The sequence below is a fragment of the Saccharothrix longispora genome (assembly GCF_030852425.1).
GTDB lineage: Bacteria > Actinomycetota > Actinomycetes > Mycobacteriales > Pseudonocardiaceae > Actinosynnema > Actinosynnema longispora.
Genome location: NZ_NSDM01000001.1, coordinates 282791 through 394671 on the forward strand (window position 1 = coordinate 282791; position 111881 = coordinate 394671).

The window sequence follows — 111881 nt, forward strand, 5'->3', positions numbered from 1 at the left end:
GCCGATGGTGGCGCTCGTGCCGCCGGTGCCCGCGCCGACCACGACCCACTCGGGCTCGGGCGCGGCCTCCAGCTCCATCTGCTGGAACACCGACTCGGCGATGTTGTTGTTGCCCCGCCAGTCGGTGGCCCGCTCGGCGTGCGTGAACTGGTCCATGAAGTGCCCGCCCAGCTCGGTCGCGAGCCGGCGGGACTCGTCGTAGATCGCGCTCGGCTCGTCCACGAAGTGGCACCGGCCGCCCTGCCGCTCGATCAGCGCGATCTTCTCCGGGCTGGTCGAGCGGGGCATGACGGCGATGAACGGCAGGCCGAGCAGTCCCGCGAAGTACGCCTCGGACACCGCCGTGGAGCCGGACGACGCCTCGATCACGGGCGTGCCGCCGACGACCCAGCCGTTGCAGATGGCGTAGAGGAACAGCGACCGCGCGAGGCGGTGCTTGAGCGAGCCCGTGGGGTGGGTCGACTCGTCCTTCAGGTACAGGTCGATCCCCCACTCCGGGGGCAGGGGGAAGCGCAGCAGGTGGGTGTCGGCGCTGCGGTTGGCGTCCGCCTCGATGATGCGGACGGCCTCGCACACCCACTCGCGGGTGCGGGGGGAACATCGATCTACCGAAGTACTCACGCCGGCACGATAACTTCTGCGGCGTGACCTCACTCCTGAGCAGCTCTTTCCGCGGCAGCCTCCTCGCCGGCGCCGTCGGCGACGCGCTCGGCGGCTCGATCGAGTTCGACCGGATCGACCGCGTCCGGGACCGGTTCGGCCCGTCCGGCCTCACCGACTACGCGCCCGCCTACGGCAGGCTCGGCGCGATCACCGACGACACCCAGATGACCCTGTTCACGCTGGAGGGGCTGGTCCTGGCGCGGCGGCGGGGCAGCGACCCGGTGCACGAGGTGCGGGCGGCCTACGGGCGGTGGCTGCGCACCCAGGGCGGCCCGGAGGTGCCCGAGGACGGTTGGCTGTTGGGCGTGCGCGGGCTGCACGAGGTGCGCGCGCCGGGCAACACGTGCCTGACCGCGCTGCGCTCGCGGGTGCTGGGCACGGTCGACGACCCGATCAACGACTCCAAGGGCTGCGGCGCCGTCATGCGCGCCGCACCGGTGGCGCTGTGGTCGGACGACGTGCGCGAGGTGTTCGGGCTGGCCGCGGCGACCGGCGCGCTGACCCACGGGCACGCGAGCGGCTACCTGTCGGCGGGCGTGCTCGCGGTGCTCGTGCAGCAGGTGCTGGCGGGGCTCGCGCTGCTGCCCGCGATCGGGGTGGCGCGCGCCGAGCTGGTCCGGTGGGACGGCCACCAGGAGCAGTTGGCGCTGCTGGACCTGGCCGTGGAGATGGGCGCGAAGGGCGTGCGGCCGACGCCGGAGGTGATCGAGACGACGCTCGGCGGCGGCTGGGTGGGCGAGGAGGCGCTGGCCATCGCGGTGCTCACCGCGCTCGCCGCGCGGGACCTCGGCGACGGGCTGCTGCTCGCGGTCAACCACTCGGGTGACAGCGACTCGACCGGCGCGCTGTGCGGGAACCTGCTCGGCGCGCGGGACGGCGTGGACGCGATCCCGCGGCACTGGCTGGAGGCGCTGGAGCTGGAGCACGTGGTGGACCGCCTGGCCGGCGAGGCGGTGGAGCTGTTCGGGCGGGCCTGACCCGGCCCCCGGGGCGGGGACCGGGTCGGGACCGGTCAGGTCAGGATCAGCGACAGCCCGTAGGCCGACAGGATCGGGTTGACCTCCTGGTAGTAGGTCGTGCCGCCGGACGAGCAGTTGCCCGAACCGCCCGACGTCACGCCCTGCGCCTGGTTGGCGCTCAGCCACGAGCCGCCCGAGTCGCCCGGCTCCGCGCACACGTTCGTGCGGGTCAGGCCGTAGACGACGCCCTGCGGGTAGTTCACGGTCTGGCCGCGCCCGAGGATGTAGTTGCACCACATCCCGGTGGTGGAGCCGGAGCGGCACACGCCCGAGCCGACCGGCACCTGCGACGACCCGCGCACGTAGTACCAGTAGCCGTCGTAGCCCTCCATGTACCCGTGGAGGTTCACGCCGGCGCTCGCCCGCACCCAGGCGTAGTCGTAGTAGGGGAACGTCGAGCCCGCGAAGTGGCCGAGCAGCGCGCCCGCCTGGTCGCTGGCCGACGAACCGGGCGTGCCGCAGTGGCCCGCCGTGACGAAACCGCCGTACACGGCGAAGCCGACCGAGCAGCGACCGCCGTAGTTGATCCAGTAGGGCCAGCCGCCGACGACGTCGGCCCTCGTCACGGGCGAGTGCTCCTCCTCGACCACGCGCACGGCGGGGTGGGCGGTCCTGGCGGCCTCGATGAACTTCGTCACGGCGTCGTCGACGCGGTGGCGGTTCACCGAGACGACGACGGTGTTGGTCTTGACGTCGACGTACCAGCTGTTGACGCCCGCCGGCGCGGACCGGCCGGCCTGGCGGTCGATGGCGGTCTTGGCCGCGTCGAGCTGGGCGTGGGTGTGCGCGACGGGCACGACGGTGACGTCGAGGCCGGTCGGCGCGGTGGCGGCGGACCCGGCGACGGCCACGGCGAGCTTGCCGGTGGCCGGGTCGAACCAGCTGCCCGCGTAGGAGGAGCCGTAGAGCGTGCGCGCGACGGTCTCGGCGGCGCGGGCCCGCTCCTCCTGGGCGAGCCTGGCCTGGACGCCCTCGGCGGTGAGGCCGAGGTCGCGCTGCATCGCCAGCGACATGCCGACGGCGACGCGCGGTGCGGAGGTGGCGGAGGTGGCGGCGACGGGATCGGCGGCGGCGGCCGCGGACGTCGCGGACAGGGAGGTCGCGACGAGTCCGAGCGAGAGGACGGCCGCGCCGGCTAATCGACGTGCACGGGAACGGGTCACTGGACAGCCCCTTCGGCAGGATGGAGGCAGATAACGGAGTAGCGCTACAGAAAGGTACTTTCCACGGAACCGATCCGTACCGCCGAGACGGTGGACGCGCTCTCGCCTACCTATGTAGATTAAGGGCGTGGAACCGCTCGGCAGGATCGGCCGGGCCACCGTCGACGTGCTCGGTGTGCTGCTCGACAGCGACCGGCCGCGCTGGGGCCTGGAGGTCATCAAGGCGACCGGACGACCGTCCGGCAGCGTCTACCCCCTGCTCGACCGCCTCGAACGCGCCGGCTGGGTCACCTCGACCTGGGACGACGAAGCCGAGCGCCGCGGTCCGCGCAGACGCGTCTACGTGCTCACGCCCGACGGCGCGCGCGAGGCCGTGAAGGTGTGCGCGCGCAGGTCCCGCCCCGGCCACCCGACGAGACCGGAGGTCACCTGATGACCCGACTTGCCCTGGCGTGGGTGCGGGCCGCCGCCGCGCTGCTGCCGCACAGCCGCAGGGAGCGCTACTCGGAGCAGTGGCGGGCCGACGTGGAGGGCGCCCGGGAGGTGGGGCTGCACCCGCTCGGCGTCGCCCTCGGCGCGCTCCGGGTGGCCCGGCGTGAACGCGGGCCGCTCACCGTCCCGGTACCCGTGATCGTGCTGGTCCTGCGGCTGCGGGAGAGCCGCGGCGTCGGCGCGGCGCTGGTCGTGCTGCTGCTGGTCGGCCTCGGCGGCGGTGGCCTGCTGTACTAGGCCCGCCGCACCGGGGCCCGCTGCTCAGGACTGCCCCGTGGCGGTGTCGCCGCGCAGCTCGGCGCGCAGCCGGTCGCGTTCGGCGCGGCGCACGGCCTGCTTGGCCTCCAGCCCCTGCGCGACCCGCGTGCGCAGGCCCTTGAACACGAACAGCGAGAGCGGCAGCGCCACGACGACACCCACCGCCAGCGCCACCAGCAGCGGCACGTTGGCGAGCACGAGCAGCGCGGTGACCGCGGCGACCATGCCCAGGCGCGCGCCGATGTAGAGCGTCACATCACGACCCAGGTGCACGGTTACCCAGGCTACGCGCCCGCCTCCGGGCCGGTCCTCGGGTCCCCGACCTCGTCGGTGTTCGGCCGGCCCTCGAAGCGGGTGGACAGCACGACCGTCGTGCGGGTGCGTGCCACGCCCTGGATGCGGCGCAGCCGGCCCAGCGAGCGCTCCAGGTCGTCCACGGTCGCGACCCGCACCTTGACGATGAACGACTCGTCGCCCGCCACCCGGTAGCAGGACTCGACCTCGACCAGCTCGGCCAGCGAGACGGCGAGCTCGTCGTCGTCCGCGGTGTCCGTGGGGTGGATGCTCACGAGCGCGGTGACGCCCAGGCCGACCGCGCTCGGGTCGACCACCGCGTGGTAGCCGACGATGACGCCGGTGGCTTCCAGCTTGCCGACCCGCTCGTGCACGGCCGAGGCCGACAGGCCGACCTTGCGCCCGAGGTCGGCGTAGGTGGCCCGACCGTTGACCCGGAGAGCGGCGATGATCTGGCGATCAAGAGCGTCCACCGGTCACAGCCTAGGGCCACCCGCGGGGATGTCCGAACCGCACGCTTCGTCCCTTTGCTACCTCTTTACCATCACCCAAGCGTTCGAGTACCCGAAGGGTGGGATGCCACGATGCGTCCGGTACGTCTGTTCGCCACCGGGGAGGATCACCGTGACCGTGACAGCACACGCGGGGGAACGACTGCTCACACCGGGTGAGGTCGCCAACCTGTTCCGTGTCGACCCCAAGACGGTGACCCGGTGGGCCACCGCCGGCCGCATCGGTTCCATCCGCACGCCCGGCGGGCACCGCCGGTTCCGCGAGTCCGAGGTCCAGGAGCTGTTGTCGCAGCTCACGACCGAGGCGACCGAACCCGTCCGGCACTGAGGCCGTACACCTCCGCGACGCGGGTAATCTCGTGGCAAAGGAGGTGGCGACCATGCTGTACCTGCTCGCGGTGGTCGGTGCGATCACGATCGCCGTGCTGCTGTGGCGCTCGTTCGGACCTGACCGGGTCGATACCGCCCCCAGCCGCCGGATCATCGCGCCCGACGACGACCCGGACTTCCTGCGCAAGCTCGGTGAGCAGCGCAAGAAGAAGAAGCCGGAAGAAGAGGAATGACGGTGCGGGGGCCTCCTGACGGGCCCCCGCACCGCGTCCTAGTTGTTCGGGAAGTCGTCCGCGACGGTGGCGGCGAGCTCCAGCAGCGCGAGCCGGGTGTCCGGGGCGAGCTTGTCCAGCTCGATCTCGGCGCCCTCCTCCAGGTGCTGGTCGAACGGGATGCGCACCACGGCGCGGCAGCGCTGGGCGAAGTGGGCGGCCAGCTTGTCCAGGTCGACCTTCCCCGAGCCCGGCCGCACCGAGTTGATCACCGCGACGGACTTCGCGACCAGGTCGCGGTACCCGTGCGCGTCCAGCCAGTCGAGCGTGGCCGCCGAGGTCTGCGCGCCGTCCACCGAACCGGACGAGACGAGCACCAGCGAGTCGGCCTGGTCGAGCACGCCCTTCATGGCCGAGTGCATCAGGCCGGTGCCGCAGTCCGTCAGCACGATGTTGTAGAACAGCTCCAGCAGCGCGACCGTGCGCAGGTAGTCCTCGTCGCTGAACGCCTCGGACACCGCCGGGTCCTGCTCGGACGCGAGGATCTCCAGCCGGCTCGGCGACTGGGACGTGTAGGCGCGCACATCGCTGTACCGGGTGATGCGGGACGCGTCGCGCAGCAGGTGCCGCACGGTCGCCGTGGTCTCCCTCGGCACCTTCAGCGCCAGCGTGCCGCGGTCCGGGTTGGCGTCCACCGCGATGACCCGGTCACCGCGCAGCGACGAGAACGTGGAGCCGAGCGTGGTCGTCGTCGTGGTCTTGCCGACGCCACCCTTCAGGCTCAGCATCGCGATCTTGTAGCAGCCGCGCAAGGGCTGGTTGATGCGGCCGATCAACTCGCGCCGGCGCAGGTCGGCCGGGCTCTCGCCCAGGTTGACCAGGCCGCCGGTCATCGAGTGGAGGGTCTTGCGCCAGCCCGACTGCGGCGGTCGCTTCGCCCGCTTGATCAACTGCTGCGAGGTGACCTCGTTGGCGTTGGCCTGCTGGGGCTTCGGCGGCTGCGGGGGCGCGACGCTCTGCGGGAAGTTGTTGGGGAACCCGCCCTGGTACTGGCCCTGGTACTGCTGGCCCGGCACCTGGTACGGACCGGACTGCTGGCCGGGCGGCACCTGGTACGCACCCGAAGGACCACCGGAGACCTGGTACGCGCCGGACTGCTGCCCCGGCGGCACCTGGTACGCACCCGAAGGACCACCGGAGACCTGGTACGCGCCGGACTGCTGCCCCGGCGGCACCTGGTACGCACCCGAAGGACCACCCGACACCTGGTACGGGCCCGACTGCTGGCCCTGTGCCGGGAACCCGCCCGACGGCGGCCCCGTCACGGGGCCCGACTGCACCGGACCCGACTGCACCGGACCCGATTGGGACGGGTCGATGTAGACCGTCTTCGGCTCGACGTACTGCGGCTCGGGGTGGGACTGGTCCGACTGCTGCGGCTCGGGCCACTGCGGCGGGTTGGGCTGCTGGGCCGAACCGGGCTGCTGGGCCGAATTGGCGTGCTGGGCTGAATTGGGCTGCTGGGCTGGGGTGGGCTGCTGCCCCTCCGCGCCGGCCGGCGGCTGCCACGACGGCTCAGGATTCTCGTAGCGACCGGTCACCGCTGGGGTCCCTCCCTGAGCGAAAACGGGCCGGGACGTCCCCGACCCCACGCGTTCGACGGTAGTCAACCACCAGCGGTTCCTCGACACTGGGTGTGCGCCCGCCCACCCGCGCGCGAGCCTCGGCAGGCGCGTGACGTGGGCGGGCGTTCGCCGCGTAGGTGGTGGTCTACGCGATCAGGAGACACCCGCGTACGAGTGCAACCCAGTCGTTACGAGGTTGATGAAGAACAGGTTGAACACGGTGAGCGCGAAACCGAGCGTGTTGATCCACGCCGCGGGCCTGCCGCGCCACCCCGCCGTGGCCCGCGCGTGCAGGTAGGCCGCGTAGACGACCCACGACACGAACGCCACGGTCTCCTTCGGGTCCCAGCCCCAGAACCGGCCCCAGGCCGCCTCGGCCCAGATCGCGCCGCAGATGATGCCGATGGTGAACAGGGGGAACGCGAACACCGTGCTGCGGTAGGCGAGCCGGTCGAGCACGTCGGAGTCGGGCAGCTTCGCGAACCGCGCCCGGCCCGAGGACTTCAGCAGGTACAGCACGCTGGCCACGCCGGGCACCAGCAGGATGCCGCTGGACACCGAGATCACCGACACGTGCACCACGAGCCAGTACGACTGGAGCGCGGGCTGCACGGGCGCGGCGTCGGCGTAGAGCACCGTGCCGCCGAGGAACATCAGGACCACGATCGGCACGAGCACGAACCCGCCGAGCCTGCGCACCGGGAACGTGCGGGCCAGCACGAGCCACGTGACGACGGCCGCCAGGGTGAGCAGCGAGCCGTACTCGTACATGTTGCCCCACGGCGCGCGCCCGGTCGCGAACCCGCGCAGCACCAGGGAAACGGCCTGGAGCAGGGCGCCGAGGACGGTGAGGGCGACGCCCATCGAGCCCAGGCTCTCGGCGCGGGAGCGCCGCTCCTCCACCACGAGGCCGGGCGTCCACGTGCCGTCGGACCGCGAACCGCCCGCGGCCGCCACGAGTTCGCGCGCCTTGGCCTTGGCGGGCTTCGCGAACGCCGCCTCGCACAGGTACAGGACCGCGGCGAAGAAGTAGACCGCGACGGCCGCGCCGTACGTCCAGTCGCTGTAGGTCGACAAGGCCGAGTTGACCGGCATCAGCTCTTCTCCTCCTTGGCCAGCAGGTCGCGGGAGAGCCCGGTGAACTCCTCGCCGTACCCGGCCTGATCGGTCCGCGCGAGGCCACCGACCTCGACCACGGTACGCCCGTCCTCACGTGCCGCCGCCCGCACCCACACGCGGCGGCGCTTGATGCTCAACGACAGCCCCAGACCCACGATGACCAGGATCGCGAACACCAGGACCCACACCTGGGTGGGGTCGTGGGACACCTGGAGCGCCACCCAGTCGCGGACACCGTCGAACCGGATCGCGGTGCCGTCGTCGAGGGTCAGCTGCTCGCCCACGCGCAGGTTCTGGCGGGCGACCTTCACGAGCTTGCCCTCCTCGACCATCTGCGGGTTGAGGGAGAAGATCGACTGGCCGCGCCCGGAGTCGGTGCCCAGGTCGCCCCGGTAGACGTCGACCGCGACCGCCGGGTCGTTCGCCGCGGGGAACGCCGAGTCGAGCAGCTCCCCCCGGAACACGGCGGTCGGCGCGAGCAGGCCGGTGATGGCGAGCTGGCTCTTGCGGCGCTGCTCGGGGTCGGTGACGCCCGGCGGGTCGAACTTCGTCGCGCCCTCGGAGGCCATCGTGACCGGGTTGACCGGCCGCCACTGGACGGAGCCGGTGCGCACCTGGCCGTCCGGGAAGGTCACCGTGAACAGCGGCGTGTAGCCGTGGTCGATGAGGTAGACCCGGTCGCCGGCGGTGCGCAGCGGGCTGTTGACCTCCAGCCGGTACGGCCGCCACGTGCCGGTGGCCAGGTCGTCGCCGGACTGGTACTCCAGGTCGGCCCGGTAGCTCTCGGCCTGGCCGCTGTGCAGGTAGGTGGCGTCGAAGCCGTCCACCTTCACGCAGAACTGGTTCAGGTCGGTGCCGTCGACGCGCAGGCCGGGCCGGAACGAGTCGTAGTTGTAGACGCCGGAGTTGCAGAACTGGCCGCCGTTGGCGGGCACGATGACCTGGCCCTCGTAGCCGAACATCTTGCCCAGCGCGAAGGCGATCAGCAGGCCCAGCAGCGAGAAGTGGAACACCAGGTTGCCGGTCTCGCGCAGGTAGCCGCGCTCGGCGCTGACCGTGCGCGCGCCGTCGGCCTCCACGCGGACGGTGCGCCGCCAGCCCTTGAGCCGCCGCTCGGCGTGCGCGACGACGTCCTCGGGGGCGAGGGTGGTCCCACCGGTGGCGTGGTGCGGCATGCGGGCCAGGTTGCGCGGCGTCAGCACCGGCTCGGCCCGCATCTGCCGGAAGTACTCCCAGGTGCGCGGCAGCAGGCAGCCGACGAGGGAGACGAACAGCAGCACGTAGACCGCGGAGAACCAGGTGCTGGCGTAGACGTCGAAGAACTGGAGGCCGTCGAGGAACCGGCCCCACCAGCCGTTCTCGGCGATGTACTCGTCGACCTTGGTCGCGTTGAGCGAGCGCTGCGGCAGCAGGGCGCCGGGCATCGCGCCGAGGGCCAGCAGGAACAGCAGGGTCAGCGCGGTGCGCATGGCGGTGAGGCCGCGCCACGTGTTGCGCAGGAAGGCGAGGGCGGCGCGCGCGGCGCCGGCGGGGCGCCGGGACGGCGGCGCGGGCGGGGTCTCGGTGGTGACCATCAGAGCGGCAGCACCACGTCGCTGACCACGGCGTCCCGCAGCCACCCCGTGAAATCGCCCCACAGGCCGGTGACCAGGGCGATGCCGACGGCGATGAGCAGCACGCCGCCGAACACCTGCACCTGGCGGACGTGCCCGCGCAGCCAGCCGGTCACCCGCACCGCCCAGCGCGCGCCGAGCGCGATCAGGATGAACGGCAGGCCCAGGCCGAGGCAGTAGGCGAGCACCAGCACCACGCCGCGCGCGGTGGTCGAACCGACCTCGGTGCCGCCCGCCAGGATCAGCACGCCGGAGAGGGTCGGGCCGACGCACGGCGTCCAGCCGAGCGCGAACACGCCGCCGAGCAGCGGCGCGCCGACCAGGCCGGCCCGCGGCGCGCGGTGCAGGCGGACGTCGCGCTGGAGCACCGGCACGAGGCCGATGAACACCAGGCCCATGGCGATGGTGACGACGCCGCCGACGCGCTGGAGCAGCTCGCCCTGGAGCCAGAAGAGGTCGGTGAGCCCGAGCACGACGAACGAGGTGAGGGCGAACACGACGGTGAACCCGAGCACGAACAGCAGCGCCGCGCCCGCGACCCGCCAGCGGCCGGACTTGGGCGACTCCCCGTCGGCCACCGCCGGCGCCTCCGCCCCGACCAGCCCGGCCAGGTAGGCGAGGTAGCCGGGGACGAGCGGGACGACGCACGGCGACGCGAACGAGATGGCCCCGGCCAGCAGTGCGACCCCCGTGGCGAGCAGGATGGGGCCCGAGGTGGCCAGGTCGGTCGGGTTCACGCGTCCAGGGTAGGTAGGGCGCACTTGACGCCGCGCACCGGTCTCCCTTATAGGCGACCCAGCTCACACGCCTGCGCGTCAGGTAATACCCATTCGTGGCGAATCAAAACCCGACGATCCACCCTTGTGAGTGAGTGACCCACTTCATAGCGTGACCCTCATGCGTGCACACCGGCTGTTGCTGCCGTTGGCCGTGGTCTTCGCGGTCGTCGCCGTCCCCCTGCCCGGCGGCGCCGCGGAGTCCGACGTGGAGTGGGTGGAGGTGTTCTCCCCCGACGGCGCGATCACCAGGACCGCCGTCCCGAGGGCCTTCGAGAGCAGGGCGGCACCGGCCGAGGTGCGGGCCGCCGTCGTCCCGATCCAGCAGACCGGCGCCCCCGAGCAGCGCTTCGACCTGGTGTTCGTCGGCGACGGCTACACCGCCGCGGAGACCGCCGCCTACCACGCGCACGTGGTGGACAAGTGGGACGAGCTGTCCGCGGTCGAGCCCTTCAAGTCCTACAGGCAGTACTTCAACGTGTGGCAGGTCGACGTCGTCTCGAACGAGTCCGGCGTGGACAACGACCCGGCGCTCGGCAGCGCCCGCGACACCGCGCTCGACATGGGCTTCTGGTGCCAGGGGCGCGACCTCCAGACCGAGCGGCTGCTGTGCGTGAACCAGACCAAGGCCACCCAGTTCGCCGCGCTCGCGCCGGGGGCCGACCAGGTCATCGCGCTCGGCAACACCGCGAAGTACGGCGGCGCGGGCGGCGGCGTGGCCACGGCGGCGGGCGGGAACGCCCAGGCCGGGCAGATCGCCGTGCACGAGCTGGGCCACTCCATCGGCGGCCTGGCCGACGAGTACGACTACCCGTACGAGGCGTACAGCGGGGCCGAGCCGACCGAGGTCAACGTGACCAAGGACCCGACCGGCGCGAAGTGGTCGGCCTACCTGGGGCAGCCGTCACCCGACGGGGGCACGGTCGGCGCGTTCGCCGGCGCGAAGTACCACCGGACCGGGCTCTACCGGCCCACCTCGGACTCGATCATGCGCACGCTCGGCCGCGAGTTCAACCTCGTCGGCCGGGACGCGATGGTCGACGCCTTCCGGGCCAGGGTCCCCGAACTACCCTGAGTCCCGAGCCGCCCTGAGTCCCGAGCCGCCCTGAGTCCCGAGCCGCCCTGGGGTCCGAGCCGCCCTGAGGTCCGGCGGTGACGACGGGCCCGGCCGCCGGGGCGTCACGCCTCGGCGGCCAGGTCCTCCACGATCGGCAGCAGGTCGGTGGCGATCACGCCGCCCAGGAACGCGGCCGCGACCCGGTGCTGCCTGTCCAGGACGAACGTGGACGGCACGGCGTTGGGCGGCAGGCCCTTGAACGACAGCATCGCCCGACCCGACTCGTCGTAGATCGACGGGTAGGTCAGCTGCCGGTTGGCGATGAAGTCGCGCGGCAGCTCGGTCGACGTCTCCTTCACGTCCACCCCCAGCACCTGCACGCCCAGCGGCCCGGCCTCGTCCTGCACCTTCTGGAGCTCGGGCGCCTCGGTGCGGCACGGCGGGCACCACGCGCCCCAGATGTTGACCACGACGACCTTGCCCGCGTAGTCGTCGAGGGAGACGGTCGCGCCGTCCTCCATCAGGCTCGGCCCGGTCAGGCCCACGACCTTCTTGCGCTCGTCGCCGTCCCAGCGCAGCTTCGTCTCGCCGTTGGGCGCGACCAGCTGGAACTCGCCGCCCGTGGCGACCGCGTCGTCACCCGTGCTGCACCCGGAGAGCAGCAGCAGCGCCGCCACGGCCGCGGCGAGCGCCCTCATGCCCCGGTCACCCGCGGGTTCGTCGCGCCCGCCGGCTCGGTGTAGACCACGCGGACCAGCTGCTCGCCGTCGAACACCAGCGAGGTCAGCGACGCGAGCGAGCACTCGCGGCGGCGCGGGTCGTGCCACATCCGCTTGCCCTCCAGGAACCGCCGCAGCGTCCAGATCGGCAGCTGGTGCGACACGCACACCGCTTCGTGGCCCTCGGCCGTCGCCCGCGCCCGCTGCACCGCGCCGAGCATGCGGTGCGCGATCTCGATGTACGGCTCGCCCCACGACGGGCGGAACGGGTTGACCAGCTTCGGCCAGTGCTCGGGCGAGCGCAGCGCGCCGTCGCCGACCGAGACCTTCATGCCCTCGAACTTGTTGTCCGCCTCGATCAGCCGCTCGTCGGTGGCCAGCTCCAGCCGGTGGGAGTCGGCGATCGGCGACGCGGTCTGCCGCGCGCGGTCGAGCGGGGACGCCACGACGTGCGCGATGTCGTGGTCGCGCAAGTGCTCGGCCACGGTCAGCGCCTGCTTCTGGCCCCGCTCGGAGAGCATGAAGCCGGGGATGCGGCCGTAGAGGACGCCGGTCGGGTTGTGCACCTCACCGTGCCGCAGCAGGTGGACGACGGTCTTCACTTCGCGGACTCCTCGTGGACTGCTGCCGCCGCGGCACGGGCGGCGTGCGGCAGGGCTTCGGCGATCAGGTCGAAGTCCCGCCCGGTCATGGCCGCGTTGACGAACCACGCCTCGAACGCGCTGGGCGGCGGGTAGACCCCGCGCTCCAGCAGGGCGTGGAAGAACGGCGGGAAGCGCCACGTCTCGGCGGCCTGCGCGCCCGCGTAGTCGGTGACCTCGTCGGCGGTGAAGAACACGCTGACCAGGTTGCCGGCGAACTGCACGCGGTGCGCCACGCCCGCTTCGGTGAGCGCGGCGGTGAACAGCCCGCCCAGCCTGGTCGCGTTCGCGTCGAGCGCGCGGTAGACGTCGTCGGTCGCGGCGCGCAGCGTGGCCAGGCCCGCGGCCACCGCCACCGGGTTCCCCGACAGCGTGCCCGCCTGGTAGACGGGCCCGGCCGGGGCGAGCTTCGCCATCACGTCCGCCCGCCCGCCGAACGCCGCCGCCGGCAGGCCGCCGGACATGACCTTGCCGAACGTGTAGAGGTCGCCCGCGACGCCCTCCAGGCCGTACCAGCCGGCGCGCGAGACGCGGAAGCCCGTCATGACCTCGTCCATGACCAGCAGCGCGCCGTTCTCCTCGCACAGCGCCTTGAGCCCGGCGTTGTGCTTCGGCGCGACGGCGCCCATGTTGCCCGCGGCGGCCTCGGTGATGACGCAGGCGATCTCGCCGGGGTTCTCGGCGAACGCCGCGCGCACGGCCTCCAGGTCGTCGAACGGCAGCACGATCGTGTCGGCGGCCTGCGCGCCCGTGACGCCGGGCGAGGTGGGCAGGCCGAGCGTGGCGACACCGGACCCGGCCTGGGCGAGCAGCGCGTCCACGTGCCCGTGGTAGCAGCCGGCGAACTTCACGACCTTCCGCCGCCCGGTGAAGCCGCGGGCGAGGCGGATCGCGCTCATCGTGGCCTCGGTGCCGGAGTTGACCAGGCGCACCCGTTCCACCGGCGCGACGCGACCGATGATCTCCTCGGCCAGCTCGACCTCGCCCTCGGTGGGCGTGCCGAACGACAGGCCGCCCACGGCCGCCGACCGGACGGCCTCCACCACGTCGGGGTGGGCGTGACCGAGGATCATCGGACCCCAGGACGACACCAGGTCGACGTACCGGTTGCCGTCGGCGTCCCACAGGTGCGGGCCCTCGCCGCGCACCATGAACCTGGGCGTGCCGCCGACCGACTGGAAGGCCCGGACCGGGGAGTTCACGCCACCGGGGATCACCGCCGTCGCGCGCTCGAACAGTTCCTGGGATCGCGTCGCTGTCACGCCGTCCAGTCTCACACGTCCCGTTCGGCGCCCTGTTCCCAGCCGTCGTGATCCCGGTCGCCCGGTGCGCGCCCGTCCCGCTCCGGCGCCCTCGTGCGCACCGCGAGCACGGTCTGGCGCACCGCGTCGAGCAACAGCACGCCGGCCACCAGGACCAGCCCGGCCGCCGCGCCGACCCAGTTGCCCTTCATCCGGGTGGACTCCAGCGGCGGGCCGTCGGGCACCGGGTAGCCGTAGCGCAGGATGCCGCGCTGCCAGCACCACACCGCGAGCGCCACCAGCAGGACCGCCAGCACCACCTCGCCGACGGCGGCGAACGCGCGTCGGGGCTGGTTCAGCCGGGGTCCGGCGGTGTCCGGCTCGGTCTCCACGGTGCTCGCGGTCACGCGGTCAGCTTCTCACGACCGGCGCGTGGCGAGCAGCCTGGCCAGCGCGGCGCGCAGCGCGTCGGCATCGCGCGCCCAGGCGGTCGCCACCGTGCCGTCGACCAGCCTGACCGGCACCGCCTCCGTGCCGCGCGGCAGGGTCCAGCCGCCGCCCAGCACGGCCGAGCCCGCGCGCGGTTCGACGCCCTCCACCTCGGCCACGTCGCGGACCTGGAGCTCCTCGCGACCCACGTGCAGGGCCACCGGGGTGAGCCGGACCGCGTACAGCCGCCGCCTGCCCTGCACCCACAGCAGCGTCGGCAGGAACAGGGCCACCGCCACCAGCGACCACAGGACCGGGCGGAACGCGCCGGTCAGGCCCTCCACGCCCAGCCCGACCAGTGCGAACAACGGCCCCCACAGCAGGGGCCACCACGACGCGCCGTTCTCGGCGTACAGGGTCGGCTGCTCCACTTACCCGAGGTTCCCCGCGAAGTAGTGCCGGGTGCCCGGCAGGAAGCTGAACACGGCCGCCACCGCGGGCAGCAGCAGCCGCAGCACGACCACCACCCACGACGCGGGCTCCAGGCCCTCGCGCGCCGCCACGACCACCGCCGCGACGGCCAGGATGCCGATCACGAACGCCCCGCCGCACAGCGCCAGCCGCGCGTGGTAGCCGCCCCGCACGAACGCCACCGAGCCGAGCACCCCGCCGATGGCGAGGCAGCCCGTGCCGAACAGGGTCAGCACGGACCCGGTGCTGACCAGCCCGCCCTCCTCGGCGGTGAACCGCACGACCGTGCCGACCGGCCACGACAGCGACGCGAGGACCCAGAACACGAACGCCACCAGGACCGCACCGGGCCGCACGAGCGCGGTCGTGAACTGGTCCACGCCGCGCATCTGGCCGGGGTAGCCGGGCAGCGGTCCCGCCTGCGGCTGGTTCACCGGCCTCATCGGCGTGCCGTACGGGTCGAACGGCGGTTGGGTCATCTCGGCACCGACCTCGTGAACGCGGTGGACGCGGGCAGGGACATCGACACCGTGCCCGCCGTGGTGGTCCCGGCGAAAGCCGGTGCCCGGACCAGGCCGGCGGACGGGTGCGCGTAGGGCGGGACGAGCAGCGCGGTGGCGGCGAGCCACGACCAGGACGCGGCGGTGAGCGTCGCCGGGCGGGTCGGCGGCGCCTCGTGGGCGGCCTGACCGGGCAGGGTGACGTGGTGGTACGGGGACTCGAAAGGACCGGGATCGGGCATGGGCGGCCTCCGCGGCTAGTGCTGCCGCACCCACTGTGCCGTACCGCGCAGCCACGTGAGGGCCAAACCGACCGCGACGAGCAGCAGGGTCACCAGGTTCACCGCGGTCGCGCCCGGCAGCACGATCCACAGCACGTGCAGCGCGGCCACCACCGTCAGCACGCCCCGCGCCCACCCCCTGCCGCGCCGCAGCAGCAGGCCGCCGCCGACGTACCCGACGCCGAACAGCAGCGCCACGGCGGTCAGCTGCACGAAGATGCCGCCGACCAGCGCCGGGTCGTCGCCCGCGCGCGCCGCGGCCTGCTCGAACTCGTCGCGGCGCAGCCACAGCACCGCGTTCTCCAGCAGCAGGAAGACGCCCAGCGCGAACCACACGGCGGTCGCCGCGCGCACGACCGGGGGTGGCGCGACCCGGGACGGTGGCCCGCTCACCCGGCGCGCTTGAGGGAGTCGAAGTAGGCCTTCGAGTTCGGCAGGTACAGCGTCACGATCGCCGCGCCCACGACCAGCACGATGAGCAGGCCGACCAGCGAGAACCCGATGAGGTGGTAGACGAAGACCACGGCGCCCAGGATGGTCAGCGCGACGCGGGCCCAGGTGCGGCCGGCGCGCAGCCGGAAGGCGAAGAAGGCCATGAGCAGGCCGAGCACGACGCCGACGCCCGTCACGAGCACCAGGGTCGCCTTGACCGCGGCCTGGAACTGCTCCTCGGTGAGGCCCTGCGAGCCACCGGGGCTGTTGCGGGCGGCCTCGACGGCGGCGTCCTGCTGGGTCAGCACCAGCAGCGAGGACAGCACCAGGAGCACGGCGCCGGCGATCCACAGCCAGAACGACGTGCGGACCTCGCGCGGCTCGGCGGGCTTGACGGAGCCCGCGGGCTCCCAGGCGGGCATCGGCCGGACCGGGTCGTCGTCGTCCTGAGGAGTCGTCACGTGGGAGAACGCTAGGGGCGGCCACGGCCCGCTGTCCACCGCGACAGGCGGTGGGCAGCGGACCTGTGACCTCGGCCGTCAGCTGGCCTTGAAGTAGTGGTTCGCGTCGGCCTTGTACATGAAGACGATGCCGCCGACGATCGCCGCGAGCTGCACCAGGTTCAGCAGCGCCTGGATCGCGCCCAGGAAGCCGACCGCGAACAGGATGCCGATCGCGAGCAGGCCCAGGAGGCCGAACAGCACCGCGAGGCCGCCGAGGACGGTCAGCAGGATGCGGGCCCAGTTGGCGCCCTTGCGCATCTGCATCACCACGACGATCCACAGCACGGCGATGACCAGGCTGAAGATGATGCTGCCGTAGCTCGGCGACGCGTCGCCGATGAGGGCCGGGTCCACGTTGAGGGACCTGGCGGTCTCCTCCGCGATCGCCTGGGCGGTGGCGAAGCCGATGAGGCTGCCGAGGATGCCGAGGCCGGCCGCGACCAGCCACAGCAGGTACGCGGTGTCGACGGACTTCGGGCGCGCCGGAGCCGCCATCTCGCCGTGGCTCAGCGGCGGCGCCGGCTGGTAGCCGCCCTGCTGGGGGTAGCCGCCTTGGGGCTGGCCACCCTGCGGGTAGCCACCCTGCTGCGGGTAGCCGCCCTGCTGGGGGTTGCCCTGGTTGTAGGGGTCGTTCGGAGTGGTCATGCGACGGACCGTAGGAGTGCGCGGGGTCCCAGTCGACCGGAAATCACAATCCGTTAGCTACCTGGGGTGGCTTTGCACTGACCGAGCGCACTGATCTGAAGTGCCCGGAAACTGATGGTGAGAACACCAGCACCACGGCGACCGCGTCGATGATCATCGTGACGACGCCGAAGGCCAGGTCAACGGGGTTGACGGCCAGGCCGAACGCCGTGGCGACACCGGTCACCACGGCCAGCAGCCGCACGATCCCGAGGAACGCGCCGCCCGCCGCGAGCAGGGTCAGCACGATCCGCGCCCAGTTCCGGCCGGCCGCCACCCGGTTCGCCAGCAGGACGTACAGCAGCAGCACGCCGGCCACCAGCAGCAGGCCGAACACGATGCCGCCGGTCGCGGCCGCGTCCAGCTCGTCCTGCCCGAGACCGGGCTGGCGGGCGCGCAGCTCGCCGATCAGCATCTCCCGGTCGCCGAGCTGCACGACGAACCGCGCCATGCCGACGACGGCGGCGAGGATGAACAGCCACCGCGCCAGGTCGACGCGCTTCGGCGGGACGGGCTTGGCCGGCTTGGCGCGCTTGCCCGCCGGCGCACCGGGTCCGGTCGTCCTCGGTCCGGTCATCCGCGGTCCAGCCAGCCCGCGGCCTCGACCGCCCAGTAGGTGAGCACGACGTCCGCGCCCGCGCGGCGGATGGAGGTCAGCATCTCCAGCACGGTGCGCTCGCGGTCGATCCAGCCGTTGCGCGCCGCCGCCTCGACCATCGCGTACTCGCCGGAGATCTGGTACGCCGCGACCGGCACGTCCGAGACCTGCGCCACGGCGGCCAGCACGTCCAGGTACGGCAGCGCGGGCTTCACCATGACCATGTCGGCGCCCTCGGCGAGGTCGAGCGCGACCTCGCGCAGCGACTCGCGGATGTTCGCCGGGTCCTGCTGGTAGGTCTTGCGGTCGCCCTGGAGCTGCGACTCCACCGCGTCGCGGAACGGCCCGTACAGCGCGGAGGCGTACTTGGCGCTGTAGGCGAGGACACCGGTGTCGGTGTGCCCGGCCTCGTCCAGCGCGGCCCGGATGACCCCGATCTGGCCGTCCATCATGCCGCTGGGGCCGACCACGTGGGCTCCCGCCTCGGCCTGGGCCACGGCCATCTCGCCGTAGACCTCCAGCGTGGCGTCGTTGTCCACGGCGCCGTCCGGGGTGAGCAGGCCGCAGTGGCCGTGGTCGGTGAACTCGTCCAGGCAGCAGTCCGACATCAGCACGGTGCTGTCGCCCAGCTCCGAGCGCAGGTCCCGCAGGGCGGCGTTGAGGATGCCGTCCGGGTCGGTCGCGCCGGACCCGACCGCGTCGCGCTCCGCCGGGACGCCGAACAGCATGATGCCGCCGACGCCCGCCTCCACCGCCTCCACGGCCGCCTTCACCAGCGACTCGCGGGTGTGCTGGCGCACGCCGGGCATGCTGGCGATCTCGGCGGGCCGCTCCGCGCCCTCCTTGACGAACATCGGCAGCACGAGCTGGCGCGGCCGGACGGTCGTCTCGCTGACCAGGCGCCGCATGGCGGGCGTGGTGCGCAGCCTGCGGGGCCGGTGGGCTGGGAACACGGTGGTACTCCCTCGTCGTGAAAAGCGTCGGGGCCACGCGAAGGTGGCCCCGACGGCGGTGCTTCGAACTACCGGAGCCCTCAGGAGCGGCGCAGGCGCTTGGTCTTGCGCGGGGGCGGCAGGGCGCCCTCGGCGCGCAGCCGCGCCGCGTGCTGGGCGAGCGCGTCCACCAGGGCCGGCACGTTGGCGTCCTCGGGCTGCACGTCGACCCGCAGGCCGAACTCGCGCGCCGTCTCCGCCGTCTGCGGCCCGATGCACGCCACCAGCGTGCGGGCGTGCGGCTTGCCCGCGATGCCGACCAGGTTCCGGACCGTGGACGACGAGGTGAAGCACACCGCGTCGAACCCGCCGGACTTGATCATCTCGCGGGTGTCCGCGGGCGGCGGGGCGGCCCGGACGGTCCGGTAGGCCGTCACGTCGTCGATCTCCCAGCCGCGCTCGCGCAAGCCGGCCGCCAGGGTCTCGGTGGCGATGTCGGCCCGCGGCAGCAGCACGCGGTCCACCGGGTCGAGGATGTCGTCGTACGGCGGGAAGTCGGCCAGCAGGCCCTCGGACGACTGCTCACCGGACGGCACCAGCTCGGGGATGATGCCGAACGAGCGCACCTTCGCCGCCGTGGACTCGCCCACGCAGGCGATCTTGACGCCGGAGAACGCGCGGGCGTCCAGGCCGAACTCGCGGAACTTCTCCCACACGGCGCGCACGGCGTTGGTCGAGGTGAACACCACCCACTGGTAGCGGCCGTCGACCAGGCCCTTCACCGAGCGCTCCATCTGCGCCGGGCTGCGCGGCGGCTCCACCGAGATGGTGGGCACCTCCACCGGGATCGCGCCGTGCGAGTGCAGCCGGTCGCTCATCGCGCCCGCCTGCTCCTTCGTCCTCGGCACGAGCACGCGCCAGCCGTACAGCGCGCGCGACTCCCACCAGGACAGCTTCGGCCGGCCGGCCACGCCCGCGCCGACCGTGACGACCAGCGGGCCGCCCAGGTCGCCGGCGTCGGCGGCCAGCGAGGCCAGGGTGGTGTCGACGGTGCGCTGGCCGAAGCCGGTGCCGTCGGCGGTCACCGCGACCGGCGTCTGCGGCGCGAGGCCGTGCTCGACCAGCGAGGACGCCGCCTCGGCCAGGTGGCCGCCGGTGGCGTGCAGCACGAGCGTGCCGGGCGCGGCCGCGAGGCTCGCCCAGTCGGTCACGCCCCGGACGTCGGCCTCGGTGTGCACGGCGCCGAGCGCCACGCCCGCGTAGGCGGGCACGGCCGTGCCGCCGGGGACGCCGGGGACGACGTCGAACGCGATCGTGGTCTTGGAGACGGCCTGCGCCTCCTTGACCACGGAGTCCTGGGTCAGCGGGTCACCCGCCACCAGGCGCACCACGGCGTGGCCGTTCTTCGCCTCGGCGACCAGGTCCTTCGCCACGTCGGCGGGGTCGCCCACGGCGGGGCGGACCTCGACGCCGTCCGGTACCAGCGCCACCACCTCGCCCGGTACGTCCGGGTCGGTCACCACGAGCTCCGCCTTGGCGAGCAGGTCGCGGGCCCGGACCGTGAGCAGCCCGGTGTCGCCGGGGCCGGAGCCCACGAAGGCGACTCGGCCGGGGGTCTTGCGCGCGCGGGTCATCAGGGAACTCCCCATCAACTACGCCCCGCCGGCGACGCGGTGGCGTGGCCGGAGAGGTCGAGCAACTCGGCGGCCAGCGCGCGGCCGAGTTCCTCTGCTGCGGTCAAGTCACCGGTGGCAGACGCACGGAGGAGGTCGCCGTCCTCCGTCGCCATGACCCCGCGCAGGGACAGGCGGAGAACCTCTTCCCCTGCGTCGTCGAGGTCTTCCACCACATCGGCCAGTGCGCCGACCGGCGCGCTGCAACCCGCCTCCAGCGCGGCCAACAGGGCGCGCTCGGAGGCGACAGCGGCCCGACTGGCCGAGTCGTCCAGAGTGGACTGGAGGAGGTGTTCGGTGTCGACGTCGTCGACCCGGCACTCCACTGCGAGGGCGCCCTGCGCGGGCGCGGGGAGCATCTGGATGGGCTCCAGCGTCTCGGTGATCTCGGCCGTGCGGCCGAGTCGGGAGAGGCCCGCGCGGGCCAGCACGACGGCGTCCAGCTCGCCGTCGACGACCTTGCGGATGCGGCTGTCGACGTTGCCGCGGATCGCGACGACCTCGACGCCCAGGCCCAGCGCCTCCAGCTGCGCGGCGCGGCGCGGCGAGCCGGTGCCCACCCGCGCGCCCTGCGGCAGCTCGCCCAGGGTCAGGCCGTCGCGGGCGACGAGCGCGTCGCGCGGGTCCTCGCGGGGCGGCACGGCGGCCAGCGACAGGCGCGGGTCGGGCGCCGTGGGCAGGTCCTTGTACGAGTGCACGGCGATGTCGACCTCACCGTCGGCGAGCGCGTCGCGCAGCGCCGAGGTGAACACGCCGATGCCGATCTCGGCGATGGGCGCGTGCGAGCGGTCACCGGGCGTCGAGACGGTGATGATCTCCACGTCGGCTCCCGCCGCGCGCAGCGCGTCGGCCACGTCGCCGGTCTGCGCGAGCGCGAGGGCGCTGCCGCGGGTGCCGATCCTCAGGGTGCGGTTCACCGCTTCTCACCTTTGGGTTGCGTCGAATGGGGTGTGCTGACGGCGGACGGCGCCTGCGGGTCGAGCCCGAACAGCTCGCGCAGCGCCTCGGCGTAACCGGCGCCCCCGGGTGCCGCGGCCAGCTCCTTCACCCGCACGGTGGGGGTGTGCAGGAGCTTGTCCACGACCCGGCGCACGGTCTTCGCCAGTTCGTCGCGCACCGCGCCGTCCAGCTCGGGCAGCCGCGAGTCCAGTCGCAGCAGCTCGGCGTCGACGACCTCGGCGGCCCGCTTGCGCAGTGCCGTCACGGTGGGCGTGACCCCGGCCGAGCGCTGCCCCGCCAGGTAGGCGCGGACCTCCTCGGCCACGATCTCCGCCGCGCGCAGCGCGTCCTGCCCGGTCGGGGCGTCGGACAGCCTGCGCTGGAGGGTCTCCAGGTCGACCACGCGGACGTTGTCGAGCAGCGTCGCGGCGGGGTCGACGTCCTTGGGCAGGCCGAGGTCGCAGACGACCAGCGGCTTGCCGGGTTCGCGGTCGCCGATCAGCTCGGCGCCCACGACCGTGTCGACGGAGCCGGTGCAGGCGAACAGCACGTCCGCGCCGGTGATCTCGTCGACCAGGTGGGCCAGGTCGGTGGAGCGGGCGGCCACGCCGTCCGCGCGCAGGGCGCCGGCCAGCCGCTCGCCGTTGGCGGCGGTGCGGTTGGCGATGGCGACCTCGCCGATGCCGGCGCGGCGCAGGTGCGCGGCGGCCAGGCCGCCCATCGAGCCGGCGCCCACGATGACGGCCTTGCGGCCGGTCAGGCTCCCCAGGACGCCGGCGGCCTCGCCGAGGGCCTCGGACACGACGGACGAGCCCGCGTGGTCGATGCCGGTGTCGGTGTGGATGCGCTTGCCGACCCGCAGGGCGTGCTGGACCAGCTCGTGCAGCGTGCGCCCGACCACGCCCGCCTCGTCGGCGGCGTTGTAGGAGCCGCGCAGCTGGCCCAGGATCTGGGCCTCGCCGACGACCATGGAGTCGAGGCCGCCCGCCACGGAGAACAGGTGCTCGACCGCGGCGGCCGAGTAGTGCACGTAGAGGTGGTCGAACAGGTCGCCGGGCTCGGCGCCCGCCTGCTCGGCGAGCACCTCGACGACCTCGTTCATGCCGCCGTGGAAGGTCTCGACGACCGCGTAGACCTCGACCCGGTTGCAGGTCGAGAGCAGCACGGCCTCGGACACGCTGGGCGACCGGAGGAGCCGGTCGAGGACCTTGGCGCGGTCCGCGTCGGCGACCGCGACGCGCTCCAGCACGGGGACGGGGGTGGTCCGGTGGGACAGACCGACGACGAGCACGCTCATGCGGCCACCACCGGCCGGCTCGCTACCCGCACGATCACGGGCGAATCACCACCCCGTCCACTCCCACGCCGTTGACCACGTCACCGGCGGCCTCGTCCGCCCGTCGCGCGACGTGGAACGACAGGATCTGCATCTCGACCGCCAGGTCGACCTTGCGCACCTCGACGTAGTCCGGGACCTGGAGCACGACGGGTGCGAAGTTCAGGATGCACTGAACACCCGCCGATACCAAACGGTCGCAGACGGCCTGAGCGGCCTGCGGCGGTGTCGCGATGACGCCGATCGACACCTCGCGCTCGGCGCAGACGGACGTGATGTCGTCGATGTGGTCGACGGGTATGCCGCCTACCGGCACTCCCGTGAGGTCCGGGTCGATGTCGAACAGCGCGGCGACCGGGAAACCGCGGCTGGGAAAACCGCCGTAATTCGCGAGCGCGTGACCAAGATTACCGATCCCGACGACCGCCACGGAGTGCTTGCGGGTGAGGCCGAGGATGCGCTCGATGTGGCTCACGAGCACCTCGACGTCGTAGCCGACGCCGCGCGTGCCGTACGAGCCGATGTAGGAGAGGTCCTTGCGGAGCTTCGCCGAGTTCACCCCGGCCGCGCCCGCGAGCTCCTCGCTGGAGATGGTCGTCACCTGCTGCTCGACCATGCCGGACAGCACCCGGAGGTAGACCGCGAGCCGTGCGACCGCCGCCTCGGGGATGGCCCGGGCGCGCTCGCGGACCTCGGCGGTCGTCTCGGGAGCGGTCGCCTTCGGGCTGGTCACGACACCGTCACCCTGCCCCCGCCGATCCGCCACGCTGAGACTCCTCGACATCCGTCGCACCGACCCGCCGGGCACCGCCACCAGCGGGGTGATGCGACCACCGTACCGCTTGTGAACGCTTGCACAAAGTTGGCGGACGGGACCGCTGTCGCCCGCGTCACCCCCGCGGAGGACGTGTCACCCGACCGCCGGCGCCCCCTCGCCGAAAAACAGGTGAGCCGCGCCTCCCCGCGGATACGGGGGGACGCGGCTCACCTCCGGGTGAATTCCCGATGTCATTCCTACGGCCCGTCGGAAAATCCGCCGTGCGAAATGCGCGGTGCGGAATCCGACCGGGGTGGGGCGGTGGGAGCGGCCCGATCCGCCGGGCCGCTCCCACCTGGTCCGCTGCCGGTCAGGCGGCCGGCGGGGTCAGCACCTCGCCGATGACGAACACGGTGGCGTTCGCGGTCGGGATGTTGCCGCACAGCACCGGGGCGCCGTTGACGGTCATCGCCTCGCCGGTGCCGGCGATGGTGAGCTGCTTGCCCTGGAGCGAGTCGACGGAGCCCGCGGACTCCAGGCCCTTGGCGTCGTAGCGCTTGCCGACGACGTGGTACTTCAGGATGTCGCCCAGCACGGCCGGCCGGCCCGCCAGCTCCGCGAACTTCGCGTCGCCCAGCGCGGCGAACGCGGGGTCGGCCGGCGCGAAGACGGTGATCGCCTCCTGCGAGTTGAGCGTGTCGACCAGGCCCGCGGCCTGCACGGCCGCCACCAGCTTGGTGAGCAGCGGGTTGTTGGACGCGGCGGTGGCGACCGGGTCGGACACCATGCCCTGCAGCGAGCCCTTGTCCGCCGGGTCGCCGGGCACCTGCGCGCAGCCGGCGCCGAACACGTCCGTGGTCTGCGTGACGCCGTCGCCGCCCGAGGCCATCGGGGCGGACGAGCCGGGGGCCATCGTGGTGGTCGTCTCGGCGGCGGCGCTGCTGGTGCCGGAGGACGCGGTGTCGCTGCCACCGCAGGCGGTGACCGACAGGGCGGCGGCGGCGATGGCACCGATCATGGCGAGCTTGGGGTTCCGCACAGCGGATCACTCCTCGTTTTTGCCGGGTTCGGTAGTCACTAAGACGTTCGAACCACTCGCCGATCCGGTTCGACCGAATCACTCGATCGTGAAAAAAACCGAGTGCCAGCCGGTCGCGCCGTCGGGAACGGGGGCCACGCGGGCCTGTGGCTGCGTGACACCGTCCGCGTCCGTGGCGCGCACCTCGACCAGGTGACCGCCCGGCGGCAGGTCCAGCTCGGCCCGCCACATCCGCCAGGTCGAGCCGTTGACCTCCTCCGCCAGCTGCGCCGTCTGCCACGGCCCGCCGTCGGAGCGCAGCTCGACCTTGCCGACGCCCGTGGGCTGCGCCCAGGCCACGCCGGTGACCACGACCCTGCCGGTGACCGTGGAGAGGCCCTTGGGGCTGTCGATGCGGGACATGACCTTGATCGGCCCCCGCTCGCCCCAGCCGCGCTCCAGCCAGTACGCCTTCCGGGCGGCGAACGTGGTCAGCTCCAGGTCGACGACCCACTTGGTGGCCGACACGTAGCCGTAGAGGCCGGGCACGACGAGGCGGGCCGGGAAGCCGTGCTCCAGGGGCAGCGGCTCGCCGTTCATGGCGAGGGCGACGAGGGCGCCGCGGTCCTCCTCCATCACGACGTCGACCGGGCTGCCCGCGGTCCAGCCGTCGGCGCTGGTGGAGAGCAGCTGGTCCGCGCCGTCCCGCACGCCCGCCTCCCGCAGCACGTCGCGCAGCGGGACGCCGACGAAGTTCGCGGTGGACACGTACGGGCCGCCGACCTCGTTGGACACGCAGGTCATCGTGATCGTGCGCTCGACCAGGTCGCGGCGGCGCAGGTCGTCGTAGCGGAGGTTCAGCTCGCGGTCGACCATGCCGTGCACGCGCAGCACCCAGTCCTCGGCGCGCACGCGCGGGACGCTCAGGGCGGTGTCGACGCGGTAGAAGTCCCGGTTGGGGGTGATGAAGCCCGGCGTGCCCTCACCGGCGAAGTCGGCGGTGGCGGGGATCGGCGGGGCCGGCCGGGCGGGGGTGAGGTCGCCGACGGCGCGGCGCGACGCCTCCACGTCCACGCGGGTGGCCAGGAGCTGCCCGCCCGCGCCCGCGACGGCCGCGCCGACCGCCGTGGCGCCCGAGGCGATGAGGAACCGCCGCCTGCCCTCGGAGTCGACGCCGGCGCGGCGCGCGTCGGCGTCGGTCCCGGCGGACCCGGTCGCATCGGGTCCGGTCGCATCGGGTCCGGTCGCATCGGGTCCGGTCGCATCGGGTCCGGTCGCGGTCGCGGGTCCGGCGGAGGCGCGCAGGGCGCGGGCGTGCAGGGCGCGGAACACCGCGACGCCCACCACCAGGCTCGCGATCGGTGCCAGGACGCCCAGCTGCCCCAGGTCCGGCCGGTACACCACCGCCGCGACGCCGAGCAGGCCCAGCACGACGGCGAGCACCGTGCCGGGCAGCGGGGAGCGGCGCGACAGCAGGCCCGCCACCAGCGCCGCGACCACCAGGACCACCGCCATGCCGAGCAGCAGCACGAGCTTGTCGTGCGTGCCGAACGTGCGGACGGCGAAGTCCTTGACCGGGCTCGGCGTGAAGTCGATCGCCGTGTTGCCGACCGCGAGGAACGGCGACGCCGGCGGCCCCACCAGCGCCGCGACCAGGTGTCCGGCCGCCAGGGCGGCGGCCACTCCGAGCAGTCCGACGAGTGCGGCGGTCCAGCGCTTCATGGGAGGTATTCGACACCCGCGCCCGACCGGTTCACCGAAACCGTAAGCGGCCGGTAACCGGGCCCCGCCCGGGCGGGGCGGTCCCGGGCGGGTCGGCGCGCGTTCAGGCGAGCGCCGCCCGCAGCCGGTCCTCCTCGACCGACCAGTACCCGTGCTCCTCGCCGTCGACCAGGATCACCGGCACCCGGTCGCCGTACTCGGCGCGCAGCTCGCGGTCGGCGTCGACGTCCTGGACGTCCCACGGGACGCCCAGCTCACCGCAGATCCGCTCCAGGTCCGCCCTGGCCCGCTCGCAGGCGTGGCAGTCGACCCGGCTCATCAACGTGACGTGGTGGCTCACGCGTCCAGGCTAGAGCCCGTCGGCGGCGGCCCCGTCAGGACAGGGGCAGCCGCAGCCGGGCCCGCGCCAGCTTCCCGGTCGGCGAGTGCGGCAGGGCGTCGGCGAACTCCACCACGGTCGGCACCTTGAACTTCGCCAGCCGCGCCGCGCAGTGCTCCCGCACCTCGTCCTCGGTCAGCCCGCTGCCCTCGGCGCGCACCAGCACGACCTTCACCGACTCGCCGGTGCGCTCGTCGGGCACGCCGACCGCCGCCGCCTCGGCCACCCCGTCCAGCTCGCCCACCACCTGCTCGACCTCGTGCGGGTAGACGTTGAAGCCGTTGACGATGATCAGGTCGCCCGCCCGGTCCACCAGGTGCAGGTCGCCGTCCTCGTCGAGGTAGCCGACGTCGCCGGTGCGGAACCAGCCGTCGGCGTCCGGGCCGTGCGCCCCGTCCGGCCAGTAGCCGCTGAACAGGTTGTCGCCCTTCGCGGCGACCAGGCCGGTGCCGGGCTCGTCCTCGTCCAGGTCGAGCGGGCGGCCGTCGGTGTCGACCAGCCGCACCTGCACGCCGGGCAGCGCGCGGCCGACCGAGCCGGGCTTGGGCGTCCCGCCGGCGAGGGTGCTGGTGAGCACCGGGCCGGTCTCGGTGAGGCCGTAGCCCTCGTAGACGGGCAGGCCGACGACCCCGCGCACGGCGTCGAGCACGCCGGGCGCGAGCGGCGCGGCGCCGGAGGTGAACAGCCGCACGGTCGCGAGGTCCTCGCGGAGCCGCTCGGCGGGCTGGGCCAGGATCGCCGAGTACATCGGGGGCACGCCGACGAGCGTGGTCACCCGGTGCTCGCGGATCGCGGTGAGCGCCTGGTCGGGGTCGAACCGCTCCAGCAGCACGGCCGTCGCGCCCGCGCCCGCCACCTGGAAGAGGCCGGGGCCGAGGCCGTAGACGTGGAACAGGGGCAGCGCGAGCAGCACCCGGTCGCCCGCGGTGACCGGGGCGGGCCGCAGGGCCGCGCACTGCTCGACGTTGGCCAGCAGCGCCCGGTGCGACAGCATCGCGCCGCGCGGCGAACCGGACGTGCCGGAGGTGTAGCCGAGGACGGCCAGGTCCTCGCCGGAGCCGATCGCGGCGAACTCCCCCGCGCCGCCCTCCCCGGTGGGCTCCGGGGTCGGCTCGGGCAGCACCTCGGCGTCGCTGCCGCCGCCGTCGCCGATCAGCAGCCGCGCGCCGCTGTCGGCCACGAGGCGCTGGAGCTCGCGGGCGGGCTGGCCCGGACCGGCGGGCACCACGACGCCGCCGGCGCGCAGCACGCCGAACACGGCGACGCAGAACGCGGGGCCGGTGGGCATCCGCACGACCACCCGGTCGCCGGGCTCGACACCCGCTCGGACCAACCGGTGCGCCTCGGCGTCCACGGCGGCGTCCAGCTCCGCCCAGGTGACGCTGTTCGCAGTCGTGACATCGACCAGTGCGACGTGCTTGGGTCCACGGTGCGCGGAGGCGCGGACCAGGTCGGCGACGTTGCGGGCGGAAGCGGCCAACTCGACCTCCTGGGGAACCACGGCGTACCTCAGCGCAGTCTGTCACGTGCGGACGGCGGCGTGCAGTGCCGCCACCCGCATCGCAGGCCCGACCCCGTCCATCGTCACCTACTACGGAGTAACAAGACGTATGCTGCCGGCACGGCGACTCTGTGGAGGTGCCGCGCGCCGATGACCGCACGGGCACGCGAGAACCCCGTCCGAACCAACCGGACGCTCCGCTCACGGTGGAGCGCGGGAGGGCAGTCCAACACGATCGACAGCGTGGGGAGCAACGCGGCAGAGGAGCCGTGGGACCTCGTCCGTGCCGCGCAGGAGGGCGACACGGACGCGTTCGGCGCGCTCTACGACCGGTACGTCGACGTGGTGTACCGCTACGTGCTGTTCCGCGTGGGCGACCGGACGTTCGCCGAGGACGTGACCAGCGAGACCTTCCTGCGCGCCCTGCGCGGCATCCGCTCCATCAGCTACCAAGGCCGCGACGTGGGCGCCTGGTTCGTCACCATCGCCCGCAACATCGTCTTCGACCACGTGAAGTCCAGCCGCCACCGGCTGGAGGTGACCACGGCCGAGCTGACCGACAACCGCGAGGTCGCGGACGGTCCGGAGCAGGAGGTGCTGACCGGCGCGGCTAACGCCGAACTGCTCCGCTGCGTCGCCCAGCTGGGTGACGACCAGCGGGAATGCATCACCCTGCGCTTCATCCAGGGCTTGTCCGTCGCCGAGACGGCCGCGAGGATGGGCCGCAACGAAGGCGCCGTCAAGGCCCTGCAGCACCGCGCGGTGCGCCGGTTGGCCCAACTGCTGCCAAACTGGCTGCGATGATGACCACCGCACCGCACCGGCACGCGTAACCCGGGACCGCCCGGTTCGTTAGCCGTTGCAGGATCGCTCGGACGGTGCGGGATGGTGGGCAGAGGGATCACGCCGTTGTGGCGTCACAGGCAGCGCGAGCAGTTCGCCCGCGCCGTCGACGCGCACCTCGGGGACGAACGCCCCGACGAGGCGCGGGACGAGGACGAGGCGTTCGCCGACGAGCTGGCCGTCGTGGCCCTGCTGCGGAAAGCCGCAGTCACCGCCGGGCCCGACGAGGAGACCAGGGCCAGGATGCGCGAGCGCGTCCTCGGCGCGAGCCCCCCGCCGCCCACCGGGGTCGACGTCGTCCGCCCGCACCGCGCCGGGGCGCGCGGCCGCTTGGCGGTCGCGCTGGTCGCCGCGCTGTGCCTGGTGTTCTCGCTCGCCGGGATGAGCCTCCTGCTGAGCCGCGACGCGCTGCCCGGCGACGCCCTCTACGGGGTGAAGCGGACCGCCGAGTCCGCCTCGCTCGGCCTGACCTTCGGCGAGGAGCCGAAGGGCTACAAGCGCCTGGAGTTCGCCGCCGCGCGCCTCGACGAGATGGAGACGCTCGTCGACCGCTACCGCGAGTCCGGCGGCGGACCGCTCGGGGCGTACCTGACCGCGCTGGCCGACTTCGACGCCGACGCCGCGGCCGGTTCCCGCGTGCTGACCGCGCTCGGGGCGGACTCGGACCAGGGCGCGCTCGACGGGCTCCGCGACTGGGCCTCGACCCAGTCCGGCCGGCTCGCCGGGCTGCTGGGGTCGCTGCCCGCCGGGGCCGCACCGCGCGCCGACGAGTCCCGGGGCCTGCTCGACCGGATCGCCGAGCGCGCGGTCGCGCTGCGCGCCCGCACGGGGTGCGCCGCGGTCGCGTCCGGCGAGGTCGACCAGGTGGGTCCGCTGCCCGCCCGGGACGACTGCGCCGCGCCGCCGGCCCCGACGGGCACGACCGCGCCCACGACGGTCGCGCCCACCGCGCCGCCCGGGTCCGCGGCGGTCGTCCTGCCCACCGCGCCCGACGGCGAACCCGACGGCGAACCCGGCCGGACCTCGCCGGACCAGCCCGGCACCGCGACCCCCACACCGGGCGCCACGCCGACCGCGCCGCTGCCGCTGCCCCTCCCGCCGGTCACCACCACGCCCGGACCGCTGCTGCCGCTGCCCACCCTGACGATCCCGTCGCTGCCGCTGCCGCTGCCGCTGCCCGGCCTGGGCGGCTGATCGCTACCCTGTGCCCATCGGACCGCGGGAGGCGCTGACGTGGTGATAAGGCGTGTGGTGGAGGGCTCGGCCGAGCGGGAGAGGCTCGCCGCACTGGCCGGCGAGGCGTCGGCCGAGGCCGCGCTGGCCGACGTCGGGCCGTCCGGGAGCGCGTCCACCGACCTGACCGCCGCCGCCTTCTTCGACGTCGACAACACGATGATGATGGGCGCGTCGATCTTCCACTTCGCCCGCGGCCTGGCGGCCCGCAAGTACTTCAGGAACTCCGACCTCGCGGGCTTCGCCTGGCAGCAGCTCAAGTTCCGGGTCGGCGGCCGGGAGGACCCGCAGAGCGTGGCGGCGTCGCGCGAGCAGGCCCTGTCGTTCGTCGCGGGCCGGTCGGTCGCCGAGATCGTCTCGCTCGGCGAGGAGATCTACGACGAGCTGATGGCCGACCGGATCTGGACCGGCACGCAGGCGCTCGCCCAGATGCACCTGGACGCCGGCCAGCGCGTGTGGCTGGTCACCGCCACGCCGGTCGAGCTGGCCCAGATCATCGCCCGCAGGCTCGGCCTCACCGGCGCGCTCGGGACGGTGTCCGAGAGCTCCGACGGCGTCTACACCGGCCGGCTGGTCGGCGACCTCCTGCACGGCCGGGCCAAGGCGCACGCCGTGCGCGCCCTGGCCGCCAAGGAGGGCCTCGACCTGCGCCGCTGCACCGCCTACTCGGACTCGGTCAACGACGTGCCGATGCTGTCGGTGGTCGGCACCGCGGTGGCCGTGAACCCGGACTCGGGCCTGCGCGAGACCGCCCGCAAGCGGGGCTGGGAGATCCGCGACTTCCGCACCGGCCGCAAGGCGGCGAGGATCGGCGTGCCCTCCGTGCTGGGCGCGGGCGCGCTCGCCGGGGCCGTGGCGGCCACCATGGCCTACCGCCGCCGCCTGCGCTGACCGGCCCGGACCGCCCCCGCCGGCGGTCAGCCCAGGAACACGTTCCGGCGCTGCGAGAGCAGCCGGTAGAGGGTCTGCTGGATCGTCTCCCGGACCTGGTCGGTCAGGTTGAACACGAGCATCGGGTCGTCCGCCGCGTGCTCGCCGTGCACGTCGGTCCGGATCGGCTCGCCGAACTCGATGTACCACTTCGACGGCAGCGGGATCGCGCCCAGCGGCCCCAGGAGCGGGAAGAACGGCGTCACCGGGAAGTAGGGGAACCCGAACAGCCTGGCCAGCGCCTTGATGTCGCCGATCTTCGGGTAGATCTCCTCGGCGCCCACGATCGAGCAGGGGATGATCGGCACGCCGGTGTCCAGCGCCGCCGACACGAACCCGCCGCGCCCGAACCGCTGGAGCTTGTAGCGGTCCTTGAACGGCTTGCCGATGCCCTTGAACCCCTCGGGCCACACGCCGACCAGCTCGCCGGAGGTCAGCAGCCGCTCGGCGTCCGGGTTGCACGCGAGCGTCTGCCCGGACTTGCGGGCCAGCGCGCCCAGCACGGGCGTCTTGAACACCAGGTCCGCGCCGAGCATCCGCAGGTGCCGGTGCCCCGGGTGGTCGTTGCGCAGCGCGAACGCCGTCATCAACGCGTCCAGCGGCAGCGTGCCGGAGTGGTTGGCGACGATCAGCGCGCCGCCCTCGGCCGGCACGTTGTGCAGGCCGATCGCCTCCACCCGGAACCACTTCTCGTACAGCGGCCTCAGCGGCGGCATCAGCACCGCGTCGGTCAGGTCGCGGTCGAAGCCGAACTCGTCGACCTCGTAGTCGCCCCGCACGCGGCGGCGCGCGAAGGCCAGCAGGTCCGCCAGCCGCCGCTCCCAGTCCGCGGGCCGCCGCTCCGGGGTCGGCAGCGGCGTCACCGTGCCACCCGGTTCCGTGCCACCCGGTTCCGCGCCACCCGGTCGCCGGTCGGCCCGGTCCCCGCCGTGCAGGGGGATGACCCGTGCCTCCGCCACACCCGCCTCCTCTCCAGAACCGCTACCGGAACCTGGCGGCCACGCCGAGCACACCGCGCTCGACGGACGCCACCAGTTCCGGGTCGATGACCGGCGACAACGCCCGGCCGCTCACGTAGTCGTCGAACGCCTGGCGGGTGGTCCACCTCGGTGTGAAGCCGAACTCGGTCTTCAGCAGCGTCGTGTCCACCACCCGGCCCCAGTTGAGGAACCGCATCTGGTCCGGCGAGAAGTCCACCAGCCGCGCGCCGCGGAACAGCCGCCCCACCGAGGGCACCGCCGGGCTCGGCACGCGCAGGTTCACCCGCCCGGCCCGCCTGATGGCCTGGGACAGCAGCAGCACGCCGTCGCCGCCCACGTTGTAGACGCCGGGCAGTTCGCGCAGGGTGGCGCGCTCCAGGACCGCCAGGGCGTCCTCGGAGTGCAGCAGCTGCACCCGCGCGTCGTAGCCCAGCACCGTCGGCACGACCGGCAGGGCGAAGTACCTGGTCAGCACGGTGTCGATGCGCGGACCGATGAAGTTCGTGAACCGCAGCGACGTGACCGACACGTCCGGGCGGCGGCGCGCGAAGCTCCGCACGTAGCCCTCCACCTCGACCGCGTCCTTGGCGTACCCGCTGGAGGGCAGGTCCTTGGGACCCATGTCCTCGGTGAACACGGCCGGGTCGCGCGAGCTGGACCCGTACACCGCGCTGGTCGACTTCACGACGAGCTTGCGCACGTGCGGCGACTTCTGGCACGCGGCCAGCAGCTGCATCGTGCCGATGACGTTCATCTCCTTCATCGCGGTGCGGCCGGTCGGCCCGGCCGGGTTCGCGGTCACCGACGCGTGGACGACCGTGTCGACCTGCGCGGTGGCGATGACCTTCGCGATGAGCGGGTTGCGGATGTCGGCGCGCACGAACTCCGCGCGGCCCATGCGGCGCAGCACGTCGCGCGGCGGCGGCTCGGTGTCGACGCCGAGCACGCGTTCGACCTCCGGGTTCGCCGCGAAGCGCGCGGCGAGGTGGCCGCCGAGGAAGCGGCTGCATCCGGTGACGAGGACGACCCTGGGCGCCATGCGACTCCATCTGCGGGGGGACTGGCGACGATGCTAGCCCCGTTCCGCGCGGCGCGAACGCCGGCGGGGCGGCACCTTGACGCAGGTCACCGGAGCTTCCGCCCGATTCACCCGAACGGCGGGGTGACGCGGGGGCCCGGAAACGGCGACACCGCCGGCCCCGCGGCACGTGGCCGGGGACTGGCGGTGTCCGAGAACCCGCTGGGGTTACTTGCCGCGCTTCCTGCGCTGCACCCGGGTCTTGCGAAGCAGCTTGCGGTGCTTCTTCTTCGACATGCGCTTGCGGCGCTTCTTGATGACCGAGCCCATGCGGGTCCCTCTTCTACTACTCGACGTCGGTTGTCTCCACGCGCCGGTGGAGACACCCGTCAAGTGGGCGCGCCGACACCAGGCACGAACGGCCTATGAGTTTACCCGGCGGCCTGCGCGGGCTCTCACCCGGCGTCGAAGTAGGCGTTGCGCAGGTACTCGTCGACCGCTTTCTCCGGAACTCTGAACGACTTGCCCACGCGCACCGCCGTGAGCTCTCCCGAGTGCACCAGGCGGTACACCGTCATCTTCGACACGCGCATCACTAGCGCGACCTCGGCGACCGTCAGGAACTTGACTTGGCCGAGCGACTTCTCCTCCGCAGGCATGGATCACCGCGTCCTTCGACACGCGTCGTGCCGTCGGCTTCCCCACCGACGGTTCGACACGCACGTGCTCCCCCGAGAGTAACGGGACTCGTGGGACTGGTGCGACGGCCAATGGCCGGATCAGTCCACCTCGTGGGCGCGCCCCAGCTCCACGGAGCGGTCCCGGGCGGCCTCCAGGGCGGCCAGCATGGCGGCGCGCACGCCGTGCCGCTCCAGCTCCCGGATGGCCATGATGGTGGTGCCGGCGGGCGACGTGACGGCCTCGCGCAGGATCGTCGGGTGCTGCCCGCCCTCGCTCAGCATGGTGGCCGCGCCGACCGCCGACTGGATGATCAGGCTGCTGGCGAGGTCGCGCGGGATGCCCAGCAGGATGCCCGCGTCGATCATGGCCTCGACCAGGTAGAAGAAGTACGCGGGACCCGAGCCGGACAGCGCGGTGACGGCGTCCTGCTGGCTCTCCGGGACGCGGGCGACCCGGCCCACGGTGCTCAGCAGCTCCTCGACGAGGTCGAGGTGCTCCCCGGTCGCGTACCGGCCCGCGGAGACCGCGCTCATGGCCTCGCCGACCACCATGGGCGTGTTGGGCATCACCCGGACCACCGGGGTGCTGTCGGGCAGGCGGCGCTCGAACAGGGTGGTCGGCAGGCCCGCGCACAGCGACACGACCAGCGTGCCGGGCTTGAGGGCGGGCGCCAGCTCGTCCAGCAGCGGCTCGATGTCCTGCGGCTTGACCGCGACCACGAGCACGTCGGCCCGCTGCGCGGCCCCCGCCACGTCCAGGCCCTCGATCCCGTACTGCGCGGTGAGCGCGGCGGACCGGTCCGGGTGCTTCTCGGTGAACAGCAGCTCGTCGGCCTCGCGGCCACCCTGGAGCAGGCCGGAGAGCAGCGCCTCCCCGATCTTGCCGGCGCCCAGCACGGCGATGGTCGTCATGCCGCCTAGCCTGCCACGCGCCCGCAACCGCGAATCGGACCGCCGGGGGTCAGCCCGCCGGGGTGAGGGCGAGCTGGCGCGCCTGGCACACCAGCCGCCCCGTCGAGTCCACCACCACGGCGTCCTCGTCGAACCACTGGCCGTGCACCGCGCTGCACGACACCCGCAGGCGCAGCCAGCCCGGGGCCGGTTCGGCGCGCAGCAGGGCCGTCAGCTGGACCGTCGGCGACCAGCCGAACCGGCCGAGGTTGAAGGTGACCGGCATCGAGATGTCGCCCGCCAGCAGCGCGAAGTACGGGTCGGGGCGCTCACCGTGCGGCTTGGCCCACAGGCGCAGCACCAGCGGGTCGCCGGTCCGGCCGTTGAGGAAGCCCGCGCCCTCCTGGTCCAGCCGCACGTCGCACACGCCACCGAGCTTGTAGACGCCGCCGGGCCCGAGGGAGGCCAGGTCGACGGCGTTCGCGGGCGGCGCGGCGGGCATGTCCGGCAGGTCGGTGTACTCGGGCCGCTCGGCGGGTAGCCGGCCGACCGTCACCGACGCCTCGACGCACCCGCGCCCGCGCTGCTCCAGCACCGCCGTCACCACGGTCGCGGTGCGCCCGGCCTTGCGCACGTCGGTCCTGATCAGCACCGGCCCCACCTCGGGGGCGCGCAGGAACTGGGCGCTCACGGCCAGCGGCGCGAGGGCCTCCGCGGCGGGCACGGCGACACCGGCCGCGTGCACCGCCGCACGGGCCACCAGGGCGAGCAGGAACCCGCCGTGCGGCTTCGGCCCCACGGTCCACTCGGCGGGCAGGGCGGCGGTGAACGTGCCGTCGCCGAGCGGGCGGACGGCACTGGCTACCGAGAACGGCACGGGGCTCCTCACGAACGGCCGAGCAGCGAGCGCAGGAAGGACGCGACCCCGGCCGGGCGCTCGGCCGGCCGCCGCGCCAGGTGGCCGCGCCAGTGCCGGCCGAACGGCACGTGGACGCGCACGACGTGCCCCTCGGCCGCGAGGCGGGCCTGCTCCGCGGGGCGGACGCCGTACGGCATCTGGTGCTCGAAGTCCTCGCGCGCCCGGCCGTACCACCTGGACCGCTCGCCGACGATCTCCACCAGCCGCGGGTCGTGGGTCGCGAACACCGGGTGACCGGCGCCCGCGAGCAGGGTGTTGGCGCAGCGCACGTAGTTCAGGTCGACCTCGTGCGGGTCGGTGAACGCCACCGACGCCGGCGCGGCGCGGGCGCCCTTGCCGAGCCGGACGCGGGTGTCGGCGAGCGCGCGGCAGTCGTCGTGGGTGCGCCGCAGGGACGCCCGGAGCGCCACGCCCGTCGACGGCCAGGTGCGGCGCAGCTCGGCGAGCAGGCCCAGCACCGGGGCGGTGGCGGCGTGGTCCTCGACGTCGAGGGTGACCGAGGTGCCGGCCCGCTCGGCGGCGGCGCACACGCGGGAGGCGTTGTCCAGCGCGAGGGTCCCGTCCAGCGCCCGGCCGACGGCGGACGGCTTCAGGTCGACCTCGACGTCCCCGGCCAGGCCCACGTCGTGCAGCTGGTCGAGCAGGTCGAGGTGGAGCAGCACGGCCCGCTCGGCGGCGTCGCGGTCGGCGGCGGGTTCGCCCAGGTGGTCGAGGGCGACCCGCAGGCCCCGGTCGACCAGCTCACCGGTCGCGTCGAGCGCGTCGGAGGTGGTCTCGCCCGCCACGAAGCGGCGTACCAGGTCCCGGCTCACCGGCGCGGTCGCGACCACGCGGCGGACCGCGCCGCCGTCCGCGGCGGCCAGGATCGACGTGCGCAACGGGTTCACGATCAAGACCCTAGCCGCAGCACCCGGCGCCGCGGTCTCACAGGTGGAGCCGGGCGAACAGCAGCGACTCGGCGAGCATCTCGACGCGCTCGGCCGGGGTCTTCGCGCGCCGGGTGTTGACCTCCAGCACGACCTGCCCGGCGAAGCCGGTGCGGCGCAGGCGCCCGAGCAGCTCGGCGCACGGCTGCGTGCCGCGTCCGGGCACCAGGTGCTCGTCCTTGGGCAGCCCCGAGCCGTCCGCCAGGTGCACGTGGGTCAGGTTGCCACCCATGCGCTTGGCCAGCTCCAGGGCGTCCACGTGCGCGGCGGAGGCGTGCGACAGGTCCAGGGTGTAGTTGCGGTGGCCCACGTCGGTGGGGTCGATCGACGGGCGGAACGCCGTGACCTGCACCGAGCGGCCGCGACCGAGGGCGCGGCGGACCGGGAACATGTTCTCCACGGCGATGGCGACGCCCGAGGCGTCCTCCTCCTCCGCCACCAGGTCGGCGAAGCCCTCGGCGTAGCGCCGCTGCCACAGGAACGGCGGGTGCAGCACGACGGTCCGCGCGCCCAGGTCGGCGGCGGCGCGCACGCTGCGCCGCAGGCGCTCCACCGGGTCGGGGGACCACACGCGCTGGCTGATGAGCAGGCACGGCGCGTGCACGGCCAGCACGGGCACGCCCGTGCGCTCGGACAGCCGACGGAGCGCGCCGACGTCCTGGCTGACCGGGTCGGCCCACACCATGACCTCGACGCCGTCGTAGCCCAGCTCGGCGGCGGCCTCGAAGGCGGCGCCCGCCGGCTGCGGCCACACCGCCGCCGTGGACAGCCCGACCGGGATCAAGACTTCACCAGCAGCATCGCCGCCGGTGAGACCGTCACGATCAGGCCGACCAGCACGGCGAGCACGGTGGTCTGGAGGTCGTCCGCGCGGCGGATCTTGCGCACCATCATCACGAGACCGATGGTGACAGCCAGCGCCACGACCAGCGCGGCGGGCGCGAGGGTCCGCCACAGGTAGTTGAACCCCAGCCACAGGGCGGCGCCGCCGACCACGCCGACCGCGAGCTGCCCGATCATGAGCAGCCACTCCTTGCCGGCCGACCGGTCGCCCGCGGGGAGGTCGTCGTCCTCGTCGACGTCGACGTCGGCGAGCCCGGCGGGTTCCTCGTCGTCCTCGAACCGGCGACCGCGGGCCGGGGGCGGCGGGTAGTCGTCGACGCCGTCCTCCTCGTCGAGGTCGACGTACGGGTGGAACGCCGTGCTCTCCTGCTCGCGCGGGCCGCGCGGGCCGCGGGGTCCGCGCGGGTCGTCCTCGTCGTCGCCGAACCAGTCCTCGGCGCTCTGGTCGGGCAGCGGTTCCGGCAGCCTGGGCGGCGCGGGCGGCACGATCAGCACCGACTCGGTCGGCAGCGACTCCAGCGGCACGTTCGGCGTGAGCTTGTCCGTGATGCGCGGCATCACCTCGGTCACCGGCTCGCGCGGCGGCGCGGGGGGCCCGGGGACGGGTGCCGGCGGCTTGGCCAGCGGCGGCGTGGCGACCGGCGGCACGGGCCGCGCGGGCGGCGGGACCGGCGGCGGCACGGGCAGGGGCCGGGACGGCTCGCCCGCGTAGTCGTCGACGATCGGCGGGACGACGCGGGTCTCCTCGGCCGGGTCCACCTCGGGCGCCCGCCGCCGGCCTGACTCGGCCTTCTTCGGCGCGGGCGACTCCAGGCGCGAGAGGTCGGGGCGCGCGAGATCCGGGCGCGGCGGGTCCAGCCGGGGCGCGGGCGGCTCGACGCGCGGCACGACCGGCGGCTGGTAGGCCGTGCGCTCCGGCTCGGGCTCCGCCGCGCGCTGCCGCTGCGGCAGCGGTGGCGCCGCGGCGGCCGGTGGCGCGGCGGCGGTCGGCGACGTGGGCTCGTCCCTGATCGGCAGCAGTCGGCCGCTGTCCGAGTTGACCCGGTCGATGATCGCCTGGGGGGCGGTGTCGGTCGGGTCCTCGGCACGGCGGCGGCGGCGACGCGGCTGCGCGTCACCGGAACCCCCGCCGTACTGGGCGAGCAGCTCCGCGACCGTGCGCTGGGTCTGCTCCGACTCGCTCTCTCGACTCATCAACTCCACCGTGCCCCGTGGCGGTCAGTCCGTCCAGTGTCGCCCGTCCGGCGCGAGCGGTCCTCCGGGGTGTCCTGGTCCAGGCCGTTGGTGTGGTCCAGCCGACGCAGGATGACCCCTTCGCGCAGCGCCCAGGGGCAGATCTCCAGCTCGGTGAGTGACAGGGCTCGCATCGTGGCCTCCGCCACCAGCGCCCCCGCCACGAGCTGGTGCGCCCTGCTCGGGCTCACGCCCTCCAGCTCGGCCAGGTCGGTCGCGGACATCCGGGAGATGAACGCGATCAACTGCCGCAACCCGGCGTCGGTCAGCACCCGCCGTGCGCGCGGACCGGCAGATGATGGCGCGGCGCCGGTCAACCGCGCCAGCGTCCGGAAGGTCTTTGACGTCGCAACCACCCGATCGGGTGGTCCGGCCCGCTTCAGCCTCTTCGCCACCGGGGCCAGCTGCTCGGCCAGCCACTCGGCGGTCTCGCGCACCTCGGCGCGCGACGGCGGGTCGCCGCGGAACCGCGTCCGGGTCAGCCTGCCCGCGCCCAGCGGCACCGAGCACGCCTCCTCGGGCGCCTCGTCGACGCCGACCGCGAGCTCCAGCGAGCCGCCGCCGATGTCCAGGCACAGCAGCCGGCCCGCCGACCACCCGTACCAGCGGCGCACCGCGAGGAACGTGTAGCGCGCCTCGTCCTCGCCCGACAGGACCCGGAGGTCCACGCCAGTCTCGGTGCGCACGCGCTCCAGCACCTCGGTCGAGTTCCCCGCCTCGCGCACCGCGGAGGTGGCGAACGCCATCAGGTCCTCGCAGCCGAAACCGGCGGCGGTGGCCTTGGCGGCGGCCACCGCGCGCACCAGCTGGTCGGCGCCCTCGCGCGTGAGCGTGCCGGAGCCGTCCAGCTGCTCCGCGAGGCGCAGCACGGACTTCTCCGAACTCATCGGCTGCGGGTGGGCACCCCGATGAGCGTCCACCACCAAGAGGTGGACGGTGTTGGACCCGACATCAAGCACCCCGAGGCGCACGCGGTGCACCGTACCCGGTCGGGGTGGTCAGGACTCGAACTTGTATCCCAGTCCGCGCACGGTGACGAGGTGACGGGGCGCGCCGGGGTCGGGCTCGATCTTCGACCGCAGCCGTTTGACGTGCACGTCCAGGGTTTTGGTGTCGCCGACGTAGTCCGCGCCCCAGACCCGGTCGATGAGTTGGCCACGGGTCAACACCCGTCCCACGTTGCGCAGCAGGTACTCCAGGAGGTCGAACTCCTTGAGCGGCAGGCCGACCTCGGCGCCGTCGACGGTCACCACGTGCCGCTCGACGTCCATCCGCACCGGTCCCGCCTCCAGGACCTGCGGAAGCAGCTCCTCGGACTCGCCGCCGCGGCGCAGCACCGCGCGGATGCGGGCGATCAGCTCGCGCGCCGAGTACGGCTTGGTGACGTAGTCGTCCGCGCCCAGCTCCAGGCCGACGACCTTGTCGATCTCGCTGTCCCGCGCCGTGACCATGATCACCGGCACGGCGCTGCGCGCGCGCAACTGCTTGCACACGTCGGTGCCGCTCATGCCGGGCAGCATGAGGTCCAGCAGCACGATGTCGGCCCCGTTGCGGTCGAACTCCTCCAGCGCCTCCTGGCCGGTGGCCGCGAGCGCCGCGGTGAAGCCCTCCTTGCGCAGCAGGAAGGCGAGCGGATCGGCGAAGGACTCCTCGTCCTCCACGATGAGCACCCTGGTCACAGCTCTCCTCCGTCGTTGCCGCCCGCGCCGCTGGGGACGGGGGTGGCCAGCGCCCGGCCGTCGAGGTCCCCCGCGGCCAGGTCCTTCGTTGGCTCGTCCCGGTCCGGGTGGGCCGGGACGCGCAGGGTGAACGTGGAACCGGTGCCGGGCAGGCTCCACAGCTTCACCTCGCCGCCGTGGTTGTTGGCGACGTGCTTGACGATCGCGAGGCCCAGCCCGGTGCCGCCGGTGGCCCGCGAACGGGCCTTGTCGACCCGGTAGAAGCGCTCGAACACCCGCGTCTGCTGGTCCTCGGCGATGCCGATGCCGCGGTCCGTCACGGCGATCTCGACGAACCCGTCGACGAGCCTGCGGCTCACCGACACCGGGCTGCCGGGCGGCGAGTAGGCCACCGCGTTCTCCAGCAGGTTGCTCAGCGCGGTCACCAGCAGCGTCCGGTCGCCCTCGACCTCCAGACCGCTGGGCTCGTCGGTGGTGACCTCGATGTTCGCGGACTCGGCGGACATCCTGGAGCGGCTCATCGCCTCGTCGATCACCACGTCGACCGCGACCCGGCCGAGCTCCGGCAGCCTCTCCGCGCCCTGGAGGCGCGACAGCGCGATCAGCTCGGTGACCAGGGTCCCCAGGCGGGTGGCCTCCTGCATCATCTTGGCGCTGAACCGGCGGACGTGCTCCTGGTCGTCGGCGGCGTCGAGCACCGCCTCGGCCAGCAGCGCCAATGCGCCCACCGGGGTCTTCAGCTCGTGGCTGACGTTCGCCACGAAGTCCCTGCGGGTCGCCTCCAGGCGCACGGCCTCCGACTCGTCGGAGGCGACGACCACGACGAACTGCTCGGTCAGGACCCTGGCCTCGGCGTGCACGGCGGTCGGCTGGCGGCCCTTGATGACCTCCAGGGACGACAGGTCCACGCCGACCACCCCGCCGCTCTCGCGGCTCATGGCGGCGGCGCGTCTGGCCCGGTCGTCCACGCGGTTGTTCCGCACCACGCCCAGCTCCTCGGCGCGGGCGTTGTGCAGCACGACGTCCCCGAAGCCGTTGAGGACGACGATGCCGTCGTGGGACGTGCGGACGACCATGGCCATGAGGTCGGCGACGGTGAGGCCCTTGGGGCGGCTCGCCCGCTGCCGGGCGGTGACCCGGCCGGCGACGAACGCCGCACCGCCGATCAGCAGAGCGCCGATCAGCAGGACGAGGTAACCCGTTGCGGTCACGAGCGCATCGTAAGCAGGTCAGGGTGGGTACGGCCTAGTGCGCGCGCGTGGTTCGTGATGCCTGCGACACCCACCGGCTGCGATGTTTTCCCGCAGGTCGGCCGCAGTTCACCCAATCGTGTCCATTCGAGCCGGTCCTGTTCGGACAGGCGCACGCCGGCCGACGCCGGGGTCACCTCCGGGTGACGGGCGGGGGACGGGCCGGGGACCAGGACCGGCGACCGGGGCCGGACGGACGAGGCGGCGGTGCGCGCCGGGGTGTCCCCGCGCGTACCGCCGCCTCGTGGCCGGACCGGGTGTGCGACGAAGGGCTAGCGCCCCTGGTTGGCCACGGCCTTGATCGCGTCCGCCGCCGCGTCCGGGTCGAGGTAGGTGCCCCCCGGGGTGACCGGCTTCAGCTCGTCGTCGAGGTCGTAGCGCAGCGGGATGCCGGTCGGGATGTTCAGGCCCGCGATGGCCTCGTCCGAGACGCCGTCGAGGTGCTTGACCAGGGCGCGCAGCGAGTTGCCGTGCGCGGCGACCAGGACGGTCCGGCCGGCGCGCAGGTCCGGGACGATGTCGGACTCCCAGTAGGGGATCATCCGCTTGACGACGTCCAGCAGGCACTCGGTGAGCGGCAGGTCGGGCCCGAGGCCCGCGTAGCGCGGGTCGGCGTCCTGGCTGAACTCGGAGCCGGGCTCGATGGGCGGCGGCGGGGTGTCGTACGAGCGGCGCCAGAGCATGAACTGCTCCTCGCCGAACTCCTCCAGCGTCTGCTTCTTGTTCTTGCCCTGGAGGGCGCCGTAGTGGCGCTCGTTGAGCCGCCAGTCGCGCTTCACGGGGATCCAGTGCCGGTCGGCGGCGTCGAGGGCGAGGTTCGCCGTGCCGATCGCGCGGCGCAGGAGGGACGTGTGCACCACCTCGGGCAGCACACCGGCCTCGCGCAGCAGCACGCCGCCGCGCTTCGCCTCGGTCACGCCCTTCTCCGACAGGGGGACGTCCACCCAGCCGGTGAACAGGTTCTCCGCGTTCCAGACGCTCTCGCCGTGGCGGAGCAGCACCAGGGTTCCGACAGACATGGTCGTCAGCCTGCCAGATGACGCGCGCCCGCTCACGACGGCGGTGGGCGTGACCTTGATCGGTGCAGCACGACGGCCGGAGCCGGGGGGCGCGGTGCGGCGGCCCGACTGGTCCGCCGCACCGCTCACGGCGTCAGCCGCCGGCGGGCACGCCGCCCAGCAGACCGCCGAGCAGACCTGCGGCCACCTGGTTCACGACAGGCACGCTGCCGACGAGGGGCAGGCCGAGCTTCGACTGCGCCTCCGAGGTCCTGCCGAGGGCCTCGACCGAGTGGGTCAGGTCCGTGCGGTCGCTGTCCGAGGCGTTGGCCGCGGGAGCCGCCAGCAGGACGGCCGCGGTCGCGCCGACGGCGACGGCGAGCTTTCCGAGCATGCGCATGCGTATCTCCATGATGTGGGCGGTTTTGCACCGGACATGGTTGTGGCAACCGCGCGCCCCGACACCACCAACACCCCCGCAGTCACACCATCGAGCGGCAATCACCCACTACCGGGGGACGTCCGCACGCGAAGGCCCCGGCTCCGCGGGTGGATCGCGGGAGCCGGGGCCTTCAGGTGGACGTCCTAGGACGCCGCCTCGCGCGCCCGCAGGTCCTTGCGCAGGATCTTGCCCGCCGCCGACTTGGGGATCGCCTCGATGAACTCCACGACCCGCACCTTCTTGTGCGGCGCGACCTGGGCCGCCACGAAGGACATCACGCCCTCCGCGTCGAGCGACGCCCCCGGCTGGAGGACGACGAACGCCTTGGGCACCTCCTCGCCCTCCGCGTCGCGCACGCCCACCACGGCGGCGTCGGCGATGGACTCGTGGGTGAGCAGCAGCGCCTCCAGTTCGGCCGGCGGCACCTGGTAGCCCTTGTACTTGATCAGCTCCTTGACCCGGTCGACGATGCTGACCAGGCCGTTCTCGTCGATGACGGCGACGTCGCCGGTGTGCAGCCAGCCGTCGGCGTCGAGGGTGGCGGCGGTGGCCTCGGGGTTGTTCAGGTAGCCCTTCATGACGTTCGGGCCGCGGCACCACAGCTCGCCGCGCTCGCCCACGCCGACGTCCTCGCCGGTGGCCGGGTCGATGAAGCGGCACTCCATGTTCGGCGCGATGACGCCCACCGTGCCGACGGAGATGTCGTCGCGGCTGTCCGGGATGGCGTGGCTGACCGGGCTCATCTCGGTCATGCCGTAGCCCTGCGAGACCCGGCAGTCCAGGCGCTTGGCGACGGCGGCGGCGAGGTCGACGTCCAGCGGCGCGGCGCCGGAGAAGATCGTGTCGATGCCGGACAGGTCGTACTGGTCCACCAGCGGGTGCTTCGCCAGCGCCACGGCGACCGGCGGGGCGATGTAGACGCGGTTGGTGCGGTGGTCCTGGATGACGCGCAGGAACTCCGGCAGGTCGAACTTCGGCAGCGTCACGACGGTCGCGCCCACGTACAGGCCGTTGTTCATCAGCACCTGCATGCCGTAGATGTGGAAGAACGGCAGCACGGCCAGGACCTTGGTGGTCTCGCCGACCTCCAGCATCGGCTGGCACTGGACGATGTTGGCGACCAGGTTGCGGTGCGTCAGCATCACGCCCTTGGCCCGGCCCGTGGTGCCCGACGAGTACGGCAGCACGGCGACGTCCTCGGCCGGGTCGATCGACACGACGGGCGTCGGCGCGGTCGTGCCCAGCAGGGACGTCAGGCTCGGGTAGCCCTCGGCGGCGTCGAGGACGACGACGTCGGAGACGCCCGCCTTCTCCGCGCCGGGCGCGGCGTTCGGCAGCAGGGCCGAGACGGTGAACAGCATCCTCGCGCCCGCGTCGGACAGCTGGTGGGCGACCTCGTCCGCGGTGTAGAGGGCGTTGATCGTGGTGGCGGTCGCGCCGGCCCGCAGCACGCCGTGGAAGACGACCGCGTAGTACGGGGTGTTCGGGCTGAGGATGCCGACCACGTCCCCCTTGCCGATGCCGCGCTCGGCGAGGGCCGCGGCGAGGCGGTCGACCGCGCCGGCGAGCTGCGCGTAGGTCAGCGATGCCCCGGACGTGCCGTCGACCAGCGCGACCCGGTCGGCGCGCTCGCCGAGGTCGGCGAGCAACAGCTCGTGCAGCGAGACGTCCGGGACCTCGACGTCGGGGAACGGACTGCGGAAGACCATGCGGCTGCCTCATTCATCCAGGGGGCCGTGATCCCGCCATCGTGAGTCAAGCCACACCGGGGGTCAAGACACTCGCTGTACAAGAGCCAGCGTTACTTAACCGCGCTAAGAACACCCGAACGGAGTAACAGAGCCTCTTGTGGGGATCACCGCGAATCTGCCAAGTTGGCAGGGCTCCACGGGTCGGCTCCCACGCACTCCGACGACTCGTGCGGCAACCACCGCGGTTCGCAATCCCCCCGTCGAACCGCGGCCCGCTTGGAATCCCGGGCTCCCCCCCGCCCGGTTCCACCGCAGCGGGGACTGACGCGGGGCGGCTTGACTCGCGACTCCCCCTCTCCCCCAAGCCGCCCCGCGCTCCCCGCGCGTCATGCCACTCTCAGTAGAATTTCCTTCACGGAACGCCTAGCCGGCATCCCCCTGAGGGGTGATGGCGCCCTTCCGGCGCCGGCGCCACCACAGGTAGCCGAAGGCGGGCACGCCGAGCACCACCGCGAACGGCAGCACCGCGCCCAGCACCACCAGCAGCCAGCCCACGGCGGTCACCAGCGCCCGCCAGCCGCCACCGAGCGCGTCGAGGAAGCCGGGGTCCTCCGGCGCCGCGACGGGCGCGTCCCGCGACGTGATGGACACGGTCAGCGTGGACAGCGCGACCTGGCCCTTCAGCGAGTCGTACCGGCGCTGGAGCGACTCCAGCTCCGACTGCCGCTTGGTCAGCTCGGCCTCGATGCCCGTGATCTCCGAGGTCGACGTGGCCCGGTCGAGCAGGGCGCGCACCCGCTCGACGCTCGCCCGCTGGTTGGCCAGCCGCGCCTCGATGTCCACGACCTGCTCGGTGACGTCCTCGGTGCGCACCTCTCGGCGGGTCACCTCGACGCCGTCGAGCGCGGTGATCGACCCCAGCACCGCGTCGAGCTGGTCGCCGGGGACCTCCAGCGTCACCGAGGCGCGCTTGAGCTGGGCGTTCTCCTGCGACGTGAACCCACCCACGCGGAGCACCACGTCCTTCACGCGGGTCAGCGCGCCCTCGACGTCCTCCGCCCGCAGGTCGACGGCGGCGGTGCGCACGAGCTGCCGGTCGCCGACGGCGGGCTGCCCCTGCTGCGGCTGCCCCTGCTGCGGCTGGTCCGGCTGCGACTGCCCCTGCTGCGATTTCCCCTGCTGGGTGCCCGCCTTGCCGTTGAGCAGACCCCCCTCGGGCGCCACGGCCGCCTGCTCCGGCACCCCGGCCGAGTCCGCCGAGCCGCCGCCCGCGCTGCACCCCGCCAGCGCCAGCGCCGCCAACGCGGTCAGCGCCCACCCCACCCGTCCGCCCATCTGCCCCTCCCGGTGTGAAAGCTCACCGGGTGGACGGTGCGGGGGCTCGGCCCAGTTGCGCCCGGGCGGTCACGATTCGGACACCAGGTGCCGGAACGCCTGGAGGTTGGCCAGCGACTCGCCGCGCGACACCCGCCAGTCCCACTCCCGCTGGATGGCGCCCGCGAACCCGATCTCCAGCAGCGCGTTGAAGTCGCCGTCCGCGGCCTCCACCACCTGCCCCAGCACGCGGTCCAGCTCGTCCGCCGTCACGGCGTGGTGCGAGATCCGGCCGACCAGGTAGATGTCGCCGGTCGTGTCGATCGTGTAGTGCACGCCGTAGAGCTTCGCGTTGCGCCGCAGCAGGAACCGGTAGACCGCCTCGTGCGCCTCGTCCGGCTTGCGGCACACGAACGCCTCCACGACGAGCGCGTGCCTGCCCACCACGAGCCAGCAGTTGGTCTGGAGCTTCTTCGCGCCCGGCAGGGTGACGAAGAACCTCCCCGGCTCCTTGTGCTCGTAGCGCAGCTCGCGGTCGTCCAGCGCGGACGTGATGACCTCGTCCAGGCTCGTCGTGGGGCTCAAGCGAAGACCTCCTCGCGGAACACGTCCCGGGCCTCTGCGTACCCGGCCAGGAGTGAATCAGTCGTCCGGTCCCAGGAGAACCGCCGGGCGTGGCCGACCGCGTGGCCCGCCAGCTCCTCCCGACGACCGGGGTGCAGGGCCACGTCGGACAGCGCGCGCGCCCACCGGCCCGGGTCGTGCCCGTCGACCAGCACGCCGGACACGCCGTCGCGCACCGCCACCGGCAGCCCGCCGACGGCCGCCGCCACGACGGGCGTGCCGCACGCCTGCGCCTCCAGGGCGACCAGGCCGAACGACTCGTTGTGGCTGGGCACGGCCACCACGTCCGCCGCCCGGTACACCAGCGCCAGCGACGCCCCGGCCTGCGGCGGCAGGAACCTCACCACGTCGGACACGCCCAGCTCGGCGGCGAGGCGCACCAGCTCCTCGGGCGTCCTCATGCCCGAACCGGACGGCCCGCCGACCACCAGCACCACCAGCCGCGACCGCAGCGCCGGGTCGAGCGCCACCATCTCGGCGGCGGCGCGCACCAGCACGTCCGGCGCCTTCAGCGGCTGGATGCGGCCGACGAACGCGAGCACCACGGCGTCCTGCGGCAGGCCGAGCGCGGCGCGGGCGGCGGCCGGGTCGCCGGGCGTGAACCGCTCCAGGTCCACGCCGGGCGGCACGACCAGCACCTTGCCGGGGTCGGCGTCGTACAGCTTGACCAGCTCGGCCGCCTCCACGTCGGTGTTGGCGACCAGCCGGTCGGCCTCGGCGGCGACCTGCTCCTCGCCGATCACGCGCATCCGCGGCTCCGGGGAGTCGTCCTCGGCCAGCGCCAGGTTCTTCACCTTGGCCAGGGTGTGCGCGGTGTGCACCAGCGGCACCGCCCAGCGCTCCCGGGCGAGCCAGCCGACCTGCCCGGACAGCCAGTAGTGCGAGTGCACGACGTCGTAGTGGCCGGGTTCGTGCCGCGCCTCGGCCCGCAGCACGCCCGCGGTGAACGCGCACAGCTGGCCGGGCAGCTCCTCCTTGCCCAGGCCCTCGAACGGCCCGGCGACGACGTGCCGCACCTTGACCCCGGGCGCCAGCTCGGCGACCGGCGGCAGGTCGGACGACGTGGCGCGGGTGAAGATCTCCACCTCGATGCCGCGCCGGGCCATGCGGGTGGCGGTCTGCACGATGTAGACGTTCATGCCGCCCGCGTCGCCCGTGCCGGGCTGCTCCAGCGGCGACGTGTGCACGGAGAGCACGGCCACCCGCTTCACCGGGCCACCTCCGCGGCGAAGCCCGCCAGGTCCGCGGCGAAGCGCTCGGGACGCTCCAGGAACGGCGCGTGGCCGGTGCGTTCGTAGCGGCGCAAGTCGGCTCCGGGGATCAGGGCCGCCGCGTGCTCCCCGGCGGCGGGGTCGACCACCTCGTCGGCGGTGCCGTGCACCACCAGTGTCGGCCTGTCGAGGCCCTTCCACACGGCGGAGCCGTCCACGTCACGCCGGAACAGCTCGCGGCGCACCCGCGGCGGGACGCGCAGCGCCGTGCCGAGCAGGCGCTGCACCACCTCGCCCGGCAGGCCGGGGGCCTGGTCCCGGCAGAACCGCGCCAGCGCGGGCACGGCCACGTCGGGGTCGTGCGACAGCGCGTCCGGCAGGGCCCGGCGCATCACGGGCCCGGTCGCGCCGCCCGGCCGGTCCCCGCCCAGGTCGGTGATCGCGCCGACGAGGACCACCCCGGCCACCCGGTCCGCACCGCGCCGCGCCAGGTAGTCGGTGATCACGAGGCCGCCGTAGGACCACCCGACCAGCACCGCGGGCCGCCCGACGTGGTCGAGCACCGCCGCCAGGTCCGCGGCCCACACCGCGGGGTCGCGGTAGCCGCCGGCGGGGACGTCGGACGAGCCGTGCCCGCGCAGGTCGACGGCGTACGTCCGCAGCGCCGGGTAGGCCGGCCACACCTCCCCGGACTGCGCCCAGCCGTGGACCAGCACCACCGCCGGGGCGGTCTCCGGTCCTGATTCGCGGACCGAGAGCCGCACGCCCTCGGCGCCGGGGAGAGTTGTCGCCACGACACGTGCCAACAACCCCGCCGGCCGGGAGCTTCCCGGGGGAAAGCCGGCTCACACGGCGGAGGGCCCCGCCGGAGCGGGGCCCTCCGCGCGGATCACCGCGTCACAGCGCCGATCTCACAGAGCCGACCTCACAGCGCCGACATGGTCTGCCACTGGGACCACGGGATCTGCCAGTCGTACCAGTCGAACTGCGCGGGCAGGGTCGTGATCGAGCCGGTGACCTCGACCGGGTCGCCCACCAGCGCGCTGTCGTAGTACGCCTTGGCGTCGGCCTCCAGCAGGTTCGCGCACCCGTGCGAGGTGTTGTTCGAGCCGATGTTCGCCGCGTTGTCGTTGTTCTCGTGGATGAACTCGCCGTGGTTGGAGAACCGGACGGCCCACTTCTTCAGCACGTTGGTGTAGCCGTAGCGTGGGTTGTCGAAGCTGAACTGCTCGAACTTCTGCATCACCACGAACGTGCCGTTGGGCGTGGTCAGCTCGGGGTCGTCGGGCTTGCCGAACGACGCCGGGTAGCTCGCCACGGTCTGCCCGTCCCGCTGCACGACGAGCTGGTGCGTCGGGTTGTCGATCTTCACGACCTGGTTGCGGCCGATGGTGAAGTCGCTGGTCACGTCCGCGCGGCCGTACGCGCCGCCGCCGTAGGGGACGCCGTAGAGCTTCGCCTCGACCTTGATCTTCGTGTTCGCGGGCCAGTAGTTCTCCGGCCGGTAGTGCACCTCGCGGGGGTTGAGCCACGCCCAGCTGCCCCGCACGCCGGCCGAGTTGGTCACGGTGAGCGCCTTCTCGACGGTGGCCCGGTCGGCGACGTCCACGTCGAACTCGACCTTGATCGGCACGGCGACGCCCATCACGTCGTCGTCCCCCGGGAACAGCGTGGCCCGCACCTCGCTGGTCGGGGTGACCGTGGTGAACGTGCCCTTCAGCTCGACGGGCTTGCCGTCGGTGCCGGTGGCCCGACCCGCGTAGGTGTAGCTCTTGCCGTACCCGAGCACCTCGGTGGTCGTCCAGGACTTCCTGTCGTCGGCGACGGCGCCCGCGACGGCCTTGCCCTCGGGGTTGGTCAGCGTGACCTCGTCGATGGCGCCCTCGGTCACGGTGACCCGCACCGGGGTGTTCACCGGCGCGTCGACCGCACCGTCCGCGGGCGCGGTGGTGAACGTGGCGACGGGTGGGTTGTCGCCGCCCACCGGTTTCGCGGTGCCCTGCTCCACGTTCGCCGAGCAGCCGGCGAGCAGCGCCACGCCGGCCAGCAGTGCGGTCAATCTCCTGCGCACGATGCGACCTCCTGGTGGAAGGACGTCCGGCACGACCTTTCGGTGCAGGTGACCTGCGCCACACACCTAGGATCGGTGTCGTGAACCGTCCTATCGCAGTCGTGACCGGAGCCAGCGCGGGAATCGGTGAGGCCACCGCCCGCGCACTCGCCGCCGAGGGCTTCCACGTCGTGCTGGGCGCCCGGCGGCTGGACCTCCTCAAGGGTATCGCGGCGGAGGTGGACGGGACGGCGATCGAACTCGACGTCACGTCCGCTTCTTCCGTCGCGGCGTTCCTGGACGCCGTGCCGAAGGCGAAGGTGCTGGTCAACAACGCGGGCGGCGCGCGCGGCATGGCGAGCGTCGCCGACGCCGACGAGGACCACTGGCGCTGGATGTGGGAGACGAACGTCCTCGGCACGCTGCGCCTGACCAAGGGCCTGCTGCCGAAGCTGATCGACTCCGGCGACGGCCACGTCGTCACCGTGACGTCGATCGCCGCGTTCGAGGCGTACGACAACGGCTCCGGCTACACGTCGGCCAAGCACGCCCAGTCGGCGCTGCACCGCACCCTGCGCGGCGAGCTGCTGGGGCAGCCCGTGCGCGTCACCGAGGTCCTGCCCGGCATGGTCGAGACGGACTTCTCGGTGAACCGCTTCGACGGCGACACCACCCGCGCCGCCGCCGTCTACCAGGGCGTGGTGCCGCTGACCGCCGACGACGTGGCCGACGTCATCGCGTTCGCGGTGACCAGGCCGTCGCACGTCAACCTGGACCGGATCGAGCTCAAGCCCCGCGCCCAGGCGTCGGCGTCCCGCGTGCACCGGGGATGAGCAGGTCCACGTCGAGCTGGTCGAGCACCGGGCCGATGGGGTTGGCGAACCCCCGGTCCGGGCTCCCGCCGCAGTAGAGGCCCACGACCAGGTTGGCGTCGTCCAGCAGCACGGCCCCGGAGTCGCCGTGGTCGGCGAACCGGGGCGTCTCGATCCGGATCTGGTCGCGCAGCGTCCGCACGCCGAGGCCGGCGCCGAAGTCCAGCGAGATCGCCGCGTCCGTGGAGGCCACCACGCCCACCGTGACGGCCGTCGTGCGCCCGCGCTTGCGCACCCGCTGCCCGACCACCGCCGCGCCGGGGCCCAGGACCGGCCCCAGCCCCACGACCTCCGGCCGCACCCGCGGCCTGGTCAGCATGATCGCGGCGGCGTCCACCCGGCTGGACAGCGCGGCCCGCGCCAGCGCGCCCACCCGGTCGCGCAGGGGGTGCCCGCCGTCCACCCGGGACGGGTGCACCATCGGGTCGCCCACCGCCCACGCGTCGTCCACGCAGGCCACGTGGAACGCGGTCAGCGCCATCACCACCCGCCGCCGGCGCGGCGCGACCAGCGCGCCCAGCGTGCCCGCGACGACGTAGTCGTCCACCACGGCCACGTCCGGCGGCACGAACCGGATCGCCCGGCTCGGTCCGATCCCGATGCCGCCCGCCAGCGTCCCGTGCCGCTCCGCGCCGTTCACGCCCTCGGACGAGGCGACGGTGTGGTGCGGCGAGAACACGTCCTGCACCACGTCCGTGGGCACGCCCAGCACGTCCGGCGGGATGGTGAACTGGGCCGCGGGCCCCTTCCGCCGCACGTACACGACGATCGCCTGCTCGCCCGTGGCCCGGCCGCCGACGACCTTCTCCCCGAGGTCGACGCCCACCACGCCCGGCCGGCTCAGGAAGTCGTCCTCGACCAGTCTCTTGATCGGCCTGACGGCCGCGCGCTCGTCGTCCCGGTAGGCCATGACGACCTCCAACAGGTGCCTCTACCTCCATGAAACGCGTGGAGTGAGGATTCGTCACACGGAGTCACCCGTTCGGCCGTCGATCCCGACGAGGGGTTCAGCCCAACCCGCAGCCCACCATCACCGGCTCGGGGTGGAGTTCCACGCCGAACGCCGTGCGCACGCCGTCGCGCACCTCGCGGGCGAGGTCGAGCAGGTCCTCGGTGGACGCGCCGCCGCGGTTGGTCAGCGCCAGCGTGTGCTTCGACGACAGCGCCACGCGGTGCCCGGGGTGCCCCTTGGTGAACCCGGCGCGCTCGATCAGCCACGCGGCCGACAGCTTGGCGAAGCCGGGACCCGCCGGGTAGGTCGGCACGTCGACGTGCGGGCCGAGGCGCTCGGCGATCCGGATCAGCACACCGGCCAGCGTGGAGTCGTCCAGCAGCGGGTTGGTGAAGAACGAGCCCGCGCTCCACGTGTCGTGGTCGGCCGGGTCGAGCACCATGCCCTTGCCGCGCCGCAGGTCGAGGACCGCCTCCCGGGCCGCGTCGACGGGCACCCGGTCGCCCTGCGCGACGCCCAGGACGCGGGCCAGCTCGGCGTAGCGGATCGGGGCGGACTGGCCGCCGGCGGTGAGGGCGAAGCGGGCGCGCAGCACGACGGCGCGATCGGTTCCCTTGAGGACGGACGTGCGGTAGGCGAGGCCGAGGCCGTCGGCGGGCATCTGCTGCACCCGGCCGGTGCGGCGGTCGAGCAGGTCGATCGAGGTCAGCACCTGGGAGATCTCCACGCCGTACGCGCCGACGTTCTGCACGGGCGTCGCGCCGACCAGGCCGGGGATGCCGGACAGGCACTCCAGCCCGCCCAGGCCCTGCGCGACGGCCTCGGCGACGACCGAGTCCCAGTCCTCGCCCGCCTCGACGGTGAGCTGCACGAGGCCGTCGCCGAGCGGGTCGAGGCGGCGGCCGGACGTGCCGACCTGGACGGCGGTGCCCGCGAACCCGGCGTCGGCGACCACCAGGTTCGACCCGCCCCCCAGGAGCAGCACGGGATCACCGGCGGCGTCCAGGGCGCGGACGGTCTCGACGAGTTCGGCGGCTGTGGTGGCGCGCGTGAACCGCGCGGCCGGGCCACCGAGCCGTAGCGTGGTGCATTCGGCGAGCGGCACCCTGGCGCGCACCTGAGCACTGGACAGCGGGGTGGTCACGGGCGTCAACGGTAGCCTCCGCGACATGGCACGCCGCATCGAGCACCGAACGACGTCACCGCGCACCGCGGCGGAGGTGTACGCCGCGCTCGTCGACGAGGGCTACCTGCGTGCCCGGCTGGCCGTCCTGGGCGGGCGGGACGCCGAGCTGGTCGCCTTCAGGAAGACCGGGCAGAGCACGACCTACCAGCTCAAGCAGGGTGTCGCGGCCGAGCACCTGCCGTCGTTCGCCCGCGGCGTGCTGGGCGGCGACCTGGTGATCACGCGCACCGAGACGTGGACCGCCGCCGGCCTCGCCGGGACCATCGAGGGCGTGCTCAACGGCGTGCCCGGCCGCCTGGAGGGCACGATCACGCTCACCGACACCGCCTCGGGGAGTGATCTGACCCTCACCGGTCAGACCAAGGTCGGCATCCCGTTCGTGGGCGGCAAGGTCGAGGCGCTGATCGCCGAGCAGGTCGCCGTGCTGCTGGACAAGGAGAGCGGGTTCACCACCGAATGGCTCGCGCGCCACGCCTAGCCGCGGGCCGGGCCCGCGCGCTCGGCCTGCCCACCAGGGGGACGACCAACCCGAACCGCCTGCGCCGGGTCGACCGGTGGGTGGCGCACGCCCACCGCGCCCTCCTCGCCGAGGGGGAACCGCTGGTGGTGGACCTCGGGTACGGCTCGTCCCCGGTCACCACGGTCGAACTGGCCGCGCGGCTGCGGGCGGTGAACCCGCGCGTGCGCGTGCTCGGGCTGGAGCTGGACGCCGAGCGGGTCGCCGCGGGCAAGGAGGTCGCCGACCCGCCGGGGCTGGACTTCCGGCGCGGCGGGTTCGAGCTGGCCGGCGCCCGACCGGTGCTGCTGCGCGCGTTCAACGTGCTGCGCCAGTACACCGAGGAGCAGGCGGCGGAGGCGTGGACCACGATGGTCGGCCGGCTCGCGCCGGGCGGGCTGCTGGTCGAGGGCACGTGCGACGAGATCGGCCGGCGCTGCTGCTGGGTGGCGCTGGACGCGGGCGGGCCGCGCACGTTCACCCTGTCCTGCCTGCCCGCCGACCTGGAGGTGCCGTCCGACCTGGCCGAACGGCTGCCGAAGGCGTTGATCCACCACAACGTGCCCGGCGAGCGGGTGCACGCGCTGCTGGCCGAGCTGGACGCGTGCTGGGCCGCGGCCGCGCCGTTCGCGCCGTACGGGCCGCGCGCCCGCTGGGTCGAGGCGGTGCGGCTGTTCGCGGGCCGCGGGTGGCCGGTGCTGGGCGACCGGCGGCGCCGGCGGCTGGGCGAGTTGACGGTGCCCTGGGAGGTCGTCAGTCCCTAGGGTGTGCGGTGTGGACCACGCGGACTTCGTGAAGCACCTGAGGACCGAGTACACCGCGCTGCGCGCCGCGGTCGAGGCCGCCGGGCCGGACGCCCCCGTGCCGACCTGCCCGGGGTGGGCGGTCCGGGACCTGGTCGACCACCTGGGCCGCACGCACGCGTGGACGCTCAAGGCGTTGACCACCCCGCCGGACGGCCCGAGGCCGGACTTCCCCGAGCGACCCACCGAGTGGAGCGAGCTGCTGGACTGGTGGACCGCGGCGGTCACCGAGCTGGCCGACACCCTGGCCGGCACCACGTCGAACACGCCCGCGTGGACGTTCGCGGGACCGGCCACGTTCGGCTTCTGGTCCCGCCGGCAGGCGCACGAGACCGCGATCCACCGCCTGGACGCCGAGCACGCGCTGCACGGCGACGGCGTGCCGTCCCTGCTGTTCGACGTGGAGTTCGCCGCCGACGGCGTGGACGAGCTGCTGGGCGTGGTCTCGCCCTACGTGTCCGGGCGCAAGCCGGTGGAGCGGGCCGGGCGCCTGCTGTTCCACGCCGCCGACGCCGGGCGCGCCTGGGAGGTGCGGCTCACGCCGGGCGAGCCGCCGGTCGTCGGCCCGGTCACCGACTCCGGCACGGACGAGGACGCCACCCTGGCCGGCACGGCCGACGCGCTGTACCGGGCGGTGTGGGGCCGGCCGAGCGGCGCCATCGCATCGGGTGACAGGTCGCTGCTGGATTCGCTGCCCCGACCGTAGATACTTCCGGGCGTGCCTCTCCCCGAACGCCGCTACGTGATCACCTTCGGCTGCCCCGACCGCACCGGCATCGTGGCGAGGATCTCCTCGTTCCTCGCCGAGCACGGCGGGTGGATCGTCGAGGCGGCGTACCACACGGACCCGGCCACCAACTGGTTCTTCACCCGCCAGGAGGTGCGCGCCGACTCGCTGCCGTTCGAGGTGGACGAGCTGCGGTCGCGGTTCGCGGGGGTCGCCGAGGGGCTGGGCGCGCGACCCGGGTCGTGGCGGGTCGGCGACACCGGCGAGCGGCGGCGGGTGGTGATCCTCGTCTCCAAGGAGGGGCACTGCCTCTACGACCTGCTCGGCCGGGTCGCGTCGCACGAGCTGGACGTCGAGGTGTCCGCGGTCATCGGCAACCACGCCGACCTGGCCGGGATCACCCGCGCGCACGGCATCCCGTTCCACCACGTGCCGTTCCCGGCGAACGACCCGGAGGGCAGGCAGGCGGCGTTCGCGCAGCTGCGGCAGCTGGTGGACGCGCACGACCCGCACGCCGTGGTGCTGGCGCGGTTCATGCAGATCCTGCCGACCGAGCTGTGCGCGGACTGGGCCGGGCGGGCGCTGAACATCCACCACAGCTTCCTGCCGTCGTTCATCGGCGCGCGGCCGTACCACCAGGCGCACCTGCGCGGCGTGAAGCTCGTCGGCGCGACGTGCCACTACGTGACGGCCGAGCTGGACCAGGGGCCGATCGTCGAGCAGGACGTGATCCGGGTGGACCACGACGACTCGGTGCCGGACATGGTCCGCAAGGGCCGGGACATCGAGAAGGTCGTCCTGGCGCGGGGGCTGCGGTGGCACCTGGAGGACCGCGTGCTCGTGCACGGCAACCGCACGGTCATCTTCTGACCCGGCACTTTCCGACCGGCGTCTTCCGACCCTGGCGGACCCGACCTGACCGGACCGCGGCGGGACGTAGGCTGCCGCCGTGCGCACCGAGTTCACCGACCTCGACCAGGTCCGCGCGGCGGACGACCTGCGGAACGCCGTGCTGGTCGGCCTGGACCTCACCGACGTCGACCTGCGGGTCCCGGTGGACGGAGCGCTGTTCCTCGGCTGCGCCCTGTCGCCGGTCGGCCAGCGGCGCGCGGCGGCGGCCGGGGCCCTGGTGTTCCCCGCCATCCCGGACCTGCCCTACGACGTGTACCGGTCGCGGCTCTACACGCCGGACGAGCTGTTCGCGGGTTTCGACCCCGACGACCCGGCGTCCTACGCGGACACACCGGACGCCCGCGCCTACCGGCACAGCCGGGCGCAGGGCCACAACCCCGACCCGCTGCACGCGCTGGCCGAGCGGCTGCACGACCACGCCATCACCGAGGCGCTGGCCGACGCGCTGCCCGAGCACCCGGTGGCCGTGATGGGCGGTCACGCCGTGGCGCGCGGCACGGACGGCTACCGGCGGGCGGTGGCGCTGGGCGCGACCCTCGGCGAGGCCGGGTTCACCGTGCTGACCGGCGGTGGGCCGGGCGTGATGGAGGCCGTGCCGCTGGGCGTGCGGGTCGGCGTGGACGACGGCGTGCTGAAGGACCTCGCGCGGGCGCCGGTGTTCGGCGCGGACGCGGAGTCCATCGGCCGCTGGCTCGCCGCGTTCCCCGCGGACCTGCCCGGTTCGGGTCCGGCGGGGTCGGGTCCGGCGGGGTCGGGTCCGGCGGGGTCCGGTCGCCCCCGCACCCTGGGCATCCCCACCTGGTTCTATGGGCACGAGCCGCCGAACCCGGCGTGCGAGCTGCACGCCAAGTACTTCGCCAACTCGGTGCGCGAGGACGGCCTGCTCACCATCGCCACCGGCGGCATCGTCTACACGCCGGGCAGCGCGGGCACCGTGCAGGAGGTCTTCCAGGACTACTGCCAGAACCACTACGGCTCGGTCGGCCCGGCCGCGCCGATGGTGTTCCTGGGCAAGGACTTCTGGGTGGACGAGGTGCCCGCCGCGCCGCTCGTGCGGCGGCTGGCGCGCGGCCGTGAGGCGGAGCGGTGGATCCTCGTCACCGACGACCCGGACGAGGCGGTCGGCTTCCTGCGGGAGTACGCGGGCTGAGCGGCCCTAGCGGGCCAGGCCCTCGACGACCTCGGCGCCCGGCAGCTTCGCCAGCACGTCGCCCGGCACGAGCAGCTTGCTGCCCCGCACGCCGCCGCCGATGATCAGCTCCGGCGCGGCGGCGACCTCGGGCGACAGCAGCACCGGCCAGTCCGCGGGCAGGCCGACGGGCGTGATGCCGCCGTACTCCATGCCCGACAGCGACACCGCCTCGTCCATCGGCGCGAACGACGCCTTGCGCGCGTCCAGCCGCTTGCGCACCACCCCGTTCACGTCCGCCCGCGTCGTCGCGAGCACCACGCACGCCGCGTACCGGACCGCGTCACCGCGCTTGCCCGCCACGACCACGCAGTTCGCCGACGCCGACAGCGGCACGCCGTAGTGCGCGCAGAACTCGGCGGTGTCGGCCAGCGACGCGTCGATGGCGGTCACCGCGAGCCGGTCCGCGTCGGTCATCGACCGCAGGGCCGCCGCCACCGGGTCGGCGACCAGGTCGAGCCGGTCGAGGGCGGGCACGGGCGTCAGGGTTCCGGCGATGGTCCACACGCCGACCATCCTGCCAAACGCCGCTTGACGTTGACGCAACGTCAACCCCTACCGTCGTGTGAACAGGGAGGGGGACGGGATGGCCTGGTCGATCGCGCAGGTGGCGCGGATGTCGAAGGTGACGTCGCGGACGCTGCGCCACTACGACGCGATCGGGCTGCTCGCACCGGCGTGGATCGGCGGCAACGGCTACCGGTACTACGAGCGCGAGCAGCTGCTCCGGCTCCAGCAGATCCTGCTGCTGCGCGACCTGGGGCTCGGCCTGGACACCGTGGCCGAGGTCCTGGACGGCCGGCACGCGACCGTCGACGTGCTGCGCAACCACGCGCGGTGGCTGGCGGCGGAGCAGGAGCGGCTGGCGGCGCTGGCGCGCACCGTCTCCCGGACGATCGAGGAACTGGAAGGGGGTTACCGCATGAAGATGGAAGAGCTGTTCGAGGGCTTCGACGCCGACCGCCAGGCCCGCTACGAGGCGGAACTGGTGGAGCGCTACGGCGAGGGCGCGCAGGCGCACATCGACGAGGGCAAGCAGCGGATGCGGTCCTGGACGAAGGCCGACGCCGAGGGGTTCATGGCGGAGTGGCGCGAGATCGGCACCGCGTTCGCCGAGCTGTTCGACGCGGGCGTCGCGCCCGACTCGCCCCGGGCGATGGAGGTGACGGACCGGCACCACACGTGGCTGTGCCGGAGCTGGACGCCGAACCGGGAGTCCTACACCGGTCTGGGGCAGCTGTACGTGGACGCGCCGGACTTCAAGTCGCAGTTCGACGCGCACGTCGAGGGCTTCGCCGAGTACGTCCGCGACGCCATGGCCGCGTACGCGCAGGCCCGGCTGTAGCCGGGTGGGGGTGACCACGGGGAGGTGCACATCCCCGTGGTCGGTCACCCGGCTCAGAGGCCCTGGAGCCCGAACGCCTTGAGCGCCTCGCGGTTGAACGCGGGCAGGTCGTCGGGGTTCCGGCTGGTGACGAGCGTCCAGCCGTTCGCGGCGCAGACGCGGACCTCCTGGTCCGCCCAGTCGCCGCCCGCGTTGCGGAGGTCGGTGGCCAGGCTCGGCCACGAGGTGAGCTTCTTGCCGCGCACCACGTCCGCCTCGATGAGCAGCCACGGGCCGTGGCAGATGGAGGCGACCGGCTTGCCCGCCTCGACGAACCGCTTCACGAACGCGACCGCGTCGGCGTCCATCCGGATGAAGTCGGAGTTCGCGACACCGCCGGGGATCACGACGCCGTCGTAGTCGTTCGGGTCGGCCTGCGACAGCTCCAGGTCGACGGTGAACTCGTCGGCGGGCGTCAGGTGGTTGAACGCCCGGACCTTGCCGAGTTCCGGCGCGAGCAGCCTGGGCACCCCGCCGGCCTTCTCGACGTGCTGCCAGGGGTCGGTCAGCTCCGCCTGCTCGATGCCCTCCGAGCTGACCAGGAACGCGATCTTCTTCTGTTCGGCCATGCCGTTCGGCTACCCGGCGAGGAAGTCGGCCAACCACCGGCGGACGTCACCCCGGTGGGTCAGCCAGGAGGGCACCAGCTCCAGCCTGCCGTTCGGGAACGCGGCGGCGACCTGCTTGGCCACGTCCTCCGGGTGCAGCGGGTCCTCGGTCGCCCCGATCACCAGCACCGGGGCGGTGACCCGGGCCAGCACCGCGCGGTCGGGCACCGCGACGCGGCCGGGGAGCCGGTCGAGCGCGCCGTGCAGCCGGGTGAACGCCGCGCGCCGCCGGACCTGGTGGTCCGGGGGGCCGCCGCCGGCGCGGACCGCGTCGTCGAGGGACAGCGCCGGCCGGGGTTCGTCGAGCACGGCGGGCAGCAGCAGGACGACCCGCTCGAACGCGTCGGGTTCCCCGGCGAGCAGCGCCAGCAGCGCGCCCGCCGTGAGGGACACGCCGATCGCACGCGTCGCACCGGTCTCGCGGGCGACCCCGCCCAGGTCGGCGGCGATCCGCCGGTAGTCCCAGTAGTCGTCGGGCGCGTCCGGGGCGTCCCCGTGCGACGGGAGTGTGACCACGACCTTCGTGCCGGGGAGGCCGGACGTGGGCAGCCGGGCCTCGCCGGGCGTGGCACCGAGGCCGTGGCCGACGAGGGTGACCGGAAGACCGGAGCCGAAGCCCCGGTGCGTCACCACCGCGGGCCGCGCTGGATCTCGATCAGCCGCGGGCGCACGTCCACGACGTAGACGGTGACCGCGACGAGCCCGGCGAGCCAGAACATGGCGCCCGCCGAGAACGGGTGGAACAGCAGCAGCGCGAACGCGCCACCGCCGGTGATGCCGAGCCACGCCGGCTTGGTCATGCGCTCCGCCGCCGTGTAGGCGTCGGCCCGCTGCGAGAGCGCGTGCGCGAACGCGAACACTCCCATGACCAGCGCGGCGTAGTAGGCCGCGAACATGACCCAGTAGTCCAGGTACATCGGGCTGAAGGGCGGGAATGGGGGCAACACGCACCCAGCCTACGTGCGTCGCGCGCTCCCGGTACAGCCGAAACGGGGCGTCCCTGGTGGGACGCCCCGTCGCGGTGCGGTCACTTCGCGGTGTCGCCCGGCTTCCGCGTCGCGGTGGTGGTCCTGGCGGCGGCGGTCTTCGCCGGGGCGGCGGGCTTGGCCACGGGCTCCTCGGCTGCCTTGGCGGCGGGCTTGGTCACGGGCTTGGCGGCCGCGGTGCGGGTGGTCGCCTTGCGCGTGGTGCTGCGCACCTCGTGCGCCACCTCGCCACCGGCGTCGACGACGGCCTCGGCCAGCTTCTCGGTGGCCTCCTCGACCTGCTCCGCGGCCTTCTCGCCGGCGGTGCGGGTGCGGCGGGTGACCTTGCCGAGCACGTCGTCGGCGAGCACGCGGGCGTCCGCGGCGGCGGCCTCGGTGCGCTTCTGCGCGACCTCGACGGCCTCCTCGACCTGGTGCAGGGCCTTCTGGAACTGCGGCTGGGTCTGCGTGCGCAGCTTCTCCAGCGCCTCCTCGCCGTGCTGGGCGAAGAACTGGTAGAGGTTCAGCGCCGACTGCGTGTAGGCGTCGACGACCTTCTTCAGCTCGGCCGGGTCGAGCCGGTCCCGGAAGTCCTTCAGGTCGGCCGACTCGGCCGCGGTCTTCGCCGACTCGGCGCGCTCGCGGGCCTTGCCGAGCGCCTCGATGACGGCCTTCGCGGCCAGGTCACCGGCGCCCAGGGCGGCGAGCAGCGGGGTGCGGGCGGCGGCCACGGCCTGCTCGCCGGCCTTGCGCAGTTCCTCGGTGGTGGGCAGGTTCGGCATGGGGGTTCACTCCTCCTGGCCGGCGGTGTTCTCCCGCCGGAACGACTCGTAGACGTCGAGCAGCACCTGTTTCTGCCGCTCGGTCAGGTCCGGGGCGGTGACGATGGCGTCCGCGAGGGCCCCGCCCTCGCGCTGCTCAAGGATTCCGGCCTCGACGTACAGCGCCTCGGCCGAGATCCTCAACCCCTTGGCGATCTGCTGGAGGATCTCCGCGCTGGGTTTGCGCAGACCCCGCTCGATCTGGCTGAGGTACGGGTTGGAGACGCCGGCGAGCTTGGCCAGCTGCCGCAGCGAGATCTTCGCGGTGTTGCGCTGCTGGCGGATGTACTCGCCGATGTCGCGGCCGAGATCGGCCACCGCCTCGTCGATGGACTTGTCCAACTTTGCGGCACCTCCTCGATCCGTATTCCACGGTACGCGTGGGTGCTAGCTGTTGCAAGCGCCGTGCTAGCGATCGGGACGTGTGCTCGCCCACAGGGCTACCGTGGGGGTGTGGACCTCGCGGCAGCCCTCCGTGACGAGCTGGTCGACTCGCTCGTCGCCGTGAACGTGCTGCGCTCACCGCGCTGGATCTCGGCGTTTCGCCAGGTCCCGAGGCACGGGTTCCTGCCGGGCTTCTTCACCCCGCGCCCGGACGGCACCTGGGGGGCGATCACCGCCGACCACCCCGACCACCTGGCCTCGGTCTACCGGAACCAGGTCTGCGTGACCCAGCTCGACGGCGATGACCGCGCGTGGCAGCAAGCACTCGCCACCGGCGCGGTGCACGGCGTGCCCACCAGCTCGTCCAGCATGCCGGCGATCATGGCGATCATGCTGGAGGCGCTGGACGCCGCGCCCGGCGACACCGTGCTGGAGATCGGCACCGGCACCGGCTACAACGCCGCGCTGCTCGCCCACGCCCTCGGCGACGAGGCGGTGACCTCCATCGACGTCGACCCCGGCGTGCTGGCCAGGGCGACGGCGAGGCTCACCGCCACCGGCCACCACCCGACGTGCGTGGCGGGCGACGGCGAACGCGGGTACCCGCCACGCGCGCCCTACGACCGGGTGCTCGGCACGTGCGCGGTGTCCCGGGTGCCGACGGCGTGGCTGGAGCAGACCGCGCCGGGCGGACTCGTCGTGACGACGTTCAACCGCGCCATCGGCGCGGGCCTCGTGCGGCTGACCGTGCGGGACGGCGTCGCGACCGGCCGCGTGCTGCGGGAGGACGGCCGCTTCATGCCGCTGCGCGCGCACGACCAGGCGTGGGCGCGGGAACCGCTGGTGGAGGCCTCGACCGCGCCGGCCGCGACGTCCAGGACGACCCTGCTGCCCGCGCGCGCCGTCGTGGACCCGACCGGCGCCTTCGAGTTCTTCGCCGGCCTGGCGCTGCCCGGCGTAGCGGTGGCCGGCGAACCGGTGCGCCTGGTCCACCCCGACGGCTCCTGGGTGCGCCACCGCGGCGCCGTGGTCGACCAGGGCGGTCCGCGGGCGCTGTGGGACGTCGCCGAGGACGCCCACCGGCAGTGGAAGGCGCTGGGCAAGCCGAGGCGGCAGCACTTCGCGTTCACCGCGGGCCCGGCCGGGCAGCACTTCCGGCTGGACGGGACCGATCTGACCTGGCCGCTCTAGTCGAGCAGTTCCTCCAGGAAGCTCCGCCGACGGGGCGGCGGGTAGCCCGGTTGGCCGTAGTAGCCGGGGTGGACGACCGGCGGGGGCGCGCTGCCGGGCGGCGGCTGGTAGGCGGGCACGGCGCCGGGCTGTCCCGGCACGGACCGGCCTGGCACGGACTGGCCGGGCGGGGACTGGCCGGGCGGGGACTGGTAGGCGGGTGGCGGCTGGTAGGGCGGCGGCGGTCCCTGCTCGACCGGCGGTGCGGGCTCGACCGGCGGTGTGGGCTGTTCGACGGGCGGCGGGACCTGCGCCCCTTCCGGCTGCGCCCCTTCCGGCTGCGCCCCTTCCGGCTGCTCCCCTTCCGGCTGCTCCCCGGCCGCGGGCGCGGTCTCCCGTTCGACGGCCGGTTCCCCGGGCTCCACCCTCGCGACCCGCGTCCCGTCCGATGGCGCGGTGATCGCGAGCTGCGTCGGCTGCTCCACCGGTCGCCGCTCCACCTCGACCTGGACCGGCGCGGGCGGGACCGGCGTCATCGGCGCGGGGTTGTACGGGGCCGGCGAGTAGGCGGGCGGCGATCCCGGCGCACCTCCGGGCTGGTGGGGCAGCGCGTAGTGCGCCCGCTCGGCGGCGATGATCTGTTCGAGCTCACCACCGTCCAGGAAGACCCCGTGGCACCTCTCGCACTGCTCGACGTGCACGGACCCCCGGCTGATGGTCTTCATCAGGTCGTGGCATTTCGGGCAGATCACGTCTTCGAGGGTACGCACGACACGGGGGTGACCGCGTCGCCACCTTCGGTGACCGGTCCGCCATGATGCCCAGGTGTCCAGATTCCGCCAGCGGGCCGTGCTGATCGGGTGCGTGCTGGCCGCCGCCCTCGCGGTGGCCGGCCTCTTCGTGACCGACTACGGCATCGACCCGGACCTGTGGCTGACCGGTCTGGCCCTCGGGTTCCTGGCGCTGCTCGCCGCGCTGGACCCGTGGCTGCACCGCAAGCGCGCCGCGGGCCTCGCCACCGACGCCAACCTCGACGCCGCCGCGAACGACCTCGTCAAGGCCCTGCGCGGCCAGTGGAACGAGGAGTGCCGCGCCCGGGGTCTCTCCGAGCACCTCCTCGACCTGCACTGGAGCGCGGACGAGGGGGAGCCGGGCCACAGCGACGCGGTCGTGGGCTCGTTCCTGCGCAGCAGCCGCATGGTCTTCCTCGGCGAACCGGGCGCGGGCAAGAGCACGACGGTGATGCTGCTCACCCTCGGCATGCTCGACCGGCACGCCGACGGCTCCCCCGTGCCGTTCCTGCTGCCGCTGTCCACCTGGGACCCGGACGAGGAGGACGTGCGCACCTGGATGACCCGGCGCCTCTACGAGGACCACCCGGCGCTGCGCAACACCGAGTTGTACGGCAGCTACGCGGGCGACCTGCTGGTCGAGCAGCGGCGGGTGTTCCCGGTGCTGGACGGGCTCGACCAGATCCCGGCCGACCGCCGCGCGGACGCCGTCGACCGCATCAACCGGGCGTTCCCGCACACGGTGCCGCTGGTGCTGACCTGCCGCGCGGACGAGTTCGCCGAGACCGGCGCCCACGTCGTCGCCGCGCACGTCGTGCAGCTCCAGCCGCTGGACCACGAGGAGATCGCGGGCTACCTGCGGTCCACCTCGGACCCGGTCGCGGCGGCCCGCTGGGAACCGATCTTCCTGCACCTGCGCGGCGAGCCGGACGGGCGGCTCGCCGAGGCCCTGTCCACGCCGCTCGCGGTGTGGCTCGCGGGCGGCGTGTACGCCCACGGCGAGCCCAGCGAGCTGCTCGACCGCGCCCGCTTCCCGGACCGCCGCGCCATCGAGGACCACCTGGTGGACGCCCTGGTCGGGAGCGCGTTCGGCGACCGCGGCGCGGCGCACCAGGCGCGCGCCAGCCAGGTGTGGCCGCGGGACCGGGCACAGCGCTGGCTCGCGTTCCTGGCCCGCGAGATGAACGCGCGCGGCGTGCGTGAACTGGGGTGGTGGGACCTGCGGCGCTCCGTGGGCCGCACCTGGCTGGCGTTCCTCGGCGCGCTGGTGCTCGGCCTGATCGGCGGGTTCGGCGTGATGTGGCTGATGGCGTACGCGAGCACGCCGGACCTCGCCCCGATCACCGGCCTGGGGGCGGGGCTGGCCGTCGCGGTGGCCGCGCTGTACGCGTCCGGGCAGCGCGCGGTCAAGCCGCGGCTGGGTGTGTGGCGCAGCCTGCTCGTGGTCAGCGGCGTGCTCGGCGGCGCCGCCGGCCTGGTGTTCGGCGCGCTGTACGGGCTGTCGGCGGGCCTGGTGGTCGGCCTGGGCATCGCGGTGGCGGTGGCGCTGCGGTTCGCGCTGGGCACCACCGCCGAGCTGAGCCACCCGTCCAGTCCCCAGTGGACGATGACGCGCGACCGGGTCGCGGTGTGGACCGGGTCGCTGGTGCTGGCCGTGGTGTTCGGCGCCGCCGCGGGCCTGGTGTTCGGGCCGTACCAGACCGGCATGGTGGGCCTGGGCCTGGCGTGCGGCCTGATGCTCGGCTTCACGCTGTCCGTGCTGCACCTGCGCTGGTGGTGGTACACGGTCGCGCGGATCTGGCTCGCGCTGCGCGGCAGGCTGCCGTGGGAGCTGACCGTGTTCCTGGACGACGCGCGCAAGCTCGGCGTGCTGCGGCAGGCGGGCGCGGCCTACCAGTTCCGGCACGCGCTGGTGCAGGACCGGTTGGCCTCCGCCACCCGCGAGCGGGTCAGGTCAAGCGCCTAGCCCGCGCAGCCTGCGGACCGCCTCGTCCAGCACCTCGTCGCGCTTGCAGAACGCGAAGCGCACGAGGTGCTGCCACGCCTCGGGGTGGTCGGTGAACACCTGCACCGGCACGCCCGCGACGCCGATCCGCCCCGGCAGCTCGCGGCACAGCTCGAGGCCGTCGGTGAAGCCGAGCGGGCGGACGTCCGCGGTGACGAAGTAGGTGCCCTCGCTGGGCCGCACCGCGAACCCGGCCTCGGCGAGCCCCGCCGAGAGGCGCGACCGCTTGTCCTCCAGCGACGCGCGCAGGTCGTCCACCCAACCCAGCTCGTGGCGCAGCGCGTGCGCCACGGCGGGCTGGAACGGCGCGCCGCCCACGAACGTCAGGAACTGCTTCGCCGCCCGCACCGCGCCGACCAGCCCGGCGGGCGCGCACACCCAGCCGATCTTCCAGCCGGTGCAGTTGAACGACTTGCCCGCGCCCGAGATCGTCACGGTCCGCTCGCGCATCCCGGGGAACGCCGCCAGCGGCAGGTGCTCGCGGCCGTCGAACACCAGGTGCTCGTAGACCTCGTCGGTGATCGCGACGAGGTCGTGCTCCACGCACAGCCGCGCGACGGCGGCCAGCTCGTCGCGGGTGAACACGGTGCCGGTCGGGTTGTGCGGCGAGTTGACCAGGACCGCCCGGGTCTTCGGCGTCACGGCGGCGCGCAGCGCGTCGACGTCCAGCCCGAGGCGGCCGGTGCCGGGCTCCTCGACGAGCCCCACGGACCGCCGGGTCGCGCCGGCCAGCGCCACGGACGCCGCGTACGAGTCGTAGTAGGGCTCGACCAGCACGACCTCGTCACCGGGCTCGACCAGGCCGAGCAGCGCCGCCGCGACGGCCTCGGTGGCGCCGACCGTGACCAGCACCTCGGTGTCCGGGTCGTAGTGGGTGCCGTAGCGGGCGCGGTGCTCGGCGACGGCCTGCCGCAGCTCCGGCATCCCGGGACCGGGCGGGTACTGGTTGAGGCCCGCGTCGATCGACTCCTTGGCCACCCGCAGCATCGACGCGGGGCCGTCGGTGTCGGGGAACCCCTGGCCGAGGTTCACCGCGCCCGTCCGGGTCGCCAACGCGGTCATCTCCGCGAAGATCGTCGAGGTGAACGGCCTCATCCTGGTCACGAGCGCTGGTTCCCGCACGACTCCGAATCTTCACGGACAATGGCGGTGTGGAGCAACTGACCGCCGCTGACCAGCTCAAGCGCCAGGGCCTGCGCAGGATGAAGCTCGTGGCGACGGGCTTCTTCCTCGCGGCCACCGTGATCTTCGTCGTCGCGCTGCTGTTCGAGGAGGGTGGACCCGCCTGGGTCGGGTACGTCCGCGCCGCCGCCGAGGCGGGCATGGTCGGCGCGATCGCCGACTGGTTCGCCGTGACCGCCCTGTTCCGCAGGCCGCTGGGCCTGCCGATCCCGCACACCGCGATCATCCCGACCCGCAAGGACACCTTCGGCGACGCGCTGGGGTCGTTCGTCGGGCAGAACTTCCTGTCCGAGGCGGTGGTGAAGGACAAGCTGCGACGGGTCGGCGTCGGGCGGCGGCTCGGCGAGTGGCTGGTGAAGCCGGAGAACGCCGAGCGCGTCACCTCCGAGGTGGCCAACGTGGTCAAGGGCGCGGTCACCGTGCTGCGGGACGAGGACGTGCAGGCGATCGTCGAGCAGGCGGTCGTGCGGCGGCTCGTGGACCGGCCGTGGGGCCCGCCGCTGGGCACGCTGCTCGGGCAGGTGCTGGCCGACGGCGCGCACCACAAGCTCGTGGACCTGATGTGCGACCGGGCGTACGACTGGGTGCGCGACAACTACGACAAGGTCATGGGCGTGGTGTCGGACCGCGCGCCGTCGTGGTCGCCGAGGTTCGTCGACTCGATGCTGGGAGACAAGGTCTACACCGAGCTGCTGAACTTCGCGTGGGCGGTGAAGACCGACGTCAACCACCCGATGCGGCAGGCGGTCGACCAGTTCCTGGTCGAGTTCGCGTCCGACCTGCGGACCGACCCGGCCACGATGCAGCGCGCCGAGCAGGTCAAGCAGCAGGTCGTCGACCACCCCGACGTGCAGCGGCTGATCGGGTCGGCGTGGGGCACGGCGAAGAAGATGCTGCTCGACGCGGCCGAGGACCCGTCGTCCGAGCTGCGCCGCCGGGTGCGCGAGGGCCTGGTGTCCTTCGGCGCGCGGCTGGTCGGGGACGAGGCGATGCGCGCCAAGGTCGACGGGTGGCTGGAGGGCGCGGCGGGGTACGTGGTGACCCACTACCGCGACGAGATCACCACGCTGATCACCGACACCGTCGAGCGCTGGGACGCCGAGGAGACCTCGCGCAAGATCGAGCTCCAGGTGGGGCGCGACCTCCAGTTCATCCGCATCAACGGCACGGTGGTGGGCGCGCTCGCCGGCCTGGCGATCTACACCGTCGGCCAGCTGGTGACGTGACGACCGGCCCCTGCCCGGGAGCCGGTCGTCAGCTCACGCTGAGCGCGCGCCGTTCCCGCCAGTTGCGCGCCTTCTCCCGGTTGCCGCACGTCTGCATCGAGCACCACGTGCGCGAGCGGTTCCGGGAGCGGTCGAAGAACGCCCAGCGGCAGTCGTCCGCCTGGCAGATCTTGAACCGCTCCCAGGACCCGAGGACCGCCAGCCGGGCCGCCGCGCCCAGCACCGCGCCCAGGGCGTCGGCACTGGACATGGTGGGCACCCCGTGGCTGAGGTCGACCCGGACGAGCCCCGCGGCGGGGGCGGGGTCCGGGCCGTCGTGCCGTTCCCCGAGGGAGGCCCGCAGCGAGGCGCGGGCGGCGCGGACCCCGTCCAGCTCGCCGGGCGAGCCCAGTCCGCGTTCGGTGACCCACGCCCGCCAGGCGGCGGCGCTGTCCAGCACGTCGGTGCCGAGTTCGAGGTCCCGGGTGTTGAGGAAGGCGAGCAGCAGCTCCACATCGTGTTCCGCATCGCCGGCTCGACCCTGCGCAAGAGCTGCGTGGTCCCAGCCGGCCGCCAGACCAGTCACCCCTCCACTGTAGGCGTCGGAAGGTGGCGATGTGGCGAAGTAACCGGCAAGTGCCCTTCACCGGTTAGCCCTGTTGCCCGTTCGGACGAGTGACCCCGTTCCGCCGATCGGGTTATGAACCCTGTGTATACCTCGTGTGTATAGTCGATCGCATGTCGATCGGACACACCCTGCTGGGCCTGCTGGAAAAAGGTCCACGGCACGGCTACGACCTGAAGAGGGCCTACGACGAGCGCTTCGGCCAGGACCGGCCGCTGCACTACGGGCAGGTCTACACGACGCTCTCCCGCCTGCTCCGCAACGGCCTCGTCGAGGAGGCGGGGGTCGAGGCGGGCGACGGTCCGGAGCGCAAGCGGTACGCGATCACGGACGCGGGCGTCACCGACGTGGAGCACTGGCTGGGCACGCCGGAGCCGCCCGAGCCCTACCTCCAGAACACCCTCTACGCGAAGGTCGTGCTGGCCCTGCTGTCCGGTCGCAGCGCCGACGAGGTGCTCGACGTCCAGCGCACCGCGCACCTGGCCACGATGCGCCGGCTGACGAAGCGGAAGGCGGACGGCGACCTCGCCGACCAGCTGATCTGCGACCACGCCCTGTTCCACCTCGAAGCCGACCTGCGGTGGCTGGAGCTCACCGCCGCGCGCCTCGGCCAGCTGGAGACGGCGGTGACCCGGTGAAGCCGATCCTGGAAGCGGTCGACCTGCACAAGTCGTTCGGCCCCACCCCCGCGCTGGACGGCGCCGGGCTGCGGGTGCGCGCGGGCGAGGTCGTGGCGGTGATGGGGCCCTCGGGTTCCGGGAAGTCGACGCTGCTGCACTGCCTGGCGGGCATCCTGACGCCCGACACGGGCGTCGTCCGGTACCGCGACGTCGAGCTGAGCGCGATGGGCGACGGGGAGCGCAGCGAGCTGCGGCGCACCGACTTCGGGTTCGTGTTCCAGTTCGGGCAGCTCGTGCCGGAGCTGACCTGCCTGGAGAACGTGGCGCTGCCGCTGCGCCTGGGCTCGGTCAAGCGCAAGGAGGCCGAGTCGCGGGCCCGCGAGTGGCTGGAGCGGCTGGAGGTGGCCGACGTCGCGGACAAGCGCCCCGGCGAGACCTCGGGCGGCCAGGGCCAGCGCGTCGCCGTGGCCCGCGCCCTGGTGACGGGGCCGCGGGTGGTGTTCGCCGACGAGCCGACGGGCGCGCTCGACTCGCTCAACGGCGAGCGGGTGATGCAGCTGCTGGTCACGGCGGCGAAGGAGACCGACGCCGCGGTGGTGCTGGTGACGCACGAGGCGCGCGTGGCGGCCTACTCCGACCGCGAGGTCGTCGTGCGCGACGGCCGGTCGCGCGAGATGGAGCCGGTCAGGTGAGGTCGTGGTTGTCCGACCTGGCCCTGGGCGTCCGGCTGGCCCTGGGCGGCGGGCGCACGTCGTGGGTCAGGCTCGCGCTGACCGGCGCGGGCATCGGCATCGGCGTGGCCGTGCTGCTGGCGGCGTCGTCGGTGACGACGATCCTGGGGGAGCGCGACGCGCGGGCGGCGGCGGCCTCGGCCGGCACGGTCGAGTCGGCCGACGGGCGCGACGCGCTGTACCGCGAGTTCCACAACACCGAGTACCGCGGTGAGACGATCTCGGGGTGGTACGTGCTGCCCGAGGGCGCGCACCCGCCCGTGCCACCGGGCATGTCGAGGGTGCCCGCCGACGGCGAGGTGTTCCTGTCGCCCGCGCTGGCCGAGCTGCTGGCGTCGCAGAGGGGCGGGCTGCTGCGCGAGCGGTTCCCCCAGCGGGTGGTCGGCACCATCGGCATGGCCGGTCTGAACTCGCCGCACGACCTGCTGTTCTACGCCGGCGACGCGGACGTGGACCCGGAACGCGCCAACACGGTCGTCTCGTTCGGCGAGGGCGAGCTGGTCGAGCGCGCGCTCGACCCGGTGCTGACGCTGCTGGTCATGGTGGGCGTGGTGGCGCTGCTGTTCCCGGTGCTGGTGTTCGTCGGGATCAGCACCCGGCTCGCGGGGGCCGAGCGCGACCGGAGGCTCGCGGCGCTGCGGCTGGTCGGCGCGGGCGCGCGGCGCGTGCGGCGGATCGCGGCGGGCGAGGCGCTGCTGGGCGCGTTCACCGGGATGGTCGTGGGCGTGGCGCTGTTCCTCGTCGGACGGCTCTTCGTGGAGGACGTCCGGCTCGTCGGCATCAGCGTGTTCAGGAGCGACTTCACCCCGTCGCCGTGGTTCGCGGTGCTGGTGCTGGTGCTGGTGCCGGTGCTCGCGGTGGTGACGTCGGTGGTGGCGATGCGCCGCACGGTCGTCGAGCCGCTGGGCGTGGTGCGCCGCACGAAGCCGGTCCGCCGCGTGCTGTGGTGGCGGACGCTGCCGGTCCTCCTCGGCTCGGCGGCCCTGCTGACGCAGAGCGACACGCTGGGCGGTGAGCGGAGCAGCGCGTCCGAGCCCCTGGTGATCGGCGGCATCGTGATGCTGCTGCTCGGCATCCCCGTGCTGCTGCCGTGGGTGGTCGAGCGGGCCGTGGGCCGGTTGCGCGGCGGTGCGCCGTCCTGGCAGCTCGCGATCCGCAGGCTCCAGTTGGAGAGCGGCACGGCGGCCCGCGTCGTGGGCGGCGTGGCCGTGGTCCTGGCAGGCGGCATCGCGCTCCAGTCGGTGCTGGCGAGCGCGGAGAGCAAGATCGTCGACCGGCCGATCCCGGAGGCGGACAAGAGCCGCGTCGTGGTCGCCATGCGCGACGCGACGCCCGAGACGACCCGGCAGGCGGTGGACCTGCTGGAGCGCTCGGTGGGCGTGGCGCACGTGCACCCGCTCGGCTCCGTGCAGTTCACCAGGGGCCCCGAGGACTACCAGGTCGCGACCGTCGGCACGTGCGAGGCGCTGCGCACCCGGGCGGTGCTGCCGACGTGCCGGGACGGCGACTCGTTCTACGTGGTGGACCCCCCGCCGCCCGGGGGCGGGAACTCCCGGGACACGCAGGTCGAGCCCGGCGAGCGGGTCAGGATCACCGAGGGGTACGACGACGACGAGAAGACCATCGCGGAGTGGACGATCCCGCGGTACACCGAGGTGCGGCCGGACGAGGAGTCCAGCGACCACGGGTACGGCCTCCTGCTCACGCCGTCGGTCCTGGGCGACCTGCCGGTGACGCAGGACTTCAGCCGGATCGTCGTGCTCGTCGACCCGGCGCAGCCGGACGTCGCGGAGCACGTGCGCAACGCCCTGGCCCCGATGACGTGGCACACCTTCGTCTCGTACTTCGGCGAGACCGGTGTGTCGGAACGCGTCGAGCAGTACCAGAGCATCCGCCAGGGCCTGCTGGCCGGTTCGCTGGTCACGCTCCTGCTGGCCGGCGCCAGCCTCCTGGTCCTGGCCCTGGAGCAGGTCCGCGAACGCCGTCGCCCCCTGGCGGTGCTGGCGGCCAGCGGTGTCCCGCGCGGCGCCCTCGGCCGCTCCCTGCTCTGGCAGAACGCGGTGCCGCTCCTCCTGGCGCTGGTGGTCGCGGTGTCGGTGGGCGGCGGGATGGCGGTCCTGCTGCTGCGGATCATCTCCCAGCCGATCGTCCTCGACTGGGCGGGCATCGCCCTGCTCACCGGGGCGGCCGCCCTCCTGGTGGTGGCGGTGACGGTCGCGTCCCTGCCGTCCCTGCGGCGGGCCACCGGAGCCCTGGGGCTGCGATCGGAATGACCCCGTTCCGCCGCCGCTCCGAGGAGCCGTGGTCATCGGGCCGATGACCTGCTCGAACGCGCCCACCGCGAGCGCACCCCCGTCGCCCCTCCGGTCCCGGCGGCATCCCGCCCGTCGATCCAGGCCACGCAAACGACCACCCGAGCGTCTTGAGAGGTGTGACGATCTCCCCGCGCGAGCATTCCCATGACGTCCCCCGCGCCCCGGCGGGGGGCCGGAGCGACCGGGGTGCGCTCCGATGAGGTGGGTCGCCGACCTGGTCCTGGGCGTCCGACTGGCTGTCGGGGGCAGCCGGACGTCCTGGGCCAGGTCGGCGCTCACCGCGGCGGGCGTCGGCCTGGGCGTCACGGTGCTCCTGCTCGCGGCCTCCATCGGCCCGGCCCGGGAGGCCAAGTCCCAGCGGGTGCAGGACGCCACCCTCGCCTCCGGCGACGACCGGACCACGCTCAAGGCGCGGCAGGTCACCGTCACGTGGCAGGGCCGCACCATCAGCGGTGTGGAGCTGGCCGCCACCACGCCGGACGCCCCCGCGCCGCCCGGCGTCGGCCGCATCCCCGACCCCGGTGAGCTGGTCGTCTCGCCCGAGCTGTTCGACCTGATGCTCTCCGACGACGCCCTCCGCGCACGCTTCCCGGAGAGCGTCATCGGCGTCATCGCCGACGCGGGCCTGCCCCGCCCCCGGTCGCTGCTGTTCTACGCGGGCCTGCCGCCGGCCAACGAGGCCGACGCGGTCCCGGCGGCCGGGTTCGGCGGCGAGCTGCCGCCGGCGACCCTCCTCCCGGTCTACCGCCTGTTGATGGTGGCCGCGATCAGCGCGCTCCTCGTGCCGCTGGGCATCTTCGTCCTGGTCGCCACCCGCCTCGGCGCGACGGGCCGCGCGCAGCGCCTCGCCGCGATCCGCCTGGTCGGCGCCTCCCGCACCCAGATCCGCTGGATGGCCGGCGGCGAGACGCTGACCGGCGCCGTCCTCGGCCTGCTGGTGGGCGTGGCGCTGTTCTTCGCCGCCCGCCCGCTGGCCCGGTTCATCGAGGTCGAGGGCGTCGGCTTCTTCCCCACTGACCTGCTGCCCGACCCGTGGCTGGGCGCGCTTATCGCCGTCGGCGTGCCGGTGGTCGCGGTGCTGTCCGCGCTGCTGGCCCTGCGCACCGAGGAGGTCGGCCCGCTCGGCCTGCACCGCACCACCGAGGTCCCCGTGCGCCGCGCGTGGTGGCGGTTCACGCTGATCGGCGTCGGCGCCGCGGTGGTCGTCGTGCTCGCCTCGACCGGGTCGTTCCGGCAGTTCATGTCCGATACGCGCCTCGCCCTCGGCCTGGGCCTCGGCATCGCCCTGGTCCTCGCGGGCGCGGGCGCGGTGCTGCCGTGGCTGGTCGCCAAGGTCGCGCACGGCGTGGAGCCGGACGACATCGCCCGGCTGCTGGCCCTGCGCACGCTGCGGTCCGACGACGGCACGCCGCGCGTCATGTCCGGCGTCGTCGTGGTGCTGGCAGGCTCGCTCACGCTCCAGGTGCTGCTCGGCGTCGCCGCCCAGTTCACCGCGACCCCGCCGAACGAGACCCCGGACCGCTGGGTGCTCCAGCTCGACCGGCACACGCCCGTCCGCTCGCTGGAGGAGGCGATCACGCTGACGGGCGGTGTCCGCCGGATCAGCGAGGTCCGCACGCACCTGGTCGACCGGGTCACGTTCATCACCAGCACGGACTGCGCGGAGATCGCCGAGCGCCTGGGCGTCGCCGACTGCGCCCCCGGCTCCGCCTACCTGCGGGGGCCGGGTCCCGCGCCGGGCACCAGGCTCACCGTCAACGGCCGGGAGTGGACCGTCCCGCGGTACAGGACGACCGACGTCGGACCGCGCGGCCTGCTGGTCGCCGACGGCGCGGACCCCGTGCTGGCGTCCGCCACCCCGACCGAGCTGGTGGTGCGCGGCGACCCGGACGAGTCGTTCGCCGACCGGCTGCTGTCCGCGACGGGCCGCGTGGACCGGGGCGTCACGCTGCACCGCGCGCAGTTCCAGGCCGGGCAGGTGGAGCTGTTCAGGTCGCTGCGCAGCGGCGTGATCGGCGGGTCGGTGCTGCTCACCCTGCTGGCCGTGATCGGTCTGGCCGCGGCCGCCGTCGACCAGGTCGTGGAGCGCCGCCGCCCCACCGCCGTGCTCGCCGCGAACGGCGTGCCGCACCGGGTGCTGGCCGCGTCGGCGCTGTGGCAGTCGGCCATCCCGACCGCTCTCGGCACCGCCCTGGCGATCCCGATCGGCCTGGGCACGGCGTGGCTCGTGGTGCCCGCCGAGCGGTTCCGGGTCGACTGGGGCGAGATCGCCACCACGGTCGCCGCGGCCGCCGTCATCGTGCTCGTGGTGTCGCTGTGCACGGTGCCCGCACTGCGCTCGGCGGTCCGGCCGACCGGTCTGCGAACCGAGTAGCGACGCACCGAAACGATCTTCGGTTCCCGATACCACTCCATCGTGCGTCCCAGGTATCGGCAGGTCAGAGGGCACGCTCCTATGGTTCGTGCAAGATCGACACAACGCCGAACTGCTGACCCTCGCCCACGCGGGCGACCGGTCCGCGTGGCAGGAACTCGTCCGACGCTACATCCGCCTGGTGTGGGCGGTGCCCCGGTCGCACCGCCTGGCCCCCGACGACGCGGCGGACGTCTGCCAGACCACGTGGCTCGCGCTGGCCGAGAACCTCCAGCGCATCCGCCACCCCGACCGGCTGGGCGCGTGGCTCGTCACCACCGCCCGGCACGAGTCGCTGGCCGTGCTGCGCCTGCGCGGCCGGGAGGACCCGATCGAGGTCTGGGACCTGCCGGACCACGGCGCGACACCCGAGAACCTCGCGCTGACCAATGAGACCAGGACCCGCCTCTGGCACGCCTACGCCACCCTCACCGACCGCTGCCGCGAGGTGCTGAGGCTGGCCGCGTTCGCCCCGGAGCTGTCGTTCTCGCAGGTGGCGGAGGCCGTGGGCGTCCCGCTCAACAGCCTGGGCCCCACCCGCGCCCGCTGCCTGGCGGCACTGCGCCGACGCCTGGGCGTGGAGGTGGCCCGATGACCACCGACCGCGCACTGCTCGACGCCCTGGCCCACCTGGTCGACCGGCTCGACCCGACCCCCGAGGTCCTGGCCCACCGGGCCAGGACCGCCCTCGCCGAGCGCACCGACGCCACCCCGATGCGCCTGCTGACCGACTCGGCCCACACCACGCCGCCGGGGGTGCGCGGACGGGGGAGCAGCAGGACCCTCCGGTTCGCGGGCCTGGACCTGCAACTGGACCACGTCGACAACGGCCTGCACGCCACGGGCCTGATCAGCCCGACCACGCTGCCCGCGCTGACCGGCCTGGTGCTGGTGTGCCGGCCGGGCGGCGAGACGAGGGCGCGGATCGACACCGACGGCTGGTTCCACGTGGACCACGTCCCGTTCGGCCCGGTCAGGTTCGTCCTGCACGCCCCGGCCCGCGACCTGGCGACCCCGTGGTTCACCGCATGACCGCCCGCCAGCCCCGAGCCGGCGGGGTCCCGGTCGACGGCACCGCCCACCGGGCACGCACCCACCGGACCCTCAGCCTCGCCGAAGCGCTCCTCACCACGGGCCTGGTGCGCGAGGCGACCGCCGTCCTCCGCCCGGCCGTGGCGTGCCGACTGCCCGAAGCGCTGCTGCTCGCCGCCCGGTGCGCCCTCCGCGCCGGCGACCACGACACCGCCCGAGCCCTGGCCTCCGACGCCGAAGCCCTGTTCCACGAGCACGACCGCCCGTCCTGGGCGCCGGCGGCGCGGGCCGTGGCCCTGCGGGCGGGCGCGCCGGGCCGCCCCACCGCCGTGGCCGAGGCCTGCGACCGGCACGGGCACCACGACGACGCCGCCGACCTCCGCCTCACCCACGCCCCCGACCAGGCGGCGGCTCGCCGGCACCGGGGCACCGACAGGTCGAGGGCCATCGGCTGGCTGGCCCGCGCCCGCCTGTCGACCACCCGGCGCGACGCCGTCGCCGCCTGCCGCGCGGGCCTCGCGCTGCACGACCCCGACACCCACGGAGACCTGGTGGACATCGCCCTCGACCACGCCCTGAGCAGCCGCGACGCCCGTTCCGCCTGGCGCTGGAGCGAGTGCCGCCGCACCCCCGCGCCCACCCCGGAGACCGCGCGCGCCGGCGCCGAGCTCCGCCTCGCCCGCGCCCGGGCCGACCACCTCCGCGTCGCGCTGCTGGAACGCGAGATCCGCCGGCTCTCCCGCACCACGACCGTGCAGCGGGCCGCGCCGCTGACCGATGTCGTGGACGCGCTGCGCGACCGCGCCCTGCTGGTCTTCCTCAGCCACCGGGGCAGGCTCGTCGCGGTGTCCGTGGCGGCCGGACGGGTGCGGTTGCACGACTTCGGCGAGGCCGCGACCACCGCCCGGCACGTCCGCGCCCTGTCGCTGGCGACCGCGCCGCAGGCCGTGGCCGAGCTGGACCGGCTGCTGCGGCCGGCGGGCGACCGCCCGCTGGTGGTCGTGCCGAGTCCCGAGCTGGCGCGGATGCCGTGGGCCGGGCTGCCGTCCGCGCGGGGCCGCGCCGTGTCGATCGCGCCGTCGGCGACGTGCTGGTTCCGCGCCGACCAGCGACCGCTCGCCGTGGCGGACCGCCTGTGGGTGGCCGGTCCCGACCTGCGCCACGCCCGGTACGAGGTCGACGTGCTGCGGCGGCGGCACGGCGGGCGGTACCGCTCCACCGTGGACGAGACGCTGCACTGCATGCTCGACGCGGACGTCCTGCACGTCGCGGCGCACGGCGTGCACGAGGACGAGATGTTCTCGCACCTGGACCTGGACGACGGGCCGCTGCACGGTCACGACTTCGCCGCCCTGCCGCGCGTGCCGGCGGTGGTCGTGCTGTCGGCGTGCGCGTCCGGCCTGGCGGGCGTGCTGCTGCGACGGGGTGCGAGGGTCGTGGTGGAGAGCGTCCGGGCCGTGCCCGACGACCGCCGCGTGGTCGACCTGATGGTGGACCTGCACGCGAACCTCGACCGCCCCGCGCAGGCGCTGGCCGACGCGCAGGCGAAGCACGGCGAACTCGGCTTCGTTTGCGTCGGGGCCGGATGATGCGAACACCATTCGGATCGGCCGGTCTACCCAGCGTGTGCTCACCCGATCGGTTGAAGCACTTCGTCGGTAGCCGGCACCCCTCGAAGATCACCCACCGCCACCTCCCCCGGCTGCCTGATCGCGGTTCACGCAGCAGGGAGCGATGTGGACCGTCGCGTTCGGACAGTCGGTGGTTCGTCCACAGCGGACGCGAGGGGTCGTCACCCGATGCGGTAAGCACGACGGACGGTGTTCACGGACCGGCACGACAACCCGGACAGCCGCACCACACCGCCCTTCCGAGTGGGTTCCGCGCGAGAACGTTCGGAAATCGGGTGACCAGTGCTAGACATAGCACAACGTCGACCTCGAACGGTCCGTCCCGTTCGCCGTACCCGGAACGGTGGTGATCAGCAGTGGCAGTCTCCGACGCGGTGCGCCGCAGCGGGTCGCTGCTGCTGCGGGCACTCACCGTGGGCGGGCTGGCGACGGCGGCGTGGTTGGTGTGCGCCGGCTCCGCGTCGGCCGACACCGCAGATCACCCGGACGAGGTGTCGAATCCACTCGACACGGTGAACATCGCGCTGGACGAGCAGAGGGCCGGACACCTGTCCGACGTGCTGCCGACCGCCGGGTCGCTGCTGCCGGTACCCTCGGCGTCCGACCTGCTGTACCCGACGGTGGTCGACCTGTACCCGACGGTGGTCGACGTGCCCGGGCACCCGGTCGGGCAAGCCCCGATCGTCCTGGACTTCGAGTCGGCGACGCTGACCGCGCAGGTGCTGAGCGGCCTGGAGCCGACCGGGGCGAACATGACCGGCGCGGACCCGGTCGACACCGTCCTGTCGTACGACAGCCTGGCCGGTGCCGCCCAGTTCGGGTCGATCCCCCTCGGTTCGGTCCCCCTCGGTTCGGCTCCGCCGGGGTCCGACCCGTTCGGGGACGGCCCGTTCGGGGACGAGGTGCTCGGAGGGCCGGAATCCGAATCCGGTCCGGAGGCGGAGCACGACGGCTTCTCCGGCTACACCTACGCGGGCAGGGCGGACAACGCGATGCCCGCACCCGCGTACGAGGCGAAGGTGGCCGCGAAGGCGGCGGCGACAGCGGCAGCGGCGACAGCGGCAGCGGCGACAGCGGCAGCCCTCGCCCCCCTGCCCGCGGAACCGGCGGCCACCGAGGAGGCGGTCGCACAGCACCCGGCACCGCCGGCGGTCACCCGGACCACCCCGTTCGACCAGGAACCGATGACGTCACCCCAGGTCACCACGCAGGTCACGGTGACCTGGGAGGCTCCGGAGCCGAACGCCCCCGCGCCCGCGCCGAAGCACGCACCGAGCGGGCCGACCGCGTCGTCGAACAGCAGCACCGACAGCGGCGGCGGCCACCGCGGTGGCGTCATCGCGGCGTTCACCACCGAGTCGACCCCGTACCCGCTCACCGCGTCGTCGGTGGAGCGGCGGAACGACTCGCGTTCACCGGGCAGCATCCCGGGACTGCCCAGCACGTCACCCGACTGAGCACCGCGGCACCGGTCTGCGCCCATCGGGGCGCGCCGGGCCGAGCACGGTGACGTCGCGGTCCCGCACCAGGTCGAAGCCCGTGCGGATGTCCTCCGCGCAGCCGTGGGGTAGCAGCCGTGGAGTGGCAGCCGTGGAGCGCCGCCGCGCGTACTCCAGCACCACCCCTGACTCCCAGCACCACCCCTGAACTCCCGTTCCTGCCGACCGCGCCCCGGCACGAACGGGTGAAGGTCCCGTCGCAGCGCTGCCCCCGCGGCGATCGGGACCGCACAGGAACCTGCGGCAGGGGACGCCAATCCCTGGAGCGTCCCCGCCGCAGGTCCCACCAGGCACCGTCGGGTTCCGGCTCATCGAGGGGCTGCGCCGGACCCGACGGGACAGACACGATCGGGTGATCACCTCCCCGACCATGTACGCAATCGGGATCTCGCGCATCGGTTGACGTGAGGAACCCCCGGGCGACCACCCCCGAGCTACCGCCTCCGGGCGATCCCCTCCGGGGCGACCTCCTCCGGGGACCCCCGGGCCGCGGACCGACGGCTCAGGCCACCGGCACGGCCAGGTCCTCCTCGGCGGCCACCCCGGTGCCGGCCACCGCGGCGGCCACCAGGCCCAGTCGGCGGGCGGCGTCCCGGAGGACGTCCGGCGGTTGGACGAACGGGAGGCGCAGCCAGCGCTCGAAGCCGCCGTGTGCGCCGAAGCGGGAGCCCGGGGCCAGGCGGATGCCGTGGTTCTGGGCCACCACGGCGATCCTGGTGCTCACCGGCGCGTCCAGTTCGCACCAGAGGCTCAGGCCGCCGGCCGGGCGGCGGAAGTTCCAGGTGGGGCAGTGTTCCCGCAGGCCGGCCATGAGGACGTCGCGTTGTCCGGCCAGCCCGGCCCTCCGCTCGCGCAGGGCCGGGTCGGGGTTCGCCAGCAGTTCGGCCAGCACCAACTGGTCGACCACGGCGGAGCCCAGGTCCAGGGCCGCGCGCGTGGAGATCAGGCGGTGGACCACCTCGGGTGTGGCCCTGATCCAGCCGATCCGCAGGCCGCCCCAGTGGGACTTGCTCGCCGACCCGAGGGTGATGACGAGGTCTTCGGCGAACTTCGCCATCGGGGGCGGGCCGTCCAGGGGGTCACCGTCCAGGTCCAGTTCGCAGACGGTCTCGTCGATCACCAGCGGGGTGCGGGCCCGGCGGGCCGTGTCGGCCAGTTCCGACCTGCCGGCCTCGTCCATGCGGTGGGCGGTGGGGTTGTGGAAGTCCACGACCAGGTAGGCCAGGCGGGGTGCGGCTTGGCGCAGGGCCGCCGCGATGCCGGGCAGGTCCCACCCGGTGTCGGTCATCGCCACCGGCACGGGGATGGCGGACACGGCCTTGATGGCGTCGAGGGCGTTCGGGTAGCTCGGCTGCTCGACCAGCACCCGGTCGCCCGGGCCGGTGAACAGGCGCAGGACCAGGGCCAACGCGTGCTGGGCTCCGCTGGTGACCACGATCTGGTCCGGTGACGTGGGCAGGCCTCGTGCCTCGTAGCGGGCGGCGATGGCCCGGCGCAGGTCCGGGTGGCCGTGCTCGTAGTAGCCGTGGTCGGCGAGGTGCTCGGGCAGGTGGCGGCGCACCGAGTCGAACGCGGCCAGCAGCCCGGGGAGCGCGGGCGGTGCGGCTCGGGCGAAGTCGACCATGCTGTGGCCGACGAGCGGGGTGTCGGGGACTATGCCGAGCGCGCCGGTCGGCAGGCTGATCCACGACCCGGCGCCCCGGCGGCTGGCCACCAGGCCTTCCTCGCGCAGTTGGTCGAGGGCCGCGGTGATCATGGTGCGGCTGACGGGGAGCGCGTCGGCCAGTTCGCGCTCGGCGGGGAGGCGGGTGCCGGCGGGCAGGCGCCCGTCGAGCACGAGCAGCCTGATCGCGGCGGCCAGGTCGGACGAGCCCTGCCGGGCACCTCGGCGACGCCACTCGCCGAGCAACCGGGCCAAGCGGAAACCGGAAATGCGTCCACCTGGTGGGACCTCAGGGCTCATGAAGCCAATTAATCAAGAGTGGTCCTGGATTGCAAGGCCAATGGACACGAAGTATGGCCACATGCTCGCCGCACTCACCTCTGTTCCCGTCACCGTCTCCCCGCTCCGCCGCGTCCCCCAGCTCCTCGCGGGTCTGGTGCTCTACGGCGCGAGCATGGCGTTGCAGATCCGCGCGACCCTCGGCCTCAACCCGTGGGACGTGCTGCACGAGGGGCTGACCGGGCGCACCGGCCTGAGCTTCGGCACGGTCACCGCGCTGGTCGGCGTGCTGGTGCTGCTCTGCTGGATCCCGCTGCGCCAGAGGCCGGGTGTCGGCACGGTGGGCAACGTCGTCGTGATCGGCGTCGCGGTGGACGCGTGCCTGGCGGTCCTGCCCGCACCGCACGGGCTCGTGCCGCGGATCTCGTTCCTGGTGGCGGGGGTGGTGCTGAACGGCCTGGCCGCCGCCGTCTACATCGGGGCGCGGCTCGGTCCCGGCCCGCGCGACGGCCTCACGACCGGGTTCTGCGCGCGGACCGGGACGTCGCTGCGCCTGGTGCGCACGGTGGTGGAGCTGGGCGTGCTGGCGGTCGGGTGGCTGCTCGGCGGCACCATCGGTGTCGGCACCGTCCTCTACGCGGCGGCCATCGGACCGCTCACCCAGGCGTTCCTCCCCCCGGTCACCTGGGTGAGCGCGCGATCAGCTTCCTGACCTCGGCGTACTCCACGCCGCGCGCGCCCAGCACCTCGGCGACGAGGCCGTGGCCGGCGAGCAGCGCGAGGACGAGGTGCTCCTCGCCGAGGAAGTCGTGGCCGAGGTCGCGCGCTTCGAGCAGGCTGCGTTCGAGGGTCTTCTTGGCGGCGGCCGTGAAGGGCAGGTGGTTGCCGAAGAACCGGCGTCGACGCCGGGGCGCCCCGGCCAGCGCGCCCTCGCCGTGGGTGCGCTCGACGGAGGCGACGATGGCGTCGACGTCGATGCCGAGCCCGCGCAGCGCCTCGGTGTCGGCCTCGCTGAGCCCGCCCTTGCGGCGGGCGGCGGCGAACGCCCCGACCACCTCGTCGCGGGGCAGGTCGAAGGTCGCGAGCACCGGCGCGTCGAGCACGGCGAGCGCCAGGTGCTCGGGTCCGATCTCGTGGGCGTCGAGGCGTTCCGCCTCGACGACGGCGTCGTGCACGGCCTTCCGGGCCGCCTTGGTGAACCTCTCGCCGATCATCGGACTCCCCCGTGCTTCTTGTGGACGGCCTGCCGGCTGACGCCCAGCTCGGCCGCGATCTCCTGCCACGACCAGCCGCGGGCGCGGGCGTTGCGCACCTGCACGGCCTCCAGCGTTTCCAGCAGTCGGCGCAGTGCGCTGACCGCGCGCAGCCCGACCCTGGGGTCCTGGTCGCCCGCCGCCGAGGCGAGCTGTGTTGCCTCCGTCATGCCGTCAACTTTGGTTGACACAACGAGGGTTGTCAACCCCGGTTGACGCGGTACGCTCGGGCACCGATGCCCGAGATCACCACCGCCGAACGCGCCGGCGTCGGCCTGGACGGCCTGCCCCGCCCCACGGAGGACCGCGTCGTCGTCCTCCCGAACGCCGTCGTGCTCCTCGACGGCGCCACCTCGCCCACCCCGCGCGAACGCGACGGCGGCTGGCACTCCCGCCACCTCGCCGAGCAGTTGGCCAGGACCGGTGGCCTGCACGGCGACCTCGCCGACGACCTCGCCGCCGCCATCACCCGACTGCGTGACGAGCACGGCCTAGTCCCCGGCGACGCCCCGTCGTCCACGGTCGCCGTCGCGCGGTGGACCGACACGACCGTGGACGTGCTCGTGCTCGCCGACAGCCCGGTGGTGGTCTTCGCCGACGACGGCGCGCACGTCGTCGCCGACACCCGGCTGAGGGACCTGCGCGGCCGGGTCGACCGGATCACCGACTGGCGCAACCGCGAGGGGGGCTGGTGGGTGGCCGAGGCGGACCCGGCGGCGGCGCACCGGGCCGTGCGCCGGACCTGGCCCCGGCACGAGGTGCGCGCCGTCCTGCTCGCGACCGACGGCGTGGCGTGCGGGGTGGACGACTACGGTCTCTTCACGGACTGGCGGGAAGTGGCGGAGATCACGTCGAAAAATGGCCCCGAAGCGGTGCTGGACGCGATTCGCGTCGCCGAATCGGGTGATCCGGACCGGACGAAGTGGCGACGTTCGAAAGTGCACGACGACCAGGCGCTGGCGTTCGTCCGATTCCGCTGACGAGCCGGCGGTTCTCCACCCGGAAAATGGAAAAGCCCCGGCGGGTAATCCGCTGGGGCTTTCTCCTGGGAGCGTGGCCAGGGGCGGGGTCGAACCGCCGACCTACCGCTTTTCAGGCGGTCGCTCGTACCAACTGAGCTACCTGGCCAGGCAGCCGCCCGGCCTTGCAGCCGAACTGCCTTGCGACCCAGACGGGACTCGAACCCGCGACCTTCGCCGTGACAGGGCGACGCGCTAACCAACTGCGCCACTGGGCCTTGCTGTACTGCGTCCTGCTGCACTGCTGATCCTACTGTACTACGTGCCCCCAACGGGATTCGAACCCGCGCTACCGCCTTGAAAGGGCGGGGTCCTAGGCCGCTAGACGATGGGGACCCAGTTCCTCCGGCAGCCCTTGGGCCACCTTTTCCCAGGCCCTCCACGCTGTCCGGTGGAAGCATCGTAAGCATAGGGCACGATGCCTCGCAGCTCCAAAACGGGGGTCCGACAAACGCCTGACCTGCGATTCCTGTTCGCCCGAAGCACGCCCAGGGGCGTTTGGGCGCCCACTCGGCGGCCGATCGCCTCCCGATCCCCCCCGATCGCCCGCCGCTCGACCGCCACCCGGTGTCGCGGTGCGGCGCGGCGGCACGACCACGCCCCGTCCCGACCCACCCCGGCCGGCGCGGTCGGTCACCGGGGTGCCGTCGCCCGGACACGACCGGGGCGCCCCCTGGTCGTGCGGGCGTTGCCCGGCCGAAAAGCGCTGGGTATGTTCCGAAGCGGCCCACCCGAGACGCGCTTCCGGGGGGTGCGCGTCTCGGATGGGTCGCCACCTGCGCGTCTAGCGTTGAACGGGTGGCGCGCCCCCGTCCTCACCCGGCGACAGCCCGAGCATGTCGAGCAGCAACCGGCAGTCCTCGGCACTGGTGGCCCCGCGCGCGACGGACAGCCGCGCCCGGTGCACCTGCTCGTCCGAGATCCGCGATGGTTCACCGGTCCGCTGGGCGGGCACTCCCGCACCGCCCGGCCTGGACGTGATGTCGTCCTGGTTCCACAGGAACTGACGTACTTCTAGGGACCCGCTCATGACGCCTCCCCGACTTGAGGTTGGCGCGAGGCTAAGCGAGCCCGTCGAACCGCCGCAGCCCCCCGGAGAGTGATTCAGGTGCGACGGAGTGTCACTTTCCGTGTGGGTCGCTTGGCGCCGGGCGACGCGTGGTGTGCTTGGCGCGAACGAGGAGGGTGGAACCCATGACCGAACCGGTACCGGCGCAGACGCCGGAACCAGCGGCGACGGATGCAGCAGCGAGGACGCCCCCGGCCGCCGGCACGCCGTCGTCGGATCAGCCGCGCGACGAGACGCCGAACGCCGACCCGCCCCCGGACGGCACCGGGCAGCGCGCGGGGCAGGAGCAGTTCGGCGGCCTCTCGCTGGCGGACATCGAGGCGGACATCGACCGGCTGATGAACGACAAGATGAGCGAACTGGACGGGATGCTCGCGGGCCTGGAGGAACTGGTCCAGCGACTGGAGGGCGAGATCGCCCACCTGGAGCCCCCGGCGGACGACACCTCTACCCCCTAGGGGTATCGTCGACGGTGGCCGGCACCGACGAGGAGACGAGGACCCATGTCCGTCACCAGCACCTACACCGTCAAGGGCATGACCTGCGGGCACTGCGCCAGCTCCGTGACCGAGGAGTTGGTCGACGTCGAGGGCGTGACCGGCGTCGACGTGGCGCTCGACTCGGGGGCGGTCACCGTGACCAGCACCCGGGAGCTGTCGCGCGACGAGGTCGCGGCCGCGATCCGCGAGGCCGGGTACAAGCTCGTATGACCAGCACGGAGACCAGGCGGCGCGTCGAGCTCGCGATCACGGGCATGACGTGCGCATCCTGCGCGAGCCGCGTCGAGCGCAAGCTGAACAAGCTCGACGGGGTCACCGCGTCGGTGAACTACGCGACCGAGAAGGCGGGTGTCGACTTCCCGGTCGGCATGGCGGTCGCGGACCTGGTCTCCACCGTCGAGGCAGCCGGGTACGGGGCGTCCGCGCCCACCCCGGCGCCCGAGGGGCCCGTCGAGGACGACCACGCCGCCGAGCTGCGCCTGCGGGTCGGCGTCGCGGCGTTCCTCGGCGCGCCGGTGGTCGTGCTGTCGATGGTCCCGGCCTGGCAGTTCCCGGCCTGGCAGTGGTTCTCGCTCGCGTTGGCGAGCGTGGTCGTGTGGGTGTGCGGGTGGCCGTTCCACCGGGCCGCCGCGGTCGACGCCCGGCACGGTGCGAGCACCATGGACACGCTGGTGTCGATGGGCGTGCTCGTGGCCTACCTGTGGTCGGTCTACGCCCTGGTGCTCGGCGAGGCGGGCGAGCTGGGGATGCGGCACGGGTTCAGCCTCGTGCCGCGGCCGTCGACGACCGGTGACGTCTACCTGGAGGTCGCGGTCGGCGTCACGGTGTTCCTGCTGCTCGGCCGGTGGCTGGAGGCCCGTGCGAAGCGCCGGGCGGGCGCGGCGCTCGCGGCTCTGCTCGCGCTGGGCGCCAAGGACGTGGCCGTGCTGGACGAGGACGGCCGGGAGACCCGCGTCGGGGTGGACGCCCTGCGGACGGGCACGCGCTTCGCCGTGCGGCCCGGTGAGCGGATCGCGACCGACGGCGTGGTGGTCGAGGGCTCGTCGGCGGTGGACCGGTCCGCGGTCACCGGCGAGTCGGCGCCCGAGGAGGTCGGGGTCGGCGACCGGGTGGTCGGCGGCACGGTCAACGCGGGCGGCAGGCTCGTCGTGCGGGCCACGAGCGTCGGCGCGGACACGCAGCTGGCGCGGATGGGGAAGCTGGTCGAGCAGGCGCAGTCGGGCAAGGCGGACGTGCAGCGGCTCGCGGACCGCGTCTCCGGCGTCTTCGTGCCGGTGGTGCTGGGCATCGCGGCGCTGACGCTCGCGGGCTGGCTGCTGGCGGGTCGCCCGCTGGAGTTCGCGGTGACGGCGGCGGTCGCGGTGCTGGTGATCGCGTGCCCGTGCGCCCTGGGCCTGGCCACGCCGACGGCGCTGCTGGTCGGCACGGGTCGGGGCGCGCAGCTCGGCATCCTGGTGAAGGGCCCGGAGGTGCTGGAGTCGACGCGCCGGGTGGACACGGTGGTGCTGGACAAGACGGGCACGGTCACGACGGGTCGGCCGACCCTGGTGGACGTGCTGCCGGCGCAGGGCGTGACGCGCGCCGAGCTGCTGCGCGCGGCGGGCGCGGTGGAGCACCCGTCGGAGCACCCGGTGGCGGCGGCGGTGGTGCGCGGCGCGGGCGCCGAGGTGGGCGAGCTGCCCGCCGTGGAGGACTTCGCGAGCACGCCGGGCGTCGGCGTGACCGCGGTGCTGGGCGGCCGCCGGGTGACCGCGTCGCGCCCGGGCCACGCCGGGTTGCCCGAGGACCTGGCCTCCGCGGCCGCGGAGGCGGAACGGGGTGGCCGCACGGTCGTCGCCGTCACGGCCGACGGCCGGCCGCTGGGCCTGCTGACCGTGGCGGACGAGGTGAAGCCGACCAGCGCGCGGGCCGTGCGCGAGCTGCGGGCGCTGGGGCTGACGCCGATCCTGCTCACCGGCGACAACGAGGTGGTCGCCCGCGCGGTGGCCGCCGAGGTGGGCGTGGACGAGGTCGTCGCCGGGGTGCTGCCCGCCGGGAAGGTCGCCGTGGTGGAGCGGTTGCAGGCCGAGGGCCGCGTGGTGGCGGTGGTCGGCGACGGCGTCAACGACGCCCCGGCGCTGGCGAAGGCGGACCTGGGGCTGGCCGTGGGCACCGGCGCGGACGCGGCGATCGAGGCGGGGGACCTGACGCTGGTGCGCGGCGACCTGCTGGTGGCGGTCGACGCGATCCGGCTGTCCCGCCGCACGCTGCGCACGATCAAGGGCAACCTGTTCTGGGCGTTCGCCTACAACGTGGCGGGGCTGCCGCTGGCCGCGCTGGGTCTGCTCAACCCCATGCTGGCGGGTGCGGCGATGGCGTTCTCCAGCGTCTTCGTGGTGACCAACAGCCTGCGGCTGCGCGGGTTCCGCGGGATCGCGGGCTGAAGATTTACCGCGAACCCACTCCCCTCGTCCGGGTGCGCGTGCAACAATCCGATTTGCTGACACACCCCCGGTCAGCACCTGTGGAGATCCCCTCCGGCCCCCGCGTTCCTCCCCCTGGCGCGGGGGCCTCTCCATGCACACAAGTGTGACCCAGGCCACAGTTTACCCGGTTCCGCAATCCAACCGTTATCGTGGCGCGGTGCCTCTTGGATCGCTAGGACGCTCGAAGTCCGGCCGGCATCGCCCGCCACACCGTGAACAGCAGGAAGAGCTCGTCCCCGACGAGGAGCTCCAGTCCTACCTCGCGGCGCTGGCACCGGAGACCGCGGACGCGGAGACCACGGGCGCCGGCAACAGCTTCGGCAACGCGCAGGTCTACCAGCTCCGCCTCCAGCTGATGGCGAACGAGCAACTGAAGGAACTGGCCGCCGAGCGGCAGACCTCCCCCCAGGCGCTGGCCACCGAGTGGGTCATGCAGCGGTTGGAGTGGGAAGCCCGCCAGCGCGGCTACTGACCCCGGGACCGACCCCCGGAACGACGTGGACAGGCCCCCGACCGGAACCGGTCGGGGGCCTGCGTCGTGCTGTGTGGGGACTTCGGGGGGAGCAGCCCCGGGTGGGATCAGACCTTGCGCACGTTCTGGGCCTGCGGACCCTTGGTGCCCTGCCCGATCTCGAACTCGACCCGCTGGTTCTCCTCCAGGGTGCGGAACCCCTGGCCCTGGATCTCCGAGTAGTGCACGAAGACGTCCGGCCCGCCGTTCTCCTGGGCGATGAAGCCGAAGCCCTTCTCGGAGTTGAACCACTTGACAGTGCCCAGTGCCATGTACCTGCCTCCATCGCAGGGAAGCTTGGGGCTGCACCGTGCAACCCCGGCCGTCCCGGGGGCGTTTCCCCCGCTGCCACCAGCGGGGACGGCACGCCCGCGTGTCGTTCCGCGAGCGTGAGACACGAACACAGAAACCACGGCCTGCGTTGCCGAGGGTATCGGTTGGGTGACCTTCAGCACTACCGTTCGGCCGCCTTTGGTCAGCCCGGGATCAGCCCCGCCCCGGAGGGGCCTACTTCTCCGTCACCTCGGGCGGTTCGGGCAGCTCGACGTCGGCCTGGCCGATGTTGCGCTCCAGGGCGGCACGCCACTCGCCGGTGCTCACCATCTTCTCCAGCGCGGCGTTGACGTCCGCCCGGCCCTTGCCGTCCTCCTTGCGCAGGCCCACGCCGTACCGCTCGGTGGTGAACGGCTCGCCGACGAGCTTGAGCAGCTCGGGGTTCTCCGCCACGTACCCGGCGAGGATCACCTCGTCGGTGGTGACCGCGTCGACCTTGGCGGCCAGCAGCGCGGTGACGCAGTCGGAGTACTGGCCGTACTCCACCAGCTCCACGTCGTTCGCGAACTGGTCCTTGACCTTCTGCGCCGACGTCGAGCCGGTCACCGAGCACAGGCGCTTCCCGTCGAGGTGCGCCGGGTCGGTGATCTCGGTGTCGCCGAACCGCACCAGCAGGCCCTGCCCGGTCTGGAAGTACGGGCCCGCGAAGGCGACCTGCTCCTTGCGCTTGTCGGTGATCGAGTAGGTGGCGACGACGAAGTCGACGGCCCCCTCGGTGATCAGCTTCTCGCGGTCGGCGGAGCGGGCCTCCTTCCAGGTGATGTCCTTCTCCTCGACGCCGAGCTGCGCCGCCACGTACTTGGCGACGTCGACGTCGAAGCCGACGAACTTGCCGTCGAGCCTGCGCTGGGCCAGGCCGGGCTGGTCGAAGCGGATGCCGATGGTGAGGTTGCCGTCGTCCGCCCTGCCCTCCAGCGTGCCGTCGTCGGCGCCGCCGCACGCGGCGCTGGAGAACAGGGCTGCCACCACGGCGGTCACGGGCAGCAGTCGTCGCAACAGCATGGGTTGCGTACCTCTCGGGTGCTCGGGGAACGCGGCGCGGATCGACGCGCCGGACGTTCCCCATGCTAAGCAAGCGCAGGGGGATCTTCGGTGCGACGAAGGTCGCACCGACCCATTCCGCTGGGCCGTTCGGCCCAACCGGGCCTGTGAGCCGGCCTACCCGGTCGTGGAGGCGTCGTCGTCCGGCTGGTGGAGCGCGCCGGACCCGACGTGAGCGGCCGACCACCTGCGGTGACGGGCGGGGCGTAACGCGCCGGCCCGCGCAACCGATTCCACGTGACACCGTGGAACGCTGGAGCGGGTGCTGGGATGAGCAGTGGCAGACGGACCCGGCCGGCCGGCGCGGCGCTCGTGCTCGCGTCCGCCGGGCTGGTGGCATTGGCCATGCTCGTCGACGGACCGCGACCCGTCGACGCGCGCCGGGTCGACCTGCGCCCGGCCGGTCCCGCGGAGGTGCTCAGCGCGACCTTCACCACCACCGTCCAGGTCGCGCGGTCCACGACCCCCGTGGTGGTGGTAGCGCCCCCGCCGCGCCCCGAGCCGCCCCCGCCCCCGCCGGAACCGCGGCCGGTCGAGGAGACCCCGGCCGAGCAGCCGCCGGCGCCACCGGACCGGCCGCCGCCCCCCGGACCGCCGCCGCCACCACCGCCCCCGCCCCCGCCCCCGCCGCCGGGCGGCGAGAACTGCGACCCCGCCTACACCACCGACGGCGTCTGCGTGCCGCGGTGGTTCCCGCGCGGGGTGTGGGACCGCTGCGGCTGGTTGCAGGACCAGGGCGTGACCCGGGTCGAGGTGCGCGGCCGGGACCGCCACCACCTCGACCTGGACCGCGACGGCGTGGCCTGCGAGCGGTTCGACTAGCGACCCGCCCGGCGGTTCGACCGGCGGTCCGCTCCGGGCGTCACCGCTCGGCGAGCCGGTCCAGCGCGCCGCCCACCCGGTCCGCCAGCAGACCCACTGCGCCCACGGCCCGGCCCACCGGGTCGTCCTCCGCGCCGCCCAGCGCCCGCGACCGCACGTACGCCGCCTTCACCTCGGCCCACCGCCGCGCCCGCTCCGGCGTCAACGCGCCCCGCAGCTCGGCGAACTTCAGCAGGTTCGCCTCCGCGCCCGAGGTCAGCGTCTGCGCCTCGCCCAGGTAGTGGTCGTCGACGACGGCCTCCAGCTCGGCGTCGTTCATCACCGGCACGACCTTCTCCGCCAGCTTGTTCATGTTCCGGTAGGAGCCCTGGAGCAGGAACGGCGGCTCGGTGCGCGCGTCGTCGGACTGCGCGGCCGACGCGATGTAGGCGCGGTTGGTCGCCAGCACGACCTCCTGCACCCGCAGCAGCTTGCGCAGCACCGACAGCACCTGCTCCAGCTCGACCGACGGGTACGGGTGGGCCAGCCGGTCGGCGCGCACCGCCTCGCCGCGCGCCATCCGCACCAGCAGCTCCACGTCACCGCGGTCGCGCGTCGACAGCGGCGCCAGCACCGGGTTCGAGGTGAGCGCGTTCTCGACGTAGCTCAGCGCGAACAGGTCCTCGCGGCCGGACAGCACGTCGCCGAGGTTCCACACGTCCGCGCGGTTCGCGAGCATGTCGGGGATGCGGAACCGCTGCCCCGACTCGGTGTACGGGTTGCCCGCCATGCACACCGCGAACCGCTTGCCGCGCAGGTCGTAGGTGCGGGTGCGGCCCTCCCACACGCCCTCCATGCGGCGCTGCGCGTCGCACAGCGAGATGAACTTCTGGAGCAGCTCGGGCGAGGTGTGCTGCACGTCGTCCAGGTACAGCAGGACGTTGTTGCCCGCCTCCAGCGCGAACGAGATCTTCTCGACCTCCTGCCGCGCGGTGGCGTTCGGCGCGTCCGCCGGGTCGACCGACGTCACGTCGTGCCCCAGCGCCGGCCCGCTGACCTTGACCAGCACCAGGCCGAGCCGGTCGGCCACGTACTCCACCAGCGTCGTCTTGCCGTAGCCGGGCGGCGAGATGAGCAGCAGCAGGCCCATCTGGTCGGTCCGCTTGCCGTCGCCCGCCGCACCCAGCTGCTTGGCCAGGTTGTCGCCGATCAGGGGCAGGTACACCTCGTCCAGCAGGCGGTTGCGGACGAACGCGCCCATGACCTTCGGCCGGTGCTCGTCGAGCCGCAGCCGCTCCCGCTCGCGGGCCACGACCTCGGTGCGGTGCCGCTGGTAGGCGCGGAACGCGGGCACCCTCTCCTCGCGGAACGCCCTGGTGCGCGCCAGCAGCTCGTCCAGCCGCACGTCGAGCTTCCGGTCGACGACCCGCGGGTGCGTGCCGAGCAGGCCGTCCGCGGTCGCGGACAGCTGCGCCGACGAGTCGTGGCGCGGCAGGTCGCGGCACAGCTCCACGGCCACCGCCTCGGGCAGGTGGACGTCGTGCCGCTCCCCCTCGGGCCGGCCGCCCAGGAACGCCTCGTACCAGCCCTCCACGAGCCGCCTGCGGTCCGCCGGCGCCGCGGCCCGCAGGTCCTCCTCGAACTCGCCGCGCCCGCCCAGCGCCCGGTGGAAGGCGTCCACCAGGGCGCGCGCGCCCGCGCTCGTGGCGAACCCGGCGGGTCCGCCGCACAGCTCCTCGAACAGGTACTCGCCCGCGAGCGGGTCACCGGCCAGGGCGGCCAGCTCCGCGCACAGCTCGTCGATCGCGCGGGTGTGCCCGAACACCGCGCGCGCCCGGCCCAGCGACCCGGCCCGGCGCTGCCACCGCGTCCGCTCGTCGTCGGTCAGCGACGCCCAGAACAGCTGCGCCGCGGCCCGCGCCGACGGCGTAAAGCGCAGCACGCCCGCGCCCGCGTGCAGGCGCAGCACGACGTCCAGCACCAGCGCCGCGTCGTGGTCGTGCACGCCCCGCTCGTAGCCCTCGTCCAGGCGCGCCTCCGCGACCCGGCGCACCAGGTCCGGCAACCGGCCCTCGGCCTGCGCCGCGAGCAGGTCGTCCAGGGGCTGCTCGGCCAGGATCGACGTCGCCAGGTGCTCGGCCCGGTAGACGTCGTCGGTCTCCGACACCAGCAGCTGGTCCCAGAACGGCCGGGTCCCGTCGAACGCGGGGTCGCGCACCGGCGACCGGAAGTCCGTGCCGGTGAGCGCGAACGACAGCCCGCCGTCGCGCGGCACCAGGGTCAGGTCCAGCGGCTGGGTGTTCACCGCGAACCGGTGCCTGCCCAGCCGCACGGTGTCGCCGTCGAACAGGTCCAGCCGGTCGCGCAGCGCGCGCCCCGCCTCCTGCCGGGCCGCCAGCACCCGGCCGTCCAGCTCCTCGGCGCGCACCCCGTCGCCCAGCCCGCGCAGCTCGGCGGCCACCGACCGCAGCCGCGCCACCATCGGGTCGGACGCGAAGTAGGTGTTCACCTCGTCGAGCGACGCCAGTGACGCGACCCGCCTGGTCACGCTCGCCAGCACCCGGTCCGCGGACGCCACCAGCCGGTCGGCGCGGCGGGCCCGGTCGTCCAGCAGCGCCTGCTTGCGCGAGGAGAACGCCTCGTACACGTCGGTGCGCTTGCCGACCAGGCGCGACAGGAAGTCGTCGAACTCGCCGAACCGCGACTCCAGGGCCTCCAGCCGCAGCAGCAGCGCGCCCAGCTGCTCGTCGCACCGCTCCGGGGTGTCCGCGACCGCCAGCGCGCCCGTCACGGCCTGCCCGAGCAGCGCGAACTCGGCCGCGAACTCGGCCCGCCCCTCGGTGGCCAGCAGCGCGCGGCGGCGTCCGTCCGCGGTGGCGCGGGCGCGGTTGAGGCCGGCGAGCACCTCGCCGACGCGTTCCAGGATCGACGTGCGCACGGTCGCGTCGGCGATGTCCAGCGACCCGACGACCTCGGTGAGCACCTCCAGCCCGCGCTGCCGCTCGCCCAGCTCCTCCACCACCGGCGCCGCCTCGGCGACCGTGCGGACGTCGGCGGCCTTCGCGACCAGCGCGTCCACCTGCTCGTGGTACACCGCGAACGCGTCGTCGCGGCCCAGGTGCTCGACGGCCCGCCGGCCCGCCGCCGCCAGCTCGTCGGCCACGCCCGCGACCAGCTCGTCGACCCGCGCCACGTCGACGTACCGCAGCTCCTTCAACGTCACCAGGTGCCCCTGCGCCCGCCGCAGGTCGGCCAGCTGCCGCACCCACGCGTCGGCCGTCGTCGGCGCCTCGCCGCGCGTCCGGCGCACCAGCGACGCGACGTCCGCCGCCGCCTCGTCCAGCGCCGCCGCGGCGCGGCCGGTCAGCTCCCGCACCGCCTCGAACTCGTCCAGCACCTGCTCGGCGGTCGCCCGGACCTGCGTCAACGGGGTGCGCAGGTCACCCAGCCCCGGCTCGCCCAGCCAGTGGTAGGCGTCGAACACCCTGGTGCACGAGGCGATCAGGTCCTCGAACACCGGCACCGACGGCTCCATCCCGCCCACGACCCGGGTCACCGAGAGGCAGTCGGAGATGCCGCGCACCAGGTCCGCGTTGCCGACCCGCTCCAGCGGTCCCGTGCCGACCGGCTGTGCGGCGGCGTAGGCGTCGGACAGGAACGGCGTCTGCCACACCTGCATCGGGTGCACGCGGGTCGGTTCGTCGCCCGCCGCGCGGAACACCACCAGCGTGCCGTCGTCGAACAGCGAGTACCCGTGGCACGGCAGCGGGTTCGCGACCTCCTTGCGGATCACGTTGTAGGGCAGCAGCAGCGACCGGCCGTCGCGGCGGGCGTGGAAGACGTACAGCACGTCCTCGCCGTTCGGGGAGCGGACGACCCGCTCGAACTCCAGCTCGTCGACCTCGGTGTCGAACGTCTTGGACGCCCCCGTGGTCAGGTAGTAACCGCCGGGGAAGACCAGGCCCTGGTCGTCGGGCAGCCGGTGGCACGCCTGCCCGATGCCGTCCAGCCGCACCACGGACTTCGCGCGCGTGTTGAACACCAGGTGCCGCCACGCGGTCTCGTTGTACGGGCGCACGCGCAGCAGGATCAGCGACCCCACCCGCGCGTGGTGCACGTCCGCGTCGGCCAGCGACTGCAACGGCTCGTCCACCGGCTCCCGGTAGACGCCCTCGCCGGTCTCGGTGTTGTCCTCCACCTTGATCGTGAGGTCGCCGCCGAGGGTCTCGACGAACACCTCGCCCTGGATCGAGATGTGCGGGTGGCGGCCGAGGACGTGGTCCTCGCGCGTCGTCGGCGTCCACTCGAAGTCGTGCGACGGCGGGAACACGTGGTCCCGCTCGCCGCGGTCGTCCACGTACGCGACCGAGCCGTCCACGCCGACGTCCCAGCGCAGCACCCGGATGTCCTCGGTGCGCGCGCCGGTCTGGAACACCGCCAGCAGCCTGCCGCCGACGCGCCGCAGCTGCACCAGCCGGGTCTCCCGGTAGTACCGGTACAGCTCGGCGAAGTCGCGCCGGAACCGCTCGTCGAGCAGCAGGCCCGGCAGCTCGTCCGGGCCGGCGTCCTCGAAGCGGAACGCGTCGCCGTCGCGCGTGAAGCGGTGCAGCGAGAACACGTCGCGGACCGCGGTCTCCGGCTTGAGGCCGAGGAACACGTTGTAGCCGAACAGCATCAGGCCGGCGACCTGGGACCCCGGCCCCTCGGCCGTGGAGAGGGAGACGCAGTCGCGCGGCACGCAGTTGTGCTCGGTGCGGATGCGCTCGGTGCCCAGCAGCGCCAGCTCGGTGCTGCCGAACACCTCCAGCCGTCGCGCGTTGAGCGCCTCGGCCCGCCGGGCGAGCCCGGCGGCCTGCTCGGCCAGCCGGGCCCGCAGCACCTCGTAGGTGCCCGCCTCCAACGCGGTCGCGGTCGTCGAGGTCGTCGAGGTGGTGCTCACGACAGCGAGGCGACCGGCCGCTCGGCCACGCCCAGGCGCTGCGCGGCGGCCAGCAGCTCACGCAGCTTGCCCTCGTCCGGCCCGCCCGAGTTGATGAGCTTGAGCAGCAGCGCGGACACCGTGACGTTCTTCAGGTCGGCCGTGCCGAACGACCCGAGCAGCCGGCCGATGTCGTCGGTGAACTTCGCCTCGCCGTTCAGCCACGGCCCGGCGAGCGTGCGCGCCACGTCCGAGTGCTCCACGAACCCGTCGACCTGCTTGCCCGCCGTGATGGCGCCGACGACCCGGTCGAAGAACATGGTCTCGCCGCCGACGATGTCGATGTCGGCGTTCTCCAGGCCCGCGGCCAGCACCGCCGCCTGCGCCTGGGCGATGTCGCGCTGCACGTCGATGCCCTTGAGGCGGATGTCCTTCTCCGCCTCAAGCCGCAACCGGTACTCCTCGTGCTCCCGGGTCGCCTGGTCCATCTCGGCCAGCGCGCCCGCCTTGTCCGACAGGCCCTCGGCCTCGCCCTTGAGCTTCTCGCGGATCGCCTCCGCCACCACCAGGGCCTTCTCCCGCTCCACGACGGCCTCGGCGCGGCCCACCTTCTCGATGGCCTCCGCGTCGCGCTCGCGCACCTGCACGTCGGCGAGACCGGCCGCCGCCGCCTCGGCCTGCTTGCCCTCGGCGAGCCGGATCATCGCGCGGGTGTCCAGCTCCGCGGCCTGCTGGCGCGCCTCGGCGAGCAGCAGTTCCTCGCGGGCCTTGAACTTCGCCGCCGCCTCGGACGCCTCGGCCGCCTTGATGTCCTTGACCAGGTTCTCCTGCGCCTCGGCCTCCGCGCGGATCACCACCGCCTGCCGCTCCCGCTCGGCCTCCTCGACCGTGCGCAGCCGCTTGATGTTCTCCTCCTGCTCGGCCACGGTCTTCTCCACCGCGATCCGCTCCCGCACCACCTCGGCCACGGCCCGCTTCTCGCCCTGGACCTCCTTGTCCGCGGCGATCCGGGACAGCTCGGTCTCCCGCTCCCGGCCGATGACCTCCAGCAGGCGGTCCTTCTCGATGCGCTCGGTCTCGATCGCGATGACGCGTTCGCGGTTCTTCTCCGCCACGGCGATCTCGCGCGCCTTGTTCTCCGTCTGGATGCCCAACTGCTCCTCGGTGCGGATGTAGGCGGTGTTCGCCTTCAGCCGCTCCTCGGCCTGCACCTTGGAGATCTCCGCCTCCTCGCGGGCGCGCATCGTCTCGACCTCGCGCTTCTGCTTGATCTCCGCGTCGGCCTGGCGGCGCTCCAGCTCCAGGATCGTCTCGCGCGCCTCGACGTTCTGGCGCGTGATCTCCTTCTCCTCGGTGCGCTGGTACTCGTTCGTGCGGACGTGCTCGATCGCGGTCAGCTCGGTGATCTTGCGGATGCCCTGCGCGTCCAGGATGTTCGTCGGGTTGAGCTGCCCCATCGGCGTCTGCTCCAGGTAGTCGATCGCCGCGTCCTCCAGGCTGTAGCCGTTGAGGTCGGTGCCGATGACCTGGATGATCCGGTCGCGGAACTCGTCGCGCTTCGTGTAGAGGTCGACGAAGTCGAGCTGCTTGCCGACGGTCTTGAGCGCCTCGGAGAACTTGGCGTTGAACAGCTCCTGGAGCGTCGCCACGTCGCTGGCGCGGGCCGTGCCGATGGCCTGGGCGACCTTGATGACGTCCTCGACGGTCTTGTTGACGCGCACGAAGAACGTGATGCGGATGTCCGCGCGGATGTTGTCCTGGCAGATCAGGCCCTCCTGGCCCGCCCGCCGGATCTCGATGGTCTTCACCGAGATGTCCATGACCTCCGCGCGGTGCAGCACGGGCAGCACGACGGCGCCGGTGAACGTCACGTCCACCTTCCGCACCTTGGAGATGATCAGGGCCTTGCCCTGCTCGATCTTCCGGAACAGACGGCTGACCAGGATCAGCAGCGCGATCACGACGACCACGACGACGGCGACGAGGATGCCGAAGCCGGTGGTGATGACGTCCATCAGTGGTACCCCCTTGTTCTGGCTACGACGGGTCGTGGCCGCTCCAGATCGGCGCGACCCAGAAGAACTCGCCGTCCACGTCGTAGTCGAAGATCAGCGCTGTGACGCCGGCGGTCAGCGTGTCGTTCCCCGCCTGCCGGACCTGCACGACGGCCGACGAGCCGTCCGCGGCGGTGACCTCGGCCTGGCCGAACGCCTGCGTGACGCGGCCGGTGCGGATGACGCACGGGCGGCCGACGAAGTCCAGGCGCGAGGCGGGCGGGTCGTCCGGGAAGAGCCGCTTGAGCGGTGTCATGAGCAGCCTGGTCAGCACCAGTCCCACCAGCAGCGACCCGCCCAGCACGGCGAACCCGACGCCGGTCGACGGGGCGAGCAGCACGGTGCCCGCGAGGGAGCCGAACCAGGAGAACGCGACCAGCAGCGACAGGCCGACGGTGGCGGGCACGCCGCCGATGTCCAGCTCCACCCAGTCCGCGTCCGCCGCGCCGAACGCGACCAGCAGCCAGTAGGCCACGACGACCGCCAGCAGGACGCTCGGCACGACGGCCGGGAAGGTCAGCGCAGCCGCGAAGAATTCCCCCATGCACCCCCCTTTGTCCGGATTTTAGAGGTCTTCCCGCCGGTCGGGGGGCGTTTCACGGAACGCGGTCGGGCGGGCGCGGTCAGTGGACGAGCAGGCCTGACACCTTCGTCAGCGGGTTGCCCGCGTAGCTGACCACCGCGCCGTCCTCGAACGGCATCGACCGGATGCTCATGCCCGCGAACCCGGCGTCGGTGAGGAACCAGCCCCACGTCGTCAACCACGGCCGGGGGTCGCCGGGCACCACGTCCGGGTCGGGCCTGATCCGCTCCTGCACCACGTACGGCTCCTCCTCGACGGCGTCGAGGAGTTCCGCCCACTCCCGGTCGCCCACGAGCCAGCCGGGGTGGATGCCGGTGCCCGCGAACTCGCCCGCCGCCTTGACGATCAGGTCCTCGCGCCGGGCCCGCACCTCGTCGCGCGGCACGTCCCGCAGGTACCGGGTCCACGGCAGCAGCTTGTCCACCAACGCCTTCTCGTCGTCCTCCAGCTCGTCACGGCGCTCGGACAGCAGGGCGAGGGTCGACTTGTTGCCGTACAGGTGGCTGGAGAACGGCGTGCAGAGGCGCGTCCGGTGCCCCTTCACCAGCACGTCGGACTTGCCGACGGCCTGCGTGACGGAGAAGTACCGCACCACCACGTCGAGCTTCGTGCCGCGCAGGTGGAGGTGGCCGTTGCGCTCGGTCAGCTCGTGCAGCTCCCCCAGCAGCACGTCCACGCCCTCGCGCCGGCACGCCTCCCGGATGCTCGCGAACCCCTTGGCGAACCGGGCGAGCATGCCGCCCTCCTCGACGAACGCGATGGTGCCGTCCCGGCCCACCGCGTCCAGCAGGTGCCCGATCGGGTTGACGTAGGTGAGGCCGTGCTCGGCGACGAACGGCGCGAGGACCGGCGCCTCGTGGATGGCGCGCGACAGCTCGCCGAGGTCGGGGCCGCCGAGCTGCGCGCCCGCGTTGACCTCCAGCAGCCGGAACCGGTCGCCGACCCGGTAGATGTCCGCGCGGCCGTGCATCGGCGGGCGCTCGGCGCTCATCAGCGCGGCCTCGGCGGGCGGGAGGCCCAGGGCCTCGGCGAAGCGGGCGGTGCTGCCGCCGAAGAACCGCCCGGGGAGCGTGAAGAGCAGTTGGAAGAAGTCGAGCAGGTCGGCCGCGATCTCGTGCGCGACGGCCTCCTCCAGGAAGAACGGCCTGCCGACGAGGCGGTGCCCGTAGTTGGCGGCGAAGTGCGGCGGCAGGTCCAACTGCCCCATCACCCCGTGCAGGCTCTCGTCGGCCAAATAGGCCTCGGTCACGCGATCGGTCACGGCTGCTGCTCCTCTGGTCCGCGGTCGGCCACATGATGTCCACCGCGCGGCCCGCCCGCGAGGAGCCCCCGAAGCACCGCCCGGACCGCTCCGCGGGCCCGGGGTCCGGGCGCGGGCCCCGCCGGCCGGTGGTCGGCAGCCCGTCGACGACGGCGAGCCGGGCCACCGGCCCGTCGACGGCCGCGGCGAACGCTTCGGCATCACCCCGCGAGCCACCTCCGTAGTACGTTGCGGTCGTGCGCAGCGCACTGGTGATCGGCGGCGGCATCGGCGGCCTGACGGCGGCCGTCGGCCTGCACCGCACCGGCTGGCGGGTGGACGTGCGCGAGCGCGGGTCCGACCCCCCGTCCACCGGCACGGGCCTGTGCCTCCCCCCTGAAGCGCTGCGCGCCCTGGACTCCCTGGGCGTCGGCGACAAGACCCGCCGCACCGCACTCCGCCACCCCGACGTGCCGGTGCGCCGCCCCGACGGCACGGCGCTGGGCGTCCTGGGCGCGGCCGGCGCGTACCTGGCCACGCGGCCCGAACTGCTGCGCGTGCTGGCGTCCGCCCTGCCGCCCGGCACGATCCGCTTCTCCTCGCCCGCGGACCTCTCCACCGCCGGGGACTTCGACGTGGTGATCGGCGCGGACGGCGTCCACAGCGGCGTGCGCGGGGCCCTGTTCGGCACCGGCGTGCGCCGGGTGGGCGCGGTCGCGTGGTGGGGCACCTCCGCCGTGCCGGTCCCGGTCGGGGGCGAGACGTGGGGCAGGGGAGCCAAGGTGCGCCTCACCCCGCGAGCCGACGGCCGCACCGACTGGCACGCCCTGGTCGCAGACCGGCACGACCCGAGCGCCGACGAGCACACCCCGGCCGCCCCCCGCACGACCGACGACCCGGCCCGCCCGTTCGCCGACTGGCACGACCCGATCCCGCGGCTCCTGGCCGAGTCCACCGACCTGTCACGGCACGACCCGCTGCACCTGCCCCCGCTGCCCACCTACGTGCGGGGGCGCGTGGCACTGCTCGGCGACGCCGCCCACGCCGCGACCCCCGACCTGGGCCGGGGCGCGTGCGAGGCGATCGTCGACGGCGTCGTGCTGGCGACGTGCCTCACCGCCCCGGACACCGGGGCGGCCCTGCGCGCCTACGACCGGGCACGCCGCCGCCGCACCCAGCGCCTCGCGTTCCTGTCACGACGCCTCAACGCCCTCGCGACGACGGGACGTGCCACCGCGCTCCGCGACACCGCCCTCCGCGTGGCCCTCGCCCTCCGCCCACACCCCGAGCGCCCGTGGAGCCACGACCTGGAACCGGACGAACTGGCCGGCTAACGCGGGGGTCGCACGGCCTTCCGGGTCCGGGGCGCGGACGGCGGCGGCACCACGGGGCCCGCGTTCCCGTCAGGCGCCTCGTCCAGGTCCACGACCACCGGGGCGTGATCACTGGGGCTCGTCCCCTTGCGCGCCTTCCGGTCCACCCAGGCGGCCTCGACCCGCCCGGCGACGTTCCCGGAGGCCAGCACCAGGTCGATCCGCATCCCGAGGTCCCGGTGGAACATCCCGGCCCGGTAGTCCCAGTACGTGTAGATCCGCTCGTCGGGCCACCGGTCGCGCACCACGTCCCGCAACCCGAGGTCGTGCAGCGCCCCCAACGCGGCCCTCTCCTCGTCCGTCACGTGCGTGTGCCCGACGAACACAGCCGGGTCGAACAGGTCGGCGTCGGCGGGCGCGATGTTGACGTCCCCGCACACCACCACGTCCTCGGGCCCGTCCGCCACCACGTCCCGCAGCGCGGCCAACCACTCCAGCTTGTACCGGTAGTGGTCCGAGCCGACCTCCCGCCCGTTCGGCACGTAGACGGAGTGCACCCGCAGCCCGCCGCACGTGGCCGACACCGCCCGGGCCTCCTGCTCGGGGAACCCCGGCCCGCCGGGCAGCCCCGCCGTGACGTCCTCCACCCCGACCCGCGAGAGGATCGCCACCCCGTTCCACTGCACCTGCCCGTGCACGGCCACCTCGTACCCGCGCTCGGCGAGTTCGGCCCCGAGCAGGGCGAGGAACGCCTCGTCGGCGAGCTTCGTCTCCTGAAGGCACACGACATCGGGTCGCCGCTCATCGAGCCAGGGCAACAACCGGGGCACCCGCTGCTTGACCGAGTTCACGTTCCAGGTAGCCAGACGCACCCGTCCCAAGCTAACGGGCCCCCGGTCCGCCCGCCCGTCAGCGCCCCGGTGGCGGGCGGGCTCTGGCCGTTCCGTGAACCGGCGGTCAGGGGGACGGGTACTCGACGGGGTTCGGCGGTCGGACGTGCTTGAGGTCCCGCGGGTCGGCGGCACCGGTGCGGGCGTAGTTCAGGCGGGCCTCGGCGAGGCTGAGCCCTCGGTTCGGGCCGCCGCGCACCTGCTCGGCGTCGTGCTCGTCCTGGCCGTCGTCCTCCCAGAAGCACACGTCGCAGATCTCGTAGCCGCCCCGCTCGGCGAGGGTGAGGAAGCCGCAGCACGGGCAGGCGTGCGGACCGGACTCGGCGTCGCGGACGACGTCGGGGAACGCCTCGTGGGACATGCCGCACATGGTCACACCCGCGACCGGGCGGAGGTGGCCGAACGAGCGGCACGGGTCGTGCGTCCGGCCGTTCACGGCGGAAGCACCTCACCAGGGCTGCCACCGGCTGGAAGTCCGCGAAGTCAGGCGTGGCGAAGGGGTGGCGGCGATCGTGAGACGCGAAACCCCCAGGCCGTCGACCTGGGGGTTTGGTGGGCCGCCAGGGGCTCGAACCCTGAACCAACGGATTAAAAGTCCGCTGCTCTGCCAGTTGAGCTAGCGGCCCGCGGTCGAGGGTAGTGGACGGGCGGGGGTCGGTTCGACGGTGGTTGCGGGTGTCGCGGCGGGAGCGTGATCACGGCACTGTCGGACCCCGCCGGCACCGTGGACCCGTGATCACCCTGGAACCGTGGGCCGAGGCCGACTTCGCGCTGCTCGAACGGCTGAACTCGCCCGCGATGACCGCGCACCTGGGCGGGCCGGAACCCCGGGACCGGCTGCTCGACCGGCACCGGCGGTACCTGTTGCCGGGCGCGGGGCGGATGTTCCGGGTCGAGGTGGACGGGGTGCCGGCGGGCAGCGTGGGGTTCTGGGAGCGGACCTTCGGCGGCTCGGTGGTGTGGGAGGTGGGGTGGAGCGTGCTCCCCGGGTTCCAGGGGCGCGGGGTGGCGTCGGCTGCGGCGCGGCAGGTCGCGGTGGCCGCCTGGGCGGTGGACGGCGGCCGGTCGGTGCGGGCGTTCCCGAAGGTCGACCACGCGGCGTCCAACGGGGTGTGCCGGCGGGCAGGGTTCGCGCTGGTGGGGGAAGTGGACCTCGAGTACCCGCCGGGCACGCCGATCCGGTGCAACGACTGGGCGCTCGAACCGGACTCGGCACCCTCGGCCGGGTGAACGGGTGGCGGCGTGTGGTGACCACCACTCACGCCGCTGGGTGACAATGGGGACGATGTCGACCGCGCTGCACGCCACCAAGCCCTTGAAGATCGGCCAGTACCTGGTCGATCCCGCCGTCGTGCTCGCGCCGATGGCGGGCATCACGAACGTCGCCTTCCGGCAGCTCTGCCGCGAGTTCGGCAGTTCCAGCTCGCTCTACGTGTGCGAGATGATCACTGCCCGCGCGGTCGTCGAGCGCGACTCCAAGACCATGCAGATGATCACCTTCGGTGAGGGTGAACGGCCTCGTTCGATGCAGCTCTACGGCGTCGACCCGACGTCCATGGCGGAGGCCGCGCGGATCATCGTGGGCGAGGACCGGGCCGACCACATCGACATGAACTTCGGCTGCCCGGTGCCCAAGGTGACGCGCAAGGGCGGCGGGGCGGCGCTGCCGTACAAGCGGCAACTGTTCCGGCGGATCGTGCGCGCCGCCGTGAAGGCCGCCGAGCCCGCCGGGGTGCCGGTGACGGTGAAGTTCCGCATCGGCATCGACGACGACCACCTGACCTACCTGGACGCCGGGCGCATCGCCGCGGACGAGGGGGCGCAGGCGGTCGCCCTGCACGCGCGGACCGCCGCGCAGCGGTACTCCGGGCGGGCCGACTGGTCGGCCATCGCCCGGCTCAAGGAGGCCGTGACCGACGTCCCCGTGCTGGGCAACGGGGATGTCTTCAGCGCGCAGGACGCCCTGCGCATGGTCGCCGAGACGGGCTGCGACGGCGTGGTCGTCGGGCGCGGCTGCCTGGGGCGGCCCTGGCTGTTCGGCGAGCTCCAGGCGGCGTTCCGGGGTGAGCCCATCCCCGCCGGTCCGCGCCTGGGCCAGGTGGCGGGGGTGCTGCTGCGGCACGGCGCGCTGCTCGCCGACTTCCTCGGCGAGGACAAGGGCATCCGCGACCTGCGCAAGCACATGGCCTGGTACCTGAAGGGCTTCCCGGTGGGCGCGGAGCTGCGGCGGAGCCTCGCCATGGTGTCCACGCTCGCCGAGCTGGAGGACCTGGTCGGCCGGCTCGACCCGGACCTGCCGTTCCCGGACAGCGCGGACGAGCCGCGCGGTCGCCAGGGCTCACCCGCCCGCGTGGTGCTGCCCGAGGGGTGGCTGGCCGACCCCGAGGACGCGATGGTCCCCGATGCCGAAGACATGCACTCGGGTGGCTGACGTGCGGTTGCGCGGCGCGATGGCCGCGGTGTGCGCCCTGCTGCTGGTGGCGTGCGGTGGCACCGTGGCCGGCACGCCGCGCCCGCTCCAGGTCGGCGACGTGGAGCGCGAACTGGTCGAGGGCTACTTCGAAGACCTCAACGAGGCCGGCACGCAGGGCACGACCGAGCAGCGCGACCTGCTCACCGACACCCAGCACCCGGACTTCCGCGACGACGGCTGCCGGCTGCCCTCGGGCACGATCAAGGTGCAGCCTGCGATGTCCACGCTGCGCCTCGACCCGGAGTGGACGCCGCCCGGCGCGGACGAGCACCCGCGCGGCGTGGTGCTGGTCGTGGCCGTGACGCTGACGGTCGTGCAGGACGGCAGCGAGGTCGGCAGCCAGATCGGCTCCCAGCACGTGGTGCTGCTCAACGGCAAGGCCTACGGCTTCGCCCCCTGCGCCCCCTGACCGTCTCCCGCGCCGACCGGCCGTCGCGCGGCGGTCGAACACGCTCGGCACACGCCTACCCCAGTTGATCACCGAACGTCACCGGTTCGGAGCAGTGCACGGTCAACCAGTAGAGGGAAATCACTAGTAGACGCGTCCTGCCGGCTCAAGCGTCGCGTCGTATCAGACGACACCTGGCAAGTAGGGAGGTGAGCGCGATGACCGCACTGCGACCCGAAGTCGCCGAGTTCGACAGCGACAGCCAGCCGGCGGTGGGCGTGCCCGCGTCGTCCCAGGGCGAGGGCAGCGGCCTGGTGCAGCTGCACGAGTCGATCGCCACCCTGCTCGCCTCCCGGGGCCAGTGGCGGCAGGCGTACCAGCACCTGCGCTCGGCGTTCGACCTGGTCTACGCCGACCAGGACGAGGAGCCCCAGGTGCCCGAGCAGCTGCGCCGCGAGGTCGACCGGCTGCGGCGCGAGCACGCCGAGGCGCGCGAGCAGAGCCTCCGCGACAGCCTCACCGACAGCTACAACCGGCGCTACCTGGACGAGCGCCTGGTCGACATGGTCGCCGCGCGCGGCACCGCCGCGTCCAGCCTGGCCATCGCGCTGATCGACCTCGACTGGTTCAAGCAGGTCAACGACACGTTCGGGCACGTCCTGGGCGACCGGGTGCTGCAACAGGTCGTCGAACTGCTCCAGGAGGAGCTGCCGGAGGGTGCGTTCTGCGCGCGGTACGGCGGCGAGGAGTTCGTGCTCGTGCTGCCGGACGTCGAGGCCGCGACGGCCGTCGCGGTGGCCGAAGCCGCGCGACTTCGTGTCGAGCGTCACTCCTGGTCCTCACTCGCGGTCGGGCTGCGGGTGACGGTGAGCGTCGGGCTGGCCTACGAGCCGCCGGCCGCGGACACGTCGACGCGCCCGCCGGTCTCCCCCGAGCAGCAACTGCTCCGCGCCGACAGCCTGCTCTACACGGCCAAGCAGTCAGGACGGAACGCCGTGGCCTACCGCGAGAACGGCCGTGTGCGCCTCGCGGGTGCCGCTTCCGGGCGACGTGGGATAGCCGAATCGCGGGTAGCCGGTTACTGATACCTACTGGTTACTCACCCTTTCGGGCGTAGCCTGCTGCGCGTAACCGAGTACTACGGACCCCTGTATCACCGGGAGTGGTCGTCAGGACTGGCGGTCATCCGTAGTATCGCCAAGGCAAGTGACACGCCGTTGGTGCAACCACTGTGTCCTTGCTGTCGTCAACTCGTGATGACGACCCACTAGTGACCGAAGCTGAAGGGAGCCCGGGTGCCCGACGAGCCCCGCCGTGGCGGCCCCGGACCCGGTGGAGACCACGCCTCGCAGGACGACCAGCCGACCGGACGTCGCCGCAGGTCGCTTGACGATGGCGGGCTGAGCGTGTCCGAACTGCTCGAACAGCACAGCCGCACGAACATCCCCCGGCCGGTCCCGCCGGGCCCCGCGGACACCGGACGCCGTGCCGCGCCCGAACCGCCCGCGCCCCCCGCCGGACCCGCGCCGAACGGCACGCGGTCGCCGGCGCCGCCACCGGCACCGGCACCCGAGAGCACCGGCCGACGTGCCGCACCCGACCACTTCACGCCGTCCGCGCCGGACCGCGTCACCCCGGCCCCGAACGGCGAGCCGCCGAGGCGCCCCGCGGCACCCAACGACTTCTTCGCGCCCGCGCACGAGGGCACCGGCACGCGCGCACCCCGCCCGATGCCGGAGGACGGCCCGCGGCGCGCGCCGAACAGCCGGCCCGCCGAGGTCCGGCATCCCGGTGAGGGCACCGGTCGGCGGGCACGCCCGGAGCCGCCGGAGGCTCCCGGTGGCGGCAGGCGTGCCGCGGAACCGCCGCGCCGCTACGCCGAGGGCGACCCGAACGCGCAGCGCCCCGTTCCGCCGCCTCCCGTGCGCCCGGACGTGCCGCGTCCCGGTGAGCACACCGGCCGCCGCGCGCGTCCCGTGCCGCCCGAAGGGCTTAGGCCCGACGCTCCCCGGCCCGATGGTCCCCGACCGGACGCGCTGCGCCCGGACACGCCCAGGCAGGACGTGTCCAGGCAGGACCCGCCCCGTCCGGACCTCCGCCGTCCCGTGGACGCCCCGGCGGCCGACGTCCCGCACCGCGTGGGCGAGAACACCGGTCGCCGTGCCCGGCCCGAGCCGCCGGACGGTCCTCGTCGACCGGCTCCGCGCCCCGAGGACGTCGATCCCCGACGCGCTCCGGACGGTGCCGGCCCGCGTCGCCAGCCCGCCGAGGGCGATCCCGCGGGCCGCCGGTTCGCGGAGGGCAACGCGCCGCGCCGGCTCGCCGAGGACGGGCCGGAACCGCCCGTCCGCCCCGGTGAGGGCACCGGCAGGCGTCCGATGGGTCCCCGGCCGGACGAGGGGACCGGGCGACGCCCCATGCCCCCGGACGCCCACAGGCCCGCCGACCCGCGCCGACTCGCGGGCCCACCCGACGACCTCGACCGCGGAGCCGCGCCCCGCCGCCTCGCCGGCGGCCCGGTGGACGAGCAGGACCACGGCAGCGCACCGCGCCGACTCGCCACCGGACCCGGCACCCCGGCAGGCCCCCGCCGCCCCGTCGGCAACCCCGTGGACGAGCAGGACCACGGCAGCGCACCACGCCGACTCGCCACCGGACCCGTCGACGGGCCGCCGGCCGCGCCCGACGCACCCGGTCGGCGCTTCGCCGAGGACGTGGCCGAGCAGCCCGCCATCGCGGACCGCCTCGGTGCGGGCGCGCCCTCCAAGGCCACGCCGCCCCACGCCACGCCGCCCCACGCCACGCCGCCCCACGCCACGCCGCCCCACGCCACGCCGAGCGGGCCGGAACCACGCGACCAGATCGACCCCGCCAGCCTCACCACCGAGATGGAGGCCATCAGCGACGACGTCAAGAAGCGTCGCGAGGTCGACCACACGCTGGCCCGCTTCTCCGCCGTCCACGACGAGCTGGCCGAGCAGGAGCGCCTCCGCAAGGAGCGCCGGCAGAAGCTGATGCCGTGGAAGGCCGACCACGACGAGGACGCCACCGAGTACGCCTCCCCGGTCGCCGTCCTCGACGGCGACGACGGCCCCCGTCGCCGCGGCCGCACGGCCAAGCACAGCAGGATCGTGCGCACGGTCAAGGTGGTCTCGCTGGCGGCGGCCGTGCTGGTGTTCGTGTCCACGGGCCTCGGCTGGGGCGCGATGCTCTACATCGACAGCAAGTTCGTCGAGGTCGACGCGCTCGGCTCGAACTCCGCCGCCGTCCACGAGGCCGAGAAGCAGCTGGGCGACGAGAACTTCCTGATCGTCGGCTCGGACAGCCGGGCGGGCGCGAAGACGCAGGACGGCGTCGGTGACACCGAGGCGGCGCCGGGCGCGCGGTCCGACGTGCTGATGCTCGCCCACATCCCGGCCGACCGGAAGCGGATGGTCGTCGTCTCGGTGCCGCGCGACCTGACGGTGACGCGGCCCGCGTGCGAGCAGTGGGACTCCGGCACCGGCCAGTACACCGGCACGCAGCTCGACCCGCTGGAGGGCGCGAAGGCCAACCAGGCCTACTCCGACGGCGGCCCGCGGTGCGTGGCGAAGTTCATGACCGAGCTGACCGGCCTGGAGATCAACCACTTCATCAGCGTGGACTTCAACGGGTTCCGCGGCATGGTGGACGCGGTCGGCGAGGTCGAGGTGTGCGTGCCGAAGCCGATGATCGACGACGAGCTCGGCACGATCTTCGACCAGGCGGGCCGGTTCCAGATCACCGGCGGCAAGGCGCTCGACTACGTCCGCGCGCGCAAGGTGTCCGGCGAGCAGTTCGGCGACTACGACCGCGTGACGCGGCAGCAGAAGTTCCTGTCCGCGCTGCTGCGCAAGGCGCTGTCGTCGGAGATCCTGCTGAACCCGGGCAAGCTGAACAGCTTCCTCAACGCGTTCGCCGCGGCCACCGTGGGCGACAACATCGGCGTGAACGACATGCTCACGCTCGCGCAGTCGCTGCGCAGCCTCGACGCCGGCCGGGTCAGCTTCGTGACCGTCCCGCACTACACGGACGAGGGCCCGACGCTGTCGAACGACGACAACATCGAGATGCTGCGCGAGGCGGAGACCAAGGCGCTGTTCCAGTCGATCATCGACGGCACGCCGCTGCCCGACGAGAAGCCGGACCCCTCGACGCAGGCGGCCGGCACGACGTCCGGCGCGCCGACCCCCGCGCCCGCGGGCCCCAAGCCGGGCAAGGTCGTCGACCCGAACGGCCTCAAGGTCAAGGTGCTCAACGGCGACCCCGACTCGCCCGGCCTCGCGAACTCGACGAAGCTGGCCCTGGAGGAACTGGGCTACGACGTGGTCTTCCGCGGCAACGGCGAGGCCGCCGAGAAGACGATCATCAAGTACTACACGGGCGGCGAGGACGTCGCGGCGACGCTGGCCGCGTCCGTCCCCGGTGCGACGCTGGTGGCCGACCCGACCATGGGCGGCGCGGTGGAGCTGCTGATCGGGCCCGGCTGGGACGAGGTCGTGCGGGCGCCGGGGGCCGGTGGCGGGCAGCAGGAGCCCGGCACGCCGCAGCCGCCCAAGGACCTGGAGGTCGTCAACGCGGCGGAGGACCCCTGTGCTTGAGCGAACTGGACGTTTCGGGTTCACCACGGGTTCACCGGGGCGGGTCGTTCCCGCGACGACCCGCACGTAGGCTGACCGCCATGCGTGAGGCTTACCACGACCAGCTCGGACAACTCGCGGGGCAGCTCGCCGACATGTGCGCGATGGCGGGTGACGCCATGGAGCGCGCGACCGCGGCGCTGCTCGGCGCGGACCTCGCCCTCGCCGAGCAGGTGATCGGGGACGACGTCAAGATCGACGACGTCCGCGCGGGCATCGAGGAGCAGGCGTACGCGCTGCTGGCGCTCCAGGCGCCGGTCGCGACGGACCTGCGCATCGTGCTCGCGGTGATCCACGCGGCGGAGAGCGTCGAGCGCATGGGCGACCTGGCGCTGCACGTGGCCAAGGCCGCGCGGCGCAGGCACCCGAACCACGTGCTGGCCGACACCGTGCAGCCGTACTTCGCGGAGATGGGCCGCATCGCCGTCGAGCTGGCGCGCGAGGCGACCGACATCATCCGCACGCAGGACGTGGCGCGGGCGCGGTCGTTGGAGGACGCCGACGACGCGATGGACGACCTGCACCGCCACCTGTTCACGGTGATCATGGACAAGGACTGGGCGCACGGCGTCCCGTCCGCGGTGGACACGACGCTGCTCGGCCGGTTCTACGAGCGGTTCGCCGACCACGCCGTGTCGGTGGCCAAGCGGACCGTGTTCGTCGTGACGGGGCGGATGCCCGGCTACGGCGGCTCCGAGGAGTCGTAGGTCCGCGACCGGGCTCGCGTCCGGGGGTTCGCAGGTCCCGTCCGCAGGTCCCCCGAGGGGTCCGGCGGGTGGGGCTCAGCCCATCAGGGCGTTCAGCTCCTGGGTGAGCTGGGCGGCGATGCGCGGGTTGTCGGCGGGGGCGTGGGTGAGCCACTTCCGGCCGTCCTGCCCCTGTCGGGTCTGCGACATGTAGCGGCCCTGGTCGTTGTCGAACCACGCGACCTGCGGGGCGCGCTGCTCGCGACCGTGCCTGCCGCGGACGGTGACGCCGAACTGGCCGGCGCGCAGCCGCTGCCGCTCGAACACCGCCTCCAGCGCGCGCACCTGCGTGGCCGCCGTGCTGCGGGGGGCCATGGCCCGGGTGAACGTCGCGTTGCCGAAGTCGTCGTCGCGGCGCGGCGGTGGCGGGGTCTGCGCCGACATCGGCACGGTGATCGACTGACCCGGCCCCGGGCGGTTGCCCGGGATCAGCTCCACGACCGCGCGCACGAGGGTCGCCGACCGCATCAGGTCGATCTTGATCTGCCGGTCGTCCATGACGGCCAGCACCGCGTTCTCACCGGCCGCACCCGCCCGCGCCAGCAACTGGCGCTCGACGTTGCGCGCGTCGAGCGACGCGATGGCGTTGAGCGAGTAGTCGAACTTGACCAGCAGGGTGAGCGCTTCCTGCACCCGGGGCGCGACCCGGCCGCGGTCGGCCAGGCCGCGCGACTCCAGGTCGCGGTAGACGGCGTTGCGGATGCCGCGCCGCTCGTCGAACGTCTGCCCGAGGTAGGGGAAGTCGAACGGGTAGGGCCGGCTGCCGAGCTTCAGGTCTTCCCAGAGCATGTCGGCCGCCGCGTGCGACAGGGCGAACGAGAACACGCTCACCCGCCGATGACCGGCGGGGCGACCATGGTGCCGTCGCCGAAGACGTCCTCGGTCTCGACGAGGTACGACGCCGCCTTGTGCTCCTTGTCCTCCTCGCCCTGGCCGGCACCGGCGCCGGCGCCCACGCCACCCACGCCACCCACGCCGCCGCGACCGGCCGCACCCGCCGCGCCGGCGCCCGCGAGGCCGCCGCTGCCACCGGGACCGAAGCCGCCCGCGCCCGTGCGCGCGCTCTCGCCGAGCGCGCCCGTGGCGCCACCGGGGCCGAAGCCGCCCATGCCACCGGCGCCCAGACCGCCGCGACCGGCCGCCGCCATGCCACCGGGCCCGCCACCGAGCCCGCCGCCACCACCGCCGCCGGGCATGCCGCGCCCGCCGAGACCACCGGGGCCGCCGCCGGGCACGCCCCGACCGCCGGGACCCGTCTGGCCCGGCCGTCCACCGGGGATGGGCACGCCGGGACGACCACCGGGAGGAGTGCCGCCGGGCGGGTAGACGCCGGGCGGGTAGATGTTGCCGCCGCCACCACCGTTCTGGCCGCCACCGCCGCCACCGCCACCGCCACCGCCGCCGCCGGGGGGCGTGATGCCGTTCCAGCCGGACTGGTTGGTGTTGCCGCCACCGCTGCCGCCACCGCTGCCGCTGCCACCGCCGCCGCCGCCGCCGCCGGGGATGTTCACGTCGCCGAAGGAGCCGGAGCCCGTTCCCGTGCCGGTCCCGGTCCCGGTCCCGGTACCCGTCCCCGTGCCGACGCTGCTGGGCACGGTCGGCCGGGTGCCGATCTCGCTCTCCCCGCTGCCGCCGGGGTCACCGCTGCCGCCGGAGCCGTCCATCGGCGGGGGCGGCGAGAAGGCGGGCATCGTGGAACCGGCCTCCTGGAAGCTGGTGGACATGGTCGTCATGACCTCGGCCGCCCGCTCGTGGGCCTGCTGCTTCTCCTCGAACTTCTGCTCGATCTGGTCGATCGTCTCGGCCCACTTCAACGGGTTGGGCTCGGAGAAGAACATCCTGTAGGCGTCGGCGGTGCTGAACTCGACCGGTTCGGGCATCGAGTTCTTGGCCGCCTCGGCCGCCTGGCTCTGGGTGTAGAGCTTGTTGCCGGTGAGCTGCGCGCCCTGCGCCGCGTTGCCGGACCAGGTGGCGACGTTGGTGAAGTACCCCTGAGCCGCCTCGGCCGCCTTGCCCTGCCACGCGCCCTTGCTGGCGGAGGTGGCGCTGGTGAGGTCGCTCTGGAGCTGGGCGAGCGTGTTGCCGACCCGCGTCCACGCCTCACCCTGGTCGTTCGCGGTGCTCGGGACCATGTTGTCGGTGACCATGCCCTTGAGGGCCTTGTGGTCGTAGCCCATGTAGAACGACCCCGCCGGGCTCATCGGCGGCCGGTAGGTCTCCACGACCTGCTCGAGGTTGCGCTCCTGGTCCTGCTGGTACTGCGCCGACTGCTGCCTGTAGCGCACGTAGTCGTCGAGCGTGGTGATGGCCCCGAACAGCCCGGGGTTCGCGGCCCGCTCACGCTCGTATTCGGCGCGCAGTTCGGCTTCGGTCTGCCCGGCGTAGGTGACCTGGGTGGCCTGGCTGTTCTGCGACGAGTTCGAGTTCGGCGGTGCCACGACGTCCTCCTCTGGCTTACTTGGGGAGCTTCGGTTCGACTGCGGTCGCGACCTTGGTCGCGGCCTCGCACGCCTGTTCCTGGGTGGCGGGCGAGGACGAGACCACGTCGACCCGCGAGGACGGGGTCACCTCGATCGTCACGGCGCACGAACTCGTGGTGAGCGGGGCCGTCACGAGTTTGGCACGGTGTCCGCCCAGTGGCAGGTCCGAGATCTTCGAGTCGGAGCCGGGCACGAACTCCTCGACGCCCAACTCCGGCTGCGCCTTCACCCGGACACCGATCCGGCCCGCGTACCGGGCCTCGCAGTCCTGGGCGCCCTTACGCTCGATCTCGGTGAGGCCCAGGGCGGACGCCACGCCCTCCAGCTCCGCGCAGACGTCGAAGTCCGCGAGCCCGTCACCCGCCGCCGCGCCGGAGGTGGTCGGAGAAGTGGCGCCGCCGGTCGTGGCGGTCGCGGCGCCGGTGGTCTCCGGGGTCGGGGTGCCCGGCGTGCTCGTGCACCCCGCGAGCACCGCGCCCAGCACGGCGACCGGCAGCACGGACCGGACAACCAGGTTCCTGATCAAGACATCCCCATCTCAGTAGCGCCGGAGGCCGTCGGCCGAGTCGTCGTCGACCTGGCCGTAGTTCTCGACGGCCTTCACCATGGCCAGTCGAGCCTCCTCCAGCGCCGTCTTCAGCTGTTCGATCGCGGGGACGATGCCGGTGGTCCCGGGACCACCCAACGCCCCGTCCATGTTGTACTGCGCCATCCTCTGCCCGTCCGGGCTGGTGCCCAGCTTCGTCTCCTGCCTGAGGTAGACCAGGTCCATCTCCAGCGAGACGAGCTCGTCCTGGGCCTTCTGGATGGCGTTGACGTACGCCTCGGCGCCGGCCTTGCTGATCGCGAACGAACCCGAGTCGGCCGCGGCCTTCAGGCCCTGCATGTTGGCCGTCATGGCCTGCATGGACTGGACGCTCCACGCACCTTCCGGCGCCACGATTACCCCCTGCGAGTCCGCCGATCCCAGCCGTCACGGTACCCCCGGACGGAGGACCGTGTCTCGATTTTGACGGTCGCCGCCACCGGCGGGTTCCCTCGT

General features: G+C 73.6%; 116 protein-coding genes and 4 tRNA genes (1 of these 120 cut by a window edge). 41 read left to right on the forward strand and 79 right to left on the reverse strand.

The features are described 5' to 3' along the window. Window positions 1–621: the 5' portion of an L-cysteine desulfhydrase Cds1 gene (gene cds1 / locus CKY47_RS01470; RefSeq protein WP_306743750.1), read on the reverse strand. It extends 474 nt beyond the left edge of the window; the window shows 621 of its 1095 coding nt (coding positions 1–621); the start codon lies at window positions 619–621; its stop codon lies off the left edge, out of view. 23 nt (window positions 622–644) lie between these two features. On the opposite strand from cds1, the gene CKY47_RS01475 reads away from it, so the two are divergent. Beyond that, on the forward strand, window positions 645–1640 hold the full coding sequence (locus tag CKY47_RS01475; RefSeq protein WP_306743751.1) for an ADP-ribosylglycohydrolase family protein: 996 nt from the start codon (window positions 645–647) through the stop codon (window positions 1638–1640). A 35-nt stretch (window positions 1641–1675) separates the two neighbouring features. Here CKY47_RS01475 and CKY47_RS01480 read toward each other — a convergent pair whose 3' ends face one another. After that, complete coding sequence (locus CKY47_RS01480) at window positions 1676–2845, reverse strand: S1 family peptidase (RefSeq protein ID WP_306743752.1); 1170 nt, start codon at window positions 2843–2845, stop codon at window positions 1676–1678. A 127-nt stretch (window positions 2846–2972) separates the two neighbouring features. On the opposite strand from CKY47_RS01480, the gene CKY47_RS01485 reads away from it, so the two are divergent. Continuing rightward, window positions 2973–3278, forward strand: coding sequence for a PadR family transcriptional regulator (locus tag CKY47_RS01485; protein ID WP_306743753.1), 306 nt, complete (start codon window positions 2973–2975; stop codon window positions 3276–3278). Then, window positions 3278–3574 carry a hypothetical protein gene (locus CKY47_RS01490; RefSeq protein ID WP_306743754.1) on the forward strand — a complete coding sequence of 99 codons (297 nt, stop codon included), beginning with the start codon at window positions 3278–3280 and terminating at the stop codon, window positions 3572–3574. The genes CKY47_RS01485 and CKY47_RS01490 overlap by 1 nt, the downstream gene beginning before the upstream one ends. Window positions 3575–3598: 24 nt before the next feature. Here CKY47_RS01490 and CKY47_RS01495 read toward each other — a convergent pair whose 3' ends face one another. Beyond that, window positions 3599–3868 (reverse strand): DUF4229 domain-containing protein, encoded by a 270-nt coding sequence (locus CKY47_RS01495; protein ID WP_306743755.1) that lies wholly within the window; start codon window positions 3866–3868, stop codon window positions 3599–3601. Window positions 3869–3879: 11 nt separating this feature from the next. Further along, window positions 3880–4362, reverse strand: coding sequence for an Lrp/AsnC family transcriptional regulator (locus CKY47_RS01500; RefSeq protein WP_306743756.1), 483 nt, complete (start codon window positions 4360–4362; stop codon window positions 3880–3882). A gap of 157 nt (window positions 4363–4519) precedes the next feature. On the opposite strand from CKY47_RS01500, the gene CKY47_RS01505 reads away from it, so the two are divergent. Together CKY47_RS01505 and CKY47_RS01510 are read left to right on the forward strand one after the other, a co-directional pair. Continuing rightward, window positions 4520–4729: a BldC family transcriptional regulator gene (locus CKY47_RS01505; protein ID WP_306744521.1), complete on the forward strand. Its 210-nt coding sequence runs from the start codon at window positions 4520–4522 to the stop codon at window positions 4727–4729. 52 nt (window positions 4730–4781) lie between these two features. After that, window positions 4782–4964 carry a hypothetical protein gene (locus CKY47_RS01510; RefSeq protein WP_306743757.1) on the forward strand — a complete coding sequence of 61 codons (183 nt, stop codon included), beginning with the start codon at window positions 4782–4784 and terminating at the stop codon, window positions 4962–4964. A gap of 38 nt (window positions 4965–5002) precedes the next feature. On the opposite strand, the gene CKY47_RS01515 is transcribed toward CKY47_RS01510, so the two are convergent. The 4 genes from CKY47_RS01515 to CKY47_RS01530 all read right to left on the reverse strand — a co-directional run bounded on the left by CKY47_RS01515 (window position 5003) and on the right by CKY47_RS01530 (window position 10037). Further along, the gene (locus CKY47_RS01515) at window positions 5003–6544 is read right to left on the reverse strand and encodes a nucleotide-binding protein (protein ID WP_306743758.1); all 1542 of its coding nucleotides are present in this window, start codon (window positions 6542–6544) and stop codon (window positions 5003–5005) included. Window positions 6545–6721: 177 nt separating this feature from the next. After that, window positions 6722–7663: a c-type cytochrome biogenesis protein CcsB gene (ccsB, locus tag CKY47_RS01520; protein ID WP_306743759.1), complete on the reverse strand. Its 942-nt coding sequence runs from the start codon at window positions 7661–7663 to the stop codon at window positions 6722–6724. Continuing rightward, entirely contained in the window at window positions 7663–9261 is a 1599-nt protein-coding gene (resB, locus tag CKY47_RS01525) for a cytochrome c biogenesis protein ResB (RefSeq protein ID WP_306743760.1), read from the reverse strand. The genes ccsB and resB overlap by 1 nt, the downstream gene beginning before the upstream one ends. Further along, window positions 9261–10037 carry a cytochrome c biogenesis CcdA family protein gene (locus CKY47_RS01530; RefSeq protein ID WP_306743761.1) on the reverse strand — a complete coding sequence of 259 codons (777 nt, stop codon included), beginning with the start codon at window positions 10035–10037 and terminating at the stop codon, window positions 9261–9263. The genes resB and CKY47_RS01530 overlap by 1 nt, the downstream gene beginning before the upstream one ends. 160 nt (window positions 10038–10197) lie before the next feature. On the opposite strand from CKY47_RS01530, the gene CKY47_RS01535 reads away from it, so the two are divergent. Next, window positions 10198–11151: a M64 family metallopeptidase gene (locus CKY47_RS01535; RefSeq protein WP_306743762.1), complete on the forward strand. Its 954-nt coding sequence runs from the start codon at window positions 10198–10200 to the stop codon at window positions 11149–11151. 104 nt (window positions 11152–11255) lie between these two features. Here the strand turns inward: CKY47_RS01535 and CKY47_RS01540 are convergent, their stop codons facing one another. The 20 genes from CKY47_RS01540 to CKY47_RS01635 all read right to left on the reverse strand — a co-directional run bounded on the left by CKY47_RS01540 (window position 11256) and on the right by CKY47_RS01635 (window position 27889). After that, entirely contained in the window at window positions 11256–11831 is a 576-nt protein-coding gene (locus tag CKY47_RS01540) for a TlpA disulfide reductase family protein (protein ID WP_306743763.1), read from the reverse strand. Continuing rightward, entirely contained in the window at window positions 11828–12454 is a 627-nt protein-coding gene (locus tag CKY47_RS01545) for a histidine phosphatase family protein (protein ID WP_306743764.1), read from the reverse strand. The genes CKY47_RS01540 and CKY47_RS01545 overlap by 4 nt, the downstream gene beginning before the upstream one ends. Further along, the gene (hemL, locus tag CKY47_RS01550; RefSeq protein WP_306743765.1) at window positions 12451–13755 is read right to left on the reverse strand and encodes a glutamate-1-semialdehyde 2,1-aminomutase; all 1305 of its coding nucleotides are present in this window, start codon (window positions 13753–13755) and stop codon (window positions 12451–12453) included. The genes CKY47_RS01545 and hemL overlap by 4 nt, the downstream gene beginning before the upstream one ends. A gap of 11 nt (window positions 13756–13766) precedes the next feature. After that, entirely contained in the window at window positions 13767–14141 is a 375-nt protein-coding gene (locus CKY47_RS01555; protein WP_306743766.1) for a hypothetical protein, read from the reverse strand. A gap of 12 nt (window positions 14142–14153) precedes the next feature. Next, window positions 14154–14594 carry a transport-regulating membrane protein Mce1N gene (locus CKY47_RS01560; RefSeq protein WP_306743767.1) on the reverse strand — a complete coding sequence of 147 codons (441 nt, stop codon included), beginning with the start codon at window positions 14592–14594 and terminating at the stop codon, window positions 14154–14156. Continuing rightward, on the reverse strand, window positions 14595–15113 hold the full coding sequence (locus CKY47_RS01565; RefSeq protein ID WP_306743768.1) for a hypothetical protein: 519 nt from the start codon (window positions 15111–15113) through the stop codon (window positions 14595–14597). Beyond that, the gene (locus CKY47_RS01570) at window positions 15110–15376 is read right to left on the reverse strand and encodes a hypothetical protein (protein WP_306743769.1); all 267 of its coding nucleotides are present in this window, start codon (window positions 15374–15376) and stop codon (window positions 15110–15112) included. The genes CKY47_RS01565 and CKY47_RS01570 overlap by 4 nt, the downstream gene beginning before the upstream one ends. A gap of 15 nt (window positions 15377–15391) precedes the next feature. Next, window positions 15392–15808, reverse strand: a complete 417-nt coding sequence (locus CKY47_RS01575) for a hypothetical protein (protein WP_306743770.1) — start codon at window positions 15806–15808, stop codon at window positions 15392–15394. Next, complete coding sequence (locus CKY47_RS01580) at window positions 15805–16308, reverse strand: hypothetical protein (RefSeq protein WP_306743771.1); 504 nt, start codon at window positions 16306–16308, stop codon at window positions 15805–15807. The genes CKY47_RS01575 and CKY47_RS01580 overlap by 4 nt, the downstream gene beginning before the upstream one ends. Window positions 16309–16386: 78 nt before the next feature. Beyond that, entirely contained in the window at window positions 16387–16995 is a 609-nt protein-coding gene (locus CKY47_RS01585) for a hypothetical protein (RefSeq protein WP_306743772.1), read from the reverse strand. Between the two features lie 43 nt (window positions 16996–17038). Beyond that, window positions 17039–17611 (reverse strand): hypothetical protein, encoded by a 573-nt coding sequence (locus CKY47_RS01590; RefSeq protein ID WP_306743773.1) that lies wholly within the window; start codon window positions 17609–17611, stop codon window positions 17039–17041. Further along, on the reverse strand, window positions 17608–18585 hold the full coding sequence (gene hemB / locus CKY47_RS01595; protein WP_306743774.1) for a porphobilinogen synthase: 978 nt from the start codon (window positions 18583–18585) through the stop codon (window positions 17608–17610). Before hemB ends, CKY47_RS01590 begins: the two co-directional genes overlap by 4 nt. A gap of 80 nt (window positions 18586–18665) precedes the next feature. Continuing rightward, the gene (locus tag CKY47_RS01600; RefSeq protein WP_306743775.1) at window positions 18666–20198 is read right to left on the reverse strand and encodes a bifunctional uroporphyrinogen-III C-methyltransferase/uroporphyrinogen-III synthase; all 1533 of its coding nucleotides are present in this window, start codon (window positions 20196–20198) and stop codon (window positions 18666–18668) included. 14 nt (window positions 20199–20212) lie between these two features. Next, window positions 20213–21154, reverse strand: coding sequence for a hydroxymethylbilane synthase (hemC, locus tag CKY47_RS01605; RefSeq protein WP_306743776.1), 942 nt, complete (start codon window positions 21152–21154; stop codon window positions 20213–20215). Further along, on the reverse strand, window positions 21151–22473 hold the full coding sequence (locus CKY47_RS01610; RefSeq protein ID WP_306743777.1) for a glutamyl-tRNA reductase: 1323 nt from the start codon (window positions 22471–22473) through the stop codon (window positions 21151–21153). The genes hemC and CKY47_RS01610 overlap by 4 nt, the downstream gene beginning before the upstream one ends. Window positions 22474–22507: 34 nt before the next feature. Next, complete coding sequence (locus CKY47_RS01615) at window positions 22508–23278, reverse strand: redox-sensing transcriptional repressor Rex (RefSeq protein ID WP_306743778.1); 771 nt, start codon at window positions 23276–23278, stop codon at window positions 22508–22510. A gap of 361 nt (window positions 23279–23639) precedes the next feature. Then, window positions 23640–24308, reverse strand: a complete 669-nt coding sequence (locus tag CKY47_RS01620) for a fasciclin domain-containing protein (protein WP_306743779.1) — start codon at window positions 24306–24308, stop codon at window positions 23640–23642. Window positions 24309–24386: 78 nt separating this feature from the next. Continuing rightward, on the reverse strand, window positions 24387–26009 hold the full coding sequence (locus tag CKY47_RS01625; RefSeq protein ID WP_306743780.1) for a molybdopterin-dependent oxidoreductase: 1623 nt from the start codon (window positions 26007–26009) through the stop codon (window positions 24387–24389). 103 nt (window positions 26010–26112) lie between these two features. Beyond that, window positions 26113–26349 (reverse strand): glutaredoxin family protein, encoded by a 237-nt coding sequence (locus CKY47_RS01630; RefSeq protein WP_306743781.1) that lies wholly within the window; start codon window positions 26347–26349, stop codon window positions 26113–26115. Between the two features lie 34 nt (window positions 26350–26383). Continuing rightward, window positions 26384–27889: an AMP-binding protein gene (locus CKY47_RS01635; RefSeq protein ID WP_306743782.1), complete on the reverse strand. Its 1506-nt coding sequence runs from the start codon at window positions 27887–27889 to the stop codon at window positions 26384–26386. A gap of 150 nt (window positions 27890–28039) precedes the next feature. Here CKY47_RS01635 and CKY47_RS01640 point away from each other — a divergent pair, with 150 nt between their 5' ends. The 3 genes from CKY47_RS01640 (at window position 28040) to CKY47_RS01650 (ending at window position 30856) form a co-directional block, all read left to right on the forward strand. Continuing rightward, window positions 28040–28693: a sigma-70 family RNA polymerase sigma factor gene (locus tag CKY47_RS01640; protein ID WP_306743783.1), complete on the forward strand. Its 654-nt coding sequence runs from the start codon at window positions 28040–28042 to the stop codon at window positions 28691–28693. Window positions 28694–28777: 84 nt separating this feature from the next. Beyond that, window positions 28778–29926 (forward strand): DUF5667 domain-containing protein, encoded by a 1149-nt coding sequence (locus CKY47_RS01645; RefSeq protein ID WP_306743784.1) that lies wholly within the window; start codon window positions 28778–28780, stop codon window positions 29924–29926. Window positions 29927–29965: 39 nt separating this feature from the next. Further along, the gene (locus CKY47_RS01650) at window positions 29966–30856 is read left to right on the forward strand and encodes an HAD family hydrolase (RefSeq protein ID WP_306743785.1); all 891 of its coding nucleotides are present in this window, start codon (window positions 29966–29968) and stop codon (window positions 30854–30856) included. Window positions 30857–30882: 26 nt separating this feature from the next. On the opposite strand, the gene CKY47_RS01655 is transcribed toward CKY47_RS01650, so the two are convergent. From CKY47_RS01655 to CKY47_RS01750, 20 genes are all read right to left on the reverse strand, one after another. Continuing rightward, a complete protein-coding gene (locus CKY47_RS01655) occupies window positions 30883–31854 on the reverse strand; it encodes a lysophospholipid acyltransferase family protein (RefSeq protein WP_306743786.1) in 972 nt (323 codons plus the stop codon). 22 nt (window positions 31855–31876) lie between these two features. Further along, complete coding sequence (locus CKY47_RS01660; RefSeq protein WP_306743787.1) at window positions 31877–32914, reverse strand: NAD-dependent epimerase/dehydratase family protein; 1038 nt, start codon at window positions 32912–32914, stop codon at window positions 31877–31879. Between the two features lie 207 nt (window positions 32915–33121). Then, window positions 33122–33223 carry a 30S ribosomal protein bS22 gene (locus CKY47_RS01665; protein WP_015105422.1) on the reverse strand — a complete coding sequence of 34 codons (102 nt, stop codon included), beginning with the start codon at window positions 33221–33223 and terminating at the stop codon, window positions 33122–33124. A 125-nt stretch (window positions 33224–33348) separates the two neighbouring features. Further along, entirely contained in the window at window positions 33349–33552 is a 204-nt protein-coding gene (locus CKY47_RS01670) for a helix-turn-helix domain-containing protein (RefSeq protein WP_033428478.1), read from the reverse strand. Window positions 33553–33672: 120 nt separating this feature from the next. Further along, the gene (gene proC, locus CKY47_RS01675; protein WP_306743788.1) at window positions 33673–34485 is read right to left on the reverse strand and encodes a pyrroline-5-carboxylate reductase; all 813 of its coding nucleotides are present in this window, start codon (window positions 34483–34485) and stop codon (window positions 33673–33675) included. A gap of 49 nt (window positions 34486–34534) precedes the next feature. Then, the gene (locus tag CKY47_RS01680; RefSeq protein ID WP_306743789.1) at window positions 34535–35341 is read right to left on the reverse strand and encodes a thioesterase family protein; all 807 of its coding nucleotides are present in this window, start codon (window positions 35339–35341) and stop codon (window positions 34535–34537) included. An 8-nt stretch (window positions 35342–35349) separates the two neighbouring features. Beyond that, a complete protein-coding gene (locus CKY47_RS01685; protein ID WP_306743790.1) occupies window positions 35350–36270 on the reverse strand; it encodes a proline dehydrogenase family protein in 921 nt (306 codons plus the stop codon). 37 nt (window positions 36271–36307) lie between these two features. After that, window positions 36308–37093, reverse strand: a complete 786-nt coding sequence (locus CKY47_RS01690; protein ID WP_306743791.1) for a sugar phosphate isomerase/epimerase family protein — start codon at window positions 37091–37093, stop codon at window positions 36308–36310. Continuing rightward, a complete protein-coding gene (locus CKY47_RS01695) occupies window positions 37090–38346 on the reverse strand; it encodes an Rv0497 family membrane protein (protein WP_306743792.1) in 1257 nt (418 codons plus the stop codon). Before CKY47_RS01695 ends, CKY47_RS01690 begins: the two co-directional genes overlap by 4 nt. Continuing rightward, the gene (locus CKY47_RS01700) at window positions 38346–39356 is read right to left on the reverse strand and encodes a Ppx/GppA family phosphatase (protein WP_306743793.1); all 1011 of its coding nucleotides are present in this window, start codon (window positions 39354–39356) and stop codon (window positions 38346–38348) included. Before CKY47_RS01700 ends, CKY47_RS01695 begins: the two co-directional genes overlap by 1 nt. Before the next feature lie 27 nt (window positions 39357–39383). Further along, window positions 39384–40064, reverse strand: coding sequence for a response regulator (locus CKY47_RS01705; protein WP_306743794.1), 681 nt, complete (start codon window positions 40062–40064; stop codon window positions 39384–39386). After that, window positions 40061–41275, reverse strand: a complete 1215-nt coding sequence (locus CKY47_RS01710; protein WP_306743795.1) for a sensor histidine kinase — start codon at window positions 41273–41275, stop codon at window positions 40061–40063. Before CKY47_RS01710 ends, CKY47_RS01705 begins: the two co-directional genes overlap by 4 nt. A 311-nt stretch (window positions 41276–41586) precedes the next feature. Then, window positions 41587–42333, reverse strand: a complete 747-nt coding sequence (locus CKY47_RS01715; protein WP_306743796.1) for a phosphoglyceromutase — start codon at window positions 42331–42333, stop codon at window positions 41587–41589. A gap of 133 nt (window positions 42334–42466) precedes the next feature. Further along, window positions 42467–42712, reverse strand: coding sequence for a hypothetical protein (locus CKY47_RS01720; protein WP_306743797.1), 246 nt, complete (start codon window positions 42710–42712; stop codon window positions 42467–42469). Window positions 42713–42897: 185 nt separating this feature from the next. Further along, window positions 42898–44463 (reverse strand): 4-coumarate--CoA ligase family protein, encoded by a 1566-nt coding sequence (locus CKY47_RS01725; RefSeq protein ID WP_306743798.1) that lies wholly within the window; start codon window positions 44461–44463, stop codon window positions 42898–42900. 405 nt (window positions 44464–44868) lie between these two features. Beyond that, window positions 44869–45780: a DUF4349 domain-containing protein gene (locus tag CKY47_RS01730; RefSeq protein ID WP_306743799.1), complete on the reverse strand. Its 912-nt coding sequence runs from the start codon at window positions 45778–45780 to the stop codon at window positions 44869–44871. Between the two features lie 69 nt (window positions 45781–45849). Then, complete coding sequence (locus CKY47_RS01735; protein WP_306743800.1) at window positions 45850–46344, reverse strand: type III secretion system chaperone family protein; 495 nt, start codon at window positions 46342–46344, stop codon at window positions 45850–45852. After that, window positions 46341–47594, reverse strand: coding sequence for a D-inositol-3-phosphate glycosyltransferase (mshA, locus tag CKY47_RS01740; RefSeq protein ID WP_306743801.1), 1254 nt, complete (start codon window positions 47592–47594; stop codon window positions 46341–46343). Before mshA ends, CKY47_RS01735 begins: the two co-directional genes overlap by 4 nt. After that, window positions 47591–48388, reverse strand: a complete 798-nt coding sequence (locus CKY47_RS01745) for an alpha/beta fold hydrolase (protein ID WP_306743802.1) — start codon at window positions 48386–48388, stop codon at window positions 47591–47593. Before CKY47_RS01745 ends, mshA begins: the two co-directional genes overlap by 4 nt. Window positions 48389–48519: 131 nt before the next feature. Continuing rightward, complete coding sequence (locus tag CKY47_RS01750; RefSeq protein ID WP_306743803.1) at window positions 48520–49665, reverse strand: L,D-transpeptidase; 1146 nt, start codon at window positions 49663–49665, stop codon at window positions 48520–48522. An 80-nt stretch (window positions 49666–49745) separates the two neighbouring features. Between CKY47_RS01750 and CKY47_RS01755 the strand changes: the two genes are divergently transcribed. Next, on the forward strand, window positions 49746–50477 hold the full coding sequence (locus tag CKY47_RS01755; RefSeq protein ID WP_306743804.1) for an SDR family NAD(P)-dependent oxidoreductase: 732 nt from the start codon (window positions 49746–49748) through the stop codon (window positions 50475–50477). Here the strand turns inward: CKY47_RS01755 and CKY47_RS01760 are convergent. Both CKY47_RS01760 and CKY47_RS01765 read right to left on the reverse strand, forming a co-directional pair. Beyond that, window positions 50431–51426: a chymotrypsin family serine protease gene (locus CKY47_RS01760; protein ID WP_306743805.1), complete on the reverse strand. Its 996-nt coding sequence runs from the start codon at window positions 51424–51426 to the stop codon at window positions 50431–50433. The two genes, CKY47_RS01755 and CKY47_RS01760, sit on opposite strands and share 47 nt — an antisense overlap. A 97-nt stretch (window positions 51427–51523) precedes the next feature. Beyond that, a complete protein-coding gene (locus CKY47_RS01765; RefSeq protein ID WP_306743806.1) occupies window positions 51524–52651 on the reverse strand; it encodes a UDP-N-acetylmuramate dehydrogenase in 1128 nt (375 codons plus the stop codon). On the opposite strand from CKY47_RS01765, the gene CKY47_RS01770 reads away from it, so the two are divergent. The 5 genes from CKY47_RS01770 (at window position 52638) to CKY47_RS01790 (ending at window position 56742) form a co-directional block, all read left to right on the forward strand. Further along, window positions 52638–53132 carry a DUF2505 domain-containing protein gene (locus tag CKY47_RS01770; RefSeq protein ID WP_306743807.1) on the forward strand — a complete coding sequence of 165 codons (495 nt, stop codon included), beginning with the start codon at window positions 52638–52640 and terminating at the stop codon, window positions 53130–53132. The two genes, CKY47_RS01765 and CKY47_RS01770, sit on opposite strands and share 14 nt — an antisense overlap. Beyond that, a complete protein-coding gene (locus CKY47_RS01775) occupies window positions 53111–53914 on the forward strand; it encodes a class I SAM-dependent methyltransferase (RefSeq protein WP_306743808.1) in 804 nt (267 codons plus the stop codon). The genes CKY47_RS01770 and CKY47_RS01775 overlap by 22 nt, the downstream gene beginning before the upstream one ends. Before the next feature lie 10 nt (window positions 53915–53924). Further along, window positions 53925–54659 carry a maleylpyruvate isomerase family mycothiol-dependent enzyme gene (locus CKY47_RS01780; RefSeq protein WP_306743809.1) on the forward strand — a complete coding sequence of 245 codons (735 nt, stop codon included), beginning with the start codon at window positions 53925–53927 and terminating at the stop codon, window positions 54657–54659. A gap of 12 nt (window positions 54660–54671) precedes the next feature. Further along, window positions 54672–55550 (forward strand): formyltetrahydrofolate deformylase, encoded by an 879-nt coding sequence (gene purU / locus CKY47_RS01785; protein ID WP_306743810.1) that lies wholly within the window; start codon window positions 54672–54674, stop codon window positions 55548–55550. A 79-nt stretch (window positions 55551–55629) separates the two neighbouring features. Then, the gene (locus tag CKY47_RS01790; protein WP_306743811.1) at window positions 55630–56742 is read left to right on the forward strand and encodes an LOG family protein; all 1113 of its coding nucleotides are present in this window, start codon (window positions 55630–55632) and stop codon (window positions 56740–56742) included. 6 nt (window positions 56743–56748) lie between these two features. Here the strand turns inward: CKY47_RS01790 and CKY47_RS01795 are convergent, their stop codons facing one another. Next, complete coding sequence (locus tag CKY47_RS01795; protein WP_306743812.1) at window positions 56749–57297, reverse strand: YbaK/EbsC family protein; 549 nt, start codon at window positions 57295–57297, stop codon at window positions 56749–56751. 70 nt (window positions 57298–57367) lie between these two features. Here CKY47_RS01795 and CKY47_RS01800 point away from each other — a divergent pair, with 70 nt between their 5' ends. Next, window positions 57368–58126, forward strand: a complete 759-nt coding sequence (locus CKY47_RS01800) for a MerR family transcriptional regulator (RefSeq protein WP_306743813.1) — start codon at window positions 57368–57370, stop codon at window positions 58124–58126. A gap of 53 nt (window positions 58127–58179) precedes the next feature. Here CKY47_RS01800 and CKY47_RS01805 read toward each other — a convergent pair whose 3' ends face one another. The 5 genes from CKY47_RS01805 to CKY47_RS01825 form a co-directional block, all read right to left on the reverse strand. Then, entirely contained in the window at window positions 58180–58734 is a 555-nt protein-coding gene (locus tag CKY47_RS01805; protein WP_306743814.1) for a type 1 glutamine amidotransferase domain-containing protein, read from the reverse strand. 9 nt (window positions 58735–58743) lie between these two features. After that, complete coding sequence (locus CKY47_RS01810; protein WP_306743815.1) at window positions 58744–59406, reverse strand: alpha/beta fold hydrolase; 663 nt, start codon at window positions 59404–59406, stop codon at window positions 58744–58746. Further along, entirely contained in the window at window positions 59400–59690 is a 291-nt protein-coding gene (locus CKY47_RS01815) for a DUF2516 family protein (RefSeq protein WP_306744522.1), read from the reverse strand. Before CKY47_RS01815 ends, CKY47_RS01810 begins: the two co-directional genes overlap by 7 nt. A 110-nt stretch (window positions 59691–59800) precedes the next feature. Then, window positions 59801–60520: a hypothetical protein gene (locus CKY47_RS01820; protein ID WP_306743816.1), complete on the reverse strand. Its 720-nt coding sequence runs from the start codon at window positions 60518–60520 to the stop codon at window positions 59801–59803. 6 nt (window positions 60521–60526) lie between these two features. Then, window positions 60527–60901 (reverse strand): helix-turn-helix domain-containing protein, encoded by a 375-nt coding sequence (locus CKY47_RS01825; RefSeq protein ID WP_306743817.1) that lies wholly within the window; start codon window positions 60899–60901, stop codon window positions 60527–60529. A 111-nt stretch (window positions 60902–61012) separates the two neighbouring features. Here CKY47_RS01825 and CKY47_RS01830 point away from each other — a divergent pair, with 111 nt between their 5' ends. After that, on the forward strand, window positions 61013–62134 hold the full coding sequence (locus CKY47_RS01830; protein ID WP_306743818.1) for a methyltransferase domain-containing protein: 1122 nt from the start codon (window positions 61013–61015) through the stop codon (window positions 62132–62134). On the opposite strand, the gene CKY47_RS01835 is transcribed toward CKY47_RS01830, so the two are convergent. Next, window positions 62131–62865, reverse strand: coding sequence for a TFIIB-type zinc ribbon-containing protein (locus CKY47_RS01835; protein ID WP_306743819.1), 735 nt, complete (start codon window positions 62863–62865; stop codon window positions 62131–62133). The genes CKY47_RS01830 and CKY47_RS01835 overlap by 4 nt on opposite strands. A gap of 73 nt (window positions 62866–62938) precedes the next feature. Between CKY47_RS01835 and CKY47_RS01840 the strand changes: the two genes are divergently transcribed. Continuing rightward, window positions 62939–64870 (forward strand): NACHT domain-containing protein, encoded by a 1932-nt coding sequence (locus tag CKY47_RS01840; RefSeq protein WP_306743820.1) that lies wholly within the window; start codon window positions 62939–62941, stop codon window positions 64868–64870. Here the strand turns inward: CKY47_RS01840 and CKY47_RS01845 are convergent. Continuing rightward, on the reverse strand, window positions 64859–66031 hold the full coding sequence (locus tag CKY47_RS01845) for a pyridoxal phosphate-dependent aminotransferase (protein WP_306743821.1): 1173 nt from the start codon (window positions 66029–66031) through the stop codon (window positions 64859–64861). The two genes, CKY47_RS01840 and CKY47_RS01845, sit on opposite strands and share 12 nt — an antisense overlap. 29 nt (window positions 66032–66060) lie before the next feature. Here CKY47_RS01845 and CKY47_RS01850 point away from each other — a divergent pair, with 29 nt between their 5' ends. Further along, window positions 66061–67317, forward strand: a complete 1257-nt coding sequence (locus CKY47_RS01850; RefSeq protein WP_371320596.1) for a DUF445 domain-containing protein — start codon at window positions 66061–66063, stop codon at window positions 67315–67317. 28 nt (window positions 67318–67345) lie between these two features. Here CKY47_RS01850 and CKY47_RS01855 read toward each other — a convergent pair whose 3' ends face one another. Further along, window positions 67346–67810 (reverse strand): CGNR zinc finger domain-containing protein, encoded by a 465-nt coding sequence (locus CKY47_RS01855; RefSeq protein WP_306743822.1) that lies wholly within the window; start codon window positions 67808–67810, stop codon window positions 67346–67348. A 224-nt stretch (window positions 67811–68034) separates the two neighbouring features. Here CKY47_RS01855 and CKY47_RS01860 point away from each other — a divergent pair, with 224 nt between their 5' ends. From CKY47_RS01860 to CKY47_RS01895, 8 genes are all read left to right on the forward strand, one after another. Continuing rightward, on the forward strand, window positions 68035–68559 hold the full coding sequence (locus CKY47_RS01860) for a PadR family transcriptional regulator (RefSeq protein ID WP_306743823.1): 525 nt from the start codon (window positions 68035–68037) through the stop codon (window positions 68557–68559). Beyond that, entirely contained in the window at window positions 68556–69233 is a 678-nt protein-coding gene (locus tag CKY47_RS01865) for an ABC transporter ATP-binding protein (RefSeq protein ID WP_306743824.1), read from the forward strand. Before CKY47_RS01860 ends, CKY47_RS01865 begins: the two co-directional genes overlap by 4 nt. Beyond that, window positions 69230–71545, forward strand: a complete 2316-nt coding sequence (locus CKY47_RS01870) for an FtsX-like permease family protein (protein WP_306743825.1) — start codon at window positions 69230–69232, stop codon at window positions 71543–71545. The genes CKY47_RS01865 and CKY47_RS01870 overlap by 4 nt, the downstream gene beginning before the upstream one ends. A gap of 238 nt (window positions 71546–71783) precedes the next feature. Further along, the gene (locus CKY47_RS01875) at window positions 71784–73961 is read left to right on the forward strand and encodes an ABC transporter permease (protein ID WP_306743826.1); all 2178 of its coding nucleotides are present in this window, start codon (window positions 71784–71786) and stop codon (window positions 73959–73961) included. An 88-nt stretch (window positions 73962–74049) separates the two neighbouring features. After that, entirely contained in the window at window positions 74050–74595 is a 546-nt protein-coding gene (locus tag CKY47_RS01880; RefSeq protein WP_306743827.1) for an RNA polymerase sigma factor, read from the forward strand. Beyond that, window positions 74592–75032, forward strand: a complete 441-nt coding sequence (locus tag CKY47_RS01885; protein WP_306743828.1) for a hypothetical protein — start codon at window positions 74592–74594, stop codon at window positions 75030–75032. Before CKY47_RS01880 ends, CKY47_RS01885 begins: the two co-directional genes overlap by 4 nt. Then, a complete protein-coding gene (locus CKY47_RS01890; protein ID WP_306743829.1) occupies window positions 75029–76621 on the forward strand; it encodes a CHAT domain-containing protein in 1593 nt (530 codons plus the stop codon). The genes CKY47_RS01885 and CKY47_RS01890 overlap by 4 nt, the downstream gene beginning before the upstream one ends. Window positions 76622–77019: 398 nt before the next feature. Continuing rightward, the gene (locus tag CKY47_RS01895; RefSeq protein ID WP_306743830.1) at window positions 77020–78120 is read left to right on the forward strand and encodes a hypothetical protein; all 1101 of its coding nucleotides are present in this window, start codon (window positions 77020–77022) and stop codon (window positions 78118–78120) included. Between the two features lie 544 nt (window positions 78121–78664). On the opposite strand, the gene yczR is transcribed toward CKY47_RS01895, so the two are convergent. Further along, the gene (gene yczR, locus CKY47_RS01900; protein ID WP_306743831.1) at window positions 78665–80125 is read right to left on the reverse strand and encodes a MocR-like transcription factor YczR; all 1461 of its coding nucleotides are present in this window, start codon (window positions 80123–80125) and stop codon (window positions 78665–78667) included. A gap of 61 nt (window positions 80126–80186) precedes the next feature. Here yczR and yczE point away from each other — a divergent pair, with 61 nt between their 5' ends. Beyond that, complete coding sequence (gene yczE / locus CKY47_RS01905) at window positions 80187–80816, forward strand: membrane protein YczE (RefSeq protein WP_306743832.1); 630 nt, start codon at window positions 80187–80189, stop codon at window positions 80814–80816. On the opposite strand, the gene CKY47_RS01910 is transcribed toward yczE, so the two are convergent. Together CKY47_RS01910 and CKY47_RS01915 are read right to left on the reverse strand one after the other, a co-directional pair. Further along, window positions 80785–81318, reverse strand: coding sequence for a Clp protease N-terminal domain-containing protein (locus CKY47_RS01910; RefSeq protein ID WP_306743833.1), 534 nt, complete (start codon window positions 81316–81318; stop codon window positions 80785–80787). The two genes, yczE and CKY47_RS01910, sit on opposite strands and share 32 nt — an antisense overlap. Then, window positions 81315–81527 (reverse strand): helix-turn-helix domain-containing protein, encoded by a 213-nt coding sequence (locus CKY47_RS01915; protein ID WP_306743834.1) that lies wholly within the window; start codon window positions 81525–81527, stop codon window positions 81315–81317. Before CKY47_RS01915 ends, CKY47_RS01910 begins: the two co-directional genes overlap by 4 nt. A 66-nt stretch (window positions 81528–81593) precedes the next feature. On the opposite strand from CKY47_RS01915, the gene CKY47_RS01920 reads away from it, so the two are divergent. Further along, the gene (locus CKY47_RS01920; RefSeq protein WP_306743835.1) at window positions 81594–82337 is read left to right on the forward strand and encodes a protein phosphatase 2C domain-containing protein; all 744 of its coding nucleotides are present in this window, start codon (window positions 81594–81596) and stop codon (window positions 82335–82337) included. A 74-nt stretch (window positions 82338–82411) separates the two neighbouring features. Here CKY47_RS01920 and CKY47_RS01925 read toward each other — a convergent pair. The 4 genes from CKY47_RS01925 to CKY47_RS01940 form a co-directional block, all read right to left on the reverse strand. Beyond that, window positions 82412–82485, reverse strand: a tRNA-Phe gene (locus CKY47_RS01925). A 35-nt stretch (window positions 82486–82520) separates the two neighbouring features. After that, window positions 82521–82594, reverse strand: a tRNA-Asp gene (locus CKY47_RS01930). Between the two features lie 45 nt (window positions 82595–82639). Beyond that, window positions 82640–82712: transfer RNA gene (locus tag CKY47_RS01935), tRNA-Glu, on the reverse strand. A 448-nt stretch (window positions 82713–83160) separates the two neighbouring features. Continuing rightward, a complete protein-coding gene (locus tag CKY47_RS01940) occupies window positions 83161–83406 on the reverse strand; it encodes a hypothetical protein (RefSeq protein WP_306743836.1) in 246 nt (81 codons plus the stop codon). Between the two features lie 164 nt (window positions 83407–83570). Between CKY47_RS01940 and CKY47_RS01945 the strand changes: the two genes are divergently transcribed. From CKY47_RS01945 to CKY47_RS01960, 4 genes are all read left to right on the forward strand, one after another. Further along, a complete protein-coding gene (locus tag CKY47_RS01945; protein ID WP_306743837.1) occupies window positions 83571–83903 on the forward strand; it encodes a hypothetical protein in 333 nt (110 codons plus the stop codon). A 45-nt stretch (window positions 83904–83948) separates the two neighbouring features. Next, entirely contained in the window at window positions 83949–84155 is a 207-nt protein-coding gene (locus CKY47_RS01950) for a heavy-metal-associated domain-containing protein (protein WP_306743838.1), read from the forward strand. Next, a complete protein-coding gene (locus tag CKY47_RS01955) occupies window positions 84152–86368 on the forward strand; it encodes a heavy metal translocating P-type ATPase (protein ID WP_306743839.1) in 2217 nt (738 codons plus the stop codon). The genes CKY47_RS01950 and CKY47_RS01955 overlap by 4 nt, the downstream gene beginning before the upstream one ends. Window positions 86369–86567: 199 nt before the next feature. Beyond that, entirely contained in the window at window positions 86568–86882 is a 315-nt protein-coding gene (locus CKY47_RS01960) for a hypothetical protein (protein ID WP_306743840.1), read from the forward strand. 107 nt (window positions 86883–86989) lie between these two features. On the opposite strand, the gene CKY47_RS01965 is transcribed toward CKY47_RS01960, so the two are convergent. Both CKY47_RS01965 and CKY47_RS01970 read right to left on the reverse strand, forming a co-directional pair. Continuing rightward, on the reverse strand, window positions 86990–87193 hold the full coding sequence (locus CKY47_RS01965) for a cold-shock protein (RefSeq protein ID WP_015105489.1): 204 nt from the start codon (window positions 87191–87193) through the stop codon (window positions 86990–86992). 235 nt (window positions 87194–87428) lie between these two features. Then, complete coding sequence (locus CKY47_RS01970) at window positions 87429–88256, reverse strand: glutamate ABC transporter substrate-binding protein (RefSeq protein ID WP_306743841.1); 828 nt, start codon at window positions 88254–88256, stop codon at window positions 87429–87431. A gap of 309 nt (window positions 88257–88565) precedes the next feature. Here CKY47_RS01970 and CKY47_RS01975 point away from each other — a divergent pair, with 309 nt between their 5' ends. Next, window positions 88566–89117 carry a hypothetical protein gene (locus CKY47_RS01975; protein WP_306743842.1) on the forward strand — a complete coding sequence of 184 codons (552 nt, stop codon included), beginning with the start codon at window positions 88566–88568 and terminating at the stop codon, window positions 89115–89117. A 40-nt stretch (window positions 89118–89157) separates the two neighbouring features. Here the strand turns inward: CKY47_RS01975 and CKY47_RS01980 are convergent, their stop codons facing one another. The 4 genes from CKY47_RS01980 to CKY47_RS01995 form a co-directional block, all read right to left on the reverse strand. Beyond that, the gene (locus tag CKY47_RS01980; protein ID WP_306743843.1) at window positions 89158–94035 is read right to left on the reverse strand and encodes a DNA repair ATPase; all 4878 of its coding nucleotides are present in this window, start codon (window positions 94033–94035) and stop codon (window positions 89158–89160) included. Then, entirely contained in the window at window positions 94032–96029 is a 1998-nt protein-coding gene (locus tag CKY47_RS01985; protein WP_306743844.1) for a flotillin family protein, read from the reverse strand. The genes CKY47_RS01980 and CKY47_RS01985 overlap by 4 nt, the downstream gene beginning before the upstream one ends. Before the next feature lie 22 nt (window positions 96030–96051). Further along, window positions 96052–96612 carry a hypothetical protein gene (locus CKY47_RS01990; protein WP_306743845.1) on the reverse strand — a complete coding sequence of 187 codons (561 nt, stop codon included), beginning with the start codon at window positions 96610–96612 and terminating at the stop codon, window positions 96052–96054. Window positions 96613–96691: 79 nt separating this feature from the next. Next, complete coding sequence (locus CKY47_RS01995) at window positions 96692–97912, reverse strand: hypothetical protein (RefSeq protein ID WP_306743846.1); 1221 nt, start codon at window positions 97910–97912, stop codon at window positions 96692–96694. A gap of 236 nt (window positions 97913–98148) precedes the next feature. On the opposite strand from CKY47_RS01995, the gene CKY47_RS02000 reads away from it, so the two are divergent. Then, the gene (locus tag CKY47_RS02000) at window positions 98149–99225 is read left to right on the forward strand and encodes an FAD-dependent monooxygenase (protein WP_306743847.1); all 1077 of its coding nucleotides are present in this window, start codon (window positions 98149–98151) and stop codon (window positions 99223–99225) included. On the opposite strand, the gene CKY47_RS02005 is transcribed toward CKY47_RS02000, so the two are convergent. The 3 genes from CKY47_RS02005 to CKY47_RS02015 all read right to left on the reverse strand — a co-directional run bounded on the left by CKY47_RS02005 (window position 99222) and on the right by CKY47_RS02015 (window position 100720). Beyond that, complete coding sequence (locus CKY47_RS02005) at window positions 99222–100076, reverse strand: exodeoxyribonuclease III (RefSeq protein ID WP_442638260.1); 855 nt, start codon at window positions 100074–100076, stop codon at window positions 99222–99224. The genes CKY47_RS02000 and CKY47_RS02005 overlap by 4 nt on opposite strands. 85 nt (window positions 100077–100161) lie before the next feature. After that, window positions 100162–100530: a CPCC family cysteine-rich protein gene (locus tag CKY47_RS02010; RefSeq protein ID WP_306743849.1), complete on the reverse strand. Its 369-nt coding sequence runs from the start codon at window positions 100528–100530 to the stop codon at window positions 100162–100164. A 114-nt stretch (window positions 100531–100644) separates the two neighbouring features. After that, window positions 100645–100720: transfer RNA gene (locus CKY47_RS02015), tRNA-Lys, on the reverse strand. Between the two features lie 106 nt (window positions 100721–100826). On the opposite strand from CKY47_RS02015, the gene CKY47_RS02020 reads away from it, so the two are divergent. The 6 genes from CKY47_RS02020 (at window position 100827) to phoU (ending at window position 108320) form a co-directional block, all read left to right on the forward strand. Continuing rightward, window positions 100827–101324 (forward strand): GNAT family N-acetyltransferase, encoded by a 498-nt coding sequence (locus CKY47_RS02020; protein WP_306743850.1) that lies wholly within the window; start codon window positions 100827–100829, stop codon window positions 101322–101324. A gap of 55 nt (window positions 101325–101379) precedes the next feature. Beyond that, complete coding sequence (dusB, locus tag CKY47_RS02025; protein WP_371320597.1) at window positions 101380–102525, forward strand: tRNA dihydrouridine synthase DusB; 1146 nt, start codon at window positions 101380–101382, stop codon at window positions 102523–102525. Beyond that, the gene (locus CKY47_RS02030) at window positions 102518–102976 is read left to right on the forward strand and encodes a hypothetical protein (RefSeq protein ID WP_306743852.1); all 459 of its coding nucleotides are present in this window, start codon (window positions 102518–102520) and stop codon (window positions 102974–102976) included. Before dusB ends, CKY47_RS02030 begins: the two co-directional genes overlap by 8 nt. A gap of 197 nt (window positions 102977–103173) precedes the next feature. Further along, window positions 103174–104040 carry a GGDEF domain-containing protein gene (locus tag CKY47_RS02035; RefSeq protein WP_306743853.1) on the forward strand — a complete coding sequence of 289 codons (867 nt, stop codon included), beginning with the start codon at window positions 103174–103176 and terminating at the stop codon, window positions 104038–104040. Between the two features lie 321 nt (window positions 104041–104361). Then, on the forward strand, window positions 104362–107574 hold the full coding sequence (locus CKY47_RS02040) for an LCP family protein (RefSeq protein ID WP_306743854.1): 3213 nt from the start codon (window positions 104362–104364) through the stop codon (window positions 107572–107574). Between the two features lie 80 nt (window positions 107575–107654). Beyond that, window positions 107655–108320, forward strand: coding sequence for a phosphate signaling complex protein PhoU (gene phoU / locus CKY47_RS02045; RefSeq protein WP_306743855.1), 666 nt, complete (start codon window positions 107655–107657; stop codon window positions 108318–108320). Window positions 108321–108395: 75 nt separating this feature from the next. Here phoU and CKY47_RS02050 read toward each other — a convergent pair whose 3' ends face one another. The 4 genes from CKY47_RS02050 to CKY47_RS02065 are packed head-to-tail and all read right to left on the reverse strand — an operon-like array spanning window position 108396 to window position 111779. Continuing rightward, window positions 108396–109190, reverse strand: coding sequence for an ESX secretion-associated protein EspG (locus CKY47_RS02050; RefSeq protein WP_306743856.1), 795 nt, complete (start codon window positions 109188–109190; stop codon window positions 108396–108398). Then, window positions 109187–110797: a PPE domain-containing protein gene (locus tag CKY47_RS02055; protein WP_306743857.1), complete on the reverse strand. Its 1611-nt coding sequence runs from the start codon at window positions 110795–110797 to the stop codon at window positions 109187–109189. The genes CKY47_RS02050 and CKY47_RS02055 overlap by 4 nt, the downstream gene beginning before the upstream one ends. Before the next feature lie 16 nt (window positions 110798–110813). Continuing rightward, window positions 110814–111365 carry a hypothetical protein gene (locus tag CKY47_RS02060; RefSeq protein WP_306743858.1) on the reverse strand — a complete coding sequence of 184 codons (552 nt, stop codon included), beginning with the start codon at window positions 111363–111365 and terminating at the stop codon, window positions 110814–110816. Window positions 111366–111377: 12 nt separating this feature from the next. After that, window positions 111378–111779, reverse strand: coding sequence for a hypothetical protein (locus tag CKY47_RS02065; protein WP_306743859.1), 402 nt, complete (start codon window positions 111777–111779; stop codon window positions 111378–111380). Window positions 111780–111881: the final 102 nt, after the last annotated feature.

What these genes read in the sequence shown, in the direction of transcription:
- CKY47_RS01820 (WP_306743816.1), bottom strand. Translation starts at nt 60,520, where the DNA reads ATGCCGAACCTGCCCACCACCGAGGAACTGCGCAAGGCCGGCGAGCAG.
- CKY47_RS01770 (WP_306743807.1), top strand. Translation starts at nt 52,638, where the DNA reads ATGGCACGCCGCATCGAGCACCGAACGACGTCACCGCGCACCGCGGCG.
- CKY47_RS01775 (WP_306743808.1), top strand. Translation starts at nt 53,111, where the DNA reads ATGGCTCGCGCGCCACGCCTAGCCGCGGGCCGGGCCCGCGCGCTCGGC.
- dusB (WP_371320597.1), top strand. Translation starts at nt 101,380, where the DNA reads ATGTCGACCGCGCTGCACGCCACCAAGCCCTTGAAGATCGGCCAGTAC.
- CKY47_RS01815 (WP_306744522.1), bottom strand. Translation starts at nt 59,690, where the DNA reads ATGTACCTGGACTACTGGGTCATGTTCGCGGCCTACTACGCCGCGCTG.
- CKY47_RS01715 (WP_306743796.1), bottom strand. Translation starts at nt 42,333, where the DNA reads ATGTCTGTCGGAACCCTGGTGCTGCTCCGCCACGGCGAGAGCGTCTGG.
- CKY47_RS01670 (WP_033428478.1), bottom strand. Translation starts at nt 33,552, where the DNA reads ATGCCTGCGGAGGAGAAGTCGCTCGGCCAAGTCAAGTTCCTGACGGTC.
- CKY47_RS01965 (WP_015105489.1), bottom strand. Translation starts at nt 87,193, where the DNA reads ATGGCACTGGGCACTGTCAAGTGGTTCAACTCCGAGAAGGGCTTCGGC.
- CKY47_RS01805 (WP_306743814.1), bottom strand. Translation starts at nt 58,734, where the DNA reads ATGGCCGAACAGAAGAAGATCGCGTTCCTGGTCAGCTCGGAGGGCATC.
- CKY47_RS02035 (WP_306743853.1), top strand. Translation starts at nt 103,174, where the DNA reads ATGACCGCACTGCGACCCGAAGTCGCCGAGTTCGACAGCGACAGCCAG.
- CKY47_RS01955 (WP_306743839.1), top strand. Translation starts at nt 84,152, where the DNA reads ATGACCAGCACGGAGACCAGGCGGCGCGTCGAGCTCGCGATCACGGGC.
- CKY47_RS01660 (WP_306743787.1), bottom strand. Translation starts at nt 32,914, where the DNA reads ATGGCGCCCAGGGTCGTCCTCGTCACCGGATGCAGCCGCTTCCTCGGC.
- yczR (WP_306743831.1), bottom strand. Translation starts at nt 80,125, where the DNA reads ATGAGCCCTGAGGTCCCACCAGGTGGACGCATTTCCGGTTTCCGCTTG.
- CKY47_RS01950 (WP_306743838.1), top strand. Translation starts at nt 83,949, where the DNA reads ATGTCCGTCACCAGCACCTACACCGTCAAGGGCATGACCTGCGGGCAC.
- yczE (WP_306743832.1), top strand. Translation starts at nt 80,187, where the DNA reads ATGCTCGCCGCACTCACCTCTGTTCCCGTCACCGTCTCCCCGCTCCGC.
- CKY47_RS01510 (WP_306743757.1), top strand. Translation starts at nt 4,782, where the DNA reads ATGCTGTACCTGCTCGCGGTGGTCGGTGCGATCACGATCGCCGTGCTG.
- CKY47_RS01760 (WP_306743805.1), bottom strand. Translation starts at nt 51,426, where the DNA reads ATGGCCTACCGGGACGACGAGCGCGCGGCCGTCAGGCCGATCAAGAGA.
- ccsB (WP_306743759.1), bottom strand. Translation starts at nt 7,663, where the DNA reads ATGCCGGTCAACTCGGCCTTGTCGACCTACAGCGACTGGACGTACGGC.
- CKY47_RS01570 (WP_306743769.1), bottom strand. Translation starts at nt 15,376, where the DNA reads ATGCCCGATCCCGGTCCTTTCGAGTCCCCGTACCACCACGTCACCCTG.
- CKY47_RS01985 (WP_306743844.1), bottom strand. Translation starts at nt 96,029, where the DNA reads ATGGACGTCATCACCACCGGCTTCGGCATCCTCGTCGCCGTCGTCGTG.
- CKY47_RS01875 (WP_306743826.1), top strand. Translation starts at nt 71,784, where the DNA reads ATGAGGTGGGTCGCCGACCTGGTCCTGGGCGTCCGACTGGCTGTCGGG.
- CKY47_RS01860 (WP_306743823.1), top strand. Translation starts at nt 68,035, where the DNA reads ATGTCGATCGGACACACCCTGCTGGGCCTGCTGGAAAAAGGTCCACGG.
- CKY47_RS01885 (WP_306743828.1), top strand. Translation starts at nt 74,592, where the DNA reads ATGACCACCGACCGCGCACTGCTCGACGCCCTGGCCCACCTGGTCGAC.
- CKY47_RS01800 (WP_306743813.1), top strand. Translation starts at nt 57,368, where the DNA reads ATGGCCTGGTCGATCGCGCAGGTGGCGCGGATGTCGAAGGTGACGTCG.
- CKY47_RS01600 (WP_306743775.1), bottom strand. Translation starts at nt 20,198, where the DNA reads ATGACCCGCGCGCGCAAGACCCCCGGCCGAGTCGCCTTCGTGGGCTCC.
- CKY47_RS01990 (WP_306743845.1), bottom strand. Translation starts at nt 96,612, where the DNA reads ATGGGGGAATTCTTCGCGGCTGCGCTGACCTTCCCGGCCGTCGTGCCG.
- CKY47_RS01490 (WP_306743754.1), top strand. Translation starts at nt 3,278, where the DNA reads ATGACCCGACTTGCCCTGGCGTGGGTGCGGGCCGCCGCCGCGCTGCTG.
- CKY47_RS01590 (WP_306743773.1), bottom strand. Translation starts at nt 17,611, where the DNA reads ATGACCGGACCGAGGACGACCGGACCCGGTGCGCCGGCGGGCAAGCGC.
- CKY47_RS01945 (WP_306743837.1), top strand. Translation starts at nt 83,571, where the DNA reads ATGACCGAACCGGTACCGGCGCAGACGCCGGAACCAGCGGCGACGGAT.
- CKY47_RS01940 (WP_306743836.1), bottom strand. Translation starts at nt 83,406, where the DNA reads ATGAGCGGGTCCCTAGAAGTACGTCAGTTCCTGTGGAACCAGGACGAC.
- CKY47_RS01625 (WP_306743780.1), bottom strand. Translation starts at nt 26,009, where the DNA reads ATGAAGCGCTGGACCGCCGCACTCGTCGGACTGCTCGGAGTGGCCGCC.
- CKY47_RS01720 (WP_306743797.1), bottom strand. Translation starts at nt 42,712, where the DNA reads ATGCGCATGCTCGGAAAGCTCGCCGTCGCCGTCGGCGCGACCGCGGCC.
- phoU (WP_306743855.1), top strand. Translation starts at nt 107,655, where the DNA reads ATGCGTGAGGCTTACCACGACCAGCTCGGACAACTCGCGGGGCAGCTC.
- CKY47_RS01565 (WP_306743768.1), bottom strand. Translation starts at nt 15,113, where the DNA reads ATGACCCAACCGCCGTTCGACCCGTACGGCACGCCGATGAGGCCGGTG.
- resB (WP_306743760.1), bottom strand. Translation starts at nt 9,261, where the DNA reads ATGGTCACCACCGAGACCCCGCCCGCGCCGCCGTCCCGGCGCCCCGCC.
- CKY47_RS01665 (WP_015105422.1), bottom strand. Translation starts at nt 33,223, where the DNA reads ATGGGCTCGGTCATCAAGAAGCGCCGCAAGCGCATGTCGAAGAAGAAG.
- CKY47_RS01730 (WP_306743799.1), bottom strand. Translation starts at nt 45,780, where the DNA reads ATGGGCGGACGGGTGGGGTGGGCGCTGACCGCGTTGGCGGCGCTGGCG.
- proC (WP_306743788.1), bottom strand. Translation starts at nt 34,485, where the DNA reads ATGACGACCATCGCCGTGCTGGGCGCCGGCAAGATCGGGGAGGCGCTG.
- CKY47_RS01585 (WP_306743772.1), bottom strand. Translation starts at nt 16,995, where the DNA reads ATGACCACTCCGAACGACCCCTACAACCAGGGCAACCCCCAGCAGGGC.
- CKY47_RS01535 (WP_306743762.1), top strand. Translation starts at nt 10,198, where the DNA reads ATGCGTGCACACCGGCTGTTGCTGCCGTTGGCCGTGGTCTTCGCGGTC.
- CKY47_RS01910 (WP_306743833.1), bottom strand. Translation starts at nt 81,318, where the DNA reads ATGATCGGCGAGAGGTTCACCAAGGCGGCCCGGAAGGCCGTGCACGAC.
- CKY47_RS01975 (WP_306743842.1), top strand. Translation starts at nt 88,566, where the DNA reads ATGAGCAGTGGCAGACGGACCCGGCCGGCCGGCGCGGCGCTCGTGCTC.
- CKY47_RS01765 (WP_306743806.1), bottom strand. Translation starts at nt 52,651, where the DNA reads ATGCGGCGTGCCATGTCGCGGAGGCTACCGTTGACGCCCGTGACCACC.
- CKY47_RS01970 (WP_306743841.1), bottom strand. Translation starts at nt 88,256, where the DNA reads ATGCTGTTGCGACGACTGCTGCCCGTGACCGCCGTGGTGGCAGCCCTG.
- CKY47_RS01695 (WP_306743792.1), bottom strand. Translation starts at nt 38,346, where the DNA reads ATGAGTCGAGAGAGCGAGTCGGAGCAGACCCAGCGCACGGTCGCGGAG.
- CKY47_RS01640 (WP_306743783.1), top strand. Translation starts at nt 28,040, where the DNA reads ATGACCGCACGGGCACGCGAGAACCCCGTCCGAACCAACCGGACGCTC.
- CKY47_RS01795 (WP_306743812.1), bottom strand. Translation starts at nt 57,297, where the DNA reads ATGGTCGGCGTGTGGACCATCGCCGGAACCCTGACGCCCGTGCCCGCC.
- CKY47_RS01610 (WP_306743777.1), bottom strand. Translation starts at nt 22,473, where the DNA reads ATGAGCGTGCTCGTCGTCGGTCTGTCCCACCGGACCACCCCCGTCCCC.
- CKY47_RS01920 (WP_306743835.1), top strand. Translation starts at nt 81,594, where the DNA reads ATGCCCGAGATCACCACCGCCGAACGCGCCGGCGTCGGCCTGGACGGC.
- CKY47_RS01915 (WP_306743834.1), bottom strand. Translation starts at nt 81,527, where the DNA reads ATGACGGAGGCAACACAGCTCGCCTCGGCGGCGGGCGACCAGGACCCC.
- CKY47_RS01540 (WP_306743763.1), bottom strand. Translation starts at nt 11,831, where the DNA reads ATGAGGGCGCTCGCCGCGGCCGTGGCGGCGCTGCTGCTGCTCTCCGGG.
- CKY47_RS01725 (WP_306743798.1), bottom strand. Translation starts at nt 44,463, where the DNA reads ATGGTCTTCCGCAGTCCGTTCCCCGACGTCGAGGTCCCGGACGTCTCG.
- CKY47_RS01890 (WP_306743829.1), top strand. Translation starts at nt 75,029, where the DNA reads ATGACCGCCCGCCAGCCCCGAGCCGGCGGGGTCCCGGTCGACGGCACC.